Below are 115,343 nucleotides of genomic sequence, written 5' to 3'. Positions count from 1 at the left end.
CTGAATTCCATGTCCCCGGCGAACTCCGGGTAGGTGCGGCATTCGATGTCGAGAATCGGTGCGCTGCCGTTCTTCACGAGCAGCCCGACCCCGCAGCCGTCGCCGGGTACGGGCGCCTGCGCCAGCCCGCGGATATCGGACTGGGTGAACACCGGTCCCGCGGAGTTCTGCGAGCAGGCGATGAGCGCGGTGCGCGCATCGGTGGACTGCATGATCAGGCGGGCCAGCCACATCATGTGGATGAAGGCCGCGCAGCCGCCGTTGTGCACGTCGAAGACCCAGCGCGGCTTCATGTCCAGGCGGCGCGCCACCTCCGGCCCGGGACCGAGTACCGGATTGTCCGGCAGTTGGGTGTGGGTCAGCAGGATGTCGATATCGCGGATCTCCGCGGCGCCGTGCCGGTCGACGAGCGGCGCGACGGCGCGTTCGACCATGTCCACCGCGGTTTCGTCGCGGGCCACGTGGTGGCGGGCCTTGGGCGCGCGGAACATGACGTTCTTCGCCATGCGGTCGGAGCGTGAGAATTGCGTGAAATACTCGGTACCCACCGGGTTTCCGGGCAGATAGCCGGCCACGTCGACCAGGCTGACAGGCGGCATCCCGAGGTTCGGGTCGGTGAAGTCCATGGCGTTCTCCTCAGTCCATCCACGCGGGCTTGATCGGCAGCCCGTGTGCGGCGCGGTATTCGGCGATGGCCTTCAGGTTGTCGAGTTCGAGTTGGTGTCCGGCGGAGAACATTTCCCAGAAGTCGCCCACCCACACCTTGCGTTTGTCGGGTGCGGTGTCCTGGTAGGGGTTCTTGTCGTAGAAGGGGTGGTGGCAGTTCGTCCACAGCACCACCGAACCCGGCTTGTCGAACACCACCTGGGCGTCGACTACCCGCATCAGATACACCATCCACAGGTGTTCGCCCTGGTCCCAGGCGCAGTGGTAGTCCACGGTCATGGCATCCGGGTTGGCGACGGTGCGCGTGTAGATCTTGGTGCTGTCGCCGAGCCGATCGTAGGAGACCCACAGTCCGGGCGTCTCGGTCTCGGTGAAGCCGCGCAGGCTGTAGGTCCATTCCTCCAGGCAGCGGGTGTCGGCGAGATAGTCGTAGAGCTCGCGCGGCGGTGCGGCGATATAGCCCTGCACCGGGCAGAAGTCGCCGAAGATCTGATCGTGCGGATACACCGACCGGAGCATGTCGAGAATGATCGGGGTGGTCGCATCGCGGTCGGAATTCTCGATGCGCAGCATGCCCGGGATGGCGGTTTCCGGAATGTCGCTGAGGGCGGGCAGGGAGCTGGTGGTCATGGGGCTATCTCCTCGGTGCCGTCAAGAACGGTGTGAAGGGCGGAATTTCGTCCGGGTCGCAATCGACGGCGATGAACGACGGTCCGGGACTGCCGACGCAGAGCCGCATGGCCGCGGCGAGTTCGGACAGCGTGCGGGGTGAATACGCGCACATATCCGGGAACATGGCCGCGATCCCGGCGCCCGGATACGCCGGCCGGAATCTGTTGAAGCTGTACCGATCTCCGTAGTACAGCTGCTCGCGCGTGATGCACATGGCGTGCGCGTTGTTGTTGAACACGATGAAGGTGACGGGCAGGTCGTGCTCGACCGCGGTGTGGATCTCCATGCCGTGCATGAAGAACGCACCGTCGCCCGCGATCACGAAAGTGCGACGGAGGTCGCCGTCGTCGAGGTACTGCCGGGCGAAGGCCGACCCGATGCCCGCGCCGAAGGCGTACCCCATGCCGCCCATACCGAGGGCGACCGTGAAACGGCTGTCCCGCGGCAGCCGCAGATGATGCACCACCGCCGCGCCGGTGTTCCCCGCATCCGCGAAAACATCTGAGCCGTCGGGTAATTCGGCATTGATCGTCTCGACCACATCGCGATAACGCAGCCCGGGACCTGCCGAGGACGGGACGTCGAGGGGTGTGACGGCGTCGTCGCGCGGTATGCGCCGGCGCAGCGGGATCACGGTGCTGCGGGCCGTGCCGGAATCCAATTCGCCGCACAGTTCGGTGAGCGTCCGCGCCAGGTCGTTGCTGCGCGCGTACACGCTGCCGGGCAGGAACGGCGGTTCGAGGCCGAGTGCGGCGCTGGGCACCGCCGCCAGTGCGTCCTCCAGGCCCGCGCGCGCCGTGACCGGCATGCGGGTGCCGACCAGCAGGCACAGGGCCGCGTTCTGCAGGGCGGCAGGCAGCTCGGGGTGGCCCATGCTGCCCGATACTCCGCTGAATCCCGGATCGCCGTGGTGATACACGTCTTTCGCGTCCGGCGCCACGCCGACCGCCGCGTCCAGGACGGCCGCGAACCGGGCCAGTTCGGTGCGGGCGTCGTCGCGGGCCACCTGATCGCCGGCGATGATCACGATCTTGCCGATGGCGCGGGCGGCTCGGATCTCCTCCCGCACCCGCCACAGCGCCTCGATGTCCCGGCGGTAGGCGCGGGTGGGCGGCACGAAGGCGGGGGCCACCAGGTCGGCCTGCTGAATGTCCTTGGGCAGCAACAGGACCGCCGGCCCGCCGCGGCGTGCTGCGCTGACGGCGCGGGTGAGGTGAGCGGGCAGGTCGGCGGGGGATTCGACGCGGGCACAGTAGTGCGAGATCGGCCCGAAGAGCGCGACCGCGTCGAGGCTGCCGGCCAGCCCGCTCGAATCCTGGAAGGCGCCCTTGCCTTCCAGGACGGTGGGTGGCTGGCCGACCAGGGCCAGCACGGGGACGCGCGAGGCATACGCTTCGGCGAGTCCCGCGACCAGATTCATGCAGCCGCCGCCCGAGGTGGCGCAGACGACCCCGAGTCCGGCGGTCGAGCGGGCGTAGCCGTCGGCCATGGTGGCTGCCGAGAATTCGTGTTTGGCGACGACGGCGGTGATCAGTTCCCGATGATCGAAGGCCGCGTCGTAGAGATCTTCGATATTGGCGCCGTCCACGCCGAAGATATGCTGTACACCCAGCGAGGAAACTGCTCTGACCAGGTGGTCTACCACCCTTGTACTGCTGCGCATGGGTGGCTCCTACTACCGCCTGACACCAGCTGTCCGAGGCTCTACCCGGGATACGAATGTGGGCTACCGGCGGTTCAATCCGGGGCGATGATCTCGGGGGATTCGGGGTGAACCCTGAGATTCGGGCCTGCTCTTGCCATGTATGTATACGTCTACGTATAGTTGGCTCATGCCGAACAAGACGATCTACGTATCCGATGACGACCTCAAACTCTTCCAGCGCGCACAGGAACTGGTAGGGGGAAATCTGTCGGGCGCGATCGTGACGGCATTGCGGCGCTTCATCGAGCTCGAGGAGGGCCGCCAGCAGGGCTACGACGAAGTGGTCCTCAAGGTTGGCAAGGACGGATTGCGGCAGGTCCGCTTCTCCGGCCAGCTGCTGGCCGAATGGCACCAGGTGGCCAACGAGCGTATCGAGGACATCCGGGTGTATCGCACACGCAAAGGCGCGTTCGCGCTGCACAGCCATTTCTCGTACTGGTCGGAGTTCCCGACCGACACCAATCTGCTCAAGGACTGGCGTCAATGGCGGCGGTTCCTCGGCATCGGCGAACAGAACTGGGGAGATTTCGACCTGGAGGTGTTCGAGTCCGTCACCGAGCTGGAGGGCAAGATCCCGGACCGGCTCTACGCCAAGGTGCTCGACGCGACCGAACACCCGAACGTCGAGGACCTCGACATCTGATCCGAAACCCCTGAAACACAACTGAATTCCCGGAAAACAAAACTTTGATCTCGGCCTCGGAGATCACGGCACAGCTGACGCATGCATTCATGCATACCAATTGATGAGAGGGGAACAATGAACTCCGGACGGCATCCGGCAGCCATAGCGGTCTCCGGACTGTGCAAATCCTTCGGCGAGCAGATCGTGCTCGACCGCATCGACTTCACCGTCCCCGAAGGCAGCATCTTCTCGCTGCTCGGACCCAACGGCGCCGGCAAAACCACCACGGTGCAGATACTTTCGACGCTGATCCACGCCGACGGCGGCGACATCCGGGTCGGCGGCTACGACCGCGAGACCCAGCCCGACGGCATCCGCTCGATCATCGGCGTCACCGGCCAGTTCTCGGCCGTCGACGAACTGCTCACCGGGCGCGAGAACCTCATCCTCATGGGCGACCTGCACCACCTGCCGCGCGGCGAGAGCAAGCGCACGGCCGCCGACCTGCTCGAGAAATTCGACCTGGTCGACGCCGCCGACAAGATCGCCGGCAGCTACTCCGGCGGCATGACCCGCCGCCTCGACCTGGCCATGACCCTGGTCGGCGCACCCCGCATCATCTTCCTCGACGAACCCACCACCGGCCTCGACCCACGCAGCCGCCGCACCATGTGGGACATCATCCGGCAGCTCGTCGCCGGCGGCGTCACCGTCTTCCTCACCACCCAGTACCTGGAAGAGGCCGACCAGCTGGCCGACCGCATCGCCGTCCTGCACCAGGGCCGCCTCGTCGCCGAGGGCACCCCGGACCAGCTCAAGCGCATGGTGCCGGGCAGCTACATCCGCCTCGACTTCAACGACCGCACCGAACTCGACGACGCCGCACGGGCATTGGGCAATGCGGCACAGATCAACGGCGACCTCACCCTCGCGGTCCCGAGTGACGGCGGGGTGCGCTCGGTCCGCGAACTGATCGACCGCCTCGACGCCGTCCACATCGAACCCGCCGGATTGTCGGTGCACACACCCGATCTGGACGACGTCTTCCTCGCCCTCACCGGCGGGGTCGCTGAGAAGGAGACCACGAAATGACTACAGCATCGCGCAGCGATTCCGTGAGGGGTGGCGGTCGGGCGGCGGGTGGGCCAACCGCCACCTATGCGGCGCCCGTGGCCGGGAACCACGTGTTCGCCGATTCGATGACCATGCTGCGCCGGAACCTGGTGCGCGCCAAGCGGTATCCGGGCATGACCTTCGGCGTGATCGTCATGCCCGTCGTCCTCATGCTGATGTTCAACTACATCTTCGGCGGGGCGCTCAAGACCTCGACCGGTAATGCCCACTACATCGACTACCTGACTCCCGGCATGATGCTGATGATCCCGGCGTACATGCTTGTCGGCGTGGCGGTTTCGGTCGCCACCGACATGACCAAGGGCATCGTCAACCGATTCCGCACCATGCACATCTCGCGGTCGGCCATGCTGACCGGTCAGGTCGTCGGCACCTGGATCCAGGGCATGATCGGCGTGACCCTCATGACGCTGGTGGCCGTGGCCTGCGGCTTCCGCAGCCATGACGCCGGTATCGGGAAGTGGCTGCTGGCCATCGCCGTCGTCGCCGCCCTGATCTACGCGCTCAACTGGCTCGGCGTCGCCTTCGGGCTGGTCGCCAAGACCCCGGAGAGCGCGAGCAACCTGCCCTTCCCGATCGTCATGCTGCCGTTCCTCGGCAGCGGGCTGGTGCCGACCGCCACCATGCTCACCGGCGTGAAGCAATTCGCCGAATACCAGCCCTTCAGCCCCATCGCCGAGACCGTGCGCGGACTGCTGATGGGAACCCCGATCGGGCACAACGGCTTCTGGGCCGTCGGCTGGATCCTGGTACTGGGCCTGGGCGGATATTTCTGGTCCACAGCGCTTTTCCGGCAGAAGACGGCCTGACCAGCACTGCGCGGAGCGAAGACGGCGTACCCGGCCCGGGTGCGCCGTCCTCGTGCGTTCAGATATCGGCCGCCATCAGGATCTTGCCCTGGCCGTTGCGGATCTGCACCGTCTTCAACTGGTCCGCGGCCACCGCGGTGGTGCCGTCCGGGGTGTAGCTCTGCCCCGGCTTGGCGGTCCACTCGGCGAGCTTGGAGCTGGTGCCGTCCGCGCGAACCACCCACAGCGACAGATTCCAGGTATAGACCTCATTGGATTGCGGGTAGTTGCACCACATTTCGACCCGGGTCTGCCCGTCCACCGTCTGCACCTTGAAGGTGGCCACGATCGGCATATCGGTGGTCTGCGCCTGCAGCGGCCCCTGCGCCACCACCACGGCCGCCGGCGGCTGCTGATGCCCGGTCACCGCCGCGGTGACCGGCACCGCGATCGCCACCGCCGCGGCGGCCGCCGCCAGCGTGCCGCCGATCGACCACCAGCGGCCTCGTCGCCGGCGCTTCTCCGCTCTACCGGCCAGCGCGGGCAGCAGCCGCTCCGGAATCGGCGGCACGGTCGAGGGCGGATCCTCCTGCGCCGCAAGGGAAAGCGCCGTCTCCGCATCCACCAGGGCGAGCAGTCCCGGCAGCCCGGCCAGCTTGGCCACCGCCGCGCGGCAGTGCTCGCAGCCGGCCAGATGCTCCTCGTACTCCCTGCGATCCTCGCGGGAGAGAGCGCCGAGCATGTAGGCGCCGTCCCACGTCGTGTAGCCGTCGCAGAGGTCGTGACCCTCCGTCATCTCGTCACCCCCATCTCCTGCAACACCAAGCGCAATGCCCGCATGCCGTAATGCATCCGGGACTTCACCGTTCCCTCCGGGATCTCCAGCTCCTCGGCGATCTGATGGGTGGACAGACCCCGATAGTAGGAACGGACGATCACCTCGCGGTGATCGATGCTCAACCGCGCCAGCGCGTCCGCGACCAGCCAGCCGTCCAGCGCGCGGTCCGCCTGATCGGGTTCCGGCACCTCGGGCGGCCGATCGGTGCCGAACTCGCGGCGACTGCGCGCACTGCGGTGTTCGTCCACCGCCAGATTCCGGGCGACCGTGAACAGCCAGGCCCGCGCCGATGTCGTGCTCTGATCCAGAATGTGCGGCCGCTGCCACGCCCGCAGCAGCGTCTCCTGCACGATGTCCTCGGCCCGGCCCGGATCACCTACCAGCCCGAAGGTATAGCGCCACAGCGCCGCCGCATGCTCGGTGTACAGCGCGCGGAGCAGAGCGGCCTGATCATCCGGCATGTGCGCACCTCCGCAACGATCACGACACAGCGACGCCGCTGGTTCAGTTGCGCTCGAGCTCGATCGGATGCGTGGCGAGCAGGGAGAGCGGGAGCGGTTGCCGGCGCAGCACCTGCGCCCACAGATCGATGCGGCCCGCCAGCGGATCGGTGGGCAGCGCGGACAACACGATCCAATCGCCGCGGTCCATCTCGCCTTCCAGCTGACCGAAGGTCCAGCCGGCATAACCGGCGAAGACGCGGATGCCCTCCACCAGCGGGGCGATCCGGTCGGGATCGGAATCCAGGTCCACCAGCGCCACCCGGCCGTCCACCCGGCGTAACCCCGGGATGCCCGCGAAGGAGGTGCCCACCTTCACCGTGGCCAGGCACAGGGCGGCATCGCGTTTCACGGGCCCGCCGAGGAACAGGGAGCGCGGCGGGGCGGCCAGATCGGCCCAGTTGGGCAGCACGTCGTGCACGGGGGTATCGCTGGGTCTGTTCAGGATCACGCCCAGGCTGCCGGCGTCGTTGTGCTCGATGATGTACACGACGGTGCGCCGGAAGGACGGCTCGACAAGATCAGTTGCGGACACCAGCAAGGTCCCCGGCCGTACCACCTGGTCCTCGTGCCGGAATTCGCGTCGAGAACGGTCACCGTGTTCTTCTGCGCGTGCCACCGAGTCATCATCGCACTGCGACACGGTAATTGCGTCTCTTAATTTGTTTTGCTGCGCAATTGCGCCGTCACGAGGGCCCGGAATAGTTGTCCCGCATACCTTGCGGTTGGTCGCTATGGTGGCGGCTATGGAACGTCCCGAGGTGATCCTCGAGAACAGCGACGCCGTCTACGACTTCTATCGAGATCATCAGCAGAACCTGGTGAAAGCGAAGGCCGCGTACTGGTTGCTCGGGCGGCGGTACCGGCCGCGGGTGTCCTACGCGCCGGGCGCGCGGGAACGGCTGCGGGAGCTCATCTCCCAGCGCCGGCCGCTGCTCATCGCCATCAACCATCTCTCCCAGCTGGATCCGTACACGGTCGCCGCGGCGGCCTGGCGCAGCGGGCTCCGGCCCGTCATCGGGCGCACCCGGGTACTGGCCAAGGACGAACTATTCATCGAACCGAAGCTGCGCGAGCGCATCGACATGATGGGCGGGATCCCTGTCTTCCGCGGCAAGGACCACGGCCTCCGCGCGGTGAACGCCGCCGGCCAGCGCATGATCGACATCTGCGCCGAGCGCATGGCACGCGGCGACGGGATGGCCGTGTTCCCCGAGGGCACCTGCAACGACGTCGATCCCGCCCAGGTGCAGGCCGTCGGAACGGGCATCGGCCACATCGCCTTCCGGGCCAAGAAGCTCGGCGCGGATCCCGTACTGGTGAGCCTGGGCCTGAGCTACGGACCGCGCCCCGACCCGAAGGTGGAGCCCACCAAGGAAGAAGCCCGCTCGGCGAGCTTCTACTTCGGGGTGCCCGTGCCGGCGCTGCCGACCAAACCCGCCGAGATCACGCGCATCGTGCGCGACGAACTGCAGACGGCGCTGGACGGGGCCGTGAAGGCGTATTGATCCGGGGGCGGCCTACTGCTGCGGCAGGCCCAGCCGCTGTCTGGACCAGTGCGGGACCAGCTCCAGATACTCGGGCCGGGACTCCACGAAATGGTGCACCATCGGGCACAACGGCAGGATGCCGAAGCCTTCGTCACGGGTCTGATCCAGCGCGCCCTGGACGATCTTGCGGCCGTAGCCCTGGCCCTCGTAGCGGGGATAGATCTCGGTGTGCACGAAGGCACGCTCGTTGGCGGTGTCCTGGTAGGCAGCGACACCGGCGAGATTTCCGTCGACGTACAGCTCGAAGCGATCCAGTTCTGGGTTCTTGCGGACCTCTATCGACTCACTCGACTCGCTCGACATGGGGTCGACGCTAGCTCGGCACGCCCAGCTATTTGTCCGTTTGGGGCGCACTTCACCCCGGGCGTGTCGCCGCTCCGGAAGTTGATCACACTGGAGAGGTGACCGAAGCGCGAACGCGCCGGGTGATTCTGGCCCCGGACAAATTCAAGGGATCACTCACGGCCGCCCAGGCGGCCGCCGCCCTGGCCGCCGGTATCCACCGCACCGCACCCGGCACCGAGCTGCGGCAACTCCCGGTGGCGGACGGCGGCGACGGCACCGTGGACGCCTTCCTCGCCGCCGGCTGGGAACGCGTGCCGGTGGACTCCTTCGGGCCCACCCTCGCCCCGGTCGAGACCGCCTACGCGGTGCGCGGCATCGACGCGGTCGTCGAACTCGCCGCGGTCAGCGGACTCGCGGAACTGCCCGGCGGGCAAGCGGATCCACTGCACGCCAGCACCTACGGCGTCGGCGACGTGATCGGCGACGCCCTGGACCGCGGCGCGCGGCACATCGTGCTCGGGCTCGGCGGCAGCGCCTCCACCGACGGCGGGGCCGGGCTGCTGCAGGCGCTCGGGCTGCGGATTCTCGATGCCGACGGGAACGAATTGCCTTGTGGCGGAGCGGCGCTCGCGCGGGCGGTGCGGGTGGATCGGTCCGGGTTGCATCCCGGACTCGCCGACGCGAAGATCACGCTCGCCAGCGATGTGGACAACCCGCTGCTCGGACCGAACGGGGCCGCGGCCGTGTACGGGCCGCAGAAGGGCGCGGACCCCGAACAGATCGCGACTCTGGAAGCGGCACTGAAGAATTGGGCCGCGGTGCTGGGACCCGAATGGGCCGACAAACCCGGTGCGGGTGCGGCCGGCGGCGCGGGGTTCGGCGCCATGGCCGCCCTCGGGGCGCGGGTGCGTTCCGGTATCGATGTGGTGCTGGACCTCATCGGATTCCGCGCCGAACTCGCGCACGCGGGCCTGGTCATCACCGGTGAGGGCTCGCTCGACGACCAGAGTCTGGCCGGGAAGGCCCCGCTCGGCGTCTGCCAGGCCGCGCAGGCGGCGGGCGTGCCGGTGATCGCCGTCGCCGGGCGGATCCGGCTCACTCCCGAACAGGTGACCGCCGCGGGTTTCGCCGCCGCCTACGCCCTGTCCGACCTCGAACCGGATCCGGCCCGCAGCATCGCCGCCGCCGGTGAGCTGCTGGAGCGCATCGGGGAAATCATTGCCGCACCGGACAATTCGATCAGACCGCCGGTGTGAGAGTCGCGGCCGCCAGCCGATCGCGGTGCTGCTCACCCCACTGCTCCAAGGGGCGTAGCGCCGCGTTCAGCTCCCGGCCGATCGGCGTGAGCGAATACTCCACGCGCGGCGGGACTTCCGGGTAGATCTCGCGGTGCACGATGCCGCTCGCCTCCAGCTGCCGCAGATTCTCGGCCAGGACCTTCTCGCTGACGCCGGTTAGTAGACGGCGGATCTGCCCGAAACGCTGCGGGCCCTCGCCCAGCACCCACATCAGGTGCAGCTTCCACTTGCCGCCCACGGCGTCGATGGCCACGGACATGCCGCACACCTGGTGAGCTGTGTCACTGCCGATACTCATCGCGACCTCCTGACCAGATTCCCAACCTTCAGGTAAGCAACCCCACTCGAACGTGCGGTCTTCCCGAGGTTACCGATGGGCACCGACCATTTACCCATGTCAGCAACGAAGCGATCAGTCACCGTCATCGGTCTCGGCCCCATGGGGCAGGCCATGGTCCGGGCCTTCCTGAAGGCCGGAGTCGCCGTCACCGTCTGGAACCGCAGTCCCGAAAAGGCCGAAGCCATGGTCGAACTCGGCGCCACCCGGGCGGGCACCGTGGCCGCGGCGCTGGATGCCAATGAGCTGGTGGTGCTCAGCCTCACCCACTACGACGCCATGTACACCGTGCTGGAGCCGGCCGCGGATCGGCTGCGCGGCAAGGTCATCGCGAACCTGTCCTCCGATTCGCCGGAGAAGGCCCGCCGCGGCGCGGCGTGGGTGCGGGAGCGGGGCGCCGAATTCCTCTCCGGCGGAGTCATGTCCGCGGGCGACAATATCGAGCACCCGGCCTCGTACATCTTCTACAGCGGCCCCCGCGAGGTCTTCGACGCGCACGCGGAACTGCTGCTACCGCTGAGCCCGCAGGAGTACCTGGGCGCGGACGACGGTCTGGCGCAGGTGTTCTACCAGGGCCTGCTCACCATCTTCCATCCCTGGCTGCTCGCCTTCGACCAGGCCACGGCCATGATCGAACGGGCGGGACACGATATCGCCCAATTCGTTCCGTTCGCGGTGCGGTCCAATGCCGCCTTCCCCTACTTCATGGAGCAGTTCTCTGTCGAGAACCAGCAGGGCGGCTGGGCCGACGTCCCCGGGCTACGCATGATGGACGCGGGCGCGCAGCACATCATCGACGCCAGCGAGGAGGTCGGCGTCGACGCCACCCTGTCGCACACCGCACAGGCGTTCTGGCGCAAGGCCGTTACCGCCAGCGCGGAGGCGGACAGGGCGGTATCGACCTACGAACTCATGCGCGGCTGAGCGGTCTCCGAAGCGCCGCGTGGCGCCGGCTCCGAACCGATGCGCGGGAAAGGGGCGATCGAGAAGATCACCTCCACCGTCACTTCGAAGTACTGGGCCAGGCGCAGCGCCAGGTGCAGGCTCGGACTGTATTCGCCGCGCTCCAGGTACCCGACCGTCTGATAGTGCACGCCCAGGGCCTCGGCCAGTTCCCGCCGCGAGATGCCGCGCTCGGCGCGCAGCATCGCGATCCGGTTGTAGATGACCTCAGTAGGCACGCTGCATGGCCTTCTCGCGGCGGGCCGCCACGACCGATCCGGACTCCCGGCGCGCCATCCGGCGCAGGAACACCGGCGCCAGCACCAGACCCAGCACCGCCCACACGCCCAGCACCCCGAAGGTCTCCAGATGCCGCCACGAATGCGTCAACTCCACCACCGCAGCGCTGTCCGGCAGCAGGGCCGACCGCATGCCCAGACCCAGCCAATAGATCGGGAACACCTGCGCTGTCACCTGCAGCCAGCCGGGCAGGCCGCTGATCGGATAGAAGATTCCGGAGATTGCCACGAGACCCATGATGGGGAACGAGACGAACCCGATATTGCGCGGGTTGCTGAACACCGACCCGATGATCGCGCCCAGCGGCAGCGTCGCCAGCAGGCCGAGGATCAGCATGGCGATCAGAATCGCCCAGGCGCCGACCGTATTCAGCTGTACCCCGCCGATGGCGGCGATGCCGAAGACGAGGACCAGCAGCACCTGTACCAGCGTCACACCCGACACCGCGACGATCTTGCCGATCAGATAGCCCAGCATCCCGTTCGGAGTCGCCTTGGCGCGCAACAGGGTTCCGTCCTCACGGTCCATCGCCAGGCCCTGCGCCATGCCGAACATGCCGGTGAACGCGATCAGCATGCCGAGCAGGCTGGGCAGCGCCAGCGAACCCAATCCCACACCGGTGCTCTGGAAATGACCGTTGCGCATGAAGAACACCGCGAGCACGCTGGCCACCGGCCAGAAGAACTGCGCGAAGATATCCATCCCATTGGTGAGGGTCTGCACCAGCTCGATCCGGCCGCGGCGGAAACCGGCCCGCGCCGACATGGTGAGCGGATTCGACCGCGTCATCGAAGTCACGGAATTCATCGCACGACCTCCTCGAGGCTACGCAGCTCGGTATCGCCCTGACCGGATTCGAACTGCTGCACCAGCGTCATATAGGTGTCCTCGAGCGAGGCGCGGCGCACCTCCAGCTCCGCGATGCCCGCGCCGTGCTGCTGGAACAGTTCGTAGACGTACTTGGTGGATTCGGTGGTGGTGTGCACGAAGCGCTGCCCGTCCAGCGTCCACTTCACCTCGGCCTCACCGGCAATGCGCCGCGACAGCTGATCGGCGGAACCGTCCGCGATGATGTGCCCGCCGGCCAGGATGAGGATGCGGTCGGCCAGCTTCTCCGCCTCGTCCAGATCGTGGGTGGTGAGCAGGATGGTGGTGTGGTCGTCGTCGGCGAGACGATGCACCAGATCATGGAATTCGCGCCGGGCCTGCGGATCGAAGCCGGCGGTCGGCTCGTCCAGGAACAGCAGCTCGGGGCGGCCGACAATGCCGATGGCTACGTCGAGACGGCGGCGCTGGCCGCCGGACAGGGTCATCACCTTGGCGTTCGCATGCTCGGTGAGGCCGACCGCGGCAATGAGTTCGTCCGTGTCCCACGGCCTTCGGATGGTCGCGCTGGAGTACGGCGCGTAGAACATGCCCAGGTAGTCGAGCAGTTCGTGGACGCGCCACTTGCCGTGATCGCGCCAGGACTGCAGCACCACGCCGAGGCGGGCTCGCCAGGCCTCGTCGCCGTGCGCGGGATCGGTGCCCAGCACCTCGACGCGGCCCGCGGAGCGCATGCGGAAGCCCTCGAGGATTTCGATGGTGGTGGTCTTCCCAGCCCCATTGGGGCCGAGCAGGACCAGCACTTCGCCCTTGCGGGCCTGAAAGGTGACGTCCTGCAGCACATCTCGGGTGCCGTACCGCATTCTCAGTCCCTCGACGTCGATGGCGACGTCTTCCCCGACCGTCATTTCTTCCCCTCCGTAGTGAAGATTCGATCGGATGTAGCATATCTACTACATTTTACGGCGACCAAGCTATTTTCCAACTCTCGGGAACCCTCAGGGGCAAGCCCCTGAAACCCCGACGAGCCGGGCGGATCCCCCCCAAAAAAAAGTCCGGCCCCGTGACCGTTAGGTCACGGGGCCGCTTTTTGTTCTGGAAGGGGCTTCAGCGCAAGCAGAGGAACTCTATGGCGGCCGCATAGCCTTGGATCCCCATGCCCGCGATCACCGCGGTGGCGATGGGGGAGACGTAGGAGTGGTGCCGGAACTCTTCGCGGGCATGCACATTGCTGATGTGCACCTCCACGATCGGCACCTCGGGGATCACCAGCGCGTCGCGCAGCGCTACCGAGGTGTGGGTCAGGCCGCCGGGGTTGATGACCAGTCCGGAGGCGACGCCGCGCGCCGCGTGGATCCGGTCGATCAGGGCGCCTTCGTGATTGGACTGGAAGTCCTCCACCTCGCGCCCGAACCGCGCCGCGGTCTTGCGGCACAGCTCCACCACATCGTCGAGGGTGTCGGCGCCGTACACCTCGGGCTGGCGGGTGCCCAGCATGTTCAGGTTCGGGCCGTTGAGCACCAGGATCGGACCGGAATCAGCCATGCTGGACACCCTAGTCCTACAGGCCCTGCGGTCCTTCGGAGCGCAGGTCGTCGACTTTGCGCATGGCGGAACGGAGTTCCTCCAGCCATTCCTCCGCGTGCTTGCCCGCCAGCCGGACCGTCCAGGCGAGGGCGTCGGAGCGGGAACGCGCCACGCCGGAATCGACGAGCGTGTCGAGTACCTTGCGCTCGGGCTGGCGCAATCGCGTCATGACCGGAACCGCAAGGTGGGTGAACATGATTCGTTCGCCGTCGGCGGTGATGCCCCAGGCCACATTGCGGCCGTAGCGGGCCTGCGCCTCCTGGGCGATCTGCATGCGCGCGGGGCGGGTGGACTCCCGGAATCGGGAGACGAGGCCCTCGACGGTGGCCTTGGGTACCTCGGCGGGCGGCGCGTCCTGCGGGGTGTCGGTGGTTTCCGCGGCCGCGGGTTCGGCTGCGGGAAGGGGTAGTTCGCCGATCACGACGATCTCGTCGCGATCGATCTCGAGGGTGGCGGGCCCGGTGAACCAGTCGGCTGGCAATCGGCCAGCGAACCAGTCGGCAGCATCCGCGGCGTCCGGCAGGTCGGCTTGCTGCCAGCCGCCGGGACGTCCGAAGCCGTGTCCGCGATGTCCGTGTCTCATCTCGATCACTCTCACTTACTGCATGGAGTTGTAATGCTGATTACAACGTTACGTCGATTCGCCACGGGTGGGTTCCGCTCTGGGAGAACGTGGTTCGGCCGCCGCGCCGGAATCGGCGCCCGAGGCTGTCACCTGCGCGAACCGGGCGGTCGGTGATGGCGCGAACGCGCCACGGTCTGTAACCGACCGGTGATCATGTAAGTGGTCACTGGTGACCGATTTCGGCACTATGGTGGAGCTCAGTGCAAGCACGCCTGATGGAAAGGGGACGCGGCGAGCAGTCGAAACGCGGTACCGTGGTCCTGTTGCTGATGTGGCAAGAGTGAAGAGTGGGCGATATGGATGTGTGGGGATCCCGCCGCTTCCGGGTCCGGGGAGCAATCGCACTCGCGGCCGTGGCGGCTGTGGCGATCGGGATGGGGTCGTGTGCGGTTCGCGACCGGAAGACCGGTGCGGAGGCCGTGGTCGAGGACTTCACCACAGCCATCGACAAGAGGGATTACGACGGCGCGGCACAGCTCACGTCGTACCCGAGCGGAGCCTCGGCAACGCTGAAGCAAGTCTTCGCCGGACTCGACCCGGGCAAACCCGACTACCACGTGACCCAGTACATCGGGCTGGACAACACCACCGGTCTGTTCAGCATGACCGGCGCCTGGAACTTCGGTGAGAACCGGAACTGGAAATACGATCTCCAGGGCACGGTCCGCAAACTCAGTGTCGGCTGGCGCATCTCATGGGATCCGACCGTGGTCATGCCGCAGCTGGACTCCAAGCACACCGTCAAACTCGTCAGCACCGAGGCCCTGCCCCCGCCGAAGGTCAACGACATCGTCGGCGCGCCGCTGCTGACCGAGCAGAACATCAACGTCATCGAGCTGGACCCGGCCAAGACCACCGACCCCGTCGCGTCCACCAATGCTCTCGCCGATGCCATCTCGCCGGTGGCGCCGCTCATCACCGGACCGTCACTGATGCAGCAGCTCTCGGCGTCGAAGGGCAAACCCATTACGGCAGTGGACCTGCGCGACGGCGACTTCGCGATTCTGCAACCGCGCATGGCGAACATCCCCGGCGTGGTCATGCTGCAGCAGCCCAAGCTGGTCGCCGCCGACCGGCGGGTCTGGTCGCCGCTGCTGGACGCGCTCACCAATGTCTGGAAGACCAACCGGGACCAGCACGCGGGTTGGGGCGTGCAGCTTTTCGAACCCGACGGCAAATTCGTCACCCAGCTCGCCGGCGAACAGGGCCCGCCCGGACCGGATATCGCCGCCACCATGGACCAGCGGCTGCAGCGCGCGGCCGAGGACGCCGTGGTGAGCGTCGGCACGGCCGCCTCCATCGTGGCCATTCAGCCGTCCTCGGGTGCGGTGGTCGCTGCCGCGCAGAACAATTACGCCAGCCAGGTCGGCGACAATGTGGCCTTCACCGGCACCTATCCGGTGGGCGGCTTGATCGAGCTGTTCAAGAATGTGGCCGCGGTGACCAAAAAGAAAGCGCCGCAGGACGTATCGGTCGGTGACGCCGCCGACGCGGCGAGCATGCTCGGCGTCGGCATCGACTTCAAGATCCCCGGCCTGGAAGAGACCACCGGCCGCCTGCCCACCGGCCAGAACGCCGCCGAGAACGTGGGCCGCGGCAATGCCGCCGACTCGCTGCAGGCCAGCCCCTGGGGCATGGCCATCGCCGCGGCCGCCGTCGCCAACGGCCAGGTCCCCAAGCCGATGATCACCATCGGCCAGCCCGCTACCACCGAAGCCGACCTCGCCGCCCTCCCCGGCGATGTCACCGACCGCCTCCGCGGCATGCTGCACGACGGCGCCGGCGCCCCCGAGAACGTCAGCCTCGCCCGCTACCAAGGAGTACAGGCCTACTCGGCCACCTCCGGCACCAACGGCTGGCTCATCGCCACCATGGGCGACCTCGCCTTCGCCATCCACATCGACTCCCCCGACGCAGGCGACGCCCCCGCCCGCATGGCAGCCCGCCTCCTCCGATCCCTCGCCAGCCCGGACGGCGCCTGACCAGCCGGGCAGGAACAGAGAACAACCCTGGCCCCGTCCAATTGGACGGGGCCAGGGCATTTCTGGAGTAGTCGTGGCCGCCGACGGGCGCGACGATGGCGGTCGACCCGGATTTGCTTGCAGCCGGCCACAAGCCGCGTCCTCAGCCCTTCGAGCCGCGGGCTGCGAGCCGCGGCCTGAGCTCAGTGCTGCAAGGCGCGGGCCTCTGGAGCAACCCGCACATCGTGCATCCGCGCACCGCAGGTGCGCGGATGCACTTTCCGCTCTGTCCCGAGGGTGTCGCGGCCTGGGAGATTCCGGGGCGGTAGCTCCGAGGAAGGTGGGTCCATCTCGAGAGTCGGGTGTCTTTGCACAGTGGGGTGGCCGGGGGCCGTTAACCTTTGGCCCGTGAAGAAACTGGTGCCGTTCGCCGTCGATGTCGTGCTCGTGGTGCTGTTCTGTGTGATCGGGCGCCGCAGCCACGACGAAGCGGTGGCGGCCGGGCTGTTGCGCACGGTGTGGCCGTTCGGCACCGGGTTGCTGCTGGGCTGGGTGATCGCCATCGCGGTCGCGTCCGGGCGTGAAGGGGTAAGCGCGGCAAAGCGTTTCGATGCGCGCGCGGTGTACCCGACCGGTGTCATCGTGTGGCTGAGCACCCTGATCGGTGGCATGCTGCTGCGCGTCGTCAGTGGTCAGGGCATCGCGTTCAGCTTCGTGCTGGTCGCGGCCACCGCGCTGGCCCTGTTTCTGCTGGGCTGGCGGGCCGCCGTCAAGGCGCTGCGCTGACCGCTGCGGTCAGGCCGTGGCCCCGCCCTCGGTGGGCGGCGTCGCCGGACGGCGGCGCTCGGCGACCAGCGGCGTACCGCGCTCCTCGAATTCCTTCTCGAACTCGTCATCGCCCGCCTGCGGCTTCCGGAACAGGAACAGGAAGACGATCCAGCCCATGATGGCCACCAGAATGAAGCTGACCAGGCGATAGAGGAACGCCGCCGCCACCGCCTGCGCGGCCGGCAGTCCCGCCGCGGCGCTCAGCGAATAGATCAGCGTCGCATCCACATAGACGATGCCGCCCGGCGCCAGCGGAATGGTGCCGACCGCCTTACCCGCCGCGAACGCCAGCATCAGCCCGGCCCAGCGCGGATCACCGCCGACCGCGTAGCAGGCCGCACCCAGGCAGGCCACGTCCGCGATCCGGTGGATCAGCGCCCACAGCGTCACCCACGCGCCGTCGCGGCGGCCCAGATCCACGGATTCCAGCTGGTCCAGGATCTCCGCGACCTTCGACATGCCGGTGTCCGCGGGCTTGTGCCGAATCTTGTTGATCCGGCCCAGGATTCGCCGCACCACCGCCTCGACACCGCCGGGATGCCGGGAAATGTAGTTGAAACCCCAGATCAGCAGCGCGACCGCGCCCAGCGTCAGGATCACCTTGGTGACGCCGACCCGCCCGCCGGCCAGCACGGTGCCGAACAGGCCGAGCAGCACCAGCCCGGTCGCCGCCACCACGCCGGACATGACCAGCTGCCAGGACGCCACGATCGGGCTCGCCCCCCAGCGCCGCATGTGCCGGTAGGTGAACGCGGTCGAGAACACCTGCCCCGCGGGCAGCGTCAGGGACATTCCGGTGGAGCCGTACACGACGGCCAGCGATTTCCGCGGGCTCACGTCGACGCCGCCGGCATGCAGCAGCTGTTTCTGAATCTGCCCGAATCCGCTCATGGAAACCACCTGCATGGCGATGCAGGCGGCGACCCAGCCCCAATGGATTTCCGTCAGGTTCTTCCAGGATTCGTGCAACCGGGGATATAGATAAACGCCTTCGGAAATCAAGAGCGCCAGCAGCGCGGCGCCGAGAACCCATTTGGCCCACCAGAACCTGCCACGGCGTGAGTTCTCCGCGGCCGGCGCAGGTTCACCGGCGAGCTCATGAGCCGTCACGAGGTCAGCCTAACGAACTCGCAACGGCCTCGTCTGCATCCGTCGGGTCGGTGGTTTCCCGGGGCCAGGCCAGCCGGGTTTTCCGGCGGCGTCCACGCAGCTGTACGTCTTCTCCGGTCTGCCAATGCCGCTGCTCTTCCTCGTCGGCGAAAAACAGTGCACTACTGGAGGTGAGGGTGCGTTCCGGCCGGTCTTTCGCCAGTTCGGTGAGGCGGGACGCCTCGTTCACCGGGTCACCGATGACGGTGTACTCGAATCGATTCGCACCACCGATATTTCCCGCCACCGCCAGGCCCGCGGATACCCCGATACCGATATCCAGGCCGGGCACCTCCCGCAGGGCTTCCCGCAGCTCACGGGCGGCGGCGAGGGCAGCGGTGGGCGCATCCGGCCGGTCCAGGGGCGCGCCGAAGATGGCGAGCGCGGCGTCACCCATGAATTTGTTGATGAGCCCGTGATGCCGGTCCACCACGTCGACGACCACGCGGAAGAACTCGTTGAGCAGGCTGACCACTTCGGTCGGCGGGCGTTCGGCCGCGGTCGCGGTGGAACCGACCATATCGACGAACAACACGGCCACGAATCGGGTTTCACCACCGAGTTCGGTGCCGTACTCCAGAGCGCGGCGCGCCACCTCTTCACCGACATGTTGGCCGAATAATTCCTGCAGTTCACGGCGTTTGGCCGCTTCGCCCATCATTCGGTTGAAGCCAACCTGCAGCAGCCCGATTTCGGAACCGTCGAATACCTCGACCTGCACATCCCGGGCGCCTTCCTGCACCCGATCGATGGCCTGGCTGAGCTGGCGGATCGGATCGGAAATAGAGGAACCCGTGAGCATGGAAAGGGCCAGCGCCTGCATGATCACCACACCGCACAGCAGCAGAATCGACACCGCCAGCGACTGAGCGGAAAACTGTACGCGCGAGGAAATCTGGGTGACGCACAGCAGCACTATGGCAATGGTCGGTGCGAAAGTGCCCATGCCCCAGGTCATCGCCATCCGGGTGCCGACACCGGGGGTCAGGGTGTGGTCGAAGGCGCCCGTGGTCAGCGCTTCCGCGGCGACCGGGCGCAGGATCCGCTCACCCAGCATGTAGGTGAAGCCGAAAACGATGGTGGCGGCCATGCATTCGGTGACGATCACCGCTGCCGCGAGTTCGGGGGCGCGCACGATGATCAGCGACGCCATCACCGCGCCGCCGATCAGCCACAACACCAGATGCACGATGGACTGTCGCAACGGTGCGTGCAGGGCGGCCATCTGCTCCTGCCGGCTCGGCGGGCCGCCGCGCATCTGCCAGCGCATGACCGGCCGCAGCATGAGCGCCGACGAGGTCACGCTCATCAGGCCGCCGATGAAGAACACCAGGAACGGGATCAGCAGCCCGGTCTGGCGGCTCGCGCTGGAACTGCCCTCCGGCACCGGCAGCCCGTATTGAATGAACGCCCACACCAGGACAGCGCCGAACGCGTTGGCCGCGAGCATCGAAGCTAGGTACAGCGGCCAGCGAGTTTGCATGGTCTGTTTGACCGCTTCCAAGGGCGCTGACACGCTCACCAATCTAGCGTCACTCCCCCGCCTCCCCGCACCTTCAGCGCCCGGCTCGGGAGCCGTCGACCGTAGCGCATGCGGGCCGGCGGCCGGGTGCCGACCCGATTTCGGGCGTCCCCCGGTGAGTTACCCGCACCTTGCGAGATCAGCTGTTACGTTCCACGCACCGGCGCGCGGGCACCGCATCGACGCGGCGTGACCCAGTAGGCTCGCTGGCGTGAGCGAGGGACAGGCCGGGCCCGGCCCCGGCGGCAAGGCCGGCTGGACGCGAAATCAGGACGCCGCGGCCGTGACTCCACTGGTGCGGCAGACCGCGGAATGGTCGTGGCGACTGCTGCTCATCCTGGCCGCGGGCCTGGCACTGGCCTATCTGGCGGAGAAACTCGCCACCGTCACCATTCCGATTTCGATCGCGCTGCTGGGTGCGGCGCTGCTGTCGCCGCTGGTGGATTTCCTGCAGCGACTGGGGGTGCCGCGGGCGATCGGCGTGTTCGTGGCGCTGGTGGGCTCGCTGGGGTTGCTCGCCGGGATCATGACCTTCGTCATCGAGCAGTTCGTGAACGGTGTGCCGCAGCTGTCGGACGAGTTCAAGACCTCGATCACCAAGATCCAGAACTGGCTGATCAACGGCCCGCTGCATCTCAGCAACGAGCAGATCCGCAATGCCGGCGACACCATCGTCAAGACCATCGAGAAGAATCAGGACTCGCTGACCAGCGGCGCGCTCACCACCGCCACGGTCATCGGCGAATTCTTCACCGGCGCCTTCCTGACCTTGTTCATCCTGATCTTCTTCCTCTACGGCGGGGATCAGATCTGGAACTTCATCACCAAGATCATCCCCAGCAAGGAGCGCGAACGCGTCCGCACCGCGGGGCGGCTCGGCTTCGGAACGCTCACCGGGTTCGTGCGCGCCACCGTCATGGTGGCCGGGGTGGACGCCATCGGCATCGGCGCGGGCCTGGCCATTCTCAATGTGCCGCTGGCCCTTCCGCTGGCCTCGCTGGTGTTCATCGGCGCCTTCATCCCGATCATCGGTTCCTTCATCGCCGGATCGGTGGCCGTGTTCATCGCGCTCATGACCAAGGGCCTGGTGACCGCGCTGATCGTGCTGGGCATCACCATCGCCGTCATGCAGCTGGAAGGCCATGTGCTGCAACCACTGCTGATGGGCCGCGCGGTGCGGATCCATCCGCTGGCCGTGGTGCTCGCCATCGCCACCGGCGTGGTGCTGGCCGGCCTGGTCGGTGGTCTGCTGGCCGTGCCGTTCGTGGCCGTCATCAATACCGCCGTCCGGTCGCTGATCGCCGATTCGCCGCAGGAGCGGTACCAGGAACTGCACACCGGGCATCCGGACGAACCCATGTACGCGGCCGAACCCGACGCCGACCCGAGTCCCGGCCGCTTCGACGCACCCGACCCCGCAGGCCGGACCAACAACGCGCCCGCAACCGGAAACCACCGGGCCGAGCCGCCGAAGCCGTCCGGTGACGCCGCGGACTGACCCCGGCCCGCCCGCCGAACCCGACCCGGACGCCGCCGCCACCGCGCCACTGTGGCGGGCCGTCCAGGCCTTCCGGCTGGTCACGCTGCTGTACGCGGTGGGCCAGCAGGTCGCGTCGGTACCGCATTACACCGACCAGCGGCTCAGCTGGGTGCTGATCGCGCTCATGGCCGTATGGTCCGGAGTGTCGGCGGTGTTGTTGTCGCAGTGGCGGATCCAGCATTCGCCCCGCATCCGCACCGCGGTGGTGCTCGGTGATCACGTGGTAGTTATCGCGCTGATCTTCGCGACCCGGCTGATCGCGAATTACGACTGGTATCACGGGCATCAGACCCTGCCGACCACGCTGTGGGCGGCCAATGCCGTTGTGTCGGCGGCGATTCTGTGGGGACCGCTGGGCGGTGTCTGCTCCGGGCTGCTCATTGCCGCGGCCGTCGTCACCACCCGCGAACAATGGGACTTCGACGTGTGGCGCGACGCCACCGCACCCGTGCTGATCTCGGTCGGCTTGGCACTGGGACTGGCCGCGAACACCGCGCGACGCGCTCAGCAGCAACTACAGCGCGCGGTGCGGCTCACCGCCGCCGCGCAGGAGCGGGAGCGGCTGGCGCGGCAGGTCCACGACGGAGTCCTGCAGGTACTCAGCTACATCAAGCGGCGCGGTACCGAAATCGGCGGACCCACAGCCGAACTCGCGCAACAGGCCGGCGAACAAGAGGTCGCCCTGCGCGTCCTCATCTCCGAACAGGGCGAACGCGCCGACGCCGGCGGTCCCGAACAGGACCTGCGGCCGCTGCTGACCGCGCAGGCCACCCCCATCGTCTTCATCTCCACTCCTGGCGATCCGGTGCCCCTCGGCCATTGGGAGGCCCGCGAACTGTCGGCCGCCGTCGCCGCCGCACTCGCCAATGTCGTCCAGCATGCCGGTCCGGGTGCGAAAGCCTATGTGCTGCTGGAGGACACCGGAGACGAACTGATCGTCAGCGTCCGCGACGACGGTCCCGGAATCGCCCCCGGACGGCTCGCCGAGGCCGAAGGCCAAGGGCGCATGGGTGTTTCACGCTCCATCGTCGGCCGCATCGCCGCCCTCGGCGGGTCGGCGCACCTGCTGTTCGAGGCGCCCGGCGGGGAGACGGTCGAGGAAGGACCCGGTGCGGAGTGGGAATTCCGGGTGCCGAGGCCGCCGCGCCGCGAGACCGATCCGCCGCGCCGCTGGACCTGACACACGCCGCTGGCACCGACAATGGAATGACCGACACGGAATGACCGAACGGAAGGAGGCCGAGATGTCCGAAACCGGGGCGGAGCAGCGGATTTCGATCATGGTGGTCGACGATCACCCGATCTGGCGGGACGGCGTCGCCCGCGATCTGGCCGAGGCCGGCTTCGAGGTGGTCGCCACCGCCGACGGCGTCGGCGCCGCCGGTCGCCGCGCGGCGGCCGTGCAACCCGCGGTCGTCCTGATGGATATGCAACTCCCCGACGGCAACGGCGCCGACGCCACCGCGGAAGTCCTGCGCGTCTCACCGCGCACCCGCGTGCTGGTGCTTTCCGCCTCCGCCGAACGCGACGATGTGCTCGACGCCATCAAGGCCGGCGCCACCGGCTATCTGGTGAAGAGCGCCTCCGCGACCGAACTCGCCGATGCCGTCCGCGCCACCGCCGCCGGTCAAGCCGTCTTCACCCCGGGCCTCGCCGGTCTGGTGCTCGGCGAGTACCGCCGCATCGCCAACACCCCGCCCGACCAGGACGAACCTCACCGCCCGGCCCTCACCGACCGGGAGACCGAGGTGCTGCGCATGGTCGCGAAGGGCTTGTCCGCCAAGCAGATCGCGACCCGCCTCCAGCTCAGCCATCGCACGGTGGAGAACCATGTGCAGTCCACGCTGCGCAAACTGCAGCTCGCCAATCGCGTCGAACTGACCCGGTATGCGATCGAGCAGGGCCTCGAATAGCCGCTATGGACGTGTAACTATTCCTGGAATGCCTTGTGCCAGTGGGCGTGTGCTATCGGGAATGGCCTGGCGTTGTGTCTCGGCGGATTTCGACAGGCCGCGGAAGAGATAAGGATCGTCGGGACAGCATGTGACTGGTTCGTTGGGGAACAGTCTGTGCGCTAGGTGATCTTGGCTAACATCGGTTTTTGTCGGTGCGGTGTGCGAGGGTCATGGATAGGCCCCGGCGCCGGTCATCATTTGTTGTTGCCGCTCCCACAGGGGTGCGGGTGCGGACTCGTCTGCATCTCGCACCCGAGGAATCCGCCGTGTTGACCGAGATCGGCGAGTTCAACGGCCGACTGTATCGCCGTGAACTGGCTGGGAGAATTGCGGAGGGAAAGCTGGACCGTAAGGGGTTCTCCGAGTATCGCGCAGAGCGCAAACGTGCGCTGACCGCAGACACCTCGTCACGGTGGGCAGGGACGATCACCCGCTCGGTGGAGGACCAGTACCAGTTGGGGTTGCGTGCGCTAGACGCGCATGCGCGCAGCCTTGACGACGCGGTCGCGGTGGTCTCGGCGCGGTGTGCCCTGGCACCAGGTGAACGTAACGGCAAAATCGTCGGCTACCGCAATAAAGCCGAACGATTTCAGAAGACTCGTCGTCTGGCAGCGTTGCGAGATCGCGCCGAATGGGTGCGCGACCGGTTGGCGGCGGCGTGCCCTTCGATCGCGGTAGGCGGTAAGCGGTTATGGCGCAACCGTAACCACCTGAATGTAGCCGGCCTCACCGAACCGCAGTGGCGGCAGCAATGGGATGCGGCGCGCATGTTCCTGACCGCGGACGGTGAAACCGGCAAAGCTGGCGGCAACGAAACCATCCGTGTCCTACCGGGTACCGGGCAGTTGCGGATCAAAGTGCCGGCCGCGCTTGCTGATCGGTTCGGCACCCATCTCACCATCGCCGAGCCGGTCGTCTTTCATCATCGCGGCCGACAATGGAACGACCGCGTCCACACCAATCGGGCTGTCCGGTATGACATCTCCTACGACCCGGCGCGGAGACGCTGGTACCTGGACGCCTCGTGGGTTGTCGAACCCCCAGTGCAGATTCCGCTCACCGCGATCCGTGCCGGTCGGGTGCTGGGGGTGGATCTGAACGACGGCCACCTCGCCACCAGCATCGTCGATCCCTGCGGCAATCCTGTCGGTGGGCCGGGCACGATCGAGATCGCGGCCCGAGGGCTGCCGGCGGCGCGACGTGACGGCCGGGTACAGGCCGCGATCACGGCACTGCTCGACATGGCTGAACACGGCGGCTGTACGGCGATCGTGATCGAGAACCTCAACTTCGGCGATGCCCGAGCCACCGGCCGGGAAACCATGGGACGGGGTCGGCGCGGCAAACGATTCCGGCGAGTAGTCGCCGGAATCCCCACCGCGAAGTTCCGGGAACGGTTGCGCGGCATGGCTACACAGCGCGGCATCGCTGTGGTCGCGGTCGATCCGGCCTACACCAGCAAAGCGGGCGGGAAACACTGGCGTCAACCCTTGCAGGAGCGAATGAAGACTTCCGATCGCGTAGTCACCGTCCATCACGGGGCGGCTGTCGCGATCGGTCGACGCGGACTCGGATTGAGGCTGTCGCGTCATTCGAATGGTCCCCGTCACGCACAGCGGAGTGTGATGGGCCAACCCTCGAGCCTGGCGACAACATCGAAACGAGACCGTGTGGCGTGTGGGAAGCCCTGCTCCACCCTCAGCCCCCACGGGGAGCTGAACCGGTTCGGCAGCAAGCACCGCACACCCGTGGCCACGACCGTTCGGGCCACAATCGAGCGATATGACCTATCGCTCACCGATTAGGAACGGTGGATCAGGGATTGCCCTGATGTGCGCGGGCGGATCGGCTGGTTAGCCTCGATGTATGGGAGGATCTGAAGCCATTCCCGCGGTCGAGACCGGTGCGCCTGCCGTGATCGGCGACCGCGATCTGCGGGTATCGGATGTGGAACGCGAACACGTCGGCCGGCTGCTGCAGCGCGCTGTGGGGCTCGGCATGTTGTCGCTGGGCGAATTCACCGAACGTATGGACACCGCTTTGGCGTCCAAGACGCGCGGGGAACTGAATTCGGTCCTGGTCGATCTGCCCGGTATCCGGCTTGCCGGGCAGCCTGCGCCGCCGCCCCCGCGGTACGTGCATGCGCAGCGGATGCCGGTGCAGCAGTCCGGTCCCGGCAATCTCATTCGCGCGCGGATGTCGAGCATCACTCGTAAGGGCAGTTGGCAGGTGCCGCCGACGCTGTATCTCGACAATCGGATGGCGCATGTGGAGTTGGACTTCACCCAGGCCATCATGTCGACGCAGGTGGTCGAGTTGCGGGTGGAGGACAAGTTCAGTCACATCGAACTGATCGTGCCCGCGGAGGCCACCGTCGATATGAACGGCCTGGACCTGATCGGTTCCAGCATCGACAACAAGGTCCGCACCGGTCCGCCCATCGGACCCCTGCACCTGGTGCTGGTCGGGAATCTCCGGTTCAGTTCGGTCACCGCGAAGCATCCGTTCGGTACGCATTGGCGGCGCTTCCTCAACGGTGCGTGACCGTACCGGGAAGTGAAACGGCACCGGCGTCAATCGGTTTCAGCCGGTATCGTCACGGCATGGCGGTTGACGGCGCGGCAGACACGATTCCGGAATCCCTCTTCCGCACCGGCCGCGGCGAACCCCTCCTGTTGCTGCACGGCGCCCTGCTGACCTGGGAATCCTGGATTCCGGTCCTCGACGACCTGGCCGCCGACTACAGCATTCTCGCGCCCACCTTCCCCGGCCACCGGGGCGGACCCGAACCCGCGCAGCGGCCCGCCGTCTTCACCAGCCTCGTCGACCACTGTGAGCGGCTCCTCGACGAATCCGATTGGCCCACCGCCCATATCGCGGGTAACTCGATCGGCGGCTGGGTGGCCTTCGAACTCGCGGCCCGCGGTCGTGCCCGATCGGTCACCGCCATCGCCCCCGCCGGCCTCTGGCGCACCCCCGACTCGGCGGGCGCACTGCTCCGCAAGTTCCGCACCTTCGGCCCCCTCCTCGGACTCGGCGCCGACCGCACCCCCGCCGTGCCCGGCATGCTGCGCAGCCTCCTCCTCCCGCTGCTCGCCCACCGCCCCGCCGCGGTCCCCAACCAGCTGGCCAAGGCCATGGCCGCCGCCGTCAGCTACTGCACCGTCACCGACGACCTGGCCGAAGACCCTTTCCTCCCAACAGGTTTCGACCTGTCGACCCTCGACGTCCCCACAACGATCCTCCTCCCCGGCCACGACCGAGTCCTCCCACCCCACATCTACGCCCCCCTCACCCCCACCCCCCTCATCGAAATCCACCCCCTCCCCGACACCGGCCACATCCCCATGCTCGAGGCCCCCGCCCCCATCACCACCGCCATCCGCGCCACCATCGCCCGCGCAAACGCCTCCCCAAAGCCCTGACCGGGGCTTCACCCCGCCCGACTCGGGTAGGAATCGCCGCCCCCGCGAGTGTTTCTACTCAAGACCGACGGCAGCCCCCGCCGAAGGATGGCGGGTATGAATCTCGCCATCGATCCTCGGCTGATCGCCAGACTGTCGAAAGAATTCGGCTCGCTCAGCGAGCAGATGGGCACCCTCGGCCGCGACCTCGAAGTACTCCGCTGCCAGGTCATCGCAACCCAGACCCCGCAGCCCGCGGCCATCCCGCCACAAATCCCGGCCACACCGTCCGCCGTCGCCAACCCGACGGCGGGCGGCGGCATGTCGGAATCGGCCGCCACCGCCGCGGTCTCGCCCGCTCCTCCTGCCGGGCAGCCCATATGGCCTGGCACGGGAGCCGTGCAGTCCGGCGGAGCAGCGGCGCAGTACGCCGCGGGTACGCAGCCGCCGTCGCCGGGAATGCCTGCGGCGGGGGTGAAGTCGGCTCCGCTCGGAGGGGAAGCGGAGGCGGCAGCCACTGCCGCGGTTCCGCCCGTCACCGCCGCGGTTCCGCCCGCCGCACTACCTTCAGGGGCGATTGCTGGAGTGGGCGCGCCTATTGCGCCGCCCGCCGCCGGTTATTCGTCGCCCGTTCCTCGAGTGGGGCAGACTGCGTGGCCTGCTGCGGGAGCCGTGCAATCCGGTGGAGGAGCGGCGCAGTCGGCTGCGGGTGCACAGCCGCCGGGGCAGTCCCGGCCGACTCCTGGTGTGGCGTATGGGGTTCCGGGTGCGGGGGATGTGCGGACAGGGTGGATGAACGCTGGAAGTCCCGGGTATGTGGGTATGCCGCCGTTGCCGGTGCAGCGGCGGATGCCGGGGCGGGCGCCGCGGGTGCCGTGGTGGCAGCGGGAAGGGGTGATCAGCCGGGTGCTGGCGGTGGCCGGGGTGGGGGTCACGCTCATCGGGGTGGTGATGTTGCTGGTGCTGGCGGCGCAGGCGGGGTTGTTCGGGGCGGTGCCGAGAGTTGTTGCGGGGGCCTTGTTCTCGGCTGGGCTGGTGGCGGTCGGGGCTCGGGTGCACGGGCGGGTCGGGGGACAGGTGGGGGCCATTGCGCTGGCGGCTACGGGTATCGCTGGGGGATATCTGGATGTCGTTGCGGTGACCACGATTTATGGGTGGCTGCCGCCGGCGGTGGGGTATGGGGTCGCGTTGGGGATCGCCGCGGGTGGGGTGGCGCTGGCGTTGCAGTGGCGGTCGCAGGCGCTGGCGGTGCTCGTGCTGTCGGGGGCGGCGATGCTCGCTCCGGTGGTGACCACCGATGTGGTGCTGCTCGGGTTCCTGATCGTGCTGCAGATCGCGGCGCTGCCTGTGCAATTGGGGCGGGACTGGCCGTACCTGCATGTGGTGCGGACGGTTCCGGCGGTGCTCGCGACGCTGGGCGCGGTGGCGGGCACGGCGCTGGCGGCGTCGGGCGGGCACCGGTATGAGGTGCTGACTGCCGCGATTGTCATTGCGGCGGTGGGGCTCTCGGGTGCGGTGCTGGTGGGGCGACAGCGGGCGGGCGATGTGGTCGGGAGCGTGGTCTGCGGCGCGGCAACCGTTCCGCTGCTCGCCGCATCGGTCATGTTCGAGCGGGGGCCGGCGGTGATGATCAATGCCGTGTTCGCGGCGGTGCTGCTGGGGATCGCGGTTGTGCCGTGGTTGCCGAAAGTCGGTGCACGGGCGCGTATTCCCGCGCATCTCGCGGTGGTGACCGCTGTCGCCGGAGCGTGCGCGCTCCTGGAGGCGTGCGTCGCGGCCACCCGGGTGCAGACGTTGCCGATCGCATTGTTCCTGGTGGCGATGGGATTCCTGGCGGTCGGCGGGCAGCAGCGGTCGCGGATGGCGGCGGGTATCGGAGGGGTATTCGCGGCGATCGGTGCGCTGGCCTTCGCAGTCGATGCCGCCCCGGCGACTCTCGCCGATGAAGGGTCTGCTGCTGCGCACCTGGGCATTTCGACTGCTCTCGCTGCCGTTGCCGGGCTGGGTGTGGTCGCGCTCGCGGTGTGGGTCGCGCGTCGGCTCGGGCTCATGGAGCGGGAGGGCGAGGCCACGACTGTCGTGGTGATCGCCGGACTCTTCGGCCTGTACGCCATGACGGCGCTGACCGTATCGCTCGGCGTGGCGGCCGGTGGCCGGGACGGGTTCCTCGCCGGGCACGGCATTGCCACCATGGCGTGGATGGCGGCCGCGACCACCTCATTGCTCTTCGGCCTACGCAGGCTCACTCGCACACCGCAATCGGCGAAGGTGGCGCTCGCCGCTGGGCTGCTACTGACAGCCGCCGCGCTGGCGAAGCTGTTCCTCTTCGACCTCGCCACCCTCGACGGACTGGTGCGGGCGGCGGCCTTCCTGGTGGTGGGTGTCCTGCTGCTGGTGGTCGGCACCCGCTACGCCCGGGTCTTCGCCGAGACGGCTGAGCGGAGCGCGCCCACCCACTGAGCCCGGACGGTGGCACGAGATCGCTGCTAGGAAGGGCCTCCCGCTGAGGGAAAGTCGATGAGAAAGGTGAACGCCCGGCCGGAAATCCGGCCGGGCGTTCACCTTTCGCTGATCAGTCGCGCTTCTGTCGCCGGAGGAGTTCGTTCACACTCACCTGGCGGCCTTCGCCCCCTCGGTGCTTGCCCTCGTCGTCATCCTTGACCGGCGGCCGGCGGCGCGAGGAACGCAGATCCGACATCCACTGTTCGATATTGCTGCGCCCGCCCTTCGAATCCTGCTCGCCCTCAGGCTGAGCAGGCTGCTCGACGGTGGCGGCCGACTCCAGCGACGGCTCTGCCGCGGCCGGTCGCGGCTGCTCCGGCGGCCGCTGCCGTTCCGGCGCCCGCTGCGCGTCCTGCTGCTCGGCCGGTCGTGCCGGCGCGGCCTGCTGCCCTTCGGGCGGATGCGGCTGGTACAGCTGAGCCCGAGTCGCCGGATGCGGCGGCACCTTCATATTCGAAGGCGGCAGCACCCGATCGGCCCCCACCGGACCAGCCTGCGAATCCGCCTGCGCGGCAGCCTCGCTCGGCCGTGATGCGCTGACATCGCTCGGCCGTGATGGGGTGACGTCGCCCAGCCACGATGCGGTGACGTCACTTGGCCGTGATGCGCTGACGTCTCCGAGCCGCGATGCGGTGACCTCACTTGGCCGTGATGCGCTGACGTCTCCGAGTCGCGATGGAGTGACCTCGCCCGGTCGCGGGGCAGGGACCTCGCCCGGCTGTGACACCGAAGGAACACCGCCGCCCTGCGAAGTCGAGCCGGCCCGCTGCGCGAACGAACCATCCCGCCCGCGCACTGCGTCCTCGTCCGAGGCCGGACGATCGGAACCGCCCTGTGCCCCACCGAACTTCGCGGCAGATTCACCGACAGGTGGCATGGCGCCGCGCACCGAGGGCTTGACCCCGCCCGAAGCCGGTGCGGAAGACCCTGTCTCGGGCCGCGCGCTGCCTTCGGTCGAGCCGCGCGAAACGGGAGGCTTCAGACCGAACACGCCGGATGTGGCCGCGGGCGAACCGAAGTCACCGATCGGACGATGCGCCGACCCGATCCCGCCGGCCGCACCACCTGAGACGGGCGGGTTCGGCCGGAAGGAGATATCCGGCGCCGAGTCCGCACTGCCGCCCGTACCCAGCCGGGACACGGTCGTGAAGCCGGACCCGCTGGACGAGCCGGTGGGACCGAATTCCACTGTCGGACCGGCAGGCGAGCCGAGCGGACCATCGCCCGGCCGACCGGTGGCCGGGCCGGGGGTGCCGCCTGCGACGTCGTCACCGGCAGAGTCCAGCGGACCACCGGTTGCGGAGTAGCTGGATTGGCTTGCGGGTGAGCCGAACTGGGTGGCCGGGCCGGAAGTCGATGGGCTTCCGGACTTGCCGGGAGTGGCGTCGGACCGTTGGTTGCCGCTGCCGTCGGCGGGGTCCGCGGCGGGCGCGGACTTGCCGAAGGTAGGGCCGGTCGAAGTAGAGGGCGTGATGCCGTGGCCGGGGCGCGGCGGGGAGACCAGGCCGGCGAGCGGGCTGGGCTCGGGCGCAGGGGGATTGGCCGCCGAAGGGGTGGCCGACCCTGCCGGAGGGGTGGGCCCCGACGAGGTGGCCGACCCTGCTGGAGGGGTGCGCCCTGACGAGGTGGTCGGTGCTGCCGGAGAGGTGGGCCCTGACGGGGCACCCGGTCCTGCTGGCGGGGTGGGTTCCGCCGGGGTCGCGTCGACGATGCGCTCGGTGGGGGCCTCCATCGGGGACTCCACCATGCGGGCGGGGCGCGGTTTGCGGGAGGGCTTGGTGGTGGTGCCGTCCGGGAGGGCGGGGATCTGCATGGTGACCGGGTCGGTGATGGGGGTGGTCTTGACCAGGTCGACCACTTCGCCGCCGCCGGGGCGTTCGTCGTCCAGGATGGGTTCGCCGAGGCCGATCTTCTGCTGGATCCGCTTCATCCACTTGGGCGCCCACCAGCAGTCGTCGCCGAGCAGCTTCATGATGGCCGGCACCAGCAGCATGCGCAGCACGGTGGCGTCGATGAACAGCGCCGACACCATGCCGTAGGCGATGTACTTCATCATCACCATGTCGGAGAACGCGAACGCGCCCGTCACGACCAGCAGGATCAATGCGGCCGCGGTAATGATGCGGCCCGTCTGCGCGGTGCCCGCGCGCACCGCCTCGGTGGTGCTCGCGCCTTGGGCGCGCGCCTCCACCATGCGGGATAGCAGGAACACCTCGTAGTCGATGGACAGGCCGTAGACCACCGAGATGATCAGTACCAGTACCGGCGACATGATCGGCTGTGGCGTGAAATTCAGTAGTCCGGAGCCGTGACCGTCGACGAAGATCCAGGTCAGGATGCCGAGCGTGGATCCCAATCCCAGCGCGCTCATCAATGCCGCCTTGATCGGCAGCACCAGTGATCCGAAGGTGAGGAACATCAGGATGGTGGTCACCAGCACCACGAGCCCGATCATCAGCGGCATCTTGTCGATGAGCGCGTCGATCGAATCCTTCTGCAGCGCACCCTGACCGGTCACCATGACCTGGGCGTCCGAGGGCACCTTCATCTCACGCAACAGTGTGACGGCCTCGTCGGCGGCCGAGTCGCTGACCGGGGTCGCCTCCGATTTCCACACGTTGGAGTTGTTCGGCGGCTTGGACGGGATCCCGAACTGCCCGCCCTTGGCGAGCAGTGGCGCGATCTTCGGATCGTTGTTGGCCTGATTCAGGATCGGCCCGATTTCCTTGGTGTTGTTGGTGATGATCACCAACTGCACCGGATTCGTCTTGCGCAGCGGGAAGGTCTCGTCGAAGTGCTGCTGCGCCAGGCGAGTCGGATTGTCGGGTGGCAGATACGTTTCGCTGATGCCGCCGAATTCCAGGTTCTTGACCGGGATGATGAGCAGCAGCAGGCCGATGGTGAGCGGGATCGCCACCTTCAGCGGGTGCTTCATCACCCACGCGGTGGTGCGGCCCCAGAGGCCGTGCTCGACTTCCTCGGCGGTCTTGGTCTTGCGGAACCACTTGAGCCCCAGCGCGTCCACGCGCCGGCCCAGGATGGCGAGCATGGCGGGCAGGATGGTGAGCGCCGACAAGGCGGCGAGCAGGACCGTCGCCATGGTGCCGTAGGCGACCGATTTGAGGAAGCCCTGCGGGAACAGCAGCATGCCGGCGCTGGCCGCGATGATCATGGTCGCCGAGAACACCACGGTGCGTCCCGCGGTCATCACCGAGCGCCGGACCGCCGCACGCGTGTCGTAGCCTTCCGCGATCTCCTCGCGGAACCGGCTGACTATGAAAAGGCCGTAGTCGATGGCCAACCCGAGGCCGATCATCGAAACCACCGGGCCGACGAACGAATTCACCTCGGTGAACTTGGTGATCCCCATGACGATGCCGTTGGCGCCGATCACGGTGAGTCCACCGATGATCAGCGGCAGCGCCGCCGCGACGATGCCGCCGAAGATGAAGAACAGCAGGACCGCGACCACCGGGATGGCGATGATCTCCATCCGCTTCTGGTCGTCGGTCATGGTGTCGTTGAGCGCGCCGGCGACCGGCTGCAGACCGGCGACCTCGACCTTGATGCCGGTGCCGGGCAGCCCGAAGACGTTCTTGACCGCGCGGAAGTTCCGGGCCTGATCGGTGTCGTTGTCGCCCTTGATGGCGAGGGCCGCGAAGGCGTGCTTCTTGTCCGCGCTGCCCGCGACACTCGGAATGTACTGTCCGGTATCGGTTTTCCAGTACGCGCCGTTGATCTTGGTGATCTCCGGGTACTGCTTGGGCAGGTTGTTCAGCTGATTCGTGACCGCCTGCACCACATCCGGGCTGTCGATGGTCTCGCCATCGGGCGCGGTGTAGTACAGCAGCACGTCACTGTTGTGGTCGCGCCCGTAGACGTTGTCCAGGATCACCGAAGCCTGGGACGACTGCGAGTCGGGAGCGAACCATCCGCTGGAGCTGAGATGGTCGTTCAGCCCGAGCCCGAACGCGCCGAGCGAGAGCAGTGCAGCCACCACTATTCCGAGTACGGCATAGCGGAGCTTGAAGACCAGGTCGCCCCAGCGGGTGAACACTAAGCGACTCCTTGAGCGGGGCGGGAGGTGAGCAGTGCGGACAGCGGCCGGAAGGGCTGCAGCCATGCTCCCTCGTCGGGCAGCGAGTCGAGGCTGACCCGGGGCAGCGGTTCACGGAACACGCCCGGGATGTCCTCGAGGTCGATGAACTCGAGAATATCCGACGTGACGGCCCAACTCGCGTGCTCGCGAAAACCGAGCACCTGAACGGGGACACCGGTGGCGGCGATCTCCTCGAGGGGCGCGCGGAATGCCTGCCCATCGGCGGAGGCGACCATGATGCCGGCCAGCCCCGCGCCGCGTCGGCGTAGCTCGATGTGCCCGAGCATGTCGCTGTCGACGTCCGAGTCCTCGTCGATCTTGGGTTTGGCGAAGACCGCGTAGCCGACATTGCGCAGCGCTTCGACCCAGGGTCGCACGACATCCGCGGTGCCGGGGGCGATATTGGTGAAGACGGTCGCTTCGGGTTCGACGCGGGTGCGGCTGCCCACGGACAGTTCCGCGGTGCGGGCCAGCAGCCAGCGGCCGAGGGCGTCGAAGCGGGGACGGTAGGCCGCGGTGGGCCGGCCGCCGAGGATGGCGCCGAGACCCATATCGAGGTTCGGTGCATCCCAGACCAAGAGGACGCGGCGCACATCGGTATTGACGCCGCCCGCGCCAGGCGTGCTGGTCAGCTCTGCCGAGGGAGTGCCGTGCATTATGTCGGCAACTTCCGAGACCTCGGGGGCCATTTCACTGACGCTCATGATTCGATCTTCCCCCAGATGAACTCCGTGATGGCGCTACCCGCGCGGAGTCCTTTGCTTTCGAACTTGGTAATCGGACGTTCGAAACCGATCGGTGCCTTGGTCCGGTAGTCGTCCGGATTCCCGCCCGTGGCTTCGTTCATGCCGATGAGCTGCGGTTCTCCCGCACCGACCGCCGCGATCCACTCCGCGTAGTCTGCATGATCCGTCGCGACATGCAACACGCCGCCGGGAATCAGGCGATTCGCGATAAGGGTGAGGGTGGCCGGCTGCAGCAGCCGTCGTTTGTGGTGCCGGGCCTTCGGCCACGGATCCGGAAAGAACACCCGAACCCCCGTCAGCGACTCGGGAGCAATCATGTGTTCGAGCACATCCACGGCATCGCCGCGCAGCACCCGGATGTTGTCGATCTGCTCGCGTTCCACGCGCTGCACCAGCTGCGCCAGACCCGGCTTGTAGACCTCGATGCCGATCAGATTGAACTGCGGCTCCAGCTGCGCCATGGCGGCCGTGGCCGTGCCGGTGCCGCAGCCGATCTCGATGATCAGCGGCGCCGACCGCCCGAACCAGGCGTCGGCGTCCAGCTTTTCGTCGGAGACGTCCCGGCCGATGTGCGGCCACATCCGATCCCAGGACTCCTGCCGCGCCGGCGGCACCGCGCCGCGGCGCGCGCGGAAGCTGGTGACGCGTGGGTAGAGCCGGTGCCCGCCGAAGCGGCCCGGCTCCCCGCCGGTCTCGTCCGGGTGATCGGCGTCACCGATGTAGTCGTCGGACCGCGGCCCGGGACCTGGCTCGGCAGTATGGTTCGCGGCGTCGTTCACGGCGTCCATTGTCCAGTATTGGATGATTAGCGCAGCAATCGACCAGGGGATGAGGCGGCCGCCCGCAATCAGGCTGCCAGGCCCGACACCTCCGCGGCGGCCTGCTCCGGCTCCGGTCCGAGGGGGCGGCCCAGCGCGACTCGCATTGCGGTAGTTGCCATTTCCACCATGCTCCGCCAGTGCGCCGGCGAGAGCGCGACCGACCAGACGGTCTTGGTTGTGGGTTCTGTGAGACTTCTGCCGGCGAGCCGATCGGCCAGCCAATCCAGGCTCATCGGAGTCGCCAGCGGCAGCAGCGAGAAATGCTCACTCAAACGATCGCGTACGTACCAGACCGCCGCCCCGCGCTCCCGGTACCGCGCCACCTGACCGTCGATCCCCGACGCGTCGATGACCTGATCGTGCACCGGCTGCACCACCAGCACCGGACAGGCCGGCGCCGAATTGCCCAGGCGCAGGTCGTCGAACATGTCCTCCAGCTCCGGCAGAATCTCCACCAGCGGGCGATGCAGATAGGTGTCCATTCGGCGGCCCACCAGCAGCGGCAACACCGCGATCGGGCCCAGGCCCTCGGCCCGCTCCAGCACCCTGCGGCCCTCCGGCGTGAAATCCTTTCGCACCACCTCGGCCAGCGCCGGATACACCCGCTGCAGCGCCGCGATGACGATCGCCGGGAAACCGGCGAACAGGCCGCCGTTCAAACTCAGGAACACCTGTCGCGGATCACCCACCGGCGCACCCAGTACCGCGCCCACGATATTCAGCTCCGGCGCGTACCGCGGCGCCATCTCCACCGCCCACGAACTGGCCATGCCGCCACCGGAATAGCCCCACACCGCGACCTTGGTGTCCGGGCGTAGGCCCAGCGGCGCGAAACGCTGTGCGGCACGGACACCGTCGAGCGTGCGATAACCCGGCTCCCGGGCCGCGCCGAAATTGCCGTGCGGGCCTTCATGATCCGCGATGGTCACCGCCCAGCCGCGGCGCAGCGCGTTCGCGACCAGCATCCATTCCAGCTGCGTGATCGAACCGGGCGAGAGCGCGCCCAGCCGCAGGGCGTACGAGGGCGCGCAGCGATCGGTGACCGCGTCCATGGCGGTCTGGAAGGCCAGCAGCGGACGCTGCGGATCGGGACGGGCGCCGCTCGGCAGCAGCACAGTGGTGACCGCGACCTCGGGGCTGCCGTGCAGATCGGTGCTGCGATACAGCAACTGCCAGGCCGTGACCTGCTGCGGGACGATGCCGAGCAGTGCGATCTCGACCGGGCGGGTGCGCAGTATCGTGCCCGGCGCGTGCCGGGCGAATCCGGCGGGCGCCCGGTAGAACGGATCCCGGCTGGGCGGCATCGGCCTGCCCGTGGGCGTATCGGATACACCGATGACGTCGGCGGTGACGGTCATCGCAACCTCCTCGTTCGATCCCGGCGAGCGGGACCGCGGAGGGTCCGTCGACGGCGCGCATCGGCTGATACGCCGACCGAATGAAAACCGTAAAGGACCCGCAAGGTATCTGTGAAGAGGCGTTGCACCGAATTGTGCTGTCGCACAGATATACCCGTGACCTGCACCACTCACATCAGTAGATCTCCCTATGTGAGAGAGGCTTTCGTAGATTCCTCCGCATGGCCGGCGGGGGTTGGCTACGCTGCCTGCGTGCCGGCCGGTCCCGCTCCGCGCATCCAGGTCACCGGCCGCGCCCGCGCCGGCAAAACCACCGTCCGACATGCGCTGTCATTGATTTCGGCGGAGGAGACCAGCGCCGTCGACCGGCCCGGCCGGCCGGATCCCGTGCTCGACGCCGACCTCTATATCTATGTCCTGCCCGGTGACTCGAATGCCGCGGACCGCCGCATCCTGGCGACCTTGCCGCCGGATCGCACCCTTGTCGTCCTCAACAAGGCCGATTCCATCGGTATCCGCTGGGCCGACGCCGCCGAGTCCGCCGAAACCCACAGCGCCGCACTCCAACTCACCGTGCACCCGGTGATCGCCACCCTCGCCGCCCGCACCCGCTCCGGCACCCTCACCGAAGCCGACCTGCACACCCTGCACCGCCACCGCGACCACCCCGACCCCGCCTTCACCCTCGCCCCCGACCTCTTCACCTCCCCTTCAATCGCCACCGACACCGCCGCCCGCGAGTCCCTCCTGTCCCGCTGGCCCCTCTACGGAATCTCCTGCGCCCTCACCGCCCTCCACCGAGACCCCACCCTCCCCGCCGTAACCCTCCTCCAACTCCTCCACTCCGCCAGCGGCATAGACCCCCTCCACACCGACCTCCACCACCGCTACGAACAAGCCGCCACCCGCCTCAACCCCTGACCGATTCGACACCGGCCAAGCCACACCCACCACCGGGAACGAATCAGCGGTGTTGATGCCCGAACCCCGCCCCGCTGATCCGCAGCCCCCGTCCCGGCCCGCCGCGCCCGTGCCGGAGTCCCTCCACCTGCCCCCGCCCACCGGCCCGGCGCTCTCCGGACCTGCCTTCCGCGTGCAGGCGTCCACCGACGACACCGCATTGCACTGTTCGGCAGCGAATTCCAGTCTCGCGCTGCCGCCGCCGGGCAACATCACCAGCCCGCCGCATCCGGTTGCGCCGTCCCGACCGACGGAGTCCGGCATCGGTGCGGGAATGACAGCACCCCGCGCCAGAGAGACAGCGTCCTCGCCGCAGACGGTGTCGACCTCCGCGGCGCCGGACTCGATAGCTGTATCCGCGCCGGACATATCGATGACAACGCCGTCCTCCCGCCCGTTCGACGCCGGTCCTGTTGCGGCCGCGGACCCTTCATCGTCCGATGTGGATTGCGAGGTCCATCGCTCAGAGTCGACACGGGGCGAGGCCGCGCCCGAGAGGTCCGGTGCCGAGCCGGATGCCGCCGCGGTCCCTGCACCGGCCGCCGCCGGGATATCAGCGAGGGCGGAAGGTGTTGTGGCGCGTTGGAATCCGCATGGCCTGGCGCTGTGGCGAGCCGTGTCCGCGCGGGGTGAGGGTGGCAGCACAGCGGTGACGCTGGTCGGCGGGATGGAGATGCCGGCGGTCATGTTGCGGGCGGAGCTGGCACGGTTTCTGCCTCGCGTCGAGTTGTGCGTCGCCGGGTATGAGACGCCTGAGATCGAGTCATTCCGTGGTGCGGGATCGGGCGCGAAGGAGCAGGCAGGGGCGTCGGCGGTCGAGTCGGGTCGTCTTCGGCCCGGGATCGAGTCGTGCATTTCCGATGACGGGGTGCCCGGCGGCGGGTCGGCGGCCGGGCCGGTTCCGGTGGCTTTGGTGGTGCTGGATGCGGGGGCGTTGGTCGGGAATGAGGTGTTGGGGGTGGTGCGGAGGCTTCGGGGGGATGGGACGCGGATCGTGTTCGCGTTGGAGGGGATTCATGTGCATGAGGAATGGCGGGAGGTGCGGGAGCGGGATTCGGAGTTGTTGGCGGGGGAGGTGGGTGCGGGGGTGGAGATTGTGGCGGTGTCGGCGCGGATGGCGGCGGTGGCGCGGGTGAAGGGTGATGCGGCGCTGCTGGATCGGTCAGGGGTGGCCCTGTTGCATGCGCGGTTGGTGGCGGCGGTGGGTGCGGGGGCGGTGGGCGATCAGGAGGTGATCGTGCGGGGGCGGATGCTTGCCGATACGCGGGAGCGGATCGAGCGGCAGTTGGCGGCGTTGCGGAATGGCGGGGATGTGGCTGCGCTGCGGGAGGAACGGGCTGCGCTGCTGGCGGTGAACGACGGTGGCCGGGGGCCGGCGATGGCGATGCTGCGGAATCGGCTGCATCTGGCGCGGCTGGATCTGCTGCACGAGGTGGGGGTGCGGATGCGGGCGTTGAATTCGGGGATGCGCGCCGATATCGAGCGGGTGCCGAAGGCCGAGTACGTGGATTTTCCGGGTCGTTTGCAGCGTGGTGTGGACAAAGTCACATATGAGATGGATCGCGTGATGCGGGCGCGGCTGGTTGACGTCGCGGGCCAGCTGGGGGAGGTGATCGGCAGGGTGGAGATCGATGCCGTGAATCAAGCGAAATGTCTTGTTCCGGAGCGTGATTCGCGTGAATTGGGCCGGTTGCCGGCGTGGCCGCGGGTCGGTCCGGGGCCCGAACCGCGTTGTGGCGGTGTGGAAGACCACTTGATGCTGGCTTTCGGGGCGTCGGCGGGGTTCGGTTTGGGCCGGTTGGTGGTGGCGCCGTTGGCGCTGGTCCAGGCGGTGGATTACGCGGTGGTGCCGGTCAGTCTTCTTCTCGGTGCCGCGGCGGCGGGGTGGGTGGTGCGGGCTCGCGGGCAACTTGCTGAGCGCGCTCATTTACAACAGTGGGTGGCAGATGCCCTGGTCAACGTGAAGGCGCAAGTGGAACAACGGGTTGCGACCGCCTTGGTCGAGGCAGAGGAGCGCCTCACCGATGCGGTGCTCGCCGCGACCACCGCGCACCGCATCGAAACAGACCGTCGGGTAGGGGAATTGGAGGCGCAGCTGCGGCAGGCGGCCCAGCTCCGGCCCGCTCTGCGCACGGCATGTGAACGTGACCTCGCCGCACTCGAATTTGTATAGCCGCTGGTCCGAGGTTTCGACCCGGTACCGAGTGGACAACCCGATTCCATACGCCGGGATATCTGGCGTTAACCTCTATGGCAGGAACCTGGGCGTCCGCTTCGTCCTTGTACGCGCGTCCAGCCGGGACGGGCTACCGGCAAAGACGGACGGGGGCCTTGCCACACAATGGTGGCACTCGGTGTCGCGGAGTCCCTGCCGGACTCGGTGGGCACGGAGTCCGCCCATCTCAGGAGAGTTTTCATGACCTCAGCGACCATTCCTGGTCTTCACGATGGCACCGCGCCCACCGAGCACAAGGAACTGCTTGCCTGGGTGCAGGAGGTCGCAGAACTCACCCAGCCCGACCGCGTGGTCTGGGCGGATGGTTCCGACGAGGAATGGGACCGCATCACCACCCAGCTGGTCGCTGCCGGCACCTTCAAGAAGCTGAACGAGCAGAAGAAGCCGAACTCGTTCCTCGCACTCTCCGACCCCTCCGACGTCGCCCGCGTCGAATCGCGCACCTACATCTGCTCGCGCACCGAGGCCGACGCCGGCCCGACCAACAACTGGGTCGACCCCGTCGAGATGCGCGCCACCATGACCGACCTGTACCGCGGCTCCATGAAGGGCCGCACCATGTTCGTGGTGCCCTTCTGCATGGGCCCGCTCGGCGCGGCCGACCCCAAGCTGGGCGTCGAGCTCACCGACTCCGAGTACGTGGTCGCTTCGATGCGCGTGATGACCCGCATGGGCGCCGCCGTCTACGAGAAGCTCGGCACCGACAAGCCGTTCGTGAAGGCGCTGCACTCGCTGGGCGCGCCGCTGGCCGAGGGCCAGGCCGACGTGCCGTGGCCGTGCAACGACACCAAGTACATCACCCACTTCCCCGAGGACCGCGAAATCTGGTCCTACGGTTCGGGTTACGGCGGCAACGCGCTGCTGGGCAAGAAGTGCTACTCGCTGCGCATCGCCTCCGCCATGGCGCACGACGAGGGCTGGCTGGCCGAGCACATGCTCATCCTCAAGCTGATCTCGCCGGAGAACAAGGCCTACTACATCGCGGCCGCGTTCCCGTCCGCCTGCGGTAAGACCAACCTCGCCATGATCCAGCCGACCGTTCCGGGCTGGCGCGCCGAGACCCTCGGCGACGACATCGCGTGGATGCGTTTCGGCGAGGACGGCCGCCTGTACGCGGTCAACCCGGAGTTCGGCTTCTTCGGTGTCGCGCCCGGCACCAACCACAGCTCGAACCCGAACGCCATGGCCACCATGGAGGCCGGCAACACCGTCTACACCAACGTCGCCCTGACCGACGACAACGATGTGTGGTGGGAGGGCCTGGAAGGCACCCCCGATCACCTCATCGACTGGAAGGGCAACGACTGGTTCGAGCGGGAGTCGGAAACGCTTGCCGCGCACCCGAACTCGCGCTACTGCACGCCGATGTCGCAGTGCCCCATCCTGGCTCCCGAATGGGACGACCCGCAGGGCGTGCCGATCTCGGCCATCCTGTTCGGCGCCCGCCGCAAGACCACCGTCCCGCTGGTGACCGAGTCCTTCGACTGGCAGCACGGCGTGTTCATGGGCGCGACCATGGCCTCCGAGCAGACCGCCGCCGCCGAGGGCAAGGTCGGCACCGTGCGCCGCGACCCGATGGCCATGCTGCCGTTCATCGGCTACCACGTGGGCGACTACCTGGGCCACTGGGCGAACATCGGCAAGTCCGCGAACGCCGAGAAGCTGCCGAAGATCTTCTACGTCAACTGGTTCCGCCGCGGCGCCGACGGCCGCTTCCTGTGGCCCGGATTCGGTGAGAACTCCCGCGTGCTGGAGTGGGTCGTCAACCGCATCGAGGGTCGCGCCGAGGCCGTGTCCACCCCGGTGGGTCACGTCCCGACCGCCGCTCACCTCGACCTGGAGGGCCTGGATGTCGCGCTCGCCGACGTCGATGAGGCGCTCGCGGTGAACGTCGAGGAGTGGAAGCGCGAGATCCCGCTGATCGAAGAGTGGTTCGAGTTCATCGGCGACAAGCTCCCCACGAGCGTCCGCGACGAGTTCGAGGCCCTGAAGCAGCGCCTCGGCTGAAACCCGGTGGTGAGGGTTACGCCCCCACGTTCCTGGTGAAGGGTTCGCGGGATAAACCCCGCACCCCGTGAAAAGCCAACGGCCCGCCCGCACCTGCATGGTGCTGGCGGGCCGTTCTGCGTCCACAGGTAATCCACCCAGGGGTGGAGGGGTTGTGGTCCGGGGGTGGTGGTCGGCGGGCGGGGTTCGGCGGAGGCTCTAGGTATGAACGCTGTGGATCTCTTGGTGCGGCTGGCCGGGTGGAGCACGGAGCTGGTCGGGATTGTGTGGCTGGTGACCGCGGCGTGGTTCGCCGCGGTCAAGCGGGACAGTGTCGGGGGGAAGGTCCGGCATTTCTTCGGGACGCTGTTGCCCGAGCCTTGGATGATCGTGGGGATCGTCGTGATCATCGTGGCGCTGCATCTGCTGCCGCACGGGATGTGGGATCCGATCACGTGGCATGTGCGGGCGCTGGTGGCGATCGGGTCGCTGCTGGTGATCGCGGGGGCGGCGCTCATGGTGTGGGCGCGGCTCGCGCTCGGGGCCATGTGGGCGGGGCGGCCGATGATCCAGCAGGAGCACGAATTACGGACGGGCGGGCCGTATCAGGTTGTGCGGCATCCTATTTACACGGGGATTCTGGCGATCGTCGGCGGCGCCGTGGTGATGACCGGCGGTTCGTCGTTCGTGGTGTTCGCGTTCGTGCTCGGGTGGCTGTTGCGCCGGGTGCGGGTGGAGGACCGGATGCTGGTCGGCACCTTCGGCTCGAACTACGAGGATTACCGCCATCAGGTGCCCGCGCTGGTGCCCTTCGCGCCGCCGCGCGCACGCGAGCTAGCTTCCCCGCCGCCGCGTGCCCGTGCGGGCCGGTTCGTCGCGCTGCCGCAGCCGCGTGAACGGTCCGGTTCCAGCTGCCGCGTAGCTCTCCGGAGCTGCGCGGCAGCTGTTTTCGTGTCAGCTGCCCATGGGCATGAGGAGTGATTTCTGCTCGCAGTAGGCGTCCAGCCCTTCGGGCCCGTTCTCGCGGCCGATGCCGGAGGTCTTGTAGCCGCCGAAGGGCGCGCAGGGGTCGAAGGCGTACCAGTTGATGGCGTAGGTGCCGGTGCGGACCTTGGCGGCGATGGCGGCGCCGTGTTCGATATCGGTGGTCCAGACGGAGCCGGCGAGCCCGTAGTCGCTGTCGTTGGCGATGCCGATGGCCTCGTCCTCGGTGTCGTAGGGGAGGACGGACAGGACGGGTCCGAAGATCTCCTCGCGGGCGATGGTCATGGTGTTGGTGACGTCGGCGAAGACGGTGGGTTCGACGTACCAGCCGGGCAGGTCGCTGGGCCGGCCGCCGCCGGTGAGCAGGCGCCCGCCTTCGGCCTTGCCCTTGGCGATGTATCCCTCGACGCGTTCGCGCTGCTTCTCGGAGATGAGCGGCCCGAGTTGTGCGGCCGGGTCGCTGGGCAGGCCGAGGGGCATGGCGTGCACGGATTCGGTGAGGGCGCCGAGGATTTCGTCGTAGCGGCTGCGCGGGGCGAGGATGCGGGTTTGGGCCACGCAGGCCTGGCCGCTGTTCATGAGGCCGCTGAAGGCGAGTTTCGGGATGTCGGCGATGTCCATGTCCGGCAACAGGATCGCCGCGGACTTCCCGCCCAGTTCGAGGGAGCAGCGTTTCAGCTGGCTGCCGGCGATGGCGGCGATCTTGCGGCCGACGGCGGTGCTGCCGGTGAAGGTGACCTTGTCGACGCCGGGGTGCGAGACGAGGTATTCGGAGGCCTCGGCCTCGGCGGGCAGCACCGAGAGCACGCCTTCGGGCAGACCGGCTTCGGCGAAGAGGTCGGCGACGATATTCGCAGCGAGCGGAGTCAGCGGCGCGGGCTTGAGTACGACGGTGCAACCGGCCAGCAATGCGGGTGCGAGTTTGTTGATGGCGAGGAACAGCGGGACATTCCAGGCGATTACCGCGGCGACCACACCGACCGGTTCGCGGGAAACTCGCGAGGTGCCGAACATTCCGGTCCGAGTTTCGGTCCACGGGAAGGCTTTTCCGAGTCCGGCATAGAAGTCGAGCGTGGCCTTTGCCGGAAAGTAGTTGAGGGTGGTCGCGGTCCCGGCGGGCGCGCCCATTTCCGCGGAGAGCGCGGCCGCGAGTTCGCCGGCTTTCTGATCGAGCAGCTGGGAGGCGCGGGCGAGGAGTTCGGCGCGCTCCTCCGGCGGGGTCGCCGGCCAGGGGCCGTGGTCGAAGGCCTGCCGGGCGGCGGCGACCGCGGCGTCCACGTCGGCCTTGGTGACAACGGGCACGCTACCGACGGTTTCGAGGGTTGCGGGGGAGACGACGGGGAGGGTGTCGGTGCCGGCGGGGGCGGCCCAGCGGCCGCCGATGAACAGACTCGGGTACTCCATGAGAACACGTTACAGTTTTGCCCCTCCCGCTGTCCGGAGCATGCCGTACAGCCGTCTCGCTGAGCGGGACATTTCGCGGAATTCGACTTCCCGGTTCGTAAATTTCGGATGAAACACCCGCCCCGAATCGGGCGTCTGATTTCGGTTTGCCCGATAGTGGCTTATGCTCTGCGTAGCGCACCTTTCTCCACCGATCTGGTCGATTGCTATCAATTAGCTTTGAAAGGTAGATCTCGCGAATGACCAATGTGCACATCGACGATTTGCTTCTCCCGGAGTTGACCGAGCTGGACTCCGTGCCGATCAGTACGCCGATGCAGCGGGCTGCGAGTCAATTGGCGCGAGTACTGCCGCCGGGCTGGAAGGTCGAGGTCGCCGAGGCCACCTATCCGACCGCCCGGAAGGGGCAGCCGGCACTGCGTCTGGTCATGCCGGAGGACTGAACTCGCGGGATCCGTGGCGCCGCAAGCGGTTCCGCGATTCTCGAGCAAACACTGCGCACTCGCCAATATCGAATTCCGACCTGTCGGTTCGCTTTTCGCTGAACGCACTATTGCATTCGGCACCCGTAGCGAGCATGCTTTATAGCTACCGTGGATAGCTCGCTCGAAACATGAACCGTTACCGCACAGGGAGTCCGAGTCATGGCGGTGCAAGTGATCGGTCGGTCGTTGATGACCAGTGATCTGACCCCTCATCAGGCGAAGAGCGTCGGCATCGGGGGATGGGTGGTGTCCTTTCTACCCGGGCGCACGCTCACCACCGAACAGGCCGCCGCCGCTTTACAGGCAGCGGAAGCGGTTGCTGCCGTGAATGCCCTCGCCGGACAGGTCGGACTGACAGCCATGGAGACCGTCGGGCTGGCTACCCAGGAGTCACCCTGGGGCGAATCAGACTGCTCGAGCGGAGTCCGCCGCTTCTGGCGGCGCGGCCGCCTGGAACGCTGACTTCGCTTCCTCCGCAGTCGTATTCGCGGCGGTAGCCGAGGCGTCCGACGCCGCCCGTTTGGTGGCGACGACGACCAGGTTGCTGACCAGGAACTCGCGCAGCACCGGAACGTGCACCAGCCACCACGCCCAGCGCGGGTGGTAACGCGGAAAGACCGCGAGCACATCCACATTCGCCGGACGCGTGCGCGCCCAGCGCATGCCGTCGGCGGCCGTCACCTCGAAAAGTGAACTGCCGAAACGGTTCTTCGGCTCGCGGCCGTGCTTGCGGCGGTACCGCCGGGCCGCGTACTCGCCGCCGAGGTAATGCCACGGGCCGGTCTCGTGGCCGCCGAACGGGCCGTGCCAGACGGTGTACGAGAACACCATGAGCCCGCCCGGTTTCGTCACGCGCAACATCTCGCCGGCCATCACCCACGGCTGCGGCACATGCTCGGCCACATTCGAGGAGATGCACACCTCGACCGCGTCGTCCCGGAACGGCAGCGCCATCCCGGACCCGCGCACCGCCCCGGCCACCCGCAGCCCCGCCGCATGCATCTCCGACGGATCCGGTTCGACCGGCAGATACCGCGCCCCCGACCGCCCGAACTCGTCGGCGAAGTAGCCGGGCCCGCCACCCACATCCAGCACGATGGTCCCGCGCAGCGACCGCCCGGTCAGATCCCGATAGAAGTCGCCCACCAGCTCGGCCGTATCCGCCGCCAACCCGCCGTAGAACACGGCCGGATCCGTCTGCTCGAACCGGAAGCTGCCGAGCAACCGTAACGACCGGCGCAATGTCGCCCGGCGGGCGAAACGCGGGCGGCGTACCGCACGACGCAATCCGGTGTGCTCGGCTCGAAGCATGGCGGCAAGTCTGGCACAACAACCACGGCGCGATCTCCCCGCCCGACGCCTCGCACCCGGCACCCGCACCGGAGCGACCTGTTGCAGGTCGGGTGACCACTCTCCGGCGGAAGATCGGGTCCGGGCTATATGGTGGAGCCCATTGTCTGTCCGTCCGTGAATCGATGACCTGGAGATCCGCCCGTGCGTGAAGTGCTGCTGCTGTGCTGGCGCGACACCGGGCATCCGCAGGGCGGCGGCAGCGAGCGATATCTCGAGCAGGTGGGGGCGCAGCTGGCGGCGCGCGGGGTGAAGGTGCACCTGCGGACCGCCGGGTATGCGGGGGCCGCGCGGCGGGAGCGGATCGACGGGATCGAGATCAGTCGCGGGGGCGGCCGGTTCACCGTGTATCCGCGGGCGCTGGCGGCCATGGCATTGGGGCGGATGGGGGTCGGGCCGCTGCGCGGGGTGCGGCCGGATGCGGTCATCGATACCCAGAACGGCATTCCCTTCTTCGCGCGCCTGGCTACGGCCGCGCCGACCGTGGTGCTGGTGCATCACGGGCATCGGGAACAGTGGCCGGTGGCAGGCAGACTGGTCGGCCGGATCGGCTGGTGGATCGAATCCCGGCTGTCACCGCGCCTGCATCGACGCAACCAATACCTGACCGTCTCCCTGCCGTCCGCCGAGGAACTCACCGGGCTCGGCGTGACCGGAACCCGAATCGCGGTGGTGCGCAATGGCGCCGAACCCGTCCCCGCACATCTGACCGCCGGCGACGACACCACGCGCACCGCGCACCCGAGCATGGTGGTCCTGTCCCGGCTGGTGCCGCACAAGCAGATCGAGGACGCGATGGCCGCCGTCGCGGGACTGCGCCCCCGCATCCCCGGCCTGCACCTCGATGTCATCGGCGACGGCTGGTGGGCCGACAACCTGCGCACGCACGCGCACGAGCTGGGGATTGCCGACGCCGTCACCTTCCACGGCCATGTGGGCGAGGACCGTAAGCACGAACTGCTGTCTCGCGCGTGGGTGCACGTCCTGCCCTCGCGAAAAGAAGGCTGGGGGCTGGCGGTCATCGAGGCGGCGCAGCACGGCGTGCCCACCATCGGCTACCGGAGTTCGCGCGGGCTCACCGATTCCATCGTGGACGGCGTCACGGGGGTTCTCGTCGACGATGTCACGCAATTGACCGCGGCCGCCGGCGATCTGCTCGGCAATCACGAGGCTCGCACCGTGCTCGGTGAGAAGGCGCGGGCGCGAGCACGCGAATTCTCCTGGGAGCAAACGGGTAACGGCGTATACGAGGTGCTGTCCGCGGTGGCACGCGGGGAGCGCGTCTCCGGGCTGGTCGCGCTCGCACCTGCCGTGCAGGGCTGACTTCGGCCGCGAATCCCGGTTGTACTGAGGCAATTTCGGCTCAACACCGACGAATCTCTACTACCGTGCGTAGTCTCGAAGGCATGTGGATCATTCTGGTGATCGCGATTGTGAGCGTGTTCGTGATCGGGATCGGATTCGCCATCGGCTTCCCCAAAGACTGATTGCCGTTCCGGCACACAACAATCCCGCCCAGAGCAGGTGTGCGGCCCCCGCCGCGCGCCGTACGCCCGATGATGCCGCATGCTCGGTAATCGGCCCGGGCACGCGATACAACTGCAGATGATCATCCGCGTAGACCGAATCCAGCTGTTCGAGCGTCGTTTTCGAATCACCCACCGGTCCCGGAGTATCCCGCTCGACCAGCACCCAGCCCACGCCGAGCCGCCCGAGCTCGCCCGCCGAACCCCCGTGCAGCAGTAACTGCTCGACCCGCGTGGCCCGAACACCCTCGCCCGCAACCACTGCCCCGTGCACCGGCAATTCCCCGGTCTGCAGCACATCGTTCGGCAGCATGCGCGGCGCCGGATCCAGCACCGGCGCGCTTCCCGAATACCGGAACTTCCGGAACATCCCACCCGGCAGCACGGCCACGTCCCCCGGCTCGTTCACCGCCGCCGCCACTCGCCCCCAGCTCGCCGGATAGTGCACGGGCCGCAGCGCCCCACCCACACCCCACGCCAGATCCGGCAACGAGAGCGCTGTCAGCACAATGAAAAGCGCCGCCACGGCACCGGTCCGGGGCATCCCGGCTCGGGCGCGAGCCACGCCGTCCTGAGTCTTGGACGCACTGCCCCGGCTCTGGACCGAAGCGAACCACCCTGCCAGAGCGCGGCATCCCGCCGCAGCGCACAACGCATAAGCGGGCATCGTCAACGCCACATACTTCTGCGTATCCCGGAGCAGTCCCGCCCCCGGCGCTTTCGAGACCAGGAATTCGCCCACCGACAATCCCCACCCGGTCGCGCCGAGCGCGGGCAGCAGCACCGCGATCACGGCCAGCCCCAGGAGAATCCGGCGCGTCCGAGTAGCTGCAGCGTCGGCCGAAGGCATACGAGAGACATCCGGGGACGTGCGAGAGACCGCGGTGCGAACTCCCGTGGCCACCAGTGCGAGCAATAGGACGGTGCCGAGGAGGGCGAACGGCGTTGTGCGGGAGTCAGGTACCGCCGTGCCGTTCCAGATTCCGCCCAGCCCGGCCAGACTGCCGAGGGTCCCCAGCCAAGGTTCGGCGCGAGCCGCGAACGCGGCCACGCCCGCCGGATCCGAGGGTTCCGCACCCGCGCCCGACAATACGGTGGCCGCCAGCCAAGGCGCCGAGGCCGCGATCCAGAACGCCGCAGTACCCAGCACGCTGCGCCGCGAAGCCAGCACCAGCGCCACACACCCGGCGAGCAGCGAACCGGTAGGCGTCAGCCCCGCCGCGGCAAGCCACCCCGCCAACATGGCCCAGCTCGCCCAGGACCGCGAATCGAGCCGTAACCGATTAGCCACCACGGCAATCCACGGCAGCGCCGCATACCCGGTGAGCAAACTCCAATGCCCCTGCAGGAGCCGTTCGCCCACATACGGATTCCAGATCCCCACGGTCGCCGCCACCAGCTGCGGCCCCAGCGAAACCCCCAGCATCTCCCGCACAAGGACGGCCGCCCCCCACCCCGCCAGCCAGACCGCCCCCACCAAAATGACTTTCACGAGCACGCCGCCATCGATGATCGGCGACAACACCGCAATCAACGCATCCTGCGGCACCGCCCGCGGCGCCGCATCCCCCAACCCCAGCGCCGAATCAGTCAGATACGAACGCGGCGTACTAACCGCATCCCGCAACAACAAATACCCGCGCCCCAACAACGGCCCCACGACGATCAACGCCAGCACGAAGCTGTACACGGCCGGCACCACTCCAGCCCAGCCGCGCCTCACAGCCCAGCCCGCCGGGGCCGACGTCGCACCCGGCTCGGGCTGCGGAGGTGCCGGGTTGGTGGGTGGGCGGGGTTCCGCGTTCACACGGGCACCTTATATTCCGCTCGCATCGAAATCGGGGATGGTCGAGGCGCTTTCGCCGGTGGAGTGGGCGGTGCGGAGGGCGATGGCGGTGATCACCGTGGTGGTGACGGCGACGGTTATGGTCGCGATGGTGATGAGGGTGGTTACGGAGTGGGCGCAGGTCAGCATGATTGCGATGCCTGTTGCGAGGCCGAGCCAGGTGATTGCGGCGGGGGCGGTGCGGTCTGTGGCGATGGCGGAGAGGAGGGCGCCTTGCAGGACGGCCAGGAGGGCGCCGTCGAGGGCGAAGAGCCAGAGCAGGTTTTCGATGGGGGCGTAGTCGCGGCCGGCGAAGAGGGAGGCGAGGGGGGCGGCGAGGGCTGCGCCCGCTACCGCTACCGCGCCTACGCCGATCAGGACGGCCAGGGCCGAACGTACTGCGCGGGCCGAGTGCTGGGGTTGGGCCATTCGAGGGTAGAGGACCACGCCGACGGCCTGGGGTAGCCAGAAGGCGATCTTGGCGGCTATGGCGCCCAGTGCGTAGCGGCCTGCGTCGTTCTCGCCCAGCACGATTCGGGACACGATCAGGTCCGCGGACGATAAGGCCATCAATGCGGCCTGCACCTGCGCGGCATGGAAGACCGGCAGCACGCTTGCGAAGTACGCCCGAATTCTGCCCGTGGTCTCGATCGGTTGTGGCTCTCCGCGTCGCGCTTCCGGCGTCTCCGTCACGTGAGTTGCGGTGTGCGCCAGCCCCGCGAGGTCGGCAGCCTCCTCCGCGACTGCAGGATCGACCGAGCTTTCCGAGGTCGTCATCGCTGCGGCATCCGCGGTGCGGCGGGCCGCGATCGCGGCGGCGGTGACACCGAGTGCGGCGGCCCAGAGCGCCCCGGCGGTGCCGCCGCCCACCGCGAGCACGATCACCGCGGGGGTGACGCGGGCGATGCCGGCGCCGCCGAGGACTTTCGCCAGCTCGCGGAAGCGGCTGCGGCCCTGCAGGATTCCCTGCTCGCCGGAGAGCAATACCAAGGCGGGTGCGGCCACCAGTGCGCCGGCGGCGGCGAGGTAGCCGACCTTCAGGACGGTCGCGACCACCGGTACCAGCAGAATCGCGGCCAGTGCGACGAGTGCCGCGCAGCGGGTGGCCAGTCGGCGGGCGGCGGATACGGGTGCGCCGCGGACTATCTCGCGGGCGACCACGTTCTGTAAGGCGAGCGCGGGTACCGCGCACAGCAGCTGGACGGCCAGCAGGCTGGCGAAGGGGCTGTATCCGCTGACGCCGAGCCATCGTCCGGCGAGTAGTTGCAGCAGGTATCCGGCGATGTTCGCGGTCATGGCGCCCGCTGTCACCAGCGTGAGGTCCGCGACTACGGGCAGACGGCGGACAACGGACACGCGTGCCATCCTCCCATTCACCGGCGGGGCCGCCGCGGCAGGGCGACCGTGGGCTGGGCCGGAGGGCGCGGCATGGGGTCGGACCGGCTGCGGCATGGGGTCGGACCGGCTGCGGCATGGGGTCGGACCGGCTGCGGCATGGGGTCGGACCGGCTGCGGCATGGGGCCGGACCGGCTGCGGCATCGGCCCGGAACGGCCGCGGCCCCGCACCGGTCTGGTGCGGGGCCGCGGGTAAACCATTGCGGATCAGGGGTTCTTGCCCATATCGATCTGCTGGGTCCGCCCGATGTCGAACTGCTGGGTGGGTGCGTTGTCGCCGGGCGGCTGGGGCGCCGGGCCGGCGGGCTTGGCGCGGCGGGCCGGGGTCTGGCCGTTGCCGTTCCTGCCGAGCAGGCCGAGGGCGAGTCCGGCGATCAGCACGACCGCGCCGGCGATGCCGAGCGAGATGGGCAGGATGCGGCCGTACAGGGACAGCTTGTCCATATTGTCCTTGGCCACGTTGATCTGCGACTCGATGGTGTTCTCGTCGAAGACCAGGGTGGACTTGAGGGCCGTCACCTCGGGCTTGTCGCCGCTGCGGGCGTAGTAGAGGTGAATCTGCTCCTGGCCCTTGATGACCGTGCCGGTCTGCGGCTCGACCCACAGGTCACGCACATTGGTGTAGAAGCGATCCATGGTGACCGTGCCGTCACCGTCCACGCCCCACTTCTCGGCGGGCAGGCTCAGCTTGTTGGTCGGCGAGTTCGCGACGGTGGAGAGATCGACGGCGGGGATGGTCTGCTGGAAGTGGTAGACCTTCAGGTTGTTGATCTCGGACTCGTCGACGTAGTTGATGTCGAACGTCTTGCGCGCGTTGAGATCGAAGTACGGGTAGGCCTTCTTGTCCGTGCCGATCGGGAAGCGGTACTGCAGACCGGTGTGCTGCACCGGATCCAGCACGCCCTCGCCCTTGGCGTTGACCGTGACGGCGATGGCGCCGTTCGGGCCGCCGTCGACCGAGTCGACCGGCATACCGGTCTTGCGGTCGATGGTGACGCGGTCCACGGTGGCGGTGAGCAGGCCGGTGTCGCCCTGCTTGTCGATGCGGCGGAGGGTCTGACCGGCCTGGATGGTCATTTCCGAGGCGTTCGAGGGGTCTTCGACGGTGAGGAAGCGCTGCGAGACGAGCGGAACGTTCTCATCGACCTTGGCCGCGCCGGTGGGTGCGGTCAGTGACTTGGCGTCCAGCACCTCGCTCGGGGTATTGGGCGGGTTGGTCGCGACGGTCGTGATCTCCAGGTCCAGCGGGGTCTTCGCGAGCCGGCTCACCGTATAAGTGGGGATCATGATCGCGGCGACGAGCAGCAACGCTCCGAGCCCTACGAGCAGGCAGGCCACCGTCCTTCTGGTACCGGCACTGAGTGCCATGCAGGTTCTCCTCGTCGTCGAACACGTGTTTCGGCAAGCACTGTGGTCGCCGCACAGCGCTCGTGAGCCCCGACACTAACAGTCCGAAGCCGTCCTGGGTCTCGCCGAGGCAGGAAAACATCGCGAAATACGCCCGAGTCAAACATGGGATGAGCACCCGGCTGAGCGGCAGGGCAGACTGAACCCCTATGACCGCGACCGTGCACTCTGCTCCCGAACCGGCCCGACCGGTCCGGCCGAGTGCCACGAGCAGCGACGGCCCCGACCCGGCCGAGGCCTACCCGCCCGGAACCGGGGAGGCCGGCCCACCCGGCACCGTCACCGAGACCACGCTCGACGCGAGCAAGATCCGGCGGCCCAATGTGTTCGTGCCCGCGCTCGAAGGCATGCGCGCGCTGGCCGCGCTCGGCGTCATGCTGACGCACGTGGCCTTCCAGACCGGCGCGACCGGGCATCCGGTGCTCGGCCGGGTGTGGGAGCGGTTCGACATGGCCGTCGCCGTGTTCTTCGCACTGTCCGGATTCCTGCTGTGGCGGCCGCATGCCGCCGCCGCGCGCGGGCTGGGGACGGCACCGCGGGCCGGACGATATCTGCTGCATCGCGCGGCCCGCATCCTGCCCGCCTACTGGATCGTCGTGTGCACGGTCCTGATTCTGCTGCCGAATGCCGCGCACACCGCGGGCTTCCGGGTCTGGGTGGCGAATCTCGGCCTGCTGCAGGTCTTCGTGCCTTTCACCCTCACCGACGGGCTCACGCAGATGTGGAGCCTGTCGGTGGAAGTGGCCTTCTATCTTGTGCTTCCGCTGCTGGCGTTCGTGTTCATGTGGGTGCGCGGGCGGCGGGCGCGGTGGCGGGTGCCGGTCGTGCTCGTGGTCGGCGCGCTGTGCCTGGGCTGGAATTTCCTGCCCGTCCCCACTCCGGACGGCATTCACGCCGACAACTGGCTGCCCGGCTATCTGCCGTGGTTCGCGGTCGGCATGCTGCTGGCCGAGCTCGCCGATACCGAGGCGTCGCGGTGGCGGCGGGTGGCGGGCAACCGCTGGATCATGTGGCCGCTGGCATTGGCGGCCTTTGCGCTGGCCACCACCGATCTGGCCGGGCCGCGCGGGCTGACGCACGGGCAGCCCTGGCAGTACGCGGCGAAGATGACGCTCGGCGCGGTCATCGGGTTCGGGCTGCTGGCGCCGCTGGTACTGCGGCCGGAAAGCCGGCATCGCTGGCTGGAGAGCCGGGTGGCGGCAATGCTCGGCCGCTGGTCGTACGGAATCTTCATCTGGCACTTGGCCGTACTGTCGATCGTGTTCCCGGTATTCGGCATCATCCCGTTCCGGGGGCACTTCGTGCTGGTCTACCTGCTGACGGTCGCCTTCACCCTGCCGTTGGCCGCGGCCAGCTTCGCCCTGATCGAAGAGCCGATCCGAGTGTGGACGCGCCGCCGCTTCGGCTGATCCGGTCTCTCCTTATTCTCCTGTGCGCGAAGACTGTTCGCGCGGGTCGGGCAGCGCCGCCAAACCGACGGCGACCACCGCGACGAGTGCAGGGAACTGCACCCACAGTGAGCCACCCATGTAGCCGTCCGGCGACCGCCAAGGCCCGGTGGAGAGTGCCGCGGCCGAAACGGCTGTTCCCGCAAAGGCAATCCAGACCAGCACCCGCGGCCACGTGGGCGGTCGATACCAGTAGGCCAGGACACCGAGCGCGGCGACCACGATTCCGGTCGGCCCGGCGATCAGACCCGCCGCAGCCGTCAATCCGATCGTGGCGACCGTCCGGCTCCGCCAAGTGCGCGGGGCCGGACCGTCATCCCGCACGGGTGCGCGCGCAGCGCGGATGGCGAACACCAGCAATGGAATCAACAGCAGCAGCCCACCGAAGATGGACACGCGATACCAGCGATCGACCGGGAACGACACCGTGACAGGCCCCTGCGTCCCCGGCGGCAACAGCCACGCCTGCTGCCACCCGTTGATCACGACCGGCTTAAGCGTCTGCCCACCAGCGGTTTTGGCCTCCCACCCGACATTCGTGCTCAGCGGCAACACCAGCAGGCGTGTGCCCGCGGGTGCGCCGACGGCGGGCTGGGTCGCGCTCGCCTGTGCCGGACCGCTGGTCGGCGGTTGAACGCCGTCAGGCACGCCGGGATTTCCCCGCCCCGCGGGTGCGCCGATAGCCGGCTGGGTGGCGCCCGGTCGCGCTGGATCAGCGGCTGCGGGTTGGTCGGCCGCCGGCTGTCCCTGCGCGGGCTGGTCCGCTGTCGATTGTCCGCCGGTCACCTGCCCGGTGGGCGGGGTGCGGTCGAGGCGCAGGTCGTCGACGGTGAACAAGTCGCCGGGGGCGACGGTGACGTCGATCTTGCCGGTGGGGAGGTCGAAGGTGGTGGTGCCGGGTGGGGTGGGGAGGTCGAAGGTGGTGGTGCCGGGTGGGGTGGTGGCGTCGCCGGTGTCGCAGACCGTGGCGGGAAGTGGTGCGCCGGAGATCAATTGGGCGGCGGTCGCGGTGATGGTGGTGTGCAGGGTGCGGCCGGCGGCGGCGATGGTGGGGCCGTGGGTGCAGTCGACGGTGAGGAGGCGGTCGGCGGGGGCCGGGGCCGGATAGTCGGGGCCGAGCACGTTCACGTCGGCGAGGCCGGGCGGCTGTTCCTGCGCGAAACCCAGTGCGGTCTGGTCGAGTACCGGATCCCAGGTCTGGATGCTGAGCTCGATGCGATCGGTGACGCGGGGGTGCAGGTCGATGCGGGTGGGGGCGCCGGACTTCGGGTCGACCTCCCGGACCTGCGGTCCGTCTCCGAGGTTCACCGCGACGGAGGTCGGGTGGGCGGGTAGATCACCTTGTGCGGGTGTCAGTTCCAGCCCGGTGACCAGCGTGGGCGCGGGTAGTTCGATGGTGAGTGTGGGTTTCGCGCCGGTCGGATTCCGCACGGTCGTCTCGGGCGCGATCCAGGCGGTGCGCGGGTCACCATCAGTAGCGGCGAAGGCGGAGCCGCGCGGGTCGGCGACATCGGCCTGACCGCGGGCCACGGGCCGATCCGGGTCGGTGAGCAGGGCTTCCAGCGCAGGTCCGGGACGGGTGTGCACCGTCAACCCCGGGGTGACACTGAGCGGTTGCGGTACGTCGAGGGTGCGTTCGAACAGCCCGGGTTCCTCTGCCGCGAGGGCCAGTCCCTTGCTGCATCGCACCCGGTCGGGGGCGTCGAAACAGGCGCTGCGCCCGGGGAATTCCTGTCCGAGATCCCAGCCCTGCACCTGCGCCCCGGCCGGTGCGGGCGGCAGCACCGTGCGGTGCCGGATATCGAGAGTGACCGGATTGTCCCGGTTGGAGTAGTCGTCGACGGACAGTTCGCTGATGCCGAATTGCCCACCGCCGCTGCCATCTTCGGTGTGCGCCGCCGTGACCTTGATCCAGCTGGTGTTACCGGGCGGCAGCGAAATCGCTACAGGCTCACCGGGAGCAGTGATCCGCGCCGATACCGTGCCCTTGGCCGTCGCGACCTCCACCCACTTCACCGGGCTGCCGATGGCGGCGGCGCTGGTGGTCAGCCGCAGCACGGCACTGCTCACCGGCTGCTGCAGATCGAGCCGAAGCCATTGCCCCACCGCATGTTCCGCGCCATTGCTGATCCAGGCGGTGGATGGATCCCCGTCGACAGCGGCGGCACTGGAACTACCGGGCGCCGCGCCACCCAGCTGGGTAGCGTCCCCGGCGGCACTGGAGACGGTGACGGTAGCCCCGGACCACTCACCTTCCACCAGTTTCGCGCCGGGCACCGGATAGTCGGGGACGAGATTGTGGGTGCGGCGCGGATCGCCGGGCGAGCGCAGCGCCGAATTATGGTTGTCGACGCGCCCGAAGTCGGCTTCCCGATCCATGGGAGTGTCGGTGACGGTAACCGAATTGACCGGCAGCCCGGCCTGTTTCGCGTCCGAGTCCAGCAGGATCGGCCCGGGCGGCGTCGACGGATCGCGGCGCAGCCGCTCCACCACTTCCGGGCCACCCTGCACCACGGGCACCCCGTCCAGTGGCGCCGTGAACGCGCCGGGGAACGATCCGGGAGCTCCGGTGCCGCTGCGAATATCAGCGGGCACGCCGACCCCGCCACTGTCGGCGAGCGCGGCGGCCGAGCCGTCATTGTGTGCGTCGGCGGCCGAGTCATCAGCGTGCGTGCCGGTTTCGACCCGGTAGATCTCGACGGCGGGATAGGCGGGCCGCAGATCCTCATCGGCGACGAGTCCCCGCACATGCCCCGTTTCGATCGGGTCCCCGAACTGGGCGACCTTCTTGATTCCGGGCGATCCTTCGATGGCCTCGTGCGCCAGCAGCGGACGCGTCGATCGCGAGGTCTCCGGATCGAGATCATTGCGCAGCACCAGGATTCCGATGCCCTGCCCGGCGAGCGTGGGCGCGAGGCTGGCCGAGGGCCTGCCGTCGGCGATGAGCCGCTGCACCGAATCCATGGCGCGAATGGCGCCCGGCGGCACCAGCGGCACCGAATCCCGCACCGCCCACGGCGTGCTCGCCAGCGCCTGCAGCGGTTCGTCGCGAGTGAGGCCCCAGGTCTGGGTGCCGAACGGCGCGCCCGGCACCACCAGCGCGCGGGTGTCGGCGGCATTGTGCGCCAGCCAATCCGCCGTCTGATGCCAGTATCCGGGCACCTCGTCATAGGCGCCGCGGGGTGCGAGCTTGCCCGTCCACGCCAGCGAAGTGGACAGCGCCAGCGCGGTCAGGATGAGCCCCGCCACCGCCGCCATCCGATTGCGTTCCGGATGCGCGAAGGCGCTGCGCCACACCGGCATCGGCACCGAGGCGGGCAGCGGCACCCGGCTCAGCAGTTGCGCCAGCCCCAGCACCAGCGGTAACCGGATGAGCGGTTCCAGCTTGTGCACATTGCGCAGCGGCGCGCCCCCGGAGTCCAGGAAGGTCCGCACCGAGTCCGCGAACGGCCCGCCGAGGTCGCCCGCGTAGCCCGCGCAGATGCCGACAAGCCCGACACACAGGATCAGCGTCAGCCGCCCCCGGGCGGGCATGGAACGCATGGCGAGCCCGGCCATCCCGGCCGCCGCCAGCATGCCGGTGGCCAGCACCGCGGCCGGCTGTGTGACCAGTACCGCGCCCGCGATCCGCTCCGGCGAGACGAACGGCGTCCAGCTGTCGGTGCCGCGCAACACTTCCCCGAGCGAGGCCCACTGCGTCGTCACCCCCGACGACTCGATGAAGTCGAGGAACGGCGGACTCACCTTGCCCAGCAACAACAGTGGCAGCACCCACCAGAAGGTGCCCAGCGCCAGCAAGGGAATCCACGCCCGAGTGAACCGCCACCAGGCGCGATTCGGCTTGAAGGAGATCCACCACAAGGCCGCGGGCAGGAACGCCGCGGCCGTGGCGACGGCATTCACGGAACCCATCAGCGCGAGCGCCAGCGCACTCCCCGCCGGTGTGGCTGCTCCGAAAAACACCCGCTGTGCCACATCAGGTTCCGCTTCATCCACACCGGTGTTGGACCGGGGCTTCTGCCGTTTCATGGCAACGCCGAGCGCGGCGGGAGCGAGAAGTACCCAGGGCGCGAGCATCATCGGCGCGGTCTCGGAGGAGATCGAGCCGAGCGTGGTCAGCACACGAGGAGAAAGCGCGAAGGCGAGAGCCGCGATGATGCGGGACCCGCGACTTCCGATACCGAGGATTTCGCAGAGCCGGATGATGCCCCAGAACCCGGCCAGCAACAGCAATGCCCACCAGATGCGCTGCGTCACCCACCCCGGCAGCCCGAGGATGTGTCCGAGGGAGAAGAACGCGCCGTGCGGGAAGAAGTAGCCGTAGGCCTGGTTCTGCACCTGGCCCATGGGCGCCTGACTGCTCCACAGGTGGGAGGCGCGGGCCAGGAAGCCGAGCGGATTCTGCGCCAGATCGTATTTGGTATCGGCGACGGTGAAGCCGGGCGCCTGCAGAAAGGTCAGCAGGAAGGCGGCGAGGACGGTGCCGAGCAGCCAGCGGCGGCCCAGTGGCGCGGTGTCGGGCGACCGGTCCTCGGACGGTCCGGCCGCGGGGAACGAGGAGGTCAGCCGGTCAGCGCTGGCCGTACTCAACGTTGTTCAGCAGCGAGGAGCCCTGCTGGTTGCTGCGGTCGATGTCGGGCCGCTTGTCCTGCGAGGCCGCCATCGTGATGACCAGCACCGCTGCCAGCCCGACCAGGGCGCCACCGACAGCACTCGCTGCACCAGGAACGGCAAACTTCATCGCGAGACTCCCATACATCGATGCATCCGTAACCTGAGCCAACCTAGCAGGTCCCCCGCACACATTGCGGGCTCACTGCCATGTTCGCGGCCGGCTCGGTTCTGGACTGAGTGGAGCGGGGGAGCGAAGCGGAGGAGCGGAGGGAGGGAAGAATCGAGACTACGGCTCCATAGACCTGCGCCTGGGCCGCGAACCCGTCCGCAGCGAAGCGGAGGACAAATCGGATACAGCCAGCCCGTTGAGGAAGGTGCGGAGTTTGGCCGTGGTCTCGTCGAGTTCGGCGAGCGGATCGGAGGCGGCGACGATGCCGCCGCCGCCGAAGGCGCGCAGGGCCCGGCCGTTGGCGGAGAGTTCGGCGCAGCGGATGGCGACCACCCATTCGCCGTCGCCGCGTTCGTCGCACCAGCCGACGGCGCCGCTGTAGAAGCCGCGGTCCTCCTCGGTACCGACGATGGCGTCCAGCGCGAGGTGGGTGGGGGTGCCGCAGATGGCGGGGGTGGGGTGCAGCAGCAGCGCCAGGTCGAGGGCGGTGGTGCGGTGATCGCGCAGGCGGCCGCGGATCGGGGTGGCCAGGTGCCAGACCTCGGGGGTCTGCAGCAGTTCGGGGCCGTCCGGAATCTCGAGTTCGATGCAGACCGGTGCGAGCTGCTCGCGGATCCAGTCGATCACGTAGGCGTGCTCTTCTTGATTCTTGCTGCTGGCCAGCAGTTCTCGCGCCTGCGCGGCATCCGCTTCGGGATCGGCGAGCCGCCGCACGGTACCGGCCAGAGGATGCAGGGTGATGGTGTGCCCGTGCCGCGCGACCAGCACCTCGGGGGTGGCGCCGAGCAGTGTGTCACCGGGCCGTCCGGCCGGGCCGAGGTCGACGGCGAACACATTGGCGCGCGGATGCCTGGTCACCAGGTGTGCGGCCACCACTTCGGGATCGAGCGGGGTCTCGGCCTCGACGAGCAGCGAGCGGGCCGCCACCACCTTGCGCAGCGGGGAGCGCGGATCGGCGAGTTGTTCCACCAGCTTCGCGACGCGCGCGACATGTTCTGCGGCACTGGGTAGTTCGGAGATCACCTGCACCGCAGGCAGTTCCGGCAGGGCGGCGGGCCGCCAGGGTCCGGCGGTGTGGACGGCCTGCTCGGGTTCGACCAGGGCGGCGGGCCGGCGCGGGTCGAACGGCAGGGCGCCGACGATCAGTCCGGCCTTGCATTCGTGCAGCGCCGCCGCGGCGGTGTGCGCGTCGTCGAACGCGGCGCGAGCGCCGGTCGCGCGGACTACACCGTCGGGCGTGGCGAGCAGGAATCCGTCCATGATGTCTCGAACATAGTCCTCGCGCGCGAGGCCGGAACGGGGGAGCGACGCATCTCTCAGCGTGACCGCCGTCAATGTTTCTCTGCGGGTTCGCGTCCCGGCGGGACCATGAGTACCGGCCGGTGACAGTGCTTGAGGACGGCGTCGGCGACGCTCGAATGCATGAGCGCCCGGATGCCGGTGGCGCCGCGGGTACCGGCCACGATGATGTCCACATCCAGGTCGTCGGCCACCTCGACGATGGCGTTCCAGATGGTGGTGGTGCATTCGATCGTGCGCGGCTCGGCATTGAGACCGGCCAGTTTGGCGAGGCGTACGCCCTCGGCATTGATATTGCGCGCGTCCACGAGCGCGATGTCCTCGATCTCGTCGTCCGGCTGCCACTCCGGCTGCATCACCCCGGACAGCCCCGACAATCGCGCCGCCTGCCGCACCATGGGTTCCCAGGCGGTGAGCACCACGGCTCTGTTCGCGGCCAGGAACCGTCCCGCGTATTCGACGGCCCGCCGCGCATTCTCGGACCCGTCGTAGGCAATGAGCATCAAATCGCACGGCATGACGAACCTCCTGGTAGGTACGCATGACTCTGCTGTGAGACTACCCCCGATCCGGATTGCGAAGCGGACCCGGACAACCCCGCCGCGTCGCAGGTTCTCCACAGTTTGCACACGATTCACCCAAACCAGTGGTGGGATACGCGAGCCGGGTTTTCACTGAATTCGTCGGCTGTCGCCGACTATCGACATCGCCGTCGTTGGAGCTGGGCCCGGACGAGGGGTGGACTGTGCGGTTGGACGAGCTGACGACGCCGCAGGAGTGGGCGCAGGTCTACCGCGCCCTGTTCGGCCTGCCGTACGTGCACGTGACCACACCCGGATTCGTGGTACTGCCGCTGATCGACACCATCGCCGCCCTGAACACGCCGGAATCCTTGGGCGCCTTGGTACTCGACGAACTGACCGTGCGCGGTGTGCCCGGTCCGGTGCTGGTGCGCGACAAGCCACCGCGGCGCACCTTCCTGGTCGTCTTCGACGGTTATCCCCCTGCCGAATGCATAGAACGCTTGGAGCGCAACAGCGTGGACATCGGACCCCATCGCAGCAATGTCATCCTGCCCACCGGTTTCGGCCGCCACACCCACGAGGGCCGCTGGTGGGCCCGCGAACCCCGCCGCGACGAATCGCTACCACTGCTCTCCGAGGTGGTGGATGCCACCGAGGCCGTGCTGTGACCTCCATCGAAGCGGTGTTCTTCGGGCATCACGAGGCGGACCCGCGCGCCCTGCTCTACTACGAATGGTGCCAGCGCGACGAATCCGGTTACGCGGTCGAGGATTTCGCCGAGGAAGTGCACGAACTCACGCATACCGACCACCCGCTGGCGGGCGCCTGCTGGCGACTGCTGGACAAGGTGGAATCGGCGCCGCGGGTGCCGGACTGGCCGTATCTCGAATGGGTGGACACGCGCGAACCCGGCTGGGCCGACGCGAATACCGCTGCCGTCCAGGCGGATTCACACCCGCCGTTACCGGTCGCCGAGTTCTCCGCCGCGGAACTGCTGGACCGCGTGCACGGCGGCTGGCTCGGCCGTTGCGCGGGCTGCACGCTCGGTAAACCCCTGGAGAACGGCTTCGTGTGGACGCCGCAGCGGATCCGCGAATACCTGGAATCCGTCCACGCCTACCCATTACGCGACTATGTGCCGATCCTCGACAAACTGCCGCCGGAGCTCGAATCCCGCAGATCCTGGCGGCGATCCACGCTCGGCCGCATCGACGGCAGCCCGCGCGACGACGATATCGACTACACGATCCTCGGTCTGCACCTGCTCGAACAGCGAGGGCGGGACTTCACCGCGGAGGACGTGGCGGCGCTCTGGCTGGAACGACTGCCGTTCTTGCAGACGTACACGGCGGGGCGCGTGGCCTACCGCAATCTCATCGACGGCTTCCTGCCGCCCGACACCGCCACCTTCCGGAATCCCTACCGGGAGTGGATAGGTGGGCTCATACGCGCCGATATCCACGGCTACATCAACCCCGGCGACCCCTTCCGCGCGGCGGCGTCGGCGGCGAGGGATGCGTCGATCTCGCACGTGGGCAACGGATTATGGGCCGCCATGTGGTCGGCGACGCTGGTCTCTACGGCCTTCACCGCCACCACTCCGCAGGAGATCCTGACGGTGGCGCACACCGTGATTCCCGCCCGCTCCCGCCTGGCGGTGGCGGTCGCGGAAGTGGTGGAGGATCACCGCGGCGGCCTCTCCTGGGAGGACGCCGTCACCGCGATCCACGCTCGCCACGCGCACTACAACTGGGTGCACGCCATCGGCAACGCCTGCCTGATCGCCGCCGGATTGCTGTGGGGTGAAGGAGATTTCACCACCACCCTCGGCCTCACCACCCAGGGCGGCTGGGACACCGACTCCAATACCGCCACCGCCGGTTCCGTCGCCGGCATCCTCACCGGCGCCTCCGGTATCCCACCCCACTGGACCGACCCTTTCCACGACACCCTGCACAGCTCGGTCACCGGCTACGACGGCAGCCGCATCTCCGACCTCGCCCAGCGCACGATCCGGCTCATCGAATAGGTGGCCGCGAAGGCGGGAATCGAACCCGCGTCCTCACTCTCGGGCAGATGGGTGATCTACCGGCTGATCCACTTCGCGGCCGCCCGCACTCCAGCGGGGCGGCCGCGCTCGGTCATTCCGATTTCGAGTCGTCTGAAATGCCGAAAGGCGGTGTCCCGGTTTGTGAACCGGGCCACCGCCTCTCATGCGGGTGTGGGTTAGCGCTCCACGATGGCGACGACGCCCTGGCCGCCCGCGGCACAGATGGAGACGAGGGCGCGGCCGCCGCCCTTCTCCGCGAGCTGCTTGGCGGTCTGGGCGATGATGCGGCCGCCGGTGGCGGCGAACGGGTGGCCCGCGGCGAGCGAGGAGCCGTTCACGTTCAGCTTCGAGCGGTCGATCGAGCCGAGCGCGCCGTCCAGGCCCAGGCGCTCCTTGCAGTACTGGTCCGACTCCCAGCCCTGCAGGGTGGCGAGCACCACGGAGGCGAAGGCCTCGTGGATCTCGTAGTAGTCGAAGTCCTGCAGCGTCAGGCCGTTACGGGCCAGCAGGCGCGGCACCGCGTAGGTGGGGGCCATGAGCAGGCCGTCCGGGCCGTGGATGTAATCGACCGCGGCGACCTCGGAGTCCACCAGGTAGGCCAGCGGCTGCAGGTTGCGCGAGGCAGCCCACTCCTCGGAGCCGAGCAGCACCGCGGAGGCGCCGTCGGTCAGCGGGGTGGAGTTACCGGCGGTCATGGTCGCGCCACCGGCCTTGACGCCGAAGACCGGCTTCAGGGTCGACAGCTTCTCGATGGTCGAACCGGGACGCAGGTTGTCGTCGCGGGTCAGGCCCAGGAACGGGGTGATGAGGTCGTCCATGAAGCCGCGATCGTAGGCGGCGGCCATGTTCCGGTGCGACAGGTAGGCCAGCTCGTCCTGCGCCTCCCGGGAGACACCGAATTCCTTGGCGGTGATGGCGGCGTGCTCACCCATCGAAAGACCGGTGCGCGGTTCGGCATTGCGCGGGATCTCGATGCCGACCATCGACGGACGCAGGCGGCCGACCAGCTTCACGTAGTCGGAGTTCTTCTTGGCGCGGTTGGCGTCCAGCATCCACTCGCGCATGCCCTCGCTGACACCGATCGGCGCGTCCGAGGTGGTGTCGGTGCCGCCGCCGATACCGTTCTCCAGCCGGCCCAGCGCGATGCCGTCGGCCACGGTGACGATGGACTGCAGGCCGGTGCCGCAGGCCAGCTGCAGGTCGTGGGCCGGGGTGTAGGGGGAGAGGGTCGAGCCGAGCACGCTCTCGCGGATCATGCCGTGCTCGCCGACGCGCTTCAGCACCGCGCCGCCGACGACCATGCCGAGCCGCTCGCCCTGCAGACCGAAGCGAGCGACCAGGCCGTTCAGCGCGGCGGTGAACATGTCCTGGTTCGAAGCGTGCGCGTACTTGCCGTCGGAGCGGGCGAACGGGATGCGGTTACCGCCGAGGATGGCAACCGGGCGGGCCTGCTTCGTGTTCTTGGCCGCGGGCTTGGCCGAACGGGCTTTGGTGGTCACTCGAGTCTCCAGTGTCTCGTCGGTGGAATTCCGGCACGCGCGGTCCCGCGGGACGCGCATCAGTCGGTTTACATTAAACTTACTCTGGAGTAAGTTGTTTTGTCGACACCGTACCCCGCACATGTGCGCAACGCCGCTTCCGGCGGGCCGACGACCAAGAGAAGGTAGGACCTGTGGCTGCCAGCAAGAGCAAGGGCGCTCCCAACCTGTACGGATCTTTCGTTCATTCCGCCCCTGGCGCGTTCCTGGCCGGCAAGCTCGGGCTGCCGCAGCCGGAGACCCTGCGCCGTTACAAGGCCGGCGAGCCCGCTCTCCCCGGCCCGGTGCTGGTCGGCGGTAAGGGCCGCGTCGCCGACGCCGTGCGGAACCTGTTGAACGACTACACCTTCGTCGACGGCGTCACCCAGGGCGTGAAGTTCGGGGCGCTGGTATTCGACGCCACCGGCATCAAGACCATCGAAGAGCTGCAGCAGCTGTTCGAGTTCTTCCAGCCCGCCATGCGCAGCATCGCCCCCTCCGGCCGCGTGCTCGTCATCGGCACCACCCCCGAGCTGTCGGCCTCCGTCGACGAGCAGATCGCGCAGCGCGCGCTCGAGGGCTTCAGCCGCTCGGTCGGCAAGGAGCTGCTGCGCGGCGCCACCGCCAACCTGGTCTACGTCCACCCCGAAGCCGCGGCTGCCGCAACGGGTCTGGAGTCCACGCTCCGCTTCATCCTGTCCGGCAAGTCGGCGTTCGTCGACGGCCAGGTGTTCCGCGTCGGCAAGGACGACTCCACCGCTCCGGCCAGCTGGGACAAGCCGCTCGCCGGCAAGGTCGCGGTCGTGACCGGTGCCGCTCGCGGCATCGGCGCCACCATCGCCGAGGTCTTCGCCCGGGACGGTGCGACCGTCATCGTGGCCGACATCCCGGCCGCCGGTGAGGCGCTCTCCGCCACCGCCAACAAGGTCGGCGCCACCGCCCTCGCCCTCGACGTCACCGCCACCGACGCCGCCGAGAAGCTGGCCGCCTTCGCCACCGAGCGCTTCGGCGGCATCGACATCGTCGTGCACAATGCCGGCATCACCCGCGACAAGCTGCTCGCCAATATGGACGACGGCCGCTGGAACTCGGTGCTCAACGTGAACCTCGCTGCGCCGCACCGCATTACCACGGGCCTGGTCGAGCGCGGCGCGCTCAAGTCCGGTGGCCGCGTCATCGACGTGTCCTCCATCGCCGGCATCGCGGGCAACCGCGGCCAGACCAACTACGGCGCCTCCAAGGCCGGCGTCATCGGCATGGTCAACGCCGAAGCGCCGAAGCTGGGCGAGCACGGCATCACCATCAACGCGGTGGCGCCCGGTTTCATCGAGACCGCCATGACCGCCGCCATCCCGCTGACCACCCGGGAGGCCGGCCGCCTGCTGTCCTCGCTGCTGCAGGGCGGGCAGACCATCGACGTCGCCGAGACCATCGCCTACTTCGCCTCCCCGGCGTCGAACGCGGTGAGCGGCAATATCGTTCGCGTCTGCGGCCAGGCCCTGATCGGAGCATGATGAGCCAGACCATCAAGCTCACCGAGCCGCCCAAGAACACCAACCTTTTCGTCAAGGCCGCTATCGGCGCCCTGCCGGTACCGGGCCTGTCGGCCCGCAAGTCCACCGTGCCGGACCGCACCGTCCGGCTCGAGGGCTTCAAGGTCGATCCCGACCATCTGGCGGCCTACTGCCGCGCCACCGGCCTGCGCTTCGGCGACGCGTTGCCGCTGACCTACCCGTTCGTGCTCAGCTTCCCGCTGGCCATGCAGCTGGTCGTCGCCCGCGACTTCCCGTTCGTGGCGGTCGGCGCGGTGCACGCGGAGAACGTCATCGAGCGCACCCGCGACATCTCGGTGTCCGAGCCGCTGGATTTCGAAACCCACATCGAGAACCTGCGCGAGCACCCCAAGGGCCTGCTCGTGGACGCCATCACCGAGGTGAGCGTCGGCCGGGAACTGGTGTGGCGGCAGGTCACCACCTTCCTGCACCAGCAGCGCACCTCGCTGTCGGGCGGGCCGAAGCCGGAACCCAAGCCGGACGAGGTGCCACCGCCGCCGCTGCGCACCTTCCGGGTGGATCAGAAGACGATCAGCCAGTACGCCGCGGCATCGGGCGACCACAACCCGATCCACACCTCCGCGCTGGGCGCCAAGGCCTTCGGCTTCCCGAAGCCGATCGCGCACGGCATGTGGTCGGCCGCGGCCATTCTCGGCGTCCTCGAGGGCCGCATTCCCGAAAAGGCCACTTACGCGGTCAAGTTCGGCAAGCCGATCCTGCTCCCGTCCACCGTGAATGTGTACGCGGACCAGGTCGCGGGCGGCTGGGACCTGGCCCTGAAGAACCCCAAGAAGGGCTACCCGCACCTCACCGCCACCATCCGCTAGACCGTGCGGCCGGGGCCGATCCCACTGATCGGGCCCGGCTGTTCGCGTCGAGCGTGTATTGTGCATGCACACATGGCAGTCCAGCATCCAGCGCCGGATGCAGTTCCAGGACACCATCCGAGACCCGGGACCGAACATCGCCGGTGGTCACCGAACCACCGCGCCAGACCGACTCAGACAGGTAGTGTCGGCAGCTTCGGCCCCACCGGGGCGGGACGAGAGCCGCGCACCGATTCGTTCACCGTATGTCGCCACGCAGGGGTTTCGACATCCGGCCGAATCGGTGGGCGGCTCTGTGTTTTCGGCCTCCGCTCCGCTCCGGCGGGGTTCGCGGCCCTAAGTCTCGATTCTTCCCTCCCTTCGCTCCTCCGCTGCGCTCCCCCGCTCCACTCAGTCCAGAATCGAGCCGGCCGCGAACCGTTGGGGTGCAGCCGCATTGGCGGAATCGGTCAGTAGGCGGAGGGATTCGTCGAGCCAGGCGGGGGTGAGGCCCTCGTCGGAGCGAGCCGCTACGTGCATGTCCGGGCGGAGGAGTAGTGCGCCGCCGTCCGGGAGGTGCAAGTGGTCGGCGCAGTCGGTGGCGGGGAGGGCGTGGACGGCGATCTCGACGCCGGTGTCGCGCCCGGCTTTTCCGGCGGCCGCGCGCCATTTGCCGCCGAAACCGCCCCACGGCATATGCCGGTGCGCCGCATCGCCGGCCAGGAAGGCCCGGCCGCGGCGGTACTCGTCGGCCACGAAAGAACCAGTGTCCCAGGCACTCTGCGCCAGCACCTCGACGGCGATATCGGGATCGCCGACCATGGCGCGCACGACCGCCACACAACGCTCCGGCGGGTAATCGGCGAGAGTTTCGCGGGCCGGATCGTATTCGATGTGGAAGGACCATTCGTCGGTGTTGTTCTTGCACAACACCACGCCGCGGACCCCGTCGCCGGCAATGTCGCACTGACTGAAACTGCGGCCGCCGAGCAGCTCGGTCAGATCGACGCGAGCGAAGACATTGATGTAGTAGCGGGTCGGCGCTACCTCCCACCCGGTGATGCCGAGCGCCTGCCGGATCGGGCTCCCCGCCCCGTCCGCCGCCACCAGATAGTCGGCGCGCAATGTCGAGACCATGCCGTCCTGATCACGCAGCGTCGCCGTGACACCGTCATCGTCCGAAGCGAACTGCACCAGTTCGTTTCCGAACCGCAGCTCACCGCCACGCTCCCGGGCAGCCTCTTCGAGGACCGGCTCCAGCAGCACCTGCGGCACGAAAACGAAATTCGCCGGACTCGGATCATTGGTGAAACCCATCGGCCCGCCGGGCTTTCCAGCCGCAGCGGACCGCCCGCCGAAATCGAGCGCCGCGGCCTCACACACCGAACGCCCCCGGCTGGCGCCCCCGAAATGCCCGCTCTTCAACACGGTCGCCGCCACCTCCTGAATCCGACCCTGCAGACCGACCTGCCGGAACATCTCCGCGGCCCGCGTATGCATCCCCCGCGCCCTGGGCAGCACCGACCGCGTGACCCGCCGCTCGACGAGAACGTAAGGGATGTCCTGATATTCGAGGAACAGCGCGGTCGAGAGCCCCACCAGGCCACCGCCGACGATCAAAACGGGAACACGCTCTTCGGATTTCATGCGCCCAGCTTGTGCGCGCCCCCTTGCACACCCCTTGCATTGCGGTGACGCCCCGCTGGTATCAGCAACTGCAGTCGCAGCAACCGCAGCAGTCGCAATCACATCCACCGCAATCGCAGTTGTCGGAGCACCCGCTGCAGCAGTTACAGCAATCGCAGCAATCCCCACACCCCGGATCACAGTCATCGCACCGCTGAACCCACCCCTCCTTCCGATGCCCGCTGCACGGCCGAGTATGCGTCGCGCAGCACGCATATCCGGTGCAGTACTGCGTGCAGATGATCCCCAGCCCCCCGAGCAGACTCGGCCGCTCGGGTGGCGGCGGCCCGGGCTGATACTCGGGCACGTCATACGGCTGCGGCGGATAGGGCTCGCCACCCGGTGGCCACGGCGGCTGGAACTGCGGTCCGGGCCCCGGTTGCTGCGGCGGATAGTACGGCCCGGGCCCTTGCGGCGGCGGAGCGCTGTGCCGCGCCGTTTCCAGTGCGGCGATGCCACCTTCGAATACTCCGGGCCGAGTCTCCACGAGATCGGTGATCGTGTGCGCGGTCGTTGTGCGACGTGTGCCGCAGGTGCCCGCGGTGCAGGTATGGGCGAGGCCCGCGACCCGCCCGAGGCGCCGGACCACGCCGCCGAGTGGGTCGAGGAGCAGCCAGCGGATGGTGGCGGTGCGATCCAGGGCGACTCGGGCCAGGGCGGCGCGCAGGAGCGAATTCGATTCGCGCAGTAGCGCATGCGCCTCTTCGGCGGTGGTGCCGGTGGCTGCCAAGGGGTTGAAGCGGCCATGGGCGCGGTCGTCGTCGAGGTCTTCGATGGCGTCGGCCAGGTGAGCGATGCGCCCGAAGTGGCGACCGGCTTCGCGGAGCGCGTCGGCGTTTTCGGGGCGCCCGGCCAGAATCGCGGTGTGCGCGAACAGCTCCGCCGCGCACAGCTGTGTCGGCGCGGTCAGCGCATCGAGGAGCGCCGAAGTCTCGGTAGCCGCGTCGGTCAGCGCTGGAGTCTCGGCGATGCGACCGTCGGAGGCTTGATCGGATTCTGGACTGTCCAGGCGGCTTTCCGTAATTGGCGCGGATTCGCCGATGCGCGCCTGGCGTACGCCAGCGGCGACGGCGCGTTCCAGGTCGGCTTGGGATTCGATCGCGGCGATGAGTGGGTCTATGTCGAGGCCGAGAGGGGCCGCGGCGGCGCGGGCCTTGGTGCGCCAGCTGTCGGCGGTGCGCCCGAGGGGGCGGCGGATGCCGGTGCGGGTGTCGCCGTCTTCGATGTGGTCGCGGATTTTGGCTGCGCCCAAGAGGAGTGAGGCGGTGGCGGCCAGTTGGATGCCGGGGGCCGAGGCGGTGATGACGGGGGCTCGGCGCATGCCGCGGAGGGGGCAGGGGGCGGCGGTGGTGCGGGCGGCGGGGGTGGGTTGCTGTGCCTCGGTGAGGACTTCGAGGAGGATGGCGTCGGTGTTGGTCGCGGCGCGGGCGAGTTGGCCGTGGGTGTCGCGGAGGCCGAGGCAGAGGCCGCACAGGTGGGTCTGCCAGTCGGTTGCCGTCAATCCATACTTTGCCGCGCTGTGCGCGCAGGGTTTCAGCAACCCGAACACCGGAATCCCCATCCCCGACCGAACCAAACAGTCGCTCCCGCAAAACAATCCGCTCGGACTGTGGCAGTTCGGCGGCGGGATGGCAACCCGATTGGGCGATTTGGGCGCTATGCCTCTTTCTTGCGGCCCGCCAGACCGCGCCAGGCCAGATCGTCGAGCAGGTCGACGGCCTCGGACATGTCGATCTGACCGCTGGCGACCCGGTCGGCGATGGCCTCACCGGCGCCGATCACGGCCACCGACACCACCTCGAAGTTGGTGCCGGGCTCGGCGTACTTCGCGCTGGATTCGAGGAGTTTGGCGGTGAGCTCGATGACCCGGTCCCGGCTGTTGGAGATCTCAGAGGCGAAGGGCTGCTGCCCGAGCGCCTGCCGGTACAGCACCTGCCAGGACAGCCGATTGGTGTCGACATAGGACAGGAAGGCCTCGAGTCCGGCGCGCAATTGCTCGTGCGGGCTGAGCTTGGGATTGCCCGCCACGGCGACCGCCTCGATGAACCGCATGCTCTCGCGGTGGATGCAGGCCCGGAACAGCTCGTCCTTGGAGCCGTAGTACAGGTACAGCATCGGCTTGGAGATCTTCGCCTCCGCGGCGATGGCATCCATCGAGGTGTCGTGATAGCCCTTGCGCGAGAAGACCTCCACGGCGGCGTCGAGCATCTGCTGCTCGCGCACCGCGCGAGGAAGCCGTTTCGTTCCGCCAGCCATTCACTCTCCTAGGGACATGTACGAGGTCCCTATCTTACTCCATGGTAAGTTCCGCGATCGTGAATTGCCGGTGATTCGCCAACTGTGTGCTGAGCGGGGACTCGGGAACTCAGCAGTGCGGCGCGGAACCTTTCAACTTTGCCATGCGCAGCACCGAAGCATCCACTTGGCTTTCCGGTAGGCGGTTGGCCTTGACGGCCTGCTCCAGCTGATCGAGCACCTTCGACAGGTTGTTGGTGGTGATCCACAGGGCATTGTCGGCACCCGCGACCAGGGCCGCTTCCACCGCATCCTCGATATCAAGGCGGCTGGTGATGGCCTTCATACCGCTCAGATCATCGGTGAAGATCACACCGTCGAACGGCGCCGCGTTGTAACCGGCGCCGGTCCGCAGCAGTTTCATGGCTTCGGGGCTGATGCTGGCCGGCACATTCGGCGTGGTGAGCCCCGGCACGTCCAGGTGCCCGACCATGACGGCCGACCCCCGGTTGATCAAATTCCGGAACGGTACGAGGTCCTTGTCCTGCATCTGATCCAGCGGCGGCGTGTGCACCACACCGGTGTGCGAATCACCCGAACCGGAGCCGTGACCGGGGAAATGCTTCATAACCGTGCCCACCCCGGCATCGTTCATCGCCCGGATGAACTCGCCCGCGTACTGCACCACCACATTCGGATCATCCGAGAAGGACCGGTCGCCGATCACGTCGTCGTCCGCCTCGCTGCTCACATCCACATCGGGCGCGAAGTCGACGGTAATGCCGTAGTCCTTCATCTTCTTGGCCCGGTCCAGGCTGAACTGGTAATACTGCTCCGGGGTCATGGTCTGCGCGACCACGCGCGCCGCGGGCGCCACTCCGAGCAGATCCTTCATCCGCGAGACCCGGCCGCCCTCCTCGTCGGTGGTGACCATGAGCGGTACCCGGGATGCCGCCTTGACCTTGTCGACCTGATGCTGGGCCAGCATGGCCTTGTCGGTCCAGCTGCCGATGAAGATGCCGCCGACCTGCTCGGTCTTCACCGCGTTCTCGGCGTCGTCCTCCCCGGTGACACCCACCGTGAGCAGCTGCGCCAGCTTCTGCCGCAGCGTGAAGTTGGCCAGGTAGCCGGCCGCGCAATCCTGTTGTCCCGGAACGGTCGTGGACGGCGCCGCGCTGCTGGTGGTGCCCGCCTGTGTGGTGCTCGAGGCCGATTCTTTCGATGGCCCGCTACTGCTGCCCGAACACGCGGTCAGCACTACGGCGGTCATGGCGAGGACGATCCCCGGAGCAAGGCGCATGAATCGACCGTAGCGGGCGCGGCCGGTGCAGCCCACAACGACACCGGCCTCGCACTCCTACCTGGGCGATTTGCCGCTTACGCCAAGGTAATTCGCGTCCCTCACTGTGCGGGTAGCTCGTGGTGGCCGCCGAACGCCTGCCGCATGGCCGACAGCACCTTGTCCGCGTACAACGACTCACCGCGCGAGGAGAACCGCTGGAACAGCGCCGCCGACAACACCGGCGCGGGCACGCCCTCGTCGATCGCCGCGTCCAGCGTCCACCGGCCCTCACCCGAATCGGACACCCGGCCGCCGAACGAATCCAGATTCGGATCCCCGTACAGCTCGGCCGCGGTGAGATCGAGCAGCCAGGACGCCACCACCGAACCCCGCCGCCACACCTCGGTGACCTCGGGAATGTCGATGTCGTAGCGGTAGTACTCGGGATGCTCGAGCGGCGTCACCTCGGCGGAGTGCTCGGTATCGGTCTCGTTGCCGACATTCGCCTTGTGCAGGATGTTCATGCCCTCGGCATAGGCGGCCATGGCGCCGTATTCGATGCCGTTGTGCACCATCTTCACGAAGTGGCCCGCACCCGCCGGCCCGCAGTGCAGATAGCCCTGCTCGGCCGTGGACGGGTCCCCGGTGCGGCCGGGCGTGCGCGGCGCGGCCTGCACGCCGGGCGCGATGGACTTCAGCAACGGCTCGAGATGCGCCACCGTCTCGTTCTCGCCGCCGACCATGAGGCAGAAACCGCGCTGCAGGCCGAACACGCCACCCGAGGTGCCGATATCCACATAGTGAATGCCCTTGGGCCGCAAGGCCGCCGCCCGCTTGATGTCCTCGTGATAGCGGCTGTTACCACCGTCGATGATGATGTCGCCGGGTTCCAGCAGTTCGGCGAGCTGATCGATGACCGCGCCGGTGGCGCCGGCCGGGATCATCACCCACGCGACGCGGGGCGTCTCGAGCATGGCCACGAACTTGCTCAGCTCGGTACTGCCCTGGAAGCTGTCGCCGAGTTCCCCGGCCAGCTGGTCGATGTGCGCGGAACCCCGTTCGTAGCCGACCGCGGTGTGCCCGTCCTTGACGATGCGGCGCACGATATTAGCGCCCATCCGGCCGAGTCCGATCATTCCGAGCTGCATATCCGTCTCCTCGAGTCGTCCTGCGCTCCGGTGGTTCCGAGCTGCCTCGATTGTCCCAGTCGAGCGTCCGGGAAAATTCTTCCGGTCGGATGGCACAAGTGTGTAACGCCCTGTAACCGTCCTCGATAAAGAGAGTGGCTCCGTGCTGTTGCCAGACCCCCGACCCGGCAACCGCACGGAGCTTCCTACGTCTCCATATACGGCCTCCCGCTTGTGGATAGCCTCGAGATTGCTCTGCATTGAGAAGGTTTCGATGTCGGCCACTATCGTGGCCCCGTGACCTCGCGTATGCGCCTACCGAAATCCGTGACACCCCGTCGTGTTGCAATCGCTGCCGGTGTGCTGATCGCCGCCGGAGGAGTGGCGTACGCGGTGGATCTCTCCCTCACCTCCGGGCAGATCGCGCGTGGCGTGCAGGTCGCCGGCATCGATATCGGTGGCCTGGATCGGACATCGGCCCGGGCCCGGCTGCAGACCGCGCTCGATCGGCGTGTCACGCAACCGTTCGCGGTACGCATCGGGGACGCCACGGAACAGGTGGTGGCCCGTGATGCCGGACTCGCCGTGGACTGGGACGGGACCTGGGACCGCGTCGGCGGGCAGCCCCTGAATCCCTTCACCCGGCTCTGGTCGTTCGCCGGCACCCGGAACGTCGCACCCGCCACCACCATCGACGACACCGCCATGGAACGGCAACTGCAGACCTTGAGCGCGCACGACCGCGAACCTGTCGAGGGGGGTGTCGTTTTCGAGGACGCCCGCCCGGTGGCGGTGCGCCCCGCACCCGGCCGCGTGCTCGACGCCGTCCCGGCCCGGACCGTGCTCGCGGACAACTGGGCCATGGGCGGGACCCTCGAACTGCCGGTGGTCGAGACCCAGCCGCAGGTGCGGGCCGACGCGGTGGACACCGCGCTGCGGACGATCGCGGAACCCGCTGTCGCCGCGCCCGTCACCTTCACCGGCAAGGACGGCGCCGCCAGCCTGGATCCCGCGCAACTCGCGAACGCGCTGTCCTTCCACCCGGACGGCCGTGGCGGACTTGCCCTTTCGTCCAACACCGAGGCACTGGTCACCGCGCTGGAACCACAGCTGCGCGATACCGAGGTGGAACCGCGCGACGCGAGTTTCGACCTGAGCAGCGGCCGTCCCGCCGTGGTGCCGGCCGTCGTCGGGGACACCATCGACTGGCCCAAGACCCTGGATGGCCTTCCGGCCGTACTGATTTCGAGCGGCGAACGCACCAAGACCGTCGTGTATCAGCAGCGGCAGCCCGCGCTGAGCACCGCCGACGCGGACAAGCTGGGCGTGGTCGAGCCGGTCGCCTCCTTCACCACCGGCGGCTTCAGCGGCCCGTCCGGCGTGAACATCCGCACGGTGGCGCGCAAGGTGAGCGGGGCGGTGGTGAAGCCGGGAGAAACCTTCTCGCTCAACGACTTCACCGGCACCCGCGGCGTCGAACAGGGTTACGTCGAATCCGGCATCATCAACAACGGCCGCCCCGCGGTCGCGGTCGGCGGCGGCATCTCCCAGTTCGCGACCACGCTCTACAACGCCGCCTACTTCGCGGGCCTCGAGGACGCGGGCCACACCGAGCACAGCTACTACATCTCGCGTTATCCGGCGGCCCGCGAGGCCACCGTCTTCGACGGCGCCATCGATCTGAAGTTCAAGAACAACACCCCCTACGGTGTGGTGATCCAGGCGCTGGCCGACGATTCCGAGGTCACGGTGCGGATGTGGAGCACGAAGACCGTCGAGGTCGAGTCGATCACCGGCGATCGCGGCAAGACCACGCAGCCGAATACGGTGACCCTCCCGAAGGGCAAGAACTGCATCGCCTCCGCGGGCGCACCCGGTTTCACCACCTCCGATACCCGCGTCATCCGGGACGCGAAGACCGGCAAGGAACTTTCCCGCCACACCCGGACCGTCAAATACGACCCCATCCCCATCGTCCGATGTGAGTGAACCCACCCGGGTGTGAGTTCACCTGCCCTGGCAAAAGATGTCATTCGCCGGAAACCGCGGAATGCATAGACTGGGTGCTTTCACACAGCAATCCCCGTTCCGGATGTTCGAGCAGTTCGCAAGACTGAAAGAGGATCCGCTTTTGTCGAGTGCTGGTCGTGGTCGAATCGGAAGTGACAGGCGCGCGGTCGTGCGCGCCTGGTGGCGTGACCCGGTCGACTATCAGTGGCTGGTGCGGACATTGGAGGCGCGCTGGGCGCTCGGCATCATCAAGAACGTGGTGGGCGCCGGCGGCGCGGTGATGGCCGTCATCACGGTGCTGACCTGGATCTCCTCCGCGGGCGCGAACGGCGCCGCCGGTATCGTGCCCGCGGTCAACATCATCGCCGGAACGCTGTGGGCGCTGTACTGGTGGACCGCGCCGTGGCCGCGCGAACGCCGATCACTGGTGCTGATGGCGATCGCGGATGTGCTCGTCACCGTGGGCTGCGTGGCGGACAGCAATCGGCTGTACGGATCGCTGGGGGCCATGCTGCTGGTCGTCACCGGCGGCTATCTGACCTTCTTCCACGGTCCGCGGATCCTGGCCCTGCACGCCGCGTGGTCGCTGCTGTCGGTGCTGGCGCTGTCGGTGCTGATGGTCGCCGACCACGACGGGGACGCGCCGCTGGCGTTCGCCATCATCCTGACCATGGCCGCCGCGACCGTGGTCGTGCTGCCGGCGCTGCACTTCTGCTACTGGGTGCTGCGGGTGGACGCTCTCTCGGATCCGCTGACCACACTGCTGAATCGGCGCGGGCTGGACTACTACCTGTCGGGCTGGTTCCGCGCCGGCGACGGCACCCCCATCTGCGTGATGACCGTCGACCTCGACCGCTTCAAGGCGGTGAACGACACCTACGGGCATTCCGCCGGAGATCAGGTGCTGGTCCGGATCGCGGCCTGCCTGCGCTCCGCGGTCGCGCCGGGGGCCATCGTGGCCCGCAGCGGCGGTGAGGAATTCGTCGTGATCGCGCACCTGACCACCGCGGCGGCCGTGGCGGAGGCCGAAAGGCTGTGCCGCTCCATCGAAGCCGCCTCGCAGTCCTCGACCCCGGTCACCGCCAGCATCGGAGTGGCTGTGGTGGAGGGCGATTCCCGGGACCGCTGCCCGGAGCGATTGCTGCACAACTCGGATTCGGCCATGTATCGCGCGAAACAGCTGGGCGGCAATATGGTCGTGCTGGCCGCGCCCACCGCCGTCGAGCGGCGCGACGCGTCGGTCAGCACCGATCCCGGCGCGAACTGATCCGGAAACGACGATGCGGCCCGGATTGCTCCGGACCGCATCGTTATTCGGTTGTGCCAGTCGAGGGACCGAGGCCCCTCGCCTTCATCAGAACGCGGCTTCGTCCAGCTCCATGATGTCGTTGTCGAGGTTCGACAGGACGGTGCGGACCGAGGTCAGCTCGGGGAGCACATTGCGGGCGAAGAACTGCGCGGTGGCCACCTTGCCGTGGTAGAACGCCTCGGTCGAGCCGTTGTCCAGGGCATTGATGGCGATTTCGGCCTGGTGCAGCAGCTGCCAGCCGATGATCAGGTCGCCGACGGCGAGCAGGAAGCGGACCGAGCCCAGGCCGACCTTGTAGAGCTCCTTCGGGTCCTGCTGGGCGCCCATCAGGTGCCCGGTCAGGGTGGCGGCCATGCCCTGCACGTCCTCGAGCGCGGTGGCGAGCAGCTTGCGCTCGGCCTTCAGGCGGCCGTTGCCGGCCTCCCGCTCGATGAACGACTGGATCTGACCGGCCACGTGGGCCAGGGCAACGCCGCGGTCACGGGCGATCTTGCGGAAGAAGAAGTCCTGCGCCTGGATGGCGGTGGTGCCCTCGTAGAGCGAGTCGATCTTGGCGTCGCGGATGTACTGCTCGATCGGGTAGTCCTGCAGGAAGCCGGAGCCACCGAAGGTCTGCAGCGATTCGGTCAGGTACTGGTAGGCGCGCTCGGAACCGACACCCTTGACGATCGGCAGCAGCAGATCGTTGACGCGGAACGCGGTGTCCTTGTCGGCGCCCGAAACCAGCTCGGCCACATCGGCGTTCTGGTGCGCGGCGGTGTACAGGTACACGGCGCGCAGGCCCTCGGCGTACGCCTTCTGCATGGCCAGCGAACGACGCACGTCCGGGTGGTGGGTGATGGTGACGCGCGGGGCGGCCTTGTCGGTCATCTGGGTCAGGTCGGCGCCCTGCACACGAGTCTTGGCATACTCGAGCGCGTTCAGGTAACCGGTCGACAGGGTGGCGATCGCCTTGGTGCCCACCATCATTCGCGCGTTCTCGATGACATCGAACATCTGCGCGATGCCATTGTGCACCTCGCCGACCAGCCAGCCCTTGGCGGGCACGCCGTGGCCGCCGAAGGTGACCTCACAGGTGGCCGAGACCTTGATGCCCATCTTGTGCTCGACATTGGTGACGAACACGCCGTTGCGCTCACCCAGGGTCTGGGTGTCGAAGTCGAAGTGGAACTTCGGGACGTAGAACAGGGACAGGCCCTTGGTGCCCGGTCCGGCGCCCTCGGGGCGGGCCAGCACCAGGTGCATGATGTTCTCGAACAGGTCGTCGGAGTCACCCGAGGTGATGAAGCGCTTCACGCCCTCGATGTGCCAGGTGCCGTCTTCCTGCTGGATCGCCTTGGTGCGGCCGGCGCCGACATCGGAGCCCGCGTCGGGCTCGGTCAGCACCATGGTGGCGCCCCAGTTGCGGTCGGCGATGATCTGAGCCCACTTCTTCTGCTCATCGGTGCCGTTGTTGTAGAAGACCTGCGCGAATCCCGCACCGGCGGCGTACATCTGGGCCGGCGGGTTGGCGCCGAGGATCATCTCGCCCAGGGCCCAGCCGATGACGGAGGGGGCGCCGAGGCCACCGAGCTCCTCGCGCACGGGCACCTTGGACCAGCCGGCGTCCTCGAGGGCGCGGTAGGACTTCTTGAAGGAGGCCGGGAGGCTCACACTATGTGTCTCCGGGTCGAAGGTCGGCGGGTTGCGGTCACCGTCGACGAAGGAGTCGGCCAGCGGGCCTTCGGCCAGGCGGCGGACCTCGCTCAGCATTTCCTTCACGGTGTCACTGTCCAGGTCGCCGTAGGCGCCCGCGTCCAGGAGCTTCTGAATGCCGAGGACCTCGAAGAGATTGAACTCGAGGTCGCGAACGTTTGACTTGTAGTGACCCATGGTCGTACTCACTCTCCATTGAGGGGTGCGGTTCGGTTTTCGCCGTTCCCGCCCGTTAGGTCCACCGGGTAGACACTGTAAAGCCGCGCTACTGACGGGTAACTTATGCGCCATGTTACCGACCGGTAGTGACCCCGCCAAGGTGATCCGGGCCGAATGTGATCGAAAGCACGCGCGTTCCGCCGCGCCGGTGATCCCTTGAGCCCGTGGGGATCCCGTAATGCCAGGTAGGGCGATATAACGTGCGGGTATGCGCATCGAGACGAGTGCCGGTCCGGCGGAGGTGGAGATCGACAGGCCCGGGCCGGCGAAGCCCGCGTTCCTGCTGGTGCTGACGCACGGATCCGGGGGCGGGGTGGATGCCAAAGACATTCTCGCGGTGCGGGATTCGGCGGTGGGACTGGGTGGCGCGGTCGCGCTGGTGACGCAGCCCTATCGGGTCGCCGGGCGGCGTGCGCCGGGGAAGGCCGACGTGCAGGACGCGGCGTGGCTGGAGATCATCGCGGCGCTGCGGAAGAAGGTGAAGGGCGTGCCGCTGATCCAGGGCGGGCGCAGCAATGGCGCGCGGGTCGCGTGCCGGACCGCGCAGGAGGCCGGGGCGCGCGGGGTGCTGGCGTTGTCCTTCCCGCTGCATCCGCCGGGGAAGCCGGAGAAGTCACGGCGTGAGGAGCTGCTGGCGGTGGGGGATATTCCGGTGGTGGTGGTGAACGGCGCACGGGACCCGTTCGGGATTCCGGAGGCCGCCGATGCCGCCGAGGTGCGGGTGATCCCCGGGCAGGCGCATTCCTACCGGGCCGGATTCGACGAGATCGTGGCGGCCGTGGCGCCGTGGCTGGAACGGTGGGCGGGCTAGACCGAATCCAGCGCGGGCGGCTGCGGGATCTCCAGCGCGAGCGGATCCACGTCGGGGACCTCCGGGGCCGGTTTGGTGGCGACCACCAGGGCGTCGATGGCGTCGCGCTCCTCGGTGGGCCGGTGGACGCGGTCCGCGATGCGGATGCGGATCTCTTCGCCGGCCGGGCCCAGCTCGGTGACGATGTCGTTCGGCGTGAAGGTGAGCAGCGGATTCGTCTCGCCGCCATACCCTTCCGTGATGTTCAGGGTGTCGTTGCCGAGCACGATCAGCGTCCCCTCCGGGGACAGCAGCTCGACCGCCTTCAGCAGCAAGGCTTTCCGATCCTCCGGAACCAGCTGCAGGAAGGCCATGAGCACGAGCTCGTAGGGCCCGTTCAGCCCCGCCGCGGCCAGTTCGGTGACCTCGGCATGGTGCCAATCGATCCGGCTGCGCACCGACCGCGACAGCCGCGAGGCCACGGTGCGCCCCTTGTCGATTCCGGTCTGGGAGAAGTCGACCGCGTCCACCTGCCAGCCGTGGGTGGCGAGCCAGAGGGCATTACGCCCCTCTCCGCAGCCGAGATCGAGCACGCGCGGCAGCTCCGGCCGCGGCTCGCCAACGGCGAAGGGGCCCAGCGGCACTCGCCGTTCGAGGCCGAATACCAGCTCGACGACGGTGTCGCTGGGCGGTGCTCCGAAGACCAGATCGGTGCTGGCGTAGTACTCGTCCCAAGCCTCGGCATCCATACGACAGAGTCTATTGATCCGGCCCGGAAAGAGTTCGGGCGCGAACACCTGACGGTGTTCGCGCCCGACTGTGCGGGGTTTCAGGGGCTTGCCCCTGAGCGGCCCCGAGAGTTGGGATCTCTACAGCGTTGTGTGCATCAGGATCACGTTGTACTGGCTGTGCACGGTCGTGAGGAAGTAGAGGTCACGGCCGGTCTGGTACGGGAAGATGTACGGCGCGTAGGCCGTCGGCAGTTCCCGCGTGTCGATGAGCACCGACGGCGCGCTCCACGGCCCCTCCGGGTTCGGGGAGGTGTACATGACGACCGAGTTCCACGGGTCCGTGGTGAGCATGATGTATTGCCCGAGGTAGTCGTTCCACTGCACCGACATCTCGGCGACGCCGCCGCCGATGACCGGCTGCGCGGCGTTCACATCCTTCTGCCACTTGCCGCCGTCCCAGTATTCGTAGGCGCCCAGGTCGCCGACGGCGCCTTCGGGTACGCGCGCCACGTAGGCGGGGTGGTTGCGGCCGGACGGGGTGCCGTATTCGTAGACGAAGCCGCCGCCCTTGACGAAGGCGTTCATCTGGAAGTTGGCATTGCCGCCGTCGTTGGGGCGGCGGGTGGCGGGCAGTTCGACCCAGTTCTCGCCGTTGTCGCCGGAGACGGCGATGCTGGAGAAGTTGGTCGTCCACTCGCCGACGTCGTCCCAGGTCTTGACCGACATCATGCTCATGATCTGGGTGCCGCCGACCGCGATGCCCGCGGTGGGGATGCGGCTGATCTCGATGAACGGGATCTTCGGGCTGGGGATGAGATCCCTGGCCTGTCCGAAGATGTCGCGGACGACACTGTCGAAGAAGATGCCGTTGCCGGGGTTCTGGGTGTGCGAGCGCAACAGGATGTTGGACCGCCATGCCCAGGTGCTGCCGATCAGCAGATTGGGGATGCCCAGGCCGGCGGTGTCGCCGAAGGCGGTGAGCATTTCACCGTTGCCGTTGTCCCACATGATGCCGAGGTCGGTGCCCAGCACGTTGTAGTTCTCGGTGTTGTTGGGGCTGGCCATGCCGGTGACCTGGAAAACCGCCTTGGTGCGTCCGGGCAGGTTGGGCAGGCCGTTGGTGCCGTTGAGGACGGGAATGGGGTTGATCGAGTTTGGGTCGGCTGTGGCCGGCGCCGTCACGGTAAGGAGCAAGGCCGTGGCACCTGCTAAGGCGGACAGCAGCAGGGGGGCGGCTTTGGTCAATGCGGTGGGACCTCCGGAGTCTCGCCGAATAATGCGCGGCCCACACAGTATGTGACGGGTCGCACAGTAAGTTCGACTCGTTGGCAAAGTGTGAAAATGCTAACAGCGATACCCGAATTAATGTTGCTGCAAACCGGATTGTTTGCCGTGAATTGGCTTACTTCTCAGAGTTCCTACCACGATTCAGCGCCTGGCGCACGATCAACGGCAGCTGAGTTGCCCGCTCCACGGCCAATGTTCGCCGCACCGACGCCTGCCAGGTGCGATCGAAGAGCTGCTTGGCGCTCGCCACCGCGGGCGCCGGGCGGGCCGCGATGCGGTCGGCGAGTTTCTCCGCCGCGGCCAGCGGGTCGGCGGTGACCTCGGTAACCAGGCCGATGCGCTCGGCGTAGGCGGCGTCCACCGGATCGGCGGTCATGGTGAGCAGCAGCGCCTTGTCGATCCCGATCAGCCGGGACAGGGTGGCCGCGCCGGTCATGTCCGGGATGAGCCCGTGCTTGGCCTCCATCACCGAGAACTCGGAATCCGGTGTGACGAACCGGAAGTCGGCGGCCAGCGCGATCTGCAGCCCGCCGCCGTAGCAGCGGCCGTGTACGACCGCGATCACCGGCTGCGGCAGCCGCCGCCACGCCCAGCACGCCTCCTGGAAGGTGTTGGTGCCCAGCCACGGCAGCGGAATGAAGCTGCGCACCACGTCGACCGGGTTGCCCATGGCCTGGGCGACATCGAGGCCGGAGCTGAAGCTGGGTCCGTTGCCGGAGAGGATGACCGCGCGAATGTCCTTGCGCTTGCCGATGATTCCGGCGACCCGCGCGAGTTCGCGCAGCATGTCGATGGTGAGGCCGTTGTGCTTGTCGGGCCGGTCGAGGGCGACGTAGGCGCGGTCGCCGTCGAAGGTCAGGGTGACGTTCCTGCTCACGATCACTTCCTAAGGGGGCTTCGGGGGCTCGGCCCCCGCGGGTTTTCACCTCGAGGGGGTCGCCTGGTCCAGCAGTAGCCGGGCGCAGCCGGCCGGGTCGTCGTAGAACGGCGTGTGGCCGCTGCCGGGCAGTGTCACATGCCGCGCGCCGGGCAGCACCTCGCGGGCGCGCCGGGACTGGGTGGCGTACGTGAGCAGGATGTCACGATTGCCCCACGCGACGGTGACCGGGATATCGGCGACGGCGGTGTGATCGGGCAGCCGGAATTCGGTGAACGAGGCCAGCGCGGCGTCGAACCCGCCCGCGCCCAGCACACCTTCGGCGGTGTCGATGCCGACCTGCGGGGTGATGTCCCAGGGCCGGCCGAAGACGAGGCCCAGGAACGCGGACCGGCCCGCCGCGGTGCCGAAGATGGCGGGCACGGCCGGATGCAGCGCCTTGGTGAGCCGCTTGGCGTTTCCGAGCGCCTGCTGGCACCAGACGCGGCCCGCGGTGTCCCAGCACCCGATCGGCGAGTACGCGGTGACCGAGCGGGCGAGCCCGCGGGCGGCCAGGTCGAGCACGATGCCGCCGCCCATGGAATTGCCTGCCAGGTGCGGTCTTTCGAGGCCCTCGGCGGCGAGGAATCCGACCAGCGCGTCGGCGAGGGTGGACACCGTGGTGTGTTCGAGGGTCTCGCTGCCGCCGAAGCCCGGCAGGTCCACCGCGATCACCTCGAACGAATCGGTGAGCAGTTCGAACAGCGGTTCCCACACCTGCCAGTGGCTGCCGACGCCGTGCACGAGCACCAAAGGTTCGCCCGATCCGGTCCGGTGGTGGTTCAACTTCGTCATGACGGCTCCCCGCGCAAGAACTTTGCCTGTCTCACCCTAACAGTCGTTGACGGGACGCCAATAGCTGCTCACGGCGGTACGATAAAAGGTATGGCAACCCGAAAAGTGACGCTGTCGCTGGACGAGGCGGCCTGGTCGTACGCACAGGATGCCGCAGCGCGAGCGGGCATGTCGCCGTCGGCGTGGATCTCCCGCGCCGCACGCCGCGAAGCCGTCCGCCTCGGCTTCGGACCCGTGCCGGACCCGGTCGAACTCGCCACGGCGGATGCCGCGGAACTCGAAGCCGCGGAGCGGGAGTTGCGTGCGCAAGGGTGAACTCTGGGTCTATCGCCCGCACGGCTCCACCACCCGCCGCCGCAACATCATCCTCATCAGCAGTGACGGCATCAACGAATCGCCGCGCCCGTGGCTGATCGCCGCGGAGGTGGAGGATGCGGACCCCCGCGACATTCTCGCGGTGCCCATTCCCGGGCACGGCTGGGTACATGCCGGGAATCTGGGGCGCATCTATCGCGGCTGGCTCGCCGAGCGCATCGACGTCGCGGACGCCGAGACATTGGATCGGATCGACACGGCCCTGCGCGCGGCCATGGATCTGTGAGATCGTTCCTGCGGCCATCCCGTCAATTCGCGAGAAGCGAGGAACCTGTGCGTATTTCCCTGATCGCCGCGGCGCTGGTCGCGCTGCCGCTGCTGGCCGGCTGCGGAAGCAGCGGTGGTGACAAGCCGGCCGTCTCCCGGGCCGAGGTGTCCAAGGCCCTGCAGGACGGCGGTCTGAAGGATCAGAAGCTGGCCGACTGCGCGGCGAAGATCTATGTGGATCAGGGTATTTCGCAGGACGGGCTGCGTCTCATGATCAAGAACGACTCGAAGAGCGCGACCGCCGCCGATCCCGAATCGCTGGGCATGAGCAAGGACGACGCCGACAAGGCGCGCACCGCCACCAACAAGATCGTCACCGACTGCCTGAAGAGCGCCGCCTCCTAGGGATTTCGATCTCCCCTTGTTAACTCCCGGGCGCCGGTGTGCAATCTCCCCAGCGAAGGCCGACGGGGATCCGCCCCGGCTTCGGGAGGGAAACATGAGGAAATCCGTTGTCGTGGTGGCGCTGCTGGCATTGCCGCTGCTGAGCGCGTGCAGCAACAGTCAGCAGTCCGCCCCCGCCACCACCAGCGCGGCAGTCACCACCACGGCCGCGCCGACCACGTCGTCCGGCGCGCCGACCACCAGCCCCACCACGAGTCCGGGCGCCACCGGCGGGCCCTCGGTGTCCGATATCTCGAAGGCCCTGCAGGACAAGGGCAAGCTGAACCAGACCGACGCCGACTGCATCGCGAACATCTATGTGCAGGAAGGCCTCTCGCAGAGCGGCATCCAGAAACTCATCGACGACGCGAACACCACGCAGCCCACCCCCACCTCCACGAAGATCGACCTGACCGGCGATGACCTGCTGAAAGCGGCCAAGGCCGCCAAGCGCATCGCCACCGAGTGCACGAAGTAGCGACCGGCTCCCGGTCCACGAGGTCCGGAAACGACGAAACCCCTTGCTGAGCAAGGGGTTTCGGTGGAGCCGGTGACGGGAATCGAACCCGCAATTCGACCTTGGGAAGGTAGCGTGTTGCCACTACACCACACCGGCGTCGGTCCAACTGCAGTCGCGACTCTATCAGAAGCGGCCGCGCCGATGGCAACTCTTACCCGGTATGGCCCGGTGCGGTGTGTTGTCCGCCCGCTCAGGCCAGGGTCGCGCGGATGACCAGGGTGCTGATGGGGAGATCGAATTCGCCCTCGGCGGTCTCCGGGCGGCTGCGCAGGTAATCGGTGATGGCGGCCAGGATTCGCACGCGCTCCTCCGGCTCGACCACCAGGGTGTGGGATTGGGTGCCGATGGTCGCGGTCAGGGAGTCGACGGTGCGGCGCTGCGAGTGCGGGAAATCGGCCTGCTCGAAGGGGTGGAACAACGGGCTGGCGGGGAGCTCCGAGTTGGCGCGGCGCTGGAAGGAGACGTGGGTGCGGCCCAGCTGGTTCAGGCCGGCGACCCACTCGACGCTGTGGTCGTCCCGGTTCCAGAAGGCCGCGAGCACGCCGCCGGGCCGCAGCACGCGGGCGATCTCCGGGAAGGCGCGGTCGGTGTCGAACCAGTGGAAGGCCTGGCCGGCGACCACGACGTCGACCGAATTGTCCGGTAGTGGAATGGATTCCGCGGTGCCGCCGGCGATCGGGATGTCCGGGTGCAGTCGCGTGAACTCGGCGCGCATGTCCGCGTCGGGTTCGACGGCGTGCACCCGGGCGCCCAGTGCGAGCAGGCCGTCGGTGAGCTTCCCCGTGCCCGCGCCGAGGTCGAGTACCTCGGGGGAGTCGCCGGCCGGCCGCGCCGGTTCCAGGGCCCAGCGGATGCCCGCCTCCGGATAGTCGGGCCGGTGTTCGGCGTAGCTGGCAGCCACCGTGCCGAAGGAGCCGGCCCGGCGGGTGCGCAGTTCGGATTCGTCCACTTTCCATTCGCTTGCTTCGACCATGGATCCAGCGTAAGGAGCCGTGGTCGTGTCGCCGGGGGCTCGCCGAAGATCGTTGACCTTCTTTTGCCGAACCAGGGAGTTTCTTCCGCAATCGATCTAGACTCTCCGGCAGGGTCGAAAACCCGTCCACCACAAGAACTTTGGATGCGCTGAACATTTGCCGGCGCTGGTTCGGCGCATGCTGTTCGGCGGCCGAGGAGGACGTATGACCGCGTCGCCCGCCCGGGAAGTCCCGCAGCTGGAGCCCACGCGCCCGTTTCCGCGGCGTATGGGGCCCAAGGGTTCCTATCTGTGGAAGGCCATCACCACCACCGATCCCAAGGTGCTCGGGAACCTCTATCTGTTCACCGCCATGGCGTTCTTCCTGATCGCCGGGTTGATGGCGCTACTGATGCGCACCGAGCTGGCCCGGCCGGGCCTGCAGTTCCTCTCGCCCGAGCAGTTCAATCAGCTGTTCACCATGCACGGCACGATCATGCTGCTGTTCTATGCGACACCGATCGTCTTCGGGTTTGCCAATGCGGTGCTGCCGCTGCAGATCGGTGCACCGGATGTGGCCTTCCCGCGACTGAACGCACTGAGCTACTGGCTGTACCTGTTCGGCGCCACCATCGCCACGCTCGGATTCATCACCCCCGGCGGTGCCGCCGACTTCGGCTGGACCGCGTACACACCCCTCAGCCTGGCTGAACACTCGCCCGGCGTGGGTGCGGACATGTGGATCATGGGCGTAGCCGTCTCGGGTGTCGGTACGATTCTGGGCGCCGTCAACATGATCACCACGGTGATCTGCCTGCGCTGCCCGGGCATGACCATGTGGCGCATGCCCATCTTCACCTGGAACATCCTGGTCACGAGTGTCCTTGTGCTGATCGCCTTTCCGATCCTTACCGCGGCGCTCATGGGGTTGGAGGTGGACCGGCATCTCGGCGGGCACATCTTCGACCCGTCCAACGGCGGCGCCATTCTCTACCAGCATCTGTTCTGGTATTTCGGGCATCCGGAGGTGTATATCGTCGCGCTGCCGTTCTTCGGCATCGTGACCGAGATCTTCCCGGTGTTCAGCCGCAAACCGCTGTTCGGTTACACCACGCTGGTGTACGCGACGCTGGCCATCGGCGCGCTGTCCATCGCTGTGTGGGCGCACCACATGTACGCGACGGGATCGGTGCTGCTGCCGTTCTTCTCGTTCATGACGTTCCTGATCGCGGTGCCCACGGGGGTGAAGTTCTTCAACTGGGTGGGAACCATGTGGCGCGGCCAATTGACCTTCGAGACGCCGATGCTGTTCAGCATCGGCTTCCTGGTCACCTTCCTGTTCGGTGGCCTGTCGGGTGTCATCCTGGCGTCGCCGCCGCTGGACTTCCACGTCTCGGACACGTATTTCGTGGTGGCGCACTTCCATTACGTGCTGTTCGGCACCATCGTGTTCGCGACCTTCGCGGGCATCTACTTCTGGTTCCCGAAGATGACGGGGCGGCTGCTCGACGAGCGGCTCGGCAAACTGCACTTCTGGACCACGTTCCTCGGCTTCCACACCACGTTCCTGGTGCAGCACTGGCTGGGGAACATGGGCATGCCGCGCCGCTACGCCGACTACCTGCCGAGCGACGGATTCACCACGCTCAACACGATTTCCACCATCGGCTCGTTCATCCTCGGACTGTCGATGATCACGTTCGTGTGGAACGTCTTCAAGTCCTACCGCTACGGCGAGATCGTCACCGTCGACGACCCCTGGGGCTACGGCAATTCCCTGGAATGGGCGACCACCTGCCCGCCCCCACGCCACAACTTCTACGAACTCCCGCGCATCCGCTCGGAGCGCCCGGCCTTCGAACTCCACTACCCCCACATGGTCGAACGCATGCGCGCCGAAGCCCACGCCGGCTGGGGACTGCGCAAACCGAAACAGGTCACAGAAACGCCCGTAACGACACGCCCTGGCGCGGACTCTCCCGAGTAGAAGCCGCTCATGTTCGCGGCCCGTCTCGTTCTGGACTGAGCGGAGGGAGGGAAGAACGAGACTTAGGGGGCCGCGAACCGCCCGGAGCGAAGCGGAGGGCAAAATGACACAGTGCTGCTTTCCGATCGCGACATCCGCAAGGAGATCGCCGCTGGGCGTCTCGGGCTCGACCCGTTCGACGACAAGCTGGTGCAGCCGTCGAGCATCGATGTGCGGCTGGACAGTTTGTTCCGGGTGTTCAACAACACCCGGTACACGCATATCGATCCCGCGCAGCGGCAGGACGAGCTGACCACGCTGGTGGAACCCACCGCGGGGGAGCCGTTCGTGCTGCACCCGGGCGAATTCGTGCTGGGCTCCACGCTCGAGGTGTGCAGCCTGCCCGACGATCTGGCCGGACGGCTGGAGGGCAAGTCCAGTCTGGGGCGGCTCGGCCTGCTCACGCACTCGACCGCGGGGTTCATCGACCCCGGTTTCAACGGGCACATCACGCTGGAACTGTCGAATGTGGCGAACCTGCCGATCACCCTGTGGCCGGGCATGAAGATCGGGCAGCTGTGCCTGTTCCGGCTCACCAGTCCGGCGGAGAACCCCTACGGCAGCGCCGCGGCCGGCTCGAAGTACCAGGGCCAGCGCGGGCCGACGCCGTCGCGCGCCTACCTCAACTTCCAGTCGCAGAACTGATTCAGCAGTCCTCGAACACGGCCTTCAGATACCCGGCCGACTGGTAAAGGTACTGGTAGGCCCAGCGGAGCGGGCCGATCCGCGGGTGCGCGTCCAGCATGAGAATGTCGCCCTGCCAGCACTTTCCGAGAATGTGGCGGGCCCGGGAGATATGCGGGGTGAAGGTGACGACCAGCACCCGCCGCCAGCCCTCCTCGCGGGCGCGTTCGGCCAGGTAGCGGCCCTCGCCGCGGGTGGTGCGCGGATTCGGGTCGAAACATTCCACCTGGAAGCTGTAGCCGCCGTGGCAGATTCGGTTCACCAGTTCGCTGTGGTCGTAGGGGTTCGAGATCAGGACCCGCGGTGCGTAGCCTTCGTGCGCCAGCCGCAGCCCGAGTTCCTCCCGTCCGTCGTGCGCGCCGCCGAGCACCAGGATGGCGTCGGCGTGTTCCGGCGTGTCGACGCGCGGGCGCACATAGACCGGCCACAGTGCCGCCACGAACACGGCAATGGCCACGAGAATGGCGGTCATCCAGGCGCGACGGTGTTTTCGCACCCCATCGATGCTATGTGAGCCGCGCCCGGTGGCCCGGGAGCCGGGATTCCGCCGCCGGTGCGGTGAGGGTTTCAGAGCGAGGCCCCGGCAGGACCCGGATCGGATGCCGATGCCGGGTGTACGGATGGCTCGCCACGTCGTAAGGTGGCGGCGACAGGTACAGTGACTCCACCCCCGAGTGTGCAGTTCGTCCTTTCTGCGCTTCGGGGAGTGTGGAAACGAGATGGGCAGCAGATGAGTTCGGTACTGGGAGTTTCGCTGGGGGCGGGCGCCGTGCGCGTCGCACGCCCGCAGACCGCGAATCCCGCCGACACCCCTGCCTTCGATTCCCGTGGCGCTCATGCCTTCTCCGGCGCCCCGAATCCCTTCGGCCCCGGAAACGATTCCGGCCGTGGCCAGCGGCCTTTCGCCGGGCCGGACGCCTTCGATATCCAGGCCGTGCCGACAGGTGATCGGCGCGTGGAGGAATTGGCGGCCGACGCCATCGGCGCCCTGGTGGCCGCCGATCCGCGGATCGCCGCCACCGCCATCTCCTACCGGGACGAACAGCATGCCCGCGCGCTGCGCGCCGAACTGGCGCGCCGGCAGGTCACCAATTACGAGCTGGTGCCGGATGTGATTGCGGCGCTGGAGTTTCTCGAATACTCGGGTGACCTCGCGCAGCATCTGCCGGGGCCCGGCTTCGGCACCGTCGCGCTCTACGATCTCGGCGCGTCCGGCCTATCGGTGACGGTGCTGGACACCGCCACCCGGCAGATCTGCTTCAGCGAGCGGACCAGCGATATCAGTGGCGATTACCTGGATGCGCTGATCCGGGAACAGCAGATCGCGTCCGGGCGGATCGCTCATCCGGAGGGGCACGACGGGCTGATCGAACTGGATGCCCTGTGCCGCACCGCGAAGGAACAGCTCTCCAGCAGCAGCGCGGTCGCGCTGCCCTCGCCGGAGGGGCTGGTGCTGCTCTCGCAGGAGAACTTCGAGGCGCTGATCATGCTGGCCGTGGAGTCCTCCGCCCGCATGGCGCGCGATGTGATCCTGCGTTCCGAGCAACCCGTCCAGGCCGTCGCCGTGATCGGCGGTTGCGCTCAGATTCCGCTGGTGGCAAGGGTTTTACGGCGTTGGCTGGGCGTACCGGTGGTGGTGCCGTCCGCGCCCGAGACGGTGGCCGCCCGCGGCGCCGCACTGCTGGCCCGGCCGGTGCAGCAGCGGCCCGCCGCCGCACCCTTCCCGGCCGCGGCCGATGATCTTCAGCTACCGCCGGATCCGTCACCGTCCTGGCTGGCCGGACCCGGGGCGGTCGAGAAGTTCAGCCGCCGGCGCGAGGTCAGCATTGCCGGGGTGACGGTCGCCGCGCTGGTCGTGGTCGCGGCCATCGGCGTCACCCTGGGCTGGGGACCGCAAGTGCTGCAACATGATTCACAGAGTTCGGATGCGGCGACCACGTCTCCGTCGGCCACCAGCACGCATCCCGCCGCCACCACCACGGCGGCCGCTTCTCCCACCACCGACGTCACCAACGAGTCGCTGGCCGCGCCGCCGCCGCGCTACGACCCGACGACCACGACGACCGCGCCACCGCCGCCCGGTCCCAATACGATCACCATCATCCCGGGCCTCCCGCCCGTCGTGGTGCCGACCTTGCCGCCGCTGTTCCCGCCCGCGGCCCCGCCGGGTAACTGATTCCGGTCTGTCGGCCGAGCAGAATTCGCGCCGAATCCTTTGGGTGATTTGTCCGTTCACCCGCCGAGTCCGCCCCGTCGACTGCCAGAAAGGGGCGGACCCGGTGGGCCCGGCGCGTGCCCCGCGCCGGTGTGCGAGGACCGGCTGCGTTCAGTCCTCGCTTCCGGTTCCCACCGCCAGAGCTGTCGTAATGATGGCCGACAGGGGTGGGAGCTTCGAATCCTTGGTGGGTGGCGTCACCCAATGACATCCCTCGCGGGTCCAGCGGCCCAGCCCCGTGGGGAGCATGACGGCGCTGCCGACCGCGGGAATGCCGATATCCAGGCGGTTCAGTACCTCCATGATCTGTTCTCCGGGGCGGGAATCCGGCTCGGCGAGGAAACTCCAGCGAATCTGGCGGGCCAGCATGGGCCCCGACTGCTGCTGGTTCTGCAGTGCGGCACGGACCTTTTCGGCCCGCCGCACCGGAAGATGCACGACGCCGACGTGATTCGTGACCGGAAGCATGACGAACCCGCCACGCTCCACGACCGCGAGTCCGAATTCGTGCCGGTAGTACGCCACCCAATCCTCGACGGTTCTGAGCTTGTCCGCGTTCACAATCCCCGCCTCTCGGCCGCTGACTCCAGGGTCCCGCCGGTGAGCGTGATGTGAAAACGCCCCCACGCCCCCCTTACGCTGCCTTTCCGCTGTCTCTGCGGGCGGAGCTGTGAACAACTCCATTACCGATCCGCATTAAGGCTGGTGACAGGTAGGTTTCGGTTGTGGCCGTGGCCACTTCCCGCTCGTACCCTGGACATCGGAGTTCGTTCGGAAGGGATGACGTCGTGGTCCGGCAGTGGTCAGGCAAAGAGGCCCGGGCCCTCCGCGATGCCAAGCGGATGAGTATCCGGGAGTTCGCGGCGCATCTCGGTGTGCACGAACGCCTGGTCTCGAAATGGGAGGCCGGGGGCGCCAGGGTGCATCCCCGGCCCATCAACCAGGCCGCGCTGGATACATCCCTGGCCCGGTCCGACGATGTTGTGCGGGCACGGTTCGCGGCTTTGATCGAGCAGCCCTTGATCGACCGCCCCACCGTACCCGGTCTCGATGTGCGCCAAGGCGTTTCCGATGCGCGGCACGGTGTGTCCGATGTGTCGTACGGCGCGGCGGCGCAGGCCAGTTATTCCAGCGACGCGGAACTGCTGGCACTCGTCGACACGGGTGCAATGAGGGGCGATGCGTTAGCGGCGATTTCGGAGAGGGATCTGATCATGGCGGCTGCCCATGAAGCGAGTGAGCATGCCGGCAGGGCAGAAAGCACCAATGTGGGTGCCACCACCTTGGAACAGCTGGATGCCGATGTCACACGCATTGCGAACGATTACGTGCACGTACCGCCGGTACCGATGATGGTGGAGATGCTGCGGGTGCGCCGCCGCGTCTACCGGCTGCTCGAGGGTCACCAACGTCCGGTGGACACCTCACATCTGTATCTATTGGCCGGCACCTTGTCCGGGCTGCTCGCCAACGCCTCCAACGATCTCGGTTATTTCGACGCGGCCGGCGAACAGGCCAGGGCCTCTTGGGCTTACGCCGAACTGTGCGGGCACAACGGGTTACGGGCCTGGACCCGCGGCATGCAGGCGCTCATCGAATATCGGTCGGACCGTCCGCGGCGCGGCGTGGTCCTCGCCCAGAACGGGCATCAGTACGCGGAATCCGCGACCTCCAAGGTGCGGCTCCTCAATATCGAGGCCCGCATCTGGTCGCGGCTGGGCAGTACCCAGGACACCGAACGCTGCATCCAGGCCGCGCACGAGGCGCGCGACGGCGAGGCCAGCGATTCCCTGCACGACGAGGTCGGCGGCGTCTTCGGATTCAACGAACCCAAGAGCCACTACTACGCGGGCGCCACCTACATCCACCTCGGCCAGGCCGAACAGGCACTACAGGCGACCCGCCGCGCCATCGAGCTCTACGCCAGCGGCCCGACGGAGAAGCGCTCCTACGGCGCCGAAGCCCTCGCCCGCATCGACAGCGCCGCCGCGCACCTGATCAAAGGCAGTCTCGACGGCGCGACCGAGGCACTCGAGCCGGTGCTCGAACTGGACGAGGACAAACGCATCGCCCAGCTGGAGGAACGGCTCACCGTCCTACGCCGGCGACTGGCCAGTCCGCAGTTCCGCGACGCCCCGGAAGCGAGGGAACTGGACGAACGTATAGAGGAGTTCTGCGGATCCACCGCCGTCAAAGGCGTGATCCCGCCCGAAACCGCGCACTGAGGACACCGATACGTCGCGCTGAAAAATTCGGATTGCGGGCGAATGGCACCATTGATCGGGTGAGCGCCCCCAGTCACCCTCCGCACAGGTCCCCGCGTGTCCTGGAGCAGTCCACCAAGCTCCAGAACGTTCTCTACGAGATCCGGGGTCCGGTACACGCGCACGCGGCACGGCTGGAGTCCGAGGGGCATCGGATTCTCAAGCTGAACATCGGCAATCCGGCGCCGTTCGGGTTCGATGCGCCGAGCGTGATCATGCGCGACATGATCGCGGCGCTGCCGTACGCGCAGGGGTATTCGGAATCGAAGGGCATCCTCCCGGCACGGCGGGCCATCGTCACCCGGTACGAGCTGGTCCCCGGCTTCCCGAAGTTCGATGTGGACGACGTCTACCTGGGCAACGGCGTCTCCGAGCTGATCACCATCGTCATGCAGGCGCTGCTCGACAATGGCGACGAGGTGCTCATCCCCGCGCCGGACTATCCGCTGTGGACGGCCATGACCTCGCTCGCGGGCGGGACGCCGGTGCACTACCTATCGGACGAGTCGAACGGCTGGCAGCCGGACATCGCCGATATGGAATCCAAGATCACCGGCAAGACCAAGGCCATTGTCGTGATCAACCCCAACAACCCGACCGGCGCGGTGTACTCGGCCGAGGTGCTGCAGCAGGTGGTGGACCTGGCACGCAAGCACAATCTGCTGCTGCTGGCCGACGAGATCTACGACAAGATCCTCTACGACGACGCCAAGCACGTCTCGCTGGCGACGCTCGCACCGGATCTGCTGTGCCTCACCTTCAATGGTCTCTCCAAGGCGTACCGGGTGGCCGGATACCGGTCCGGGTGGCTGGTCATCACCGGCCCGAAGGATCACGCCGCAGGGTTCCTGGAGGGCATCGACCTGCTCGCCTCCACCCGCCTGTGCCCGAATGTGCCTGCGCAGCATGCGATTCAGGTGGCATTGGGCGGGCATCAGAGCATCGACGATCTGGTGCTGCCCGGCGGCCGGCTGCTGGAACAGCGGGATGTGGCCTGGGAGAAGCTGAATACGATTCCGGGCGTGTCCTGCGTGAAGCCGCGCGGTGCGCTGTACGCGTTCCCGCGGCTGGACCCGGAAGTGCATGCGATCCACGATGATTCGAAGCTGGTGCTGGATCTGCTGCTGCAGGAGAAGATCCTGATGGTGCAGGGCACCGGGTTCAACTGGCCGCACCATGATCACCTGCGGATCGTGACGCTGCCGTGGGCGCGGGATCTGTCGGTCGCGATCGAGCGGTTCGGCAATTTCCTGGCCTCGTACCGGCAGTAATGTCCTGTCAGCGCCAGGCGGAGTTTTCCTCCTGGCGCAGGTGTGACCTCGACCAAAACAGACCGTGAGTACGAAAAAGGTCGGTTTTTAGAGACTTAGCTAGCGCAAAGAACCGTCTTTTGTGTACAGTGGTCCTCGGCACCCAGAGTGCCCAGGCCGGACCAACTACCCCCCTGGTTCGTCCGGCCCTGTGTCAGCCGCCTACCCCCCCTGGGCCGCTGGCACCCGGGCGGCGGAGACATCCCCCTGCTCTCCGCCGCCCCCTCCCACTTTTTCTCCCATTCGGCTGCTCGCCCTCTCCGTTTCCGGACATTCGATGCGATTACCCCGAGCCGAAATGGTTGCCAAGAACCTCTCAGCATGTCAAAAACGGTTTTCCTTTAGGCTCGCCCAGTGAGCGATCACCACCACCATCACCACCACGACCATTCCGGACCCATCGCGATCGGCGCCAACGCAAAACGCGTGGTCATCGGGCTGCTCGCGGTCATCGCCGTGGTGGTGCTCGGGGGACTGATCTGGTTGTGGCCCAGCCACCAGCACATCGACATCCCGCTGCCCATGCAGAACCAGGGCGGCGGCGCCGTGCAGACCGAAGCCGGCACCGTCGTGAAACAGGACATCGGCGCCTGCGGAAGTCCTTCGCAGGGCAAGACATTCACCGATCAGCCGCTGCTGCCGCGCACCAATGGATACAACTGCCAGCGCAGCATCGTCAGCATCGAATCCGGGCCCGCGAAGGGCAGTTTCACACTGCTCGAAATCGCGCCCGGGCCAGGACAACCCGAGCTTTCCGCCGGAGATCACATTCGGCTGGTGCGGCAGAACGATCCCAGTGGGGCGCCGCTGTATTCGTTCGACGACTATTCGCGCGGGATGCCGTTGAGCATCATCGTGGGTGTCTTCGCGGTCGTGGTGATCGTGGTGGCGCGATGGCGCGGCTTGCGTGCGCTGCTCGGGCTGGTGGTCGCCTTCGGGGTGCTGGTCGGATTCCTGCTGCCCGCCATGCTGGACGGGAAACCCGCTATACCGGTGGCGCTGGTCGCGGGGGCGATCATTCTCTACGCGGTGCTGTATCTCGCGCACGGCGTCAACTTGCGCACCAGTTCAGCGCTATTGGGCACGCTCACCTCGATGATCGTGGGCGCGGCGCTGTCCTGGGTGGCCTTGAAGATGACCCATCTGACCGGGTTGTCCGAGGAACAGAACACCAATGTCGCCACCTACCTGCAGCACGTGAGCATTACCGGACTACTGCTGGCGGGCTTCATCATCGGTTCGCTCGGTGTGCTCAACGATGTCACCATCACCCAGGCCTCCGCCGCCTTCGAACTGGCCGAACTGGACAAACACGCCTCGCGCCGCAGCATTTTCGCCGCGGCCATGCGTGTGGGACGCGATCACATCGCCAGTACCGTCTACACCCTCGTGCTCGCCTACGCCGGTGGCGCACTGCCCTTGCTGCTGCTGTTCAGCGTGGCGGGACGGTCGATTCGCGATGTGCTGACCGGGGACGCGGTCGGGATCGAGATCGCGCGCTCCGCGGTCGGCGGCATCGCCCTCGCCCTCTCCGTCCCGCTCACCACGGTCATCGCAGTCCTGCTCGCCCGGCCCTTCGGCTCCGGCGGCCACGACGACCACGACCATGACGACGAATACGACGACGAAGACGAATACGACGACGAAGACGAATACGACGACGAAGAGGAACTCGCCCTCGCCGGCGGCCCGCGCCGCGGCATGGCCCGCGGGCGCGGCGGCGCCGGATACCCCCGGACCGATGCGGCGCAACAGAATCCGGGTCGCACGGGCGCCCGCCGCACCGGCGCACAACCCGCGGTCCGCGGTGGCGCACAGTCCGGGGGACTACGCGGCGACGAACGCACCGGCGGACCGCGAGACCCGCAAACCGGTGGGGCGCGGCGAGATTCGCAAACCGGGCGCAGCGGCGAACAACCGGCCGTCCCGCGCACCGGAGCCCAGCCGCGATCACAACGCCGGGACACCGGACCCGACAGCGGCGAACAACTCTCCGCGCCATGGACCGGAGCATCCGTGGTGTTGTCGCACACCGGAGAACACCCGGCCGTGCCGAATACCGGCTCACAACCCCAAGTGCCGCAGCCAGGTTCACAACCGCCAGGGACGCAACCGGGTGCGCAACAGTACGGTGCACAGCCGGGCGCGCAACCCCAGGGAGCACAGCCGTACCCGCCCAATCCAGGGGCGCAGCCGCCGCACAGCGGATCACAGCCTCGAGTGCAGCAGGCGCCATACGAGCCCGGCAGCGACGAGTACCCGCCCACCTGGACCGGCTCCCAGCCCCACAGCGGCCCGTACCCCACCGTCTCGGGTTCGGGCGAACCGCCGACCGTCCCGAGAACCAGTGTGGTGCAGCCGAACCCGCAGCGGCCGGACCCGAACAGCGCCCGCGGCTCCTGGTTCCAGGGCGATCCCTTCCCCGAACAGCACAACACCGGCTCATGGGCGCAGGACGATCAATCCTGGGCCGAAGACGACCGCGCCTGGACCGATGACGACGACTCCTGGTCCGGCCACGACCCCGCCTGGCCGGGCAACGACCCGTCCTGGCCGGAAGCCACCGGCCGGCAGGACCCGCCCTGGCCCCCCGAACCGCCCCGCGGCGGACGCCACTCCCGGCCCGAGTAGCCGGGTAAGGCTGTCCGGCAGGGAGATTCAGGCTGTGAGCGGTCTCATGCGGTGAAGTGGGCTGCCTCGCAGAGGGCGGTGACGCCGGCGGCGTCGGTTTGGAAGTGATCGAAGCCGCCGGGGACGCCGAATTCGGCGAAGGATACTTCGCTGTCGGATTGCGTCATGCCGGGTACTGGGATGCGTACGGCGGCATGGAGATCGCGTACGCCGGTCAGTTCGATTACGCGGCGCGCATTGTCGGCGCGGAGACCGCCGCAGGCCATGACATCTATGCGGCCGTCGGCGAGTGATACCAGGCGGCCGATCAGGGCGGCGCCGTCGAGTACGGAGACCTGGCGGCCCGAGGTGAGTAGCCGGGTGAAACCCAGTTCCAGGAGGCGATCGAAGCCCGCGTAGGGGTCGGTACAGACATCGAATGCCCGGTGAAAGGTGACTTCCATACCCTCGGCCGCGCCGAGTAATTCCGAGTTCGCCGCCGCGTCCACGTTCCCGGCCTCGTCCAGTACGCCGATCACCACTCCGTCGGCCCCCAGCTCGCGCGCTCGCACGACGTCGGTCTTCATCAGTTCGACCTCCTCGGCCGAATACCGGAAATCACCAGGTCGCGGCCGGATCAGCACATGGACTTCGGTATGCCCCGCCGCTCGCACCGCCGCATCGACCAGCCCGGCCCCCGGCGTCAGCCCGCCGACCGACAATCCGCTGCACAACTCCACCCGCGTGGCCCCCGCCGCATCCGCGATCCGCACCCCGCCCAGCGACTCCACCCCGATCTCCACCCGCACCGCCCGCGCATCCGTCATACCTTGCAGTATGGGCGAAACCGCCCAAGAATGTTGCCCCGCATTAGCCGATCCGCCTCCCACCTCCCGAAACCCGCCCCCGCAACCGCGAGTGGTACCTGACCGCGATACCCACTCGGCGAACGTCACGCTCAGGTGCCACTCGACCCCTTTCGCGCGTTCTGTGGGGCCGGGATGTGGCGGATGAGGAAGGGCGCGCCTACCGGTGGTAGGCGCGCCCTTCATCTCTTGTGTTCGGCTGTCAGTTCTTTCGGCCCGGGGCCTTCATACCGGACTTGAAGCCGAGGCCGCCGGGCTTGGCGGTCGGCGGGGTCGCGGCGGTGCCGTTCTCGCCATTGGCGTTGCTGCCGTTGGCTTCGGCAGCGGGTTCGGCCGGGGCCGAGTCGGCGGGAGCAGGCTCTGCCGGGGCGGCGGGCTCTGCCGGAGCGGATTCGGCCGGGGCCGCGGGAGCCTCGGTCTGCGCCGCCGGGACGGGGGCCGCTGCGCCGGGGGCCTTCGGGCCGGGGCGCTTCAGCCCGGACTTCATGGCCAGACCCTTGGGGGCGATGGACGGCTTGGCCTCGGTGGCCGCTGTCGCAGTGGATTCCGCGGTCGCGGAGGCCGCCGGGGCGGGAGCCGACTCGGCCGGGGCCGAATCCGCCGGAGCCGCGGCCGAATTGGCCGGGGCCGCCGCCGGAGCGGCCGGAGCGGCCGGAGCGGCAGTCGATTCGGCCGGGGCGGCGGGCTTGGCGCCCGGCGCCTTCGCGGCACCCTTCATCTGAAGGCCCTTGCCGCCCGGCGCCTTGAGGCCGCCCTTCATGGCCAGACCGCCCGGCTTGGCGGCTGGGGCCGCGGGGGTCTCCGCCGCGGATTCGGCCGGGGCCGAAGCGGATTCGGCGGAGGCCGAGGCTGCCGGGTCCGAGGCTGTTGCCGTGGTGTCGGAGGCAGCCTTCGCGCCGGGGGCCTTGGCTGCGCCCTTCATCTGGAGGCCCTTGCCGCCGGGGGCCTTGAGGCCGCCCTTCATGGCGAGACCCTTGGCCGGAGCCGGGGTCGCCGTCGCTTCGGCCTCTGCCTCGGCGGCAGGGGCCGCTTCGGCTGCGGCCGGAGCAGCAGCCTTGGCACCGGGGGCCTTGAGGCCGCCCTTCATAGCCAGACCCTTGCCGCCGGGAGCCTTCGCGCCACCCTTCATGCCCAGGCCACCACCGGCCGGAGCCTTCGGTGCGGCTTCCGCGGTCGCCTCGGCCACAGCCGCCTCTGCCTTGGCGGGCTCGGGTTCCGAGACCGGTTCGGGCTCTTCGACCTTGGGCTGCTGGATGACCTTGAGGTTCTCGGTCAGGACCGAGGAGTCGACGCGGTCGATGGACTGCAGCATCAGCTGGGCGACATCGACGACCTCGACGCCCTGGCCGACCTCGCCGCCGTCCTTGCGGGCGGTGACACCGTCGGTGAGCATGACGCGGCAGAACGGGCAGCCGGTCGCGATCATGGACGGCTCGTTGCCGCCCTTGAGCGTGTCCAGGGCCTCGTCGACGCGGTCGATATTGATGCGCTTGCCGAGCTGCTCTTCCATCCACATGCGCGCGCCACCGGCGCCACAGCACATGGAACGTTCACCGTGGCGCGGCATTTCGACCAGGGTCGAGCCCGAGGCCTCCATCAGCTCACGCGGCGCGTTGTAGATCTTGTTGTGCCGGCCCAGGTAGCAGGGGTCGTGGTAGGTGACGTTCTGCGCGACCGGGGACACCGGGATCAGCGACTTGGCCCGCACCAGGCGGTTCAGCAGCTGGGTGTGGTGCACGACCTCGTAATTGCCGCCCACCTGCGGGTATTCATTGTTGAGCGCGTTGAAGCAGTGCGCACAGGTGACGACGATCTTCTTCTTGGCCTGCTCGACACCGTCGAACACCGAGTTCAGCAGTTCGATGTTCTGCATGGCCAGCTGCTGGAACAGGAACTCGTTACCCGCGCGGCGCGCCGAGTCACCGGTGCAGGTCTCTTCCTGACCGAGCACCATGAACTTCACACCCGCGGTCGCGAGCAGCTCGGCGACGGCCTTGGTGGTCTTCTTGGCGCGGTCTTCATACGCGCCTGCGCAGCCGACCCAGAACAGGTATTCGTACCCGTCGAAGCTGTCGGCGTCCTTGCCGAACACCGGAATCTCGAAGTCCACCTCGGAGATCCAGTTCAGGCGGTCCTTGGCGTTCTGACCCCAGGGATTGCCCTTGTTCTCCAGGTTCTTGAACAGACCCGCCAGCTCGGAGGGGAACTCCGACTCGATCAGCACCTGGTAGCGGCGCATATCGATGATGTGGTCGACATGCTCGATATCCACCGGGCACTGCTCCACACACGCGCCACACGTGGTGCACGACCACAGCACCTCGGGATCGATGATGCCGTGCACATCCTCGCCACCGACCAGCGGCCGCTCGGCCTCCGCGCGCGCGGCCTCCGAAATCTGGTTCAGCGCACGCTCGTTCGGCTTGCCGTCCTTGTCGACCAGACCGATCTCGTCCCCGCCCATATCCTTCCGGCCGCCGGCCAGCAGGTAGGGAGCCTTCGCGTACCCGTGGTCACGCAGCGACATGATCAACAGCTTGGGCGACAACGGCTTACCGGTGTTCCACGCCGGGCACTGCGACTGGCAGCGGCCACACTCGGTACAGGTGGTGAAGTCGAGAATGCCCTTCCACGCGAAGTCCTCGAACTTGCCGACACCGAAGGTGTCGTTGTCCGGGTCCGCGGTCTCCATCTCGATCGGCTTGCCGCCCGACATCATCGGCTTGGCAGCACCCAGGGCGACGCTGCCGTCGTCCTCACGCTTGAAGTAGATGTTGAAGAAGGCCGACAGTCGGTGCCACGCAACGCCCCACGTCATATTGCGGCCGACGAAGAAGAGGAACGCCATACCGGAGACGAGCTTGATGAACGCGAAGATCGACACCATGGTCACGTTCGCGGGCAGCAGTTCGGAGATCGGGCCGGTGAGGAAGTCGGTCCAGTGGTATTCGCCTTCGAGGGCCAGCACGCCGGCCTTCACGAAGATCATGCCGATGCCTTCCATCAGCACGATGGCTTCGATGGTGTAGGCGGCGGAGAACTTGGAACCGCTGAATCGGGACAGCCGCTCCGGCACGCGCGGGTGGTTGAGCTGGCGGATCACGATCAGGACCAGCGCGCCGACAACGGTTGCAATGCCCAGGATCTCGTCACCCAGGTGGAACCACCAGGTATTTCCGATGAATGGCCACGCAAAGGTGGGCTTGAAGGTCTGACCGTAGGCCTCGAACCAGAACTGCATACCGGCAAGGAAGCCGATCATGACCAGCCAGTGGGCCCAGCCGACAGTGCGGAATTTGTTCATACGCGTATGCGCGATGAATTCGATCAGCATCTGCTTGAAGCGGGGGAAGAACGGCCGCCACCGATCGGGTGCGGACTGACCGACCATGATGGTGCGCACGATGTTCGACGCGCCACCGATGAACGATGCCCAAGCCACAAGGCTGAGCACCGCCCCAATCGTGCCCAGCGTCACTGTCAGGGCATTCATGTCGCGACCTCTCTTACGGTTCTACGAGCTCCGGTGCGGGCAGCCTGGTCCTGCCCGGGTTGGCTCGTATCCTAATGGACAGTAAGTTACCCGCCGGTAACTTACCTGTCCAGGGTGTTCCCACACCGTAAATCCCGGCAAATCACGCCCATAACAAAGGGCAGGCTTACTTCGAAACCCGTTGTCCTGCGGAAAGAAAGGAATCTCGCAAATCGTAATGTGATCGACTAGGCTCACGCTGTCCGACAGCTGTGCGCGTCTTCACATGCTCGGGGAGGACTCGTCCTAGCGCGTGGGCTGGCCCGAGGGAAGCCGGGCCTCGCGTGGCGAAGAAGCGCACAGCGGATTACCTGATGACGGATTGGAAAACAACCGAATGAAGCTTCGCAGCACCACTGCGGCGGCTGCCCTGGTCATAGGCGCAATGACCGTTGGGATGTCTACTGCCCACGCCGATGATCCCGCCAAGCCTGCGGACATCGCTTACTCGACCAAGATGGTCGACGCCAAGGACGCGAACGGACAGGACACCAAGACTGTCGTGTCCACGCTGAAGAACGGCACGTTCGAACTCGCGCAGCAGGATGGCGCAACGCCCGACGACCCCAAGCAGACGGTGGTCAATGTCAAGGACACCTCGGGCGCGACGGTCATGTCCTTCCCCTTGGACTTCAAGATGGCGGGCACCGATATCCCGGTGAAGTCGGATCTCAAGAGCGACAACACCGTTCTCGAGGTGACCCCGGACAAGCCCGCGGCGGCTCCCGTTGCCCAGCCCATGCAGGTCGCACCGGTTCCCGTGCTGAAGGACATCGCTTCCCCGCTCGAGAACCAGCGCGCGATGAACGACTTCTCGACCAAGTTCGGTCTGGCCGTCGGCATCGGTAGTTTCGTCGGCACGGCGGTCGGCGCGATCATCGGCTGCATCGTGACCATCCCGGCCGGCTGCATCCCAGGCCTGGTCGCCGGCGCTGGCATCGGCGGCATCCTCGGCACCATCGGTGCGGGTGGCCCGACCCTTGTCGCAGCGGGCATCGACCTGCTGCAGACCATGCAGGCACCCGACGGCACCACCAAGTGGGCCGACGCCAATATGAACTGATCATTGCGATCAGTCGGCCGTGCCCGAAAGGGCTGACCGGAGACTATTTCTAACGACAACTCGAATTCTGGAGAATTTCATGACCGGCATACAGTCGATGCTCTTTGCCCTGTTGCGGACCCTGTGTACGCTCTCGAGCGGTCCGGCCGCCAGCTGTGCGACCTGGGGCGGCGCGTAACCGTCGGACTCCCAATGGCCCGCCCGTACACCGGGTGGGCCATTGTTCTCTAGGCCGGAAGTTCGATGCGGCCGTGGTAGGACACGGTGCCGAGCCGCCGCCCGAAACGGGCGAAGGTGCGCTCGGTCATCTCGAACGTCCCGTCCTCGCGCACGAGTAGTACGGTGCTGCACCGGGTTCCGTGCAGCGGGTGGGTGACGAAGCGGGACGAGGCCGCGCGCTCGCTCATGCGGCTCAGGCCGGTGTCGGGTAGTTCCGCGTCCGTGGCGCGTACCCGGCTCGCCAGGACGGCGAGGTAGGCCTCGGTGTCGCGGGGATCGGATTCGACGACCGCGTGCAGCGCTCGCACCCCGTCGCGGACCTTCGGCCAGGCCGCGTCCGCGGTGCCGGTGGTGACCTCACCGTCGGCTTGCAGTGTGCCGGCGACGGCGCTGTTGGACAGGCCGTGAAAGCCCGGCGGGAGTTCCCGGGGCGTCCGCTCGCTCTGATTGCTGTGCCACCACAGCGTTTCCAGATCCGAGATCACCAGGTTGTACCCGTTGTAGTCGTCGGGTGCGGCGGCGACGCCGCGCGCGAACTTCTCCGGGCCGCTGTCGCCGCGCAGGAAATCCATGAGCAGCGCCCCGCGTGAGCGCGCATCGGCGCGCACGGGCCCGCGCACATTGGTGACGGTGGCGAACCGGTGCGAATTCTGGGCGACACCCAGCCAGGTGCCCGGCATCGGCCCCGCCGCGCCTCGATCCCGCCCGGCCAGCAATCCCGGCACCTCATCCCACCAGCGCAGCGATTCCGTTGGGCGGGTGAAGAACTCATCCCGGTTGGCGGCGACGATCAACCGATATTCCGGATGCGCCCGCCACCCGAGCAGCACCAAACACATACCTACAGCATGCCGCACCCGGCCCGGCGCGACCCATGCCCGACAGACGGCTCTACACCGCCCGAATACTGCCAGCGAACCCCGAACCCCGGACGTAAACGAAAAGGCCGGCAGCGCAATGGCTACCGGCCTTTACCGTGATTCGGGGATTACGCGCCGTTGACGCGGAGGCCCGGGTTGTCGGAGAGCACCGTGGTCACCGGCTGGGCGAACAGCTGCGGCGGGTTGCCGGTCAGCAGGCCGAGGATGTTGGGGATCTCGCAGATCGGGTAGTCGGCGACCGTGGAGGCGCTGGAGATGCCCAGGGCCTGGGTGCCGGTCACGATCGGGCCGCCCGAGTCGCCGGGCAGGGCGCAGATGTTCATGGAGAAGGACTGCGCCAGCAGGCGGTCACCGACCTGGACAGTCTGGTCGGTGGCGTTCACCACGCCGCAGCTGAACCCGGTGCGCCAGCCCGACTTGCAGACCGGAGCGCCGACCACGGGGACGGCCACGCCGGTGATGGCGACCGGCGCCGCGCCCGGAACGCGCACCAGGTTGTTGTTGAAGGCGCCCTGCGCGCTGTCGTTGATCGAGACGATCGAGTAGTCCTCGTTACCGAGCACCGACTTCTGGAAGGTGCCCACCTGGGCGCCCAGGGTGTCCTGGTTGACCATGGTGAACACGCCCGGCGAGTTGGCGCCCGGGGTGGCGGCGATGTTCGGGTTGCAGTGTCCCGCAGTGATGTTCACGGTCGCGCCGGAGGCGTCGGTGCCGTTGAAGCCGAGCGAGCAGCGCAGCTGCATGCGGCCGGCCACCGAGGCGTAGGCGTCACCGGCGGCCAGCGGGCCGGGGCCCTGCTGCGCGATCGGGGTGGCCTGCTTGATGTCCGAGTCGTCGCCGGCGGCGGGGACCGACATGGTCACCACGTGCGCGGGGTCGATGAAGCCGGGCAGCTGGATGCCGGTGTGGTCCACGCGGACCGCGACGCTGTTGTTGACGGTGTCGATGGCCACGCCCCGGACGGCCTGCGCCACATCGGACGGCTGGCCCTGCAGCCAGGTCTGGAAGGCGTTCTTCTCACTGCGCAGGGTGGTTTCGCTCTTGGCGACGTCCTTGACGGTGAAGCCGGCGTCCTGCACGGCCTTACGGGCCGCGTCGGCGTCCTGTCCGCCCGCGACGGCGACGATGGCCTTACCGGCTTCGTCGAGCCAGGCGCCACCGAAGGCGTCCGGGAACTGGCGCTGGGCGGTGGTGGCGAAGGCGGCGACCTGCTGGGCGCGGTTCGCGCGGGCGAGGTAGTCGTCGGGGGAGATCTTGAGATCGCGCTGGATGGCCTGGATCAATTCGGCCGGCAGATTGGGGGCGGCCGGGGCCGCGGGCTCCGCGTGCGCACTCGCCGCCAGGGGTCCGGTCACGAGCAGCGCGGTGGCTGCGATCGCGGCTGTGCGGACTAGGGACCGTGAGGGACGGCTCACGGCAGGCGAGTATTTGCGCATACGTGGCAGGAGCATGAGGCGACTATATGGTGTCGGGCCCGTTATGCCTACTTATTGTGAGGTGACTTTTCGGTATTCACAGGGCAAACAGCCAGGATGTCCGAAACCGGCTGGAAGTCCGTGTCGTCCGGTTGGCCTGTTCAGGCGTCGCGAGATTCCGGAACCGCGATGCCTGAACAGGGAAATCAGGCGTTCGCGCGGGTCCGGACCTGAATTCCACTGCCGAGTCCGCCGCCGGAATTGGCGTCGATATCGGAGAGGATGTCGCGGATCGGAATACCCAGCGAAGCGGTACCACCGTACTGCGCCAGTGCGGTATTGGCTTCGTTGCAGTTCGGCGCGTCGGCCGCATTCGAACCACTGGTGATGCCGAGCGCCAGCGTGCCCGACACGATCGCGCCGCCACTGTCACCACCCAGGGTGCACGCGCTGGACGCGAAACCGCGGACCGTCTTCGACTGGCCCTCGCTCGTGTACAGCTGCGTCTCCACCCGGTCCGCCACCACGAAACCGCAAGTGAACGTGGAGGACTGGCCCGATTTGCAGATCGGCGCGCCGGTGATCGGATCGGCCACACCGGTGACGGTGAGCGTGGTGCCGTTGGCGCCGCGCACCGACGGCTGATCCATGCCGGCCTTCACCGCGTCGTCGTTCAGCTTGATCACCGAGTAATCCAGCGCGCTGCGGCCACCGAGCGTGGAACTCACGAAGGTGCCCAGCTGCGGGCTCGACATCAGGTTGTGCACATTCGGCAGATAGACGTTGGCGCTGTCGTCGCTCTTGCCGATATTCGGATTGCAGTGACCGGCACTGATGTTCAGCGCATTACCGGCCGAGTCCACACTGTTGAATCCGAACGAGCACACATCCACGCTCTGCAACTGATCGTTGAGCGGGGTCGGCGCGCTGATGTAGGTGTCACCGCCCATGGGGCGATGTTCGACCGGGCCACCGGCGTCCGGGGACAGCACCACCTTGATGTTCGCGATCAGCGTGGGCAGGTTCAGCAGATGGCCCGCCGGGGTGTTGGCGACGCTGAGCACCAGCTGACTGTTGAGGAAGTCGATGGCGACATTGTTGATGGCGCTGGAGATTTCTCGCGGCAGTCCGGCGATCCACTTGTTCAGCTGATCCATCGAGCCTTCGAGATTGTCGGCGCTGATGGGTGCGAGGCGGGTCTGATAGCCGTCGGCGGCGACGATCTTCGCCGCATCCACCGAGGTGACCGCCATGACGGGTTTGCCGTCCTGGCCGAGCCAGGCGCCGGCGAACTCGTCGGGCCGCTGCGAGCGGAATTCCGTTGCGTAGCCGCGCAATTGCTGGGCCCGCGCGGCCCGGTCCAGATATTCGGCGGGGGACATCTTCAGATCGCGCTGGATGGCCGTCACGAGTTCGGGCGGAAGATTCTCCGCGGCAAGCTGATCGGGGGTCGCCGGTTCCGCCATGGCGGGCGCAGCTAGCAGGGGGCCGGCGAGAACGGTCGAAGCGAAAGCGACGGTGGCTGCCCGGACCGCGGCACGCGGTGCTCTGCGAGTCTCGCCGCACTGTGCATTTCGAGTCGCGCCGCGCCGTGCCATGAACTTGCGCATGGAGTCCCTTCGTAGTGCGCCCAGCAGACCGACGAGCCGGTTACTTTGCGGAACACCGGTCAGCGCATCACTTTAGGGCACAAACCTCCGAAGGTCCCTACGAAATCACTGAGGAGTCATTCCCCACGGGTCTTGCAGCACGGGTGGCACGGGGTAATCGAAGTTGGGCACCGGCGGATACCGGTAGATCGGCGGCAGCGGGACCGTCGTGGTGGGCGGCGTGGTGCGCGTCGGCGGCGGGGTGGTCGCCGGCGGCGGCGTGATCGTGGTCGGCGGGGGAGGGGGCGGCGGCGTGGTGGTGACCGGCGGCGGATCGCTGCTCGTCTCCGGTGCGGGCGATTCGGCCACGGGCGCGGGCGGGGTCGTCGAATCCGAGCCAGAACCCTGCGGTTGCAGGGGCGGCAGCACCCCGGCGTTCGCATCAGGTTCCGGGCGGACCTCACCGCGCGGCGGGCCTGGAGTGTCCTCGTGCTGGCGCAACACGGCGGCCACCCCCAAGCCACCCAGCAGCAAACCGAGCACGGCTGCGGTGGCGGCGATCAAGTACGGGCCGCGCGCGGACTTGGCCGGGGCCGACGCGGCGGGGTCGGCCGCGCCGTCTACCTCCGGTTCGGAGGTGGTGACCGCCGGGACGGCCGCCGAATACGCCTGCGCGGCCACCATCGACGCCGGGACCGCGGGCAGCACATCGGTGACGTCGGCGGCGTTCACGGTCGAGGCCGTGGCATCGGGCGGGGTGAGGCCGGCCGGTGTGGACAGCACCGCGGCCAGGGCCGCGCGGGCCGCGTTGTAGGCGAGCGACTTGCCCGCCTCCTCGTCCGGCTGGGGTAGGTCGCGTTCGCTGACCAGGACCAGGGACTTGAGGCCCAGGTAGTCCAGGGCCTCGCGCAGGGAACGGGCCTGGGCCTCGGACCAGCCGGTCGGATGGGTGGCGTAGAACTCCGCCGGGCCGTTCAGGTGATCGGCCGCCAGATTGATCAGGCAGAAGGCGGCCGTCGCCATCAGATCCTCGGCCCGGTAGGCCTCGCCGTCGTCCACCGGCAGGCCCGCCGGATCGCCGACCGCGCCCACGAAACCGGTGATGGAATGCGTGTATCCGTCCGGCTGCGGGCCGCCGAGCACGGCATCCCCGTCGTCGGACATGTGCAGGACCGACTCGCGCACGATGTAGTGCACCGGGAGTGTGGCGTCGTCGCCGGTGACCACAGCGACGACGGACTCGTCGTCTGCGATCCGCAGGCCCACCCCAGTGGCCATCCTGGTTACCTCACTCGGTGCGTCCGGGTTCTCACCGCGCGGTCACACGAGCAGTGAACCGTGTCCCATGGCGCGGAGCATTGACAATAACTCCGAACGCGACCCGGCACCGATCCGGCGTCTTATCCGCGCCACGTGGTGCTCGACGGTCTTGGCAGATATATACAGTCGCGCGCCTATTTCACGGTAGGTCAAACCCAGCAGGACCAGCTCCGCGACCTCGCGTTCCCGCTCGCTCAGCACCGTTTCCGGGAGCGGTTCCGGGCGGGGCTGCTGCGCAGGCGCGGGAGCAGGCGGGCGCACGGGCGGTTCCGGCGGGCGGGATCGGGCGCGGACGGTGCGGGCCAGTTTGAGCAGTGCGGTCGCGGTCGCCGAATCGCCGGCGGCGAGAGCGGCCTCGCTGGCGAGCCGGGCGGCATCCCAGCTGAGGCCGAGACCGGCCAGCCGGGCGACGGCCGCCTCCACCTGCTCGCGGTCCACCTGGCCGCGCAGCACCAGCACCCAGGTGCGGCCCGCGTCGGCCAGCGCGGCCGCCTGCGGATCGCCGGCCGCAGCGGCGGCCTTCAGCCGATGTGCGTGCGGCAGTAGCTCGTTCGGGCTCTCGTGGGCGATGGCGGCCTGAATCGCGTACCAGTGGAACGCATTCGACCAGGCGGGCGGATCGCCGAGCCGCCGCAGCAGCTCGCCGGCGGCGTCGACCAGCGCGGTCATCCGGCCCTCGTCGCGCAACCGGATGCCCGCCAGCCAGAGTTCACCGATGGGCAGCAGGGCGAGCAGATCCGCGCCCACCTCGTCGAACAGCGGATAGGCGGCCTGCCAGGCCAGTGTCAGTGTCGTGTGATCGCCGCCGCGCCGCGCCAATCCCACGATCACCCCGTGCGCGAGCAGCCGATCCCGCGGATCCAGCACGCCCACATCCAATTTCGACATGATCGCCTGCGCCGACTGCTCATCCCCGCCCAACATGGCGACCCACGCCGTCAGCACCGCCGACTGCGGATCCACCGCCACATTCCGCAGCGCATCCGCCGCCCGCCGCGGTTCCCCCATGCTCAGGCACAACAACACGGCCATCGACACCGCCGAACACGGCAGCACCCGATCCCCGCCGTCCTCCCCGGGCGCCACCCCGGCATGCGTCGCATGAATCAGATGCGAAGCCGCCGCCAGCGCCGCACTCCGCCGCGCGTCCGTCCCCCACACCGAAACCATCCGCTGCGCTGTCGCGGCCCCTGCCGCCGCAGCGAAAGCCCTGGTAGCCGTGTCACTCTCGTCGGTCGAGGAGTCGACAACGGGCGCACCATCAGGGGTGATCGAATCGGCTAGGGCGTGGGCGATCTGGCCGGCGCGGGCGGTGGCTTCCGTTGTGGGCCATTGGGTTGCGCCGACGGAGAAGGCGGTGGCGGGGTCGGCGTCGCCCGCGAGGTAGAGGGCGGTGGTGGCTACTGCCCAGTCGGGGCCTACGCGGTCGGGGCCGAGCCAGGTGTAGAGCTGTGCGGCGCGGGTGGTGAGGCCGCGGCGGGTCCAGACGCCGGCGCAGATGCGGACGGCGGCGGCCAATTCGGCCGGGGGGACGCCGGGGCGGGCCAGGGCGGGTTCGGCGAGGCGCAGGGCCGCGTCGAAATCGCCGGAGCGGGCGGCGGCGTCGGCCCAGCGGACCGCGATCGTGTTGCGGTCGGCGCCGGCTGACGCGGCGGCCGCGTAGTGGCGGATGGCTTCCTCGCCTGCCTTCTCTGCTGTGGCGCAGAGGAATTCGGCCAGGCGCGGGTCGCGGACACCGGATTCGGCGAGGAGCAGGGCGGTGTGGTCACGGAGCAGACCGGCGTCGAGGCGGGCCTGCAGGAGGCGGCGTTGCACCCTCAGATAGCGGCGGTCACCCACCAGGGTGCGCAGGGGCGCGACGGCGGGTGCCAGCAGGAGGTCGGCGTCGGTGACCAGGGCGCTGCCGCGGGCGCGGTCCACCAGATCCTGTGCGGCCGTGGGGGTGAGGTCCAGGACTTCGGTGAGTTCGCCGGTGTCCAGGCCCGCGCCGATCGCGGCCACCACGAAGGTGTCCAGCAGGTCCGGGTCGGCGTCGTCGAGGCGGGCGCGCGCCCAGGCCGCCACCGCGTCGTCCACGGCGCTCACACCGGCTTCCAGGCGGGTCGCGCAGGCCGCGGTGAGCGCGGCCACCACACCGCCGTGGATACCGGCCGTCTGGCGGTGAATGTGCTGCGCCAGGCCGCGCGGCACCATCATGCCCAATTCGCGTGCGAACGGGGCGATTTCGGCGACGCCCAGCGCACGCAGGTCGATCACGCGGCCGCGCCGCGCCACCAGATCGGTGAGCCTGCGCAGTCGAGGGTCGTGCGGCTGGGGACGGGTGGCGAGCACCACCGTACAGGCGCCGGATTCGATGGCCACGCACAGCATTTCGAAGGCGTCCGCGCTCAGGGCGTGCGCATCGTCGATGACCAGCGCCATCCGGGCGGTCCCGGCCCCTTGCAGGTGCCGGGGATTGTCGGTCGAGGCGATGCCGCGGGCACGCAGGCGGGAGCGGAGCGCGGACAGCAGCGTGGATTTGCCGGTGCCGGAACGGCCCCGGACGAGATGGAGCGAGGGAGCGGAATCTTCGGAGTCGAGCTCACGGAAGATCTCTCGTGCGCACGGGAGCGAGTCCAGCGCGACCGGGGTATTGCCTATCACGAAGAACTCGACTTTCAGCCGCCGGACTTGGGGAGGAGCTGCACGGAGGGCAGGTTCAGATTGGGAGCTTGGACGGTCGGGACGGAGGGCAGGGGCGGGACGGTCGGCGCCTGCACGGACGGCAACTGCGGCGCGGCAGGCTGCGCGGGCTGCTGCGGGGCGGGCTGACCCGGATCTGGTTGCTGCGCAGGCTGTTGCGGCGCGCCGGCATCCGGCTGACCCGGCGGCGCGGACTGCCCGTTGTTCGGCTGGGCGGCGATCGGGGCCGTGGACGGCACGCCCGGAACGCTTGCCGCGGGCTGACCGGGCATGGTGGTCGCGCCCGGGGCATTCGGGGCGGTGGTCGTGCCGGCGTTCGGGGCGGGCGCGAGTACCGAGGTCGTGGGCGCCGCAGGCGTTTTCGTGGTCGCGGTGTGACTGCTGGTGCCGAGGGCGAGACCACCGGCGCCGAGGCCCGCGAGGACCACCACCGCCGCGCCCGCGATCACCACTCTGCGCCAGCGGGTGAATCCGCTCGGGGGCTCGTCCGCGGGCAGCATCGGTAGTGCTCGGGTCCGCCCGGCCGTGCCCGGTTTGTCGCCGGGGGTGCGGGAATCCGCCTGACCGGCAGTGCCTGCCTGTGCCGCAGCATTGTTCGTGCGCCCATTCACACGGGCCGTGTCGGCGCCCGCCCCGGCGAGTCCGGTGTTCGCTTCACCCGCAGCGGTATTCGTGCCGAGGGAGCCCGTACGTGCGGTCGCGTCGGTGATCGGATGCCGGTTGGTACCCAGTGTTTCGCGGTTCGCGCCGTAGCGTTCGGTGCTGCCGGTGCGCAGGCTGTGGATGGTCTGCGGCAGCGGCGTGCCCTTCACCCGCTGCGGCAGGCCGCTCGCGCCGAGGGCCGGGTGCGCTTCGGTGGGTGTGGTGTCGGCGAGCAGGTCGGCGGCCAGCAGGGCCGCGCCGTGCGCGCTCAGATGGGCCGGATCGGAGGCGGCGGCCACCGGCACCCCGATCTCGGTGGAGATGAGTTCGGTGACCAGCGGCATGGCCGCGCCGCCGCCGGTGAGCAGGACGCCGTCCAGGTCGGCCAGGGTGAGGCCGGCGCGGCGGACGGCCTCGCGGACCAGGTCGGCCGAGGCGAGCAGGGATTCGCGGTACAGGTCTTCCACTTCGTCGCGGACCAGGCGGACATCGACGGGGGCGCTGCCCGGTAGCCGGACCGGGACCACGGTCGCTGTGTTTTTGGAGAGAGTTTCCTTCGCATTTCTGCAGCGGTCACGCAATGCGGTCAATTCTTGTTCCACCAGTGGGTCGAAAGGATCGAAATCCTTTTCACCGATGGCGTATCCGAGCACGAAACGCAGGGTGAGTAGATCGAATTCGGCGCCGGCCACCGTGGTGGAGTGGATCGGCTCGCCGAGTAATCCGGACATTGCGCCCGTACGGGCCACCGATACCGTCAAACCCGTTGCGCCCAGGTCGTATACCGCCATGGCGCCGTCGTGGCTGGATTCGTGCACTTCCTGCAGCCAGCGCATGGCGGCGGTGGGTTCCGGCACCAGGGCCACACTGTCCAGGCCGGCGGCGGTCAGCGCGGTGCGCTGCACCTCCACCGTGTGCTGGGTCCACCAGGCCGGGTAACAGGCGACGATGGAAGCGGCGGGGCCGGTGTCGTCCACGGCACGGCCTACCGCCGCGGCCACCAGATCCGCTGCGCGAACAGCGGATCCGTCTCTGGTCCGGATGTCCACGGGGTCCCCGACCCGGGACAGGAAGCTCTCCGGAAGTTCCTGTTCGGCGCCCAGCATGCTGGGGCGGATGTGCAGCTTGCGTTGTCCCCCCGAAGTCGTCACGGCCACCGTGTTCGACGTCCCGACGGTGATGCCGAGCGCCAGCCCCTGACTCATTCGAGTTCCCCTGTCATTCGAAACACGCGCCGGGTGAATCGCGCGCCTTGAGAAAGCTGTTCGGTCCGATTTGTGCGTAACGGTGCCGTCGGCCGGGTGGCCTACGGGACCTGTCGGTTGCCGGGGGATGGTCGTTACCGTTCCGGGCTCAGGTTTGGGGAAATTCCCCTAATGCCCGCCTTGCCCCGTATGGGCGTGTCGGTGGATCGGGGGGAGTTCACCCCGTTTCGGCGTAACGGGTCGCGTTCCTAACGTGAAAGGTAATTCGAGCAGCGCGGGTCAGCGGGGCCCGCCCATCCAGGAGACGATTCATCATGAGCCCCAACGCAATTCTCGAGTTCATCCTCAACCTGCTGCGGGACCACGAGGCCGCAGCCAGTTACTGCACCAACCCGGGCCAGGCCCTCGCCGCCGCCGGATTGGAAAACGTGACACCCGAGGATATTTCCGCCTGCGCCCCCATGGTGGCCGAATCAGCCCTGGTTGCCGGAGGTTCGCAGCTCTCCGAAATCATTGCCGCGGGTAACGGCGCCCTGAACGGTTCCACCGGCCTCAACGCCGGATTGTCCGGTGACACCGGCCTCAACGGCTCCACCGGTGTGAACGGCACCGCCGGCCTCAACGGATCGACAAGCCTCAACGGCGCAGTGAACGGCGGCGGCGCCACCAGCACCGACCTCGGCCTGGGCGCCCAAACAGGCCTCGGCGCAGCCTTGGGCGCGGGCCTCGGCACCGGCCTGGATCTCGGTCTGTCCTCCGCCCTCGGCGCGGGAGCAGACCTCGGCGCGGGGTTGAACGGCGCGCTCGGTGCGGGACTCACCGGGGCTGTGGATAGTGTCCTGAACGCGGGTGCCGGACTGGGCGCGGGCCTCGAGGGCGCGGTGAACGCCGCCACGAGTGCAGGAGCCCAGCTCGGAACCGATTTGGGCGCAGGCCTTTCCACCGGCCTGGGCGCCGCTGTGAATGCAGGTGCACAAGCCGGCGCCGACCTCGGCGCAGGTTTGTCCACAGGCCTTGGTGCAATTGTGGATAACGCGGCCCAAGCCGGCCTCGGCCTCGAAACCGGCCTGACCAGCGCCCTCGGCGCAGCAGGTGGCCTCGGAACCGACCTCGGCGCAGGCCTTTCCACCGGTCTGGCCGCAACTGTGAATGCCGCCACCCAAACCGGCGCGGACCTCGGCACCCAGATCGGAGCCGGTCTGAATGTCGGCCTGGACAACGCGATCAGCGCAGGCGCCAACCTCGGCGCGGGACTCGACACGGGCATTTCAGGTGGCGTCAACGCCGGAACCCAGCTGGGCGCGGGCCTCGAAAGTGGCCTGAACTCCGCAGTGGGTGCGGGAACTCAACTCGGCGCAGGCCTGGAGACCGGACTGGGTGGCGCAGCCAATCTCGGGTCGCAACTCGGTGCGGGGCTGAACGGCGCTGTGGATGCCGGGTCGCACCTCGGTGCCGGACTTGATACGGGTCTTGCCGGTGGCGTGAATGCGGGTGCTCAGTTGGGTGCGGGTCTCGAGAATGGTCTGAACTCTGCTGTCGGCGCGGGAACTCAACTCGGTGCGGGGCTGGAGACCGAACTGGGCGGTACGGCAAATGTTGGGTCGCAGCTGGGTTCGGGCCTGAATGGTGCTGTGGATGCGGGGTCGCATCTGGGGGCCGGGCTGGAGACCGGGCTGGCGGGTGGTGTGGATGCCGGGAGCCAGTTGGGTGTGGGGCTTGAGAACGGTTTGAACAGTGTGGTGGGTGCCGGGAGTCAGGTTGGTGCGGGGCTGGAGAGCGGGCTTGGTGGCGGGGTGAATGCGGGGACTCAGCTCGGCGCCGGTCTCGAGAGCGGACTGAATGGGGTGGGGGATCTCGGGTCGCAGGTTGGTGCGGGGCTGAATGGTGGGGTTGATGCCGGGACGCACTTGGGGGCTGGGCTGACCGGTGGGGTGGATGCGGGAAGTCAAGTGGGGGCTGGGCTGGAGACGGGGCTTGCGGGGGCCGGGGATGCTGCGGGTGGGGTTGGCGCGCAGGTTGGGAGTGGGTTGGAGAGTGGGCTTACCGGGGTGGATGCTTCCGTTGGTGGGGCGGGGGATGCGGGGGTGCATGTGGCGGCGCCGGCGAATCCTTGGGCGGGGGTGGATGTTTCGCAGGCTTTCGGGGGTGGGGTGCAGAGCGGTGGGGAAGGCGGGTTGTTCGGGAGTGCCGTGCAGACCGGAGGGGATGCGGGGCTGTTCGGGGACAGTGGGACGCATGTCGATCTCGGGACGCATCCGGCCGGGGATATCGTCGGCGATATTTTGCACTCGTGAAGTCGGGAACGCGCCCGCATCGGCGGGCGCACGGAAGTCATTGAGCAGATGAGGGATTGGTAGGGGTTCGCGTGACCGGCATTGTGGCGGCGCAGTCTTTGCTGTCGATACTTTCGGAGACCATCGGGGTGGCGCGGGGCGCCGACCGGGGGGATCTGGTGGGGCGGTTGGAGGTGCTGGCGGGGAAGGTGCGGGATCCGCGCCGGCGGATCGTTGTCGCGGGGCTGGCCAATCAGGGGAAGAGCCAGTTCGTGAATGCGCTGCTGAATATGGAGGTGTGCGCTGTCGGGGATGACGCCACCACCGGCGTGGTGACGGCGTTGTCCTATGGGGCGCAGGCTGGGGCGGCGCTCGTCGTCGCGGGGGCCGGGGGCGGGGAGGTGGAGCGGATTCCGTTGGCGGTCGGGGAGATCGGGACGGTGACCGCGCGGGCTCCGCAGGCGCGGGGGCGGGCGGTTTTGCGGCTCGAGGTCGAGGTGCCGAATCAGTTGCTGGGGGATGGGATCGTCGTGGTGGATACCCCGGGGCTGGGGGTGCACGGGACGGGGGGTGCCGCGGCGGTGCTGGGTGCGGTGCCGGCGGCGGATGCGGTGTTCCTGATCAGTGATGCCTCCACCGAGTTGACCGATCCGGAGGTGGAGTTTCTGCGGCAGGTGCGGGAGCTGTGCCCGGCGGTCGCGGTGTTGCTCAGCAAGATCGATCTGTATCCGCATTGGCGGCAGGTGTTCGAGGCGAATCGGAATCATCTGGCGCGCAATGGGGTCGAGGTCCCCATGTTGCCGGTGTCGGCGGTGCTGCGCACGCATGCCATGCGGCTGCGGGACGAGCAGCTCGGCCTGGAGTCGGGATTCGGGCCGGTGTTCCAGTTCCTGCGGGAGCAGGTGGTGGCGCGGGATCAGGTGGCCGTGCAGCGCACCATCGGTCTCGAGATCGGTTCCGCTGCCGAGCATCTGGCCCTGGCCATCGGTAGTGAGCTGGTGGCGCTGCGGGATCCGGAGCGGGCCGCGGCGGCGGTGCGGGAGTTGCAGTCCGCGCGCACGGCCGCCGAGCAGATGCATCGCGCGACCGCCGCGTGGCAGCAGACGCTGGGTGACGGCGTCACGGATCTGGCAGGGGATGTGGATCACGATCTGCGGGATCGGCTGCGGAACATCGGCCGCGAGGCCGAGGAATGGATCGATGCGAACGATCCCGGCCGGCACTGGGAAACCGTGGAGGAGTGGCTGACCGCCACCGTCGGCACCGCCCTCGGCGACAACCTGCTGTGGACCCGCGCCCGCGCCGTGGATCTGGGTGAACGGGTGGCGGCGCACTTCACCGAACTGGGTGCGGTCGAGCTACCCGAGTTGCGGGAGCTGCTGGAGCAGAACGGTTCTCGTTCCGATTCCTGCACGCTCGCGGACCTGGAACCGGATCTGGGCCTGGGTCACAAGCTGCTGGTCGGTGTGCGTGGCTCCTACGGTGGCGTGGTGATGGCGGGCCTGGTCGGCACGCTGGCCGGGCTGTCACTGGTGAATCCGATCTCGCTCGGCGCGGGTGTACTGCTCGGCGGCAAGGCTTTCAGTGACGATAAGCGGGCCCGCCTGGCCAAGCGCCGCGCCGACGCGAAGATGGCGGTGCGCCGCTACCTGGACGATGTCGCCTTCCACACCGGCAAGGAGACGAAGGACCGCCTGCACCGCATCCACCGGCTGCTGCGCGACCATTTCACCGCCATCGCCGACCGCACCCTGCGCTCCCTCGACGAATCCCTGCGCGCCGCACAGGAGGCCGCGAACCTGGAGTCCGCGCGCCGCGCCGAACGCGCGACCGAGCTGGAACGCCGCCTGCGCGTGGTGGCCGAAC

The 115,343-nt window shown here is 68.1% G+C and carries 92 protein-coding genes, 2 tRNA genes and 1 pseudogene (2 of these 95 running past the window's edge); 43 read left to right on the top strand and 52 right to left on the bottom strand.

Going from position 1 to position 115,343, the window contains the following annotated elements:
- The 3 genes in view from ACH438_RS20950 to ACH438_RS20940 are tightly spaced (at most 37 nt apart) and all read right to left on the bottom strand, a layout consistent with a single transcriptional unit that may run on beyond the window.
- Positions 1-599: the 5' portion of a 3-oxoacyl-ACP synthase III family protein gene (locus tag ACH438_RS20950; protein ID WP_397008210.1), read on the bottom strand. The gene continues 415 nt to the left of window position 1, outside the view; only the first 599 of its 1,014 coding nucleotides appear in the window; the start codon lies at positions 597-599; its stop codon lies off the left edge, out of view.
- Between the two features lie 37 nt (positions 600-636).
- Positions 637-1,296 carry an SRPBCC family protein gene (locus ACH438_RS20945; RefSeq protein ID WP_397007604.1) on the bottom strand — a complete coding sequence of 220 codons (660 nt, stop codon included), beginning with the start codon at positions 1,294-1,296 and terminating at the stop codon, positions 637-639.
- 4 nt (positions 1,297-1,300) lie between these two features.
- The gene (locus ACH438_RS20940; RefSeq protein ID WP_397007602.1) at positions 1,301-3,001 is read right to left on the bottom strand and encodes a thiamine pyrophosphate-binding protein; all 1,701 of its coding nucleotides are present in this window, start codon (positions 2,999-3,001) and stop codon (positions 1,301-1,303) included.
- A 169-nt stretch (positions 3,002-3,170) separates the two neighbouring features.
- On the opposite strand from ACH438_RS20940, the gene ACH438_RS20935 reads away from it, so the two are divergent.
- The 3 genes from ACH438_RS20935 (at position 3,171) to ACH438_RS20925 (ending at position 5,611) form a co-directional block, all read left to right on the top strand.
- Positions 3,171-3,686, top strand: coding sequence for an EXLDI protein (locus ACH438_RS20935; protein ID WP_397007600.1), 516 nt, complete (start codon positions 3,171-3,173; stop codon positions 3,684-3,686).
- 117 nt (positions 3,687-3,803) lie between these two features.
- A complete protein-coding gene (locus tag ACH438_RS20930) occupies positions 3,804-4,760 on the top strand; it encodes an ATP-binding cassette domain-containing protein (protein WP_397007598.1) in 957 nt (318 codons plus the stop codon).
- Positions 4,757-5,611, top strand: coding sequence for an ABC transporter permease (locus ACH438_RS20925; RefSeq protein ID WP_397007596.1), 855 nt, complete (start codon positions 4,757-4,759; stop codon positions 5,609-5,611). The genes ACH438_RS20930 and ACH438_RS20925 overlap by 4 nt, the downstream gene beginning before the upstream one ends.
- A 58-nt stretch (positions 5,612-5,669) precedes the next feature.
- On the opposite strand, the gene ACH438_RS20920 is transcribed toward ACH438_RS20925, so the two are convergent.
- From ACH438_RS20920 to ACH438_RS20910, 3 genes are read right to left on the bottom strand one after another with little or no spacing between them, the layout of a single operon-like run.
- Positions 5,670-6,386 (bottom strand): zf-HC2 domain-containing protein, encoded by a 717-nt coding sequence (locus ACH438_RS20920; protein ID WP_397007594.1) that lies wholly within the window; start codon positions 6,384-6,386, stop codon positions 5,670-5,672.
- Positions 6,383-6,889 carry a sigma-70 family RNA polymerase sigma factor gene (locus ACH438_RS20915; RefSeq protein WP_397007592.1) on the bottom strand — a complete coding sequence of 169 codons (507 nt, stop codon included), beginning with the start codon at positions 6,887-6,889 and terminating at the stop codon, positions 6,383-6,385. Before ACH438_RS20915 ends, ACH438_RS20920 begins: the two co-directional genes overlap by 4 nt.
- A 43-nt stretch (positions 6,890-6,932) precedes the next feature.
- A complete protein-coding gene (locus tag ACH438_RS20910) occupies positions 6,933-7,547 on the bottom strand; it encodes a YqgE/AlgH family protein (RefSeq protein WP_397007590.1) in 615 nt (204 codons plus the stop codon).
- 127 nt (positions 7,548-7,674) lie between these two features.
- On the opposite strand from ACH438_RS20910, the gene ACH438_RS20905 reads away from it, so the two are divergent.
- Positions 7,675-8,436, top strand: coding sequence for a lysophospholipid acyltransferase family protein (locus tag ACH438_RS20905; protein ID WP_397007588.1), 762 nt, complete (start codon positions 7,675-7,677; stop codon positions 8,434-8,436).
- Between the two features lie 12 nt (positions 8,437-8,448).
- On the opposite strand, the gene ACH438_RS20900 is transcribed toward ACH438_RS20905, so the two are convergent.
- Complete coding sequence (locus ACH438_RS20900) at positions 8,449-8,781, bottom strand: GNAT family N-acetyltransferase (RefSeq protein WP_397007586.1); 333 nt, start codon at positions 8,779-8,781, stop codon at positions 8,449-8,451.
- 98 nt (positions 8,782-8,879) lie between these two features.
- Here ACH438_RS20900 and ACH438_RS20895 point away from each other — a divergent pair, with 98 nt between their 5' ends.
- Positions 8,880-10,019 carry a glycerate kinase gene (locus ACH438_RS20895; RefSeq protein ID WP_397007584.1) on the top strand — a complete coding sequence of 380 codons (1,140 nt, stop codon included), beginning with the start codon at positions 8,880-8,882 and terminating at the stop codon, positions 10,017-10,019.
- On the opposite strand, the gene ACH438_RS20890 is transcribed toward ACH438_RS20895, so the two are convergent.
- A complete protein-coding gene (locus ACH438_RS20890) occupies positions 10,003-10,359 on the bottom strand; it encodes a winged helix-turn-helix transcriptional regulator (protein ID WP_397007582.1) in 357 nt (118 codons plus the stop codon). The two genes, ACH438_RS20895 and ACH438_RS20890, sit on opposite strands and share 17 nt — an antisense overlap.
- A 96-nt stretch (positions 10,360-10,455) precedes the next feature.
- On the opposite strand from ACH438_RS20890, the gene ACH438_RS20885 reads away from it, so the two are divergent.
- On the top strand, positions 10,456-11,322 hold the full coding sequence (locus ACH438_RS20885; RefSeq protein WP_397007580.1) for an NAD(P)-dependent oxidoreductase: 867 nt from the start codon (positions 10,456-10,458) through the stop codon (positions 11,320-11,322).
- On the opposite strand, the gene ACH438_RS20880 is transcribed toward ACH438_RS20885, so the two are convergent.
- From ACH438_RS20880 to ACH438_RS20860, 5 genes are all read right to left on the bottom strand, one after another.
- Positions 11,301-11,579 (bottom strand): helix-turn-helix transcriptional regulator, encoded by a 279-nt coding sequence (locus tag ACH438_RS20880; protein WP_397007578.1) that lies wholly within the window; start codon positions 11,577-11,579, stop codon positions 11,301-11,303. The two genes, ACH438_RS20885 and ACH438_RS20880, sit on opposite strands and share 22 nt — an antisense overlap.
- Positions 11,569-12,447: an ABC transporter permease gene (locus ACH438_RS20875; protein WP_397007576.1), complete on the bottom strand. Its 879-nt coding sequence runs from the start codon at positions 12,445-12,447 to the stop codon at positions 11,569-11,571. The genes ACH438_RS20880 and ACH438_RS20875 overlap by 11 nt, the downstream gene beginning before the upstream one ends.
- Complete coding sequence (locus ACH438_RS20870) at positions 12,444-13,373, bottom strand: ABC transporter ATP-binding protein (RefSeq protein WP_397007574.1); 930 nt, start codon at positions 13,371-13,373, stop codon at positions 12,444-12,446. The genes ACH438_RS20875 and ACH438_RS20870 overlap by 4 nt, the downstream gene beginning before the upstream one ends.
- Before the next feature lie 199 nt (positions 13,374-13,572).
- Positions 13,573-14,010, bottom strand: coding sequence for a type II 3-dehydroquinate dehydratase (gene aroQ, locus ACH438_RS20865; RefSeq protein ID WP_397007572.1), 438 nt, complete (start codon positions 14,008-14,010; stop codon positions 13,573-13,575).
- A 16-nt stretch (positions 14,011-14,026) separates the two neighbouring features.
- Entirely contained in the window at positions 14,027-14,635 is a 609-nt protein-coding gene (locus tag ACH438_RS20860) for a hypothetical protein (protein WP_397007570.1), read from the bottom strand.
- A gap of 338 nt (positions 14,636-14,973) precedes the next feature.
- Here ACH438_RS20860 and ACH438_RS20855 point away from each other — a divergent pair, with 338 nt between their 5' ends.
- Together ACH438_RS20855 and ACH438_RS20850 are read left to right on the top strand one after the other, a co-directional pair.
- Positions 14,974-16,659, top strand: coding sequence for an NTF2-like N-terminal transpeptidase domain-containing protein (locus ACH438_RS20855; protein ID WP_397007568.1), 1,686 nt, complete (start codon positions 14,974-14,976; stop codon positions 16,657-16,659).
- A gap of 387 nt (positions 16,660-17,046) precedes the next feature.
- Positions 17,047-17,424: a DUF3054 domain-containing protein gene (locus tag ACH438_RS20850; RefSeq protein WP_397007566.1), complete on the top strand. Its 378-nt coding sequence runs from the start codon at positions 17,047-17,049 to the stop codon at positions 17,422-17,424.
- Positions 17,425-17,433: 9 nt separating this feature from the next.
- Here the strand turns inward: ACH438_RS20850 and ACH438_RS20845 are convergent, their stop codons facing one another.
- Together ACH438_RS20845 and ACH438_RS20840 are read right to left on the bottom strand one after the other, a co-directional pair.
- Positions 17,434-18,576 (bottom strand): YbhN family protein, encoded by a 1,143-nt coding sequence (locus ACH438_RS20845; protein ID WP_397007564.1) that lies wholly within the window; start codon positions 18,574-18,576, stop codon positions 17,434-17,436.
- A gap of 4 nt (positions 18,577-18,580) precedes the next feature.
- Positions 18,581-20,098, bottom strand: coding sequence for an adenylate/guanylate cyclase domain-containing protein (locus ACH438_RS20840; RefSeq protein WP_397008208.1), 1,518 nt, complete (start codon positions 20,096-20,098; stop codon positions 18,581-18,583).
- Positions 20,099-20,420: 322 nt separating this feature from the next.
- On the opposite strand from ACH438_RS20840, the gene ACH438_RS20835 reads away from it, so the two are divergent.
- The 7 genes from ACH438_RS20835 to ACH438_RS20805 all read left to right on the top strand — a co-directional run bounded on the left by ACH438_RS20835 (position 20,421) and on the right by ACH438_RS20805 (position 29,496).
- Positions 20,421-21,635, top strand: a complete 1,215-nt coding sequence (locus ACH438_RS20835; protein WP_397008206.1) for an AI-2E family transporter — start codon at positions 20,421-20,423, stop codon at positions 21,633-21,635.
- A complete protein-coding gene (gene macS, locus ACH438_RS20830; protein ID WP_397007562.1) occupies positions 21,619-22,857 on the top strand; it encodes a MacS family sensor histidine kinase in 1,239 nt (412 codons plus the stop codon). The genes ACH438_RS20835 and macS overlap by 17 nt, the downstream gene beginning before the upstream one ends.
- Positions 22,858-22,921: 64 nt before the next feature.
- Positions 22,922-23,590 carry a response regulator gene (locus tag ACH438_RS20825; RefSeq protein WP_397007560.1) on the top strand — a complete coding sequence of 223 codons (669 nt, stop codon included), beginning with the start codon at positions 22,922-22,924 and terminating at the stop codon, positions 23,588-23,590.
- Between the two features lie 269 nt (positions 23,591-23,859).
- Positions 23,860-25,437, top strand: a complete 1,578-nt coding sequence (locus tag ACH438_RS20820) for a hypothetical protein (RefSeq protein ID WP_397007558.1) — start codon at positions 23,860-23,862, stop codon at positions 25,435-25,437.
- 112 nt (positions 25,438-25,549) lie between these two features.
- Positions 25,550-26,176, top strand: a complete 627-nt coding sequence (locus tag ACH438_RS20815) for a DUF1707 domain-containing protein (protein WP_397008204.1) — start codon at positions 25,550-25,552, stop codon at positions 26,174-26,176.
- Between the two features lie 59 nt (positions 26,177-26,235).
- Positions 26,236-27,057 (top strand): alpha/beta fold hydrolase, encoded by an 822-nt coding sequence (locus ACH438_RS20810; protein WP_397007556.1) that lies wholly within the window; start codon positions 26,236-26,238, stop codon positions 27,055-27,057.
- A gap of 96 nt (positions 27,058-27,153) precedes the next feature.
- Positions 27,154-29,496 carry a DUF2339 domain-containing protein gene (locus ACH438_RS20805; protein WP_397007554.1) on the top strand — a complete coding sequence of 781 codons (2,343 nt, stop codon included), beginning with the start codon at positions 27,154-27,156 and terminating at the stop codon, positions 29,494-29,496.
- Between the two features lie 112 nt (positions 29,497-29,608).
- On the opposite strand, the gene ACH438_RS20800 is transcribed toward ACH438_RS20805, so the two are convergent.
- Genes ACH438_RS20800 through ACH438_RS20785 form a run of 4 tightly spaced genes read right to left on the bottom strand, consistent with a single transcriptional unit; the run spans position 29,609 to position 36,562 of the window.
- Positions 29,609-33,595, bottom strand: a complete 3,987-nt coding sequence (locus ACH438_RS20800; RefSeq protein WP_397007552.1) for an MMPL family transporter — start codon at positions 33,593-33,595, stop codon at positions 29,609-29,611.
- Positions 33,595-34,341: an NYN domain-containing protein gene (locus tag ACH438_RS20795; protein WP_397007550.1), complete on the bottom strand. Its 747-nt coding sequence runs from the start codon at positions 34,339-34,341 to the stop codon at positions 33,595-33,597. The genes ACH438_RS20800 and ACH438_RS20795 overlap by 1 nt, the downstream gene beginning before the upstream one ends.
- Positions 34,338-35,171, bottom strand: a complete 834-nt coding sequence (gene trmB / locus ACH438_RS20790) for a tRNA (guanosine(46)-N7)-methyltransferase TrmB (RefSeq protein WP_397007548.1) — start codon at positions 35,169-35,171, stop codon at positions 34,338-34,340. The genes ACH438_RS20795 and trmB overlap by 4 nt, the downstream gene beginning before the upstream one ends.
- Positions 35,172-35,230: 59 nt before the next feature.
- On the bottom strand, positions 35,231-36,562 hold the full coding sequence (locus tag ACH438_RS20785) for a lipase family protein (RefSeq protein ID WP_397007546.1): 1,332 nt from the start codon (positions 36,560-36,562) through the stop codon (positions 35,231-35,233).
- A 252-nt stretch (positions 36,563-36,814) separates the two neighbouring features.
- Between ACH438_RS20785 and ACH438_RS20780 the strand changes: the two genes are divergently transcribed.
- The 4 genes from ACH438_RS20780 (at position 36,815) to ACH438_RS20765 (ending at position 42,725) form a co-directional block, all read left to right on the top strand.
- Positions 36,815-37,483 carry a hypothetical protein gene (locus ACH438_RS20780; RefSeq protein WP_397007544.1) on the top strand — a complete coding sequence of 223 codons (669 nt, stop codon included), beginning with the start codon at positions 36,815-36,817 and terminating at the stop codon, positions 37,481-37,483.
- 688 nt (positions 37,484-38,171) lie between these two features.
- Positions 38,172-39,695, top strand: a complete 1,524-nt coding sequence (locus tag ACH438_RS20775) for a hypothetical protein (protein ID WP_397007542.1) — start codon at positions 38,172-38,174, stop codon at positions 39,693-39,695.
- A 243-nt stretch (positions 39,696-39,938) separates the two neighbouring features.
- Complete coding sequence (locus ACH438_RS20770) at positions 39,939-41,765, top strand: phosphoenolpyruvate carboxykinase (GTP) (RefSeq protein WP_397007540.1); 1,827 nt, start codon at positions 39,939-39,941, stop codon at positions 41,763-41,765.
- A gap of 204 nt (positions 41,766-41,969) precedes the next feature.
- The gene (locus tag ACH438_RS20765; RefSeq protein WP_397007538.1) at positions 41,970-42,725 is read left to right on the top strand and encodes a methyltransferase family protein; all 756 of its coding nucleotides are present in this window, start codon (positions 41,970-41,972) and stop codon (positions 42,723-42,725) included.
- On the opposite strand, the gene ACH438_RS20760 is transcribed toward ACH438_RS20765, so the two are convergent.
- On the bottom strand, positions 42,699-44,132 hold the full coding sequence (locus ACH438_RS20760; protein ID WP_397007536.1) for an aldehyde dehydrogenase: 1,434 nt from the start codon (positions 44,130-44,132) through the stop codon (positions 42,699-42,701). The two genes, ACH438_RS20765 and ACH438_RS20760, sit on opposite strands and share 27 nt — an antisense overlap.
- A 239-nt stretch (positions 44,133-44,371) precedes the next feature.
- Between ACH438_RS20760 and ACH438_RS20755 the strand changes: the two genes are divergently transcribed.
- Both ACH438_RS20755 and ACH438_RS20750 read left to right on the top strand, forming a co-directional pair.
- Complete coding sequence (locus tag ACH438_RS20755; RefSeq protein ID WP_397007534.1) at positions 44,372-44,575, top strand: hypothetical protein; 204 nt, start codon at positions 44,372-44,374, stop codon at positions 44,573-44,575.
- 201 nt (positions 44,576-44,776) lie between these two features.
- A complete protein-coding gene (locus ACH438_RS20750; protein WP_397007532.1) occupies positions 44,777-45,079 on the top strand; it encodes a hypothetical protein in 303 nt (100 codons plus the stop codon).
- On the opposite strand, the gene ACH438_RS20745 is transcribed toward ACH438_RS20750, so the two are convergent.
- Positions 45,023-45,928 (bottom strand): methyltransferase domain-containing protein, encoded by a 906-nt coding sequence (locus tag ACH438_RS20745; RefSeq protein WP_397007530.1) that lies wholly within the window; start codon positions 45,926-45,928, stop codon positions 45,023-45,025. The two genes, ACH438_RS20750 and ACH438_RS20745, sit on opposite strands and share 57 nt — an antisense overlap.
- A gap of 183 nt (positions 45,929-46,111) precedes the next feature.
- Here ACH438_RS20745 and ACH438_RS20740 point away from each other — a divergent pair, with 183 nt between their 5' ends.
- Positions 46,112-47,290, top strand: a complete 1,179-nt coding sequence (locus tag ACH438_RS20740) for a glycosyltransferase family 4 protein (RefSeq protein ID WP_397007528.1) — start codon at positions 46,112-46,114, stop codon at positions 47,288-47,290.
- Positions 47,291-47,380: 90 nt separating this feature from the next.
- Here the strand turns inward: ACH438_RS20740 and ACH438_RS20735 are convergent, their stop codons facing one another.
- The 3 genes from ACH438_RS20735 to ACH438_RS20725 all read right to left on the bottom strand — a co-directional run bounded on the left by ACH438_RS20735 (position 47,381) and on the right by ACH438_RS20725 (position 52,082).
- Positions 47,381-49,216 carry a hypothetical protein gene (locus tag ACH438_RS20735; RefSeq protein WP_397008202.1) on the bottom strand — a complete coding sequence of 612 codons (1,836 nt, stop codon included), beginning with the start codon at positions 49,214-49,216 and terminating at the stop codon, positions 47,381-47,383.
- Positions 49,217-49,309: 93 nt separating this feature from the next.
- Positions 49,310-50,683: a polysaccharide biosynthesis protein gene (locus ACH438_RS20730; RefSeq protein WP_397007526.1), complete on the bottom strand. Its 1,374-nt coding sequence runs from the start codon at positions 50,681-50,683 to the stop codon at positions 49,310-49,312.
- A 238-nt stretch (positions 50,684-50,921) separates the two neighbouring features.
- Entirely contained in the window at positions 50,922-52,082 is a 1,161-nt protein-coding gene (locus tag ACH438_RS20725) for a DUF3068 domain-containing protein (RefSeq protein WP_397007524.1), read from the bottom strand.
- Between the two features lie 386 nt (positions 52,083-52,468).
- Here ACH438_RS20725 and ACH438_RS20720 point away from each other — a divergent pair, with 386 nt between their 5' ends.
- A complete protein-coding gene (locus ACH438_RS20720) occupies positions 52,469-53,530 on the top strand; it encodes an acyltransferase family protein (RefSeq protein WP_397008200.1) in 1,062 nt (353 codons plus the stop codon).
- Between the two features lie 12 nt (positions 53,531-53,542).
- On the opposite strand, the gene ACH438_RS20715 is transcribed toward ACH438_RS20720, so the two are convergent.
- From ACH438_RS20715 to ACH438_RS20700, 4 genes are all read right to left on the bottom strand, one after another.
- Complete coding sequence (locus tag ACH438_RS20715; RefSeq protein WP_397007522.1) at positions 53,543-58,159, bottom strand: alpha-(1->3)-arabinofuranosyltransferase; 4,617 nt, start codon at positions 58,157-58,159, stop codon at positions 53,543-53,545.
- Complete coding sequence (locus ACH438_RS20710) at positions 58,140-58,310, bottom strand: DUF2613 domain-containing protein (RefSeq protein WP_397007520.1); 171 nt, start codon at positions 58,308-58,310, stop codon at positions 58,140-58,142. Before ACH438_RS20710 ends, ACH438_RS20715 begins: the two co-directional genes overlap by 20 nt.
- Positions 58,311-58,469: 159 nt before the next feature.
- Entirely contained in the window at positions 58,470-59,612 is a 1,143-nt protein-coding gene (locus ACH438_RS20705) for an isochorismate synthase MenF (protein WP_397007518.1), read from the bottom strand.
- A 71-nt stretch (positions 59,613-59,683) separates the two neighbouring features.
- Positions 59,684-60,169: a universal stress protein gene (locus tag ACH438_RS20700; protein WP_397007516.1), complete on the bottom strand. Its 486-nt coding sequence runs from the start codon at positions 60,167-60,169 to the stop codon at positions 59,684-59,686.
- Between the two features lie 227 nt (positions 60,170-60,396).
- Here ACH438_RS20700 and ACH438_RS20695 point away from each other — a divergent pair, with 227 nt between their 5' ends.
- Positions 60,397-60,843 (top strand): hypothetical protein, encoded by a 447-nt coding sequence (locus ACH438_RS20695; protein WP_397007514.1) that lies wholly within the window; start codon positions 60,397-60,399, stop codon positions 60,841-60,843.
- Positions 60,840-62,204, top strand: coding sequence for an ADP-ribosylglycohydrolase family protein (locus tag ACH438_RS20690; RefSeq protein WP_397007512.1), 1,365 nt, complete (start codon positions 60,840-60,842; stop codon positions 62,202-62,204). The genes ACH438_RS20695 and ACH438_RS20690 overlap by 4 nt, the downstream gene beginning before the upstream one ends.
- A 1-nt stretch (position 62,205) precedes the next feature.
- Here the strand turns inward: ACH438_RS20690 and ACH438_RS20685 are convergent.
- Both ACH438_RS20685 and ACH438_RS20680 read right to left on the bottom strand, forming a co-directional pair.
- Positions 62,206-62,282 (bottom strand) — tRNA-OTHER (locus ACH438_RS20685).
- Between the two features lie 119 nt (positions 62,283-62,401).
- Positions 62,402-63,724, bottom strand: a complete 1,323-nt coding sequence (locus ACH438_RS20680; RefSeq protein ID WP_397007510.1) for an acetyl-CoA C-acetyltransferase — start codon at positions 63,722-63,724, stop codon at positions 62,402-62,404.
- Between the two features lie 173 nt (positions 63,725-63,897).
- Here ACH438_RS20680 and ACH438_RS20675 point away from each other — a divergent pair, with 173 nt between their 5' ends.
- The gene (locus ACH438_RS20675; protein WP_397007508.1) at positions 63,898-65,256 is read left to right on the top strand and encodes a 3-oxoacyl-ACP reductase; all 1,359 of its coding nucleotides are present in this window, start codon (positions 63,898-63,900) and stop codon (positions 65,254-65,256) included.
- Positions 65,253-66,122, top strand: coding sequence for a MaoC family dehydratase (locus ACH438_RS20670; RefSeq protein WP_397007506.1), 870 nt, complete (start codon positions 65,253-65,255; stop codon positions 66,120-66,122). Before ACH438_RS20675 ends, ACH438_RS20670 begins: the two co-directional genes overlap by 4 nt.
- Positions 66,123-66,512: 390 nt before the next feature.
- Here the strand turns inward: ACH438_RS20670 and ACH438_RS20665 are convergent, their stop codons facing one another.
- The 5 genes from ACH438_RS20665 to gnd all read right to left on the bottom strand — a co-directional run bounded on the left by ACH438_RS20665 (position 66,513) and on the right by gnd (position 72,452).
- Positions 66,513-67,748, bottom strand: coding sequence for an FAD-dependent monooxygenase (locus ACH438_RS20665; RefSeq protein ID WP_397007504.1), 1,236 nt, complete (start codon positions 67,746-67,748; stop codon positions 66,513-66,515).
- Positions 67,749-67,809: 61 nt separating this feature from the next.
- The gene (locus ACH438_RS20660; protein ID WP_397007502.1) at positions 67,810-69,288 is read right to left on the bottom strand and encodes a DUF5685 family protein; all 1,479 of its coding nucleotides are present in this window, start codon (positions 69,286-69,288) and stop codon (positions 67,810-67,812) included.
- A 155-nt stretch (positions 69,289-69,443) separates the two neighbouring features.
- A complete protein-coding gene (locus ACH438_RS20655) occupies positions 69,444-70,043 on the bottom strand; it encodes a TetR/AcrR family transcriptional regulator (protein ID WP_397007500.1) in 600 nt (199 codons plus the stop codon).
- Positions 70,044-70,152: 109 nt separating this feature from the next.
- On the bottom strand, positions 70,153-71,322 hold the full coding sequence (locus ACH438_RS20650; protein ID WP_397007498.1) for a glycoside hydrolase family 3 N-terminal domain-containing protein: 1,170 nt from the start codon (positions 71,320-71,322) through the stop codon (positions 70,153-70,155).
- 101 nt (positions 71,323-71,423) lie between these two features.
- The gene (gene gnd, locus ACH438_RS20645; protein ID WP_397007496.1) at positions 71,424-72,452 is read right to left on the bottom strand and encodes a phosphogluconate dehydrogenase (NAD(+)-dependent, decarboxylating); all 1,029 of its coding nucleotides are present in this window, start codon (positions 72,450-72,452) and stop codon (positions 71,424-71,426) included.
- Positions 72,453-72,728: 276 nt separating this feature from the next.
- Between gnd and ACH438_RS20640 the strand changes: the two genes are divergently transcribed.
- Positions 72,729-74,420 (top strand): VanW family protein, encoded by a 1,692-nt coding sequence (locus tag ACH438_RS20640; RefSeq protein WP_397007494.1) that lies wholly within the window; start codon positions 72,729-72,731, stop codon positions 74,418-74,420.
- A gap of 190 nt (positions 74,421-74,610) precedes the next feature.
- Positions 74,611-75,708, top strand: a complete 1,098-nt coding sequence (locus ACH438_RS20635) for a diguanylate cyclase (RefSeq protein WP_397007492.1) — start codon at positions 74,611-74,613, stop codon at positions 75,706-75,708.
- Positions 75,709-75,795: 87 nt separating this feature from the next.
- Here ACH438_RS20635 and ACH438_RS20630 read toward each other — a convergent pair whose 3' ends face one another.
- Positions 75,796-77,622 (bottom strand): acyl-CoA dehydrogenase, encoded by a 1,827-nt coding sequence (locus tag ACH438_RS20630; protein WP_397008198.1) that lies wholly within the window; start codon positions 77,620-77,622, stop codon positions 75,796-75,798.
- A 250-nt stretch (positions 77,623-77,872) separates the two neighbouring features.
- On the opposite strand from ACH438_RS20630, the gene ACH438_RS20625 reads away from it, so the two are divergent.
- Positions 77,873-78,475, top strand: a complete 603-nt coding sequence (locus tag ACH438_RS20625) for an alpha/beta family hydrolase (protein WP_397007490.1) — start codon at positions 77,873-77,875, stop codon at positions 78,473-78,475.
- Here the strand turns inward: ACH438_RS20625 and ACH438_RS20620 are convergent.
- From ACH438_RS20620 to ACH438_RS20605, 4 genes are all read right to left on the bottom strand, one after another.
- The gene (locus ACH438_RS20620) at positions 78,472-79,203 is read right to left on the bottom strand and encodes a class I SAM-dependent methyltransferase (RefSeq protein WP_397007488.1); all 732 of its coding nucleotides are present in this window, start codon (positions 79,201-79,203) and stop codon (positions 78,472-78,474) included. The genes ACH438_RS20625 and ACH438_RS20620 overlap by 4 nt on opposite strands.
- A 120-nt stretch (positions 79,204-79,323) precedes the next feature.
- Entirely contained in the window at positions 79,324-80,430 is a 1,107-nt protein-coding gene (locus ACH438_RS20615; protein WP_397007486.1) for a DUF4185 domain-containing protein, read from the bottom strand.
- A gap of 157 nt (positions 80,431-80,587) precedes the next feature.
- Positions 80,588-81,349, bottom strand: coding sequence for a crotonase/enoyl-CoA hydratase family protein (locus ACH438_RS20610; protein WP_397007484.1), 762 nt, complete (start codon positions 81,347-81,349; stop codon positions 80,588-80,590).
- 45 nt (positions 81,350-81,394) lie between these two features.
- A complete protein-coding gene (locus ACH438_RS20605) occupies positions 81,395-82,183 on the bottom strand; it encodes an alpha/beta fold hydrolase (protein ID WP_397007482.1) in 789 nt (262 codons plus the stop codon).
- A 90-nt stretch (positions 82,184-82,273) separates the two neighbouring features.
- On the opposite strand from ACH438_RS20605, the gene ACH438_RS20600 reads away from it, so the two are divergent.
- The 4 genes from ACH438_RS20600 (at position 82,274) to ACH438_RS20585 (ending at position 83,687) form a co-directional block, all read left to right on the top strand.
- Positions 82,274-82,498 carry a hypothetical protein gene (locus tag ACH438_RS20600; protein WP_397007480.1) on the top strand — a complete coding sequence of 75 codons (225 nt, stop codon included), beginning with the start codon at positions 82,274-82,276 and terminating at the stop codon, positions 82,496-82,498.
- Positions 82,485-82,784, top strand: coding sequence for a hypothetical protein (locus ACH438_RS20595; protein WP_397007478.1), 300 nt, complete (start codon positions 82,485-82,487; stop codon positions 82,782-82,784). Before ACH438_RS20600 ends, ACH438_RS20595 begins: the two co-directional genes overlap by 14 nt.
- 47 nt (positions 82,785-82,831) lie before the next feature.
- Positions 82,832-83,170: a hypothetical protein gene (locus ACH438_RS20590; protein WP_397007476.1), complete on the top strand. Its 339-nt coding sequence runs from the start codon at positions 82,832-82,834 to the stop codon at positions 83,168-83,170.
- A 94-nt stretch (positions 83,171-83,264) separates the two neighbouring features.
- Positions 83,265-83,687, top strand: a complete 423-nt coding sequence (locus ACH438_RS20585) for a hypothetical protein (RefSeq protein ID WP_397007474.1) — start codon at positions 83,265-83,267, stop codon at positions 83,685-83,687.
- A 64-nt stretch (positions 83,688-83,751) separates the two neighbouring features.
- Here the strand turns inward: ACH438_RS20585 and ACH438_RS20580 are convergent.
- Positions 83,752-83,825: transfer RNA gene (locus tag ACH438_RS20580), tRNA-Gly, on the bottom strand.
- Between the two features lie 94 nt (positions 83,826-83,919).
- Positions 83,920-84,702, bottom strand: coding sequence for a class I SAM-dependent methyltransferase (locus tag ACH438_RS20575; RefSeq protein ID WP_397007472.1), 783 nt, complete (start codon positions 84,700-84,702; stop codon positions 83,920-83,922).
- A gap of 205 nt (positions 84,703-84,907) precedes the next feature.
- Here ACH438_RS20575 and ctaD point away from each other — a divergent pair, with 205 nt between their 5' ends.
- Both ctaD and dcd read left to right on the top strand, forming a co-directional pair.
- Positions 84,908-86,668 carry a cytochrome c oxidase subunit I gene (gene ctaD / locus ACH438_RS20570; protein ID WP_397007470.1) on the top strand — a complete coding sequence of 587 codons (1,761 nt, stop codon included), beginning with the start codon at positions 84,908-84,910 and terminating at the stop codon, positions 86,666-86,668.
- A 111-nt stretch (positions 86,669-86,779) separates the two neighbouring features.
- Positions 86,780-87,352: a dCTP deaminase gene (dcd, locus tag ACH438_RS20565; protein WP_397007468.1), complete on the top strand. Its 573-nt coding sequence runs from the start codon at positions 86,780-86,782 to the stop codon at positions 87,350-87,352.
- A 1-nt stretch (position 87,353) separates the two neighbouring features.
- Here the strand turns inward: dcd and ACH438_RS20560 are convergent, their stop codons facing one another.
- Complete coding sequence (locus tag ACH438_RS20560) at positions 87,354-87,887, bottom strand: YdcF family protein (RefSeq protein ID WP_397007466.1); 534 nt, start codon at positions 87,885-87,887, stop codon at positions 87,354-87,356.
- Between the two features lie 234 nt (positions 87,888-88,121).
- On the opposite strand from ACH438_RS20560, the gene ACH438_RS20555 reads away from it, so the two are divergent.
- Complete coding sequence (locus ACH438_RS20555) at positions 88,122-89,567, top strand: molecular chaperone (RefSeq protein WP_397007464.1); 1,446 nt, start codon at positions 88,122-88,124, stop codon at positions 89,565-89,567.
- Positions 89,568-89,717: 150 nt separating this feature from the next.
- On the opposite strand, the gene ACH438_RS20550 is transcribed toward ACH438_RS20555, so the two are convergent.
- A complete protein-coding gene (locus ACH438_RS20550) occupies positions 89,718-90,167 on the bottom strand; it encodes a hypothetical protein (protein WP_397007462.1) in 450 nt (149 codons plus the stop codon).
- Between the two features lie 281 nt (positions 90,168-90,448).
- Between ACH438_RS20550 and ACH438_RS20545 the strand changes: the two genes are divergently transcribed.
- The 3 genes and pseudogenes from ACH438_RS20545 to ACH438_RS20535 all read left to right on the top strand — a co-directional run.
- On the top strand, positions 90,449-91,831 hold the full coding sequence (locus ACH438_RS20545) for an XRE family transcriptional regulator (RefSeq protein ID WP_397007460.1): 1,383 nt from the start codon (positions 90,449-90,451) through the stop codon (positions 91,829-91,831).
- A 50-nt stretch (positions 91,832-91,881) separates the two neighbouring features.
- Positions 91,882-93,141, top strand: a complete 1,260-nt coding sequence (locus ACH438_RS20540; protein WP_397008196.1) for a pyridoxal phosphate-dependent aminotransferase — start codon at positions 91,882-91,884, stop codon at positions 93,139-93,141.
- Between the two features lie 393 nt (positions 93,142-93,534).
- A pseudogene (locus ACH438_RS20535) lies at positions 93,535-94,764 on the top strand (YibE/F family protein); the annotation flags it as partial.
- 1,091 nt (positions 94,765-95,855) lie between these two features.
- On the opposite strand, the gene ACH438_RS20530 reads toward ACH438_RS20535, so the two are convergent.
- Entirely contained in the window at positions 95,856-96,617 is a 762-nt protein-coding gene (locus tag ACH438_RS20530; protein ID WP_397007458.1) for a copper homeostasis protein CutC, read from the bottom strand.
- A gap of 241 nt (positions 96,618-96,858) precedes the next feature.
- Positions 96,859-100,149: a (Fe-S)-binding protein gene (locus tag ACH438_RS20525; protein WP_397007456.1), complete on the bottom strand. Its 3,291-nt coding sequence runs from the start codon at positions 100,147-100,149 to the stop codon at positions 96,859-96,861.
- Positions 100,150-100,585: 436 nt separating this feature from the next.
- Here ACH438_RS20525 and ACH438_RS20520 point away from each other — a divergent pair, with 436 nt between their 5' ends.
- Entirely contained in the window at positions 100,586-101,251 is a 666-nt protein-coding gene (locus ACH438_RS20520) for a hypothetical protein (RefSeq protein ID WP_397007454.1), read from the top strand.
- A gap of 227 nt (positions 101,252-101,478) precedes the next feature.
- Here the strand turns inward: ACH438_RS20520 and ACH438_RS20515 are convergent, their stop codons facing one another.
- The 6 genes from ACH438_RS20515 to ACH438_RS20490 form a co-directional block, all read right to left on the bottom strand.
- Positions 101,479-102,309, bottom strand: coding sequence for an NRDE family protein (locus tag ACH438_RS20515; RefSeq protein ID WP_397007452.1), 831 nt, complete (start codon positions 102,307-102,309; stop codon positions 101,479-101,481).
- 149 nt (positions 102,310-102,458) lie between these two features.
- Positions 102,459-103,787 carry a S1 family peptidase gene (locus ACH438_RS20510; protein ID WP_397008194.1) on the bottom strand — a complete coding sequence of 443 codons (1,329 nt, stop codon included), beginning with the start codon at positions 103,785-103,787 and terminating at the stop codon, positions 102,459-102,461.
- Positions 103,788-103,972: 185 nt separating this feature from the next.
- Entirely contained in the window at positions 103,973-105,364 is a 1,392-nt protein-coding gene (locus ACH438_RS20505; protein WP_397008192.1) for a S1 family peptidase, read from the bottom strand.
- A gap of 117 nt (positions 105,365-105,481) precedes the next feature.
- On the bottom strand, positions 105,482-106,633 hold the full coding sequence (locus ACH438_RS20500; protein ID WP_397007450.1) for a hypothetical protein: 1,152 nt from the start codon (positions 106,631-106,633) through the stop codon (positions 105,482-105,484).
- A 42-nt stretch (positions 106,634-106,675) separates the two neighbouring features.
- Positions 106,676-109,318: a LuxR C-terminal-related transcriptional regulator gene (locus ACH438_RS20495; protein WP_397007448.1), complete on the bottom strand. Its 2,643-nt coding sequence runs from the start codon at positions 109,316-109,318 to the stop codon at positions 106,676-106,678.
- Between the two features lie 14 nt (positions 109,319-109,332).
- Positions 109,333-111,204 (bottom strand): Hsp70 family protein, encoded by a 1,872-nt coding sequence (locus ACH438_RS20490; protein WP_397007446.1) that lies wholly within the window; start codon positions 111,202-111,204, stop codon positions 109,333-109,335.
- Between the two features lie 314 nt (positions 111,205-111,518).
- On the opposite strand from ACH438_RS20490, the gene ACH438_RS20485 reads away from it, so the two are divergent.
- Together ACH438_RS20485 and ACH438_RS20480 are read left to right on the top strand one after the other, a co-directional pair.
- Positions 111,519-113,498, top strand: coding sequence for an IniB N-terminal domain-containing protein (locus ACH438_RS20485; RefSeq protein WP_397007444.1), 1,980 nt, complete (start codon positions 111,519-111,521; stop codon positions 113,496-113,498).
- Positions 113,499-113,569: 71 nt separating this feature from the next.
- Positions 113,570-115,343 carry the 5' portion of a dynamin family protein gene (locus ACH438_RS20480; protein WP_397007442.1) on the top strand. It continues 74 nt past the right edge of the window, so the window shows 1,774 of its 1,848 coding nt (coding positions 1-1,774); its start codon is at positions 113,570-113,572; its stop codon lies off the right edge, out of view.

It is taken from the genome of Nocardia sp. NPDC020380, from assembly GCF_044386975.1.
Lineage (GTDB): Bacteria > Actinomycetota > Actinomycetes > Mycobacteriales > Mycobacteriaceae > Nocardia.
The sequence above is the reverse complement of the archived record's forward strand: the minus strand, read 5'-3'. Positions and strand labels throughout refer to the sequence as shown.

What these genes read in the sequence shown, in the direction of transcription:
- ACH438_RS20945 (WP_397007604.1), bottom strand. Translation starts at nt 1,296, where the DNA reads ATGACCACCAGCTCCCTGCCCGCCCTCAGCGACATTCCGGAAACCGCC.
- ACH438_RS20940 (WP_397007602.1), bottom strand. Translation starts at nt 3,001, where the DNA reads ATGCGCAGCAGTACAAGGGTGGTAGACCACCTGGTCAGAGCAGTTTCC.
- ACH438_RS20935 (WP_397007600.1), top strand. Translation starts at nt 3,171, where the DNA reads ATGCCGAACAAGACGATCTACGTATCCGATGACGACCTCAAACTCTTC.
- ACH438_RS20930 (WP_397007598.1), top strand. Translation starts at nt 3,804, where the DNA reads ATGAACTCCGGACGGCATCCGGCAGCCATAGCGGTCTCCGGACTGTGC.
- ACH438_RS20925 (WP_397007596.1), top strand. Translation starts at nt 4,757, where the DNA reads ATGACTACAGCATCGCGCAGCGATTCCGTGAGGGGTGGCGGTCGGGCG.
- ACH438_RS20920 (WP_397007594.1), bottom strand. Translation starts at nt 6,386, where the DNA reads ATGACGGAGGGTCACGACCTCTGCGACGGCTACACGACGTGGGACGGC.
- ACH438_RS20915 (WP_397007592.1), bottom strand. Translation starts at nt 6,889, where the DNA reads ATGCCGGATGATCAGGCCGCTCTGCTCCGCGCGCTGTACACCGAGCAT.
- ACH438_RS20905 (WP_397007588.1), top strand. Translation starts at nt 7,675, where the DNA reads ATGGAACGTCCCGAGGTGATCCTCGAGAACAGCGACGCCGTCTACGAC.
- ACH438_RS20900 (WP_397007586.1), bottom strand. Translation starts at nt 8,781, where the DNA reads ATGTCGAGCGAGTCGAGTGAGTCGATAGAGGTCCGCAAGAACCCAGAA.
- ACH438_RS20890 (WP_397007582.1), bottom strand. Translation starts at nt 10,359, where the DNA reads ATGAGTATCGGCAGTGACACAGCTCACCAGGTGTGCGGCATGTCCGTG.
- ACH438_RS20885 (WP_397007580.1), top strand. Translation starts at nt 10,456, where the DNA reads ATGTCAGCAACGAAGCGATCAGTCACCGTCATCGGTCTCGGCCCCATG.
- ACH438_RS20875 (WP_397007576.1), bottom strand. Translation starts at nt 12,447, where the DNA reads ATGAATTCCGTGACTTCGATGACGCGGTCGAATCCGCTCACCATGTCG.
- ACH438_RS20870 (WP_397007574.1), bottom strand. Translation starts at nt 13,373, where the DNA reads ATGACGGTCGGGGAAGACGTCGCCATCGACGTCGAGGGACTGAGAATG.
- aroQ (WP_397007572.1), bottom strand. Translation starts at nt 14,010, where the DNA reads ATGGCTGATTCCGGTCCGATCCTGGTGCTCAACGGCCCGAACCTGAAC.
- ACH438_RS20860 (WP_397007570.1), bottom strand. Translation starts at nt 14,635, where the DNA reads ATGAGACACGGACATCGCGGACACGGCTTCGGACGTCCCGGCGGCTGG.
- ACH438_RS20855 (WP_397007568.1), top strand. Translation starts at nt 14,974, where the DNA reads ATGGATGTGTGGGGATCCCGCCGCTTCCGGGTCCGGGGAGCAATCGCA.
- ACH438_RS20840 (WP_397008208.1), bottom strand. Translation starts at nt 20,098, where the DNA reads ATGCAAACTCGCTGGCCGCTGTACCTAGCTTCGATGCTCGCGGCCAAC.
- ACH438_RS20825 (WP_397007560.1), top strand. Translation starts at nt 22,922, where the DNA reads ATGTCCGAAACCGGGGCGGAGCAGCGGATTTCGATCATGGTGGTCGAC.
- ACH438_RS20810 (WP_397007556.1), top strand. Translation starts at nt 26,236, where the DNA reads ATGGCGGTTGACGGCGCGGCAGACACGATTCCGGAATCCCTCTTCCGC.
- ACH438_RS20805 (WP_397007554.1), top strand. Translation starts at nt 27,154, where the DNA reads ATGAATCTCGCCATCGATCCTCGGCTGATCGCCAGACTGTCGAAAGAA.
- ACH438_RS20795 (WP_397007550.1), bottom strand. Translation starts at nt 34,341, where the DNA reads ATGAGCGTCAGTGAAATGGCCCCCGAGGTCTCGGAAGTTGCCGACATA.
- trmB (WP_397007548.1), bottom strand. Translation starts at nt 35,171, where the DNA reads ATGGACGCCGTGAACGACGCCGCGAACCATACTGCCGAGCCAGGTCCC.
- ACH438_RS20785 (WP_397007546.1), bottom strand. Translation starts at nt 36,562, where the DNA reads ATGACCGTCACCGCCGACGTCATCGGTGTATCCGATACGCCCACGGGC.
- ACH438_RS20770 (WP_397007540.1), top strand. Translation starts at nt 39,939, where the DNA reads ATGACCTCAGCGACCATTCCTGGTCTTCACGATGGCACCGCGCCCACC.
- ACH438_RS20765 (WP_397007538.1), top strand. Translation starts at nt 41,970, where the DNA reads ATGAACGCTGTGGATCTCTTGGTGCGGCTGGCCGGGTGGAGCACGGAG.
- ACH438_RS20760 (WP_397007536.1), bottom strand. Translation starts at nt 44,132, where the DNA reads ATGGAGTACCCGAGTCTGTTCATCGGCGGCCGCTGGGCCGCCCCCGCC.
- ACH438_RS20755 (WP_397007534.1), top strand. Translation starts at nt 44,372, where the DNA reads ATGACCAATGTGCACATCGACGATTTGCTTCTCCCGGAGTTGACCGAG.
- ACH438_RS20750 (WP_397007532.1), top strand. Translation starts at nt 44,777, where the DNA reads ATGGCGGTGCAAGTGATCGGTCGGTCGTTGATGACCAGTGATCTGACC.
- ACH438_RS20745 (WP_397007530.1), bottom strand. Translation starts at nt 45,928, where the DNA reads ATGCTTCGAGCCGAGCACACCGGATTGCGTCGTGCGGTACGCCGCCCG.
- ACH438_RS20730 (WP_397007526.1), bottom strand. Translation starts at nt 50,683, where the DNA reads ATGGCACGCGTGTCCGTTGTCCGCCGTCTGCCCGTAGTCGCGGACCTC.
- ACH438_RS20725 (WP_397007524.1), bottom strand. Translation starts at nt 52,082, where the DNA reads ATGGCACTCAGTGCCGGTACCAGAAGGACGGTGGCCTGCCTGCTCGTA.
- ACH438_RS20720 (WP_397008200.1), top strand. Translation starts at nt 52,469, where the DNA reads ATGCGCGCGCTGGCCGCGCTCGGCGTCATGCTGACGCACGTGGCCTTC.
- ACH438_RS20710 (WP_397007520.1), bottom strand. Translation starts at nt 58,310, where the DNA reads ATGAAGTTTGCCGTTCCTGGTGCAGCGAGTGCTGTCGGTGGCGCCCTG.
- ACH438_RS20705 (WP_397007518.1), bottom strand. Translation starts at nt 59,612, where the DNA reads ATGGACGGATTCCTGCTCGCCACGCCCGACGGTGTAGTCCGCGCGACC.
- ACH438_RS20700 (WP_397007516.1), bottom strand. Translation starts at nt 60,169, where the DNA reads ATGCCGTGCGATTTGATGCTCATTGCCTACGACGGGTCCGAGAATGCG.
- ACH438_RS20670 (WP_397007506.1), top strand. Translation starts at nt 65,253, where the DNA reads ATGATGAGCCAGACCATCAAGCTCACCGAGCCGCCCAAGAACACCAAC.
- ACH438_RS20665 (WP_397007504.1), bottom strand. Translation starts at nt 67,748, where the DNA reads ATGAAATCCGAAGAGCGTGTTCCCGTTTTGATCGTCGGCGGTGGCCTG.
- ACH438_RS20655 (WP_397007500.1), bottom strand. Translation starts at nt 70,043, where the DNA reads ATGGCTGGCGGAACGAAACGGCTTCCTCGCGCGGTGCGCGAGCAGCAG.
- ACH438_RS20650 (WP_397007498.1), bottom strand. Translation starts at nt 71,322, where the DNA reads ATGCGCCTTGCTCCGGGGATCGTCCTCGCCATGACCGCCGTAGTGCTG.
- gnd (WP_397007496.1), bottom strand. Translation starts at nt 72,452, where the DNA reads ATGCAGCTCGGAATGATCGGACTCGGCCGGATGGGCGCTAATATCGTG.
- ACH438_RS20630 (WP_397008198.1), bottom strand. Translation starts at nt 77,622, where the DNA reads ATGGGTCACTACAAGTCAAACGTTCGCGACCTCGAGTTCAATCTCTTC.
- ACH438_RS20625 (WP_397007490.1), top strand. Translation starts at nt 77,873, where the DNA reads ATGCGCATCGAGACGAGTGCCGGTCCGGCGGAGGTGGAGATCGACAGG.
- ACH438_RS20620 (WP_397007488.1), bottom strand. Translation starts at nt 79,203, where the DNA reads ATGGATGCCGAGGCTTGGGACGAGTACTACGCCAGCACCGATCTGGTC.
- ACH438_RS20605 (WP_397007482.1), bottom strand. Translation starts at nt 82,183, where the DNA reads ATGACGAAGTTGAACCACCACCGGACCGGATCGGGCGAACCTTTGGTG.
- ACH438_RS20600 (WP_397007480.1), top strand. Translation starts at nt 82,274, where the DNA reads ATGGCAACCCGAAAAGTGACGCTGTCGCTGGACGAGGCGGCCTGGTCG.
- ACH438_RS20585 (WP_397007474.1), top strand. Translation starts at nt 83,265, where the DNA reads ATGAGGAAATCCGTTGTCGTGGTGGCGCTGCTGGCATTGCCGCTGCTG.
- ACH438_RS20575 (WP_397007472.1), bottom strand. Translation starts at nt 84,702, where the DNA reads ATGGTCGAAGCAAGCGAATGGAAAGTGGACGAATCCGAACTGCGCACC.
- ctaD (WP_397007470.1), top strand. Translation starts at nt 84,908, where the DNA reads ATGACCGCGTCGCCCGCCCGGGAAGTCCCGCAGCTGGAGCCCACGCGC.
- ACH438_RS20555 (WP_397007464.1), top strand. Translation starts at nt 88,122, where the DNA reads ATGAGTTCGGTACTGGGAGTTTCGCTGGGGGCGGGCGCCGTGCGCGTC.
- ACH438_RS20545 (WP_397007460.1), top strand. Translation starts at nt 90,449, where the DNA reads ATGAGTATCCGGGAGTTCGCGGCGCATCTCGGTGTGCACGAACGCCTG.
- ACH438_RS20530 (WP_397007458.1), bottom strand. Translation starts at nt 96,617, where the DNA reads ATGACGGATGCGCGGGCGGTGCGGGTGGAGATCGGGGTGGAGTCGCTG.
- ACH438_RS20525 (WP_397007456.1), bottom strand. Translation starts at nt 100,149, where the DNA reads ATGAATGCCCTGACAGTGACGCTGGGCACGATTGGGGCGGTGCTCAGC.
- ACH438_RS20520 (WP_397007454.1), top strand. Translation starts at nt 100,586, where the DNA reads ATGTCTACTGCCCACGCCGATGATCCCGCCAAGCCTGCGGACATCGCT.
- ACH438_RS20515 (WP_397007452.1), bottom strand. Translation starts at nt 102,309, where the DNA reads ATGTGTTTGGTGCTGCTCGGGTGGCGGGCGCATCCGGAATATCGGTTG.
- ACH438_RS20510 (WP_397008194.1), bottom strand. Translation starts at nt 103,787, where the DNA reads ATGCGCAAATACTCGCCTGCCGTGAGCCGTCCCTCACGGTCCCTAGTC.
- ACH438_RS20505 (WP_397008192.1), bottom strand. Translation starts at nt 105,364, where the DNA reads ATGGCACGGCGCGGCGCGACTCGAAATGCACAGTGCGGCGAGACTCGC.
- ACH438_RS20500 (WP_397007450.1), bottom strand. Translation starts at nt 106,633, where the DNA reads ATGGCCACTGGGGTGGGCCTGCGGATCGCAGACGACGAGTCCGTCGTC.
- ACH438_RS20490 (WP_397007446.1), bottom strand. Translation starts at nt 111,204, where the DNA reads ATGAGTCAGGGGCTGGCGCTCGGCATCACCGTCGGGACGTCGAACACG.
- ACH438_RS20485 (WP_397007444.1), top strand. Translation starts at nt 111,519, where the DNA reads ATGAGCCCCAACGCAATTCTCGAGTTCATCCTCAACCTGCTGCGGGAC.